This window comes from Zobellella endophytica, from assembly GCF_003012775.1.
Classification (GTDB): domain Bacteria; phylum Pseudomonadota; class Gammaproteobacteria; order Enterobacterales; family Aeromonadaceae; genus Oceanimonas; species Oceanimonas endophytica.
The window spans coordinates 1-115,343 of record NZ_PXYG01000005.1; the positions used below are offsets into that span (position 1 = coordinate 1).

Consider the following 115,343-nt stretch of genomic DNA (forward strand, 5'->3'; position numbering starts at 1 on the left):
TTATTGCCTGGCGGCGATAGCGTTGTGGACCCACCTGACCCCATGCCGAACTCAGAAGTGAAACGCGACCGCGCCGATGATAGTGTGGCAGCTGCCATGTGAAAGTAGGTCACTGCCAGGCACCCAATTTAGTATCTGACTATACGGCTTTTGCGGAGCGGTAGTTCAGTTGGTTAGAATACCGGCCTGTCACGCCGGGGGTCGCGGGTTCGAGTCCCGTCCGCTCCGCCATCAAACAGAAAAAAGCCACCTTCGGGTGGCTTTTTTGTTTTCGGCTGCCTGAGACATCCGATGCAATGGGTGCAGCCTCTATTTCTCTTACAATCATTTTCATCAGAGTATCTCCTCATACTTTTCTATGTCTTAGTTGGCAGATAACTTCTGGTATTCGAGCAAGCTGCAGATACAAATATAGTGCTGTTACTACAGCTATCCCATGGTCTGCCAGTAGAAGAACCCCGCCTTTTTTTTCAGTATGGTGGCTGAAATATGGGCCTCGCAGGGTTTCTCCGCCAATCCGTAGCACACATGTAGCGGCAGCAGATGCTCTTCCCGCGGATGACAAAACCGGGCATGGGGGGCGAGTTCCCATTGTGCAAGGCGCCGGGCTCGTTCCGGTTCACTCAGTTTTGTACTCGAGCAGGTTTCTTCCAGCCAGTCTTCGAAGGCCTGATTGCTGGCCTGGATTTCGGGCGTGTTGGGGGCAAAGAAGGCCCGCATGTTATGGAACGAAAAGCCGGAGCCGATCACCAGCAGATTGTCGTGGCTCAGTGCCTGCAAGGCCCGGCCGATGGCGATGTGGGTATCAGCATCCATGTTGTTCACCAATGACAGCTGCACACAGGGAATGTCCGCCTGCGGGTACATCAGTTTGAGGGGAACGAAGAGACCATGATCGAATCCCCGCTGGGAATCGAGCCGTGCCGGGAACCCGGCCCGCTCCAATACCTGCTGGATGTGCCGTGCCAGCGTCGGCTCGCCGGGGCAGGGGTAGACTATCTCGTAGGACTCCGGCGGAAAGCCGTAGTAATCGTAGATCAGTGACGGATTGGCCCCAGAGGTGATGGTGGGAACGGATTCCTCCCAGTGGGCACTGATGACCAGGATGGCGGAGGGTTTGCGCAGTGTGCCGGCGAGCTCGGTGAGGCTGTCCACCAGCTCGCTATGGTCGGGATCCCCCAGCAAGGGCATGGGTCCGCCGCCGTGGGAAATGTACAAAACATCGATGTGCGAGTTCATGGTCGTTCTTTCTCCAATCCGGGTTGACCGCCTGGGTGGCAGTGAGTGAGCTCAGAACTTGCCGGGGCCTGCCGGCACAATACCGCCAGGGTTGAGCGCCTTAATCGAATAATAGCCCGCCTTGATATGATCAAGATGCACTGTATCGGCAATACCCTCGAGAGCCAGTATCCTCCGCATGTAGGCGGACAATGCGGGCATGGCACCCAGTGTATTGCGATTGCACTTGAACAGGCCATGGTAAGCCGCATCAAAGCGTACCAGGGTCACGAACAGGCGCACATCGGTTTCCGTCAGTCGGTCGCCGAACAGGAAGGCACGTCCATCGGATAGGCGGGACTCCAGTTCATCCAGGCAGGTAAAGACCCTGGCATAAGCTTCCTCGTAGGCCTGTTGGCTGGACGCAAAGCCTGCCTGATAGACGCCGTTGTTCAGTTCCCTGTAAATGGTGTTGTTCAGGGTATCGATCTCGGCGGCCATGGCCGGCGGATAGAGATCCGGTCCCTGGCTGGCGAGGTGCGAGAAGGCGCTGTTCAGCATCCGCACTATATCCGCCGACTCATTGTTGACGATGGTCCCGGTCTGCTTGTCCCAGAGTACCGGCACGGTGGCGCGTCCGGTGAAGTGCGGGTCGGCGCGGGTATACAGTTCATGAAGATAACGGGCGCCGTTGGGATCGCGCTCGTCGGCGCCGGGAAAGCCGCCAAACTGCCATCCTTGATCGGTCAGCCGGGGATTGACCACGATGACATCGATGACCTCGTGCAGCCCTTTCAGGGCCCGAACCATCAGCGCTCGCGAGGCCCAGGGGCAGATGTAGGCAACATAGAGCCGATAGCGGCCTTTCTCCGCCCTGAAGCCGCCGGTCCCGGTGGGTCCGGGTTGACCATCCGGCGTGATCCAGTTCCGGAATGACGATGTCTGGCGAATGAATCGTCCCTGGTCATCTTTCGCTTGTACTGGTTGCCAGTTCTCTTTCCAGGTGCCATTGACCAGCATGATGCAGTTTCTCCTCTTGGAACGGCACGCCCGGGTGGGGGCGTGCCGGTTCGATAATGATGGTGATAGGGTAGTAGGCGCAGTGATTTATCGGCCTAAAGTAGGTTTTCCGCTCTTGCTGCCAACGGCACGTTCCAGTATCACATTATCCACAGCGAGTTTGCCGGCCCCCTGAATTGTCAGGGACAGGGTCACGGCAAACAGGCTCAACGCATATTCGTAGCCATTGTTTGACATGAAGAGTCCGTTGCTGACGTGGACGCTGAAGATGGCCACCAGCATGGTGAAGGCGCTGACCAGTGCCGCCGGCCGCGTTAGCAGTCCCGCCACCAAAGCCAGGCCGCCGAAGAACTCGGCACTACCGGCCAGCAGCGCCATCAGGTAGCCCGGCGCCAGGCCGATACTCGCCATCCATTGCCCGGTACCTTCCAGGCCGTAGCCGCCGAACCAGCCGAAGAGTTTCTGAGCACCGTGGGCTGCCAGAATCAGCCCGACCGGAACCCGCAGTACCAAAGCGGCATAGCCACCCTTGGAATCAAACAGCGCTTTTAATGATTGAGTGTTCATGATAGTCACCTCTAAATATGGTTTTGCTAGTTGTCCCTGAAGCCCCTCCCCAGGTGATGTGTCCACTATACTGTCGCCAAATAAAAAGACTAAGATGGTAATTGTTGATTGATTGGAAATGTTTTGTTGATAATATCAGTCCCATCGCTATACCGGAGCAGTTTATGGATCGTATTGATGCGATGCGTGCCTTTGTCACCGTCGTGACCGAAGGCTCCTTTACCCGTGCCGCGGACCGACTGGCGCTGTCACCACAGCTCGTCAGCAAATATGTTGCCCAGCTTGAACAGCACCTGGGGCTGCGTCTGCTCAACCGCACTACCCGCAAGATACATCTGACCGAAGCGGGAATACGCTATCATGAGCGCGCGCAACAGGTGCTCAACGACATCGACGACATGGAAAGTCAGCTCGGCGATCTGCACACCCAGGCACAGGGCTTGCTGCGTATCAGTGCTCCGGTTTCCTTCGCCATCCGGCACATGGCTCCCCTGCTCAGTGACTTCCAAAACGCCCATCCCTCCGTCGGCATCGACTTGCAGTTGAACGATCGCAAGGTGGACATTGTGGAGGAGGGGTTCGATATCGCGCTGCGGATTGGCCGCTTGAAGAGCTCTTCACTGATCGCTAAAAAAATTGCGCCCATACGCCTGGTGATGTGCGCCTCTCCCGGCTATCTGGCGCAGCACGGTACGCCTCGGCGACCGGAAGACCTCAGCAATCACCGTTACTTGCGCTACAGCTATATGGAGCAGGGCGGAGGCGAGGTGTTAAACCGGTGGCTGCACCGCGGTGGTCAGCACCGTCATAGCGACATGACCAGCAACAATGGTGACGTGCTGGTTGCTGCGGCCATTACCGGTGCCGGCATTGTCCTGCAACCGACCTTCATTTCGGGTCAGGCCATCCAGGAAGGAAAGCTGCAAATCATCCTGCCGGAGTATGAACCCGAGCCGATGGCTCTTTATGCGGTGTTTGCTCACCGCCAGTTGATGGCGAGCAAGGTGCGGTATTTTGTTGATTTCATAGGAGGATACTTTGGGGATCCTCCGTACTGGGATCGGTTCAACTGCTGATTCGGAAAATGCTTTACCCAATCTATGTTTATGTTTTTATTTTCAATAAAAACAATGGCTTAATTTCCATTCTCGTTGAGCCTGCGAAGAGTCTGATATCCGAAGACACATCTTGATACCGGTGGTTTTCTCAGCTAATGACAGGGTCATCAAGATGACGGATGTTATGTCACTGCCCCATCGCGGTAGTGCTGTCTCTCAGGCATTGCAGCAGATCCAGGGTGAGGGGATCAGGATGTGCTTCGTCGCGCCAGCACATGCCCACATAGCCTTCGCCGCTGTCGAGACGGATGTCGAGCGGCACCACCAGGCCGCGGCCGGTGAAGTGGCGGGCCACCCGCTCCGAGCTGACCGACAGCATGTCGCTGTGCTGCAGCAGCCAGAGGTTGCCCACCTGGGAGGACGACTCCACCCGGTAGGGCGGCGGCTTGCGCCCGGCCAGGGTCAGGGCCATGTCCAGCTTGCTGCGGATGGGGGTGCCCTGGGGCCAGACTATCCAGTCGTACTGGTAAAGGTCGTCCCAGTCCAGCCCCGCCCGCCCGGCCAGGGGATGGTCGGGGCGGGCCACGATGCGCAGCGGCTCCTCGTAGAGCATTTCGCTCTTCAGGCTGGCGCGGGGCTGGTAGTTGTCGAGCCGGCCCACCACCACGTCCAGCTTGCCCAGCTCCAGCTTGTCCAGCAGCGAGTTCATGGTGCTTTCCTGTATTTCCACCCGCGCCCTGGGATGTAGTGCAATGAAGGCCATGATGGCCGCCGGCACGAAGCTGGGCGCCGAAGCCGGCGAGGTGCCCACCGCCACGGTGCGGGAGCTGCCTTCCTGCAGGGCTTCCAGGTTGTGTTGGGCCCGGGCCATTTCGGTCACCATGCGCCGGGCGTGGCTCACCAGCAACTGGCCCATGGCGGTGGGCCTGAGGCCGCGGGCATGGCGCTCGAACAGCGGCGCGCCGATGTCTTCTTCCAGCTCCTTCAGCCACTTCGACAGCCCCGGCTGGGTGCTATGCATGAGGCGGGCGGTGTCGCTCAGGCTGCCGGTGTCGGCCAGGTTGATCAGCAGGTGCAGGTGCCTGAGGCGCAGGCGGCGGGTCCAGTCCATTGAGCTATACCATAAAAGGCATGATGGTATCTCAAAATATCATTATTCGGTATGGGGTTCACGGACAATACTGTTGCGCAGAAGTTACGCGGTCCGTGTGCGAGACATTTATCAGAGTGATATTGCCGGACAGTACCCAGGGCGCCAACGGAGGGCCGCTCACATCGTCAGGATAGTGTGACGTGATATGACCGGCACGTCCAAAGGTGTGGGCGCGGTGAAGCCGGACGAGCTGCTGGTGTGTGGCGTCGGCGTTCTGGGTGAACTGCACGTGCGCGTTGTGTAAAGGAGAACCAAGCATGCAGCTTTACAGTTTTTTCAATAGCTCCACTTCTTACCGGGTGCGTATCGCCCTGGCCCTGAAGGGCCTGGATTACGACTACCGGGGCGTGAACATCCGGGTGGGCGAGCAGAAAGCCGACGACTACCAGTCCATGAACCCGTCCAAGGGGGTGCCGCTGCTGCTGGACGACGAGGGCAACCGCCTGAGCCAGTCGATGGCGATCATCGACTATCTGGATGAGACCCACCCCGAGCCCAGACTGTTGCCCGCCGAGCCGCTGGCCCGGGCCCGGGTGCTGGAGCTGGCCAATGCCATCGCCTGCGATATGCACCCGGTGAACAACCTGCGCATCCTCGGCTACCTGAAAAACAAGCTCGGGGTGAGCGAGGAGCAGAAGAACGACTGGTACCGCCACTGGACAGCCGAAGGCTTCACTGCGGTGGAAGCCCTGCTCGAACGCCATGGCCATGGTTCCTACTGTTTCGGCGAGGCGCCTACCCTGGCCGACTGCTGCCTGGTGCCCCAGGTGGCCAACGCCGAGCGCATGGGCTGCGATCTGAGCGCCTATCCCCGGGTGATGGCGGTGTACCAACATTGCCAGCGGCAGCCGGCCTTCCAGCAGGCGGCCCCTTCTCGCCAGCCGGACTTTATCGCCTGACTCGGTAGATTGGCTGCAGTTCTGTGACCAATTGCCTGAAAGACGACCACCGCTAATCGTATCGCGCGCCGGCCCGACCGGCGCCGCAAGGAGACAGAGAAGATGCATCAACTCGGAACCCTGGAAGACCTGCCCGAAAGCTACCGCAACGAGCTGACCGAACAGAACCTGGTGCCGCTGTGGCCCAACATGCGCGCCGTGCTGCCGCCCAAGGTGCCCAGCCGCAAGACCCGCACCCTGCGCTGGGGCTACGAGGTGGTGCGCCCGCTGCTGCTGCAGGCCGGCGAGCTGACCCCGATGGAAAAGGCCGAGCGCCGGGTGCTGGTGCTGGCCAACCCGGGCCACGGCCTCAACAACATGCAGGCCACCCCCAGCATCTACATGGGGCTGCAGCTGATCCTGCCCGGTGAAACCGCGCCCAACCACCGCCACACCCCCAACGCGGTGCGCATCATCGTCGAGGGCGAGGGCGCCTATACCACCGTCGACGGCGAGCCCTGCCGCATGGAGCGGGGCGATCTGATCCTCACTCCCTCCGGCAAGTGGCACGAGCACCAGCACGAAGGCGACGGCCCCATCGTCTGGCTGGATATCCTCGATCTGCCGCTGATCTACCAGCTCGAAGGCTCCTGGGCGATGGAAGGCCGGCCCCAGCAGACCACCCTGAGCCGGGACAAGTCGTTCGCCGACTACAGCGCCGCCGGCGTGGTGCCCAACCTCAACTTCCAGCGCGGCACCGCCGACGCGCCCATGCTGCGCTACCCCTGGAGCAAGACCCGTTCCTGCCTGGTGGAGATGGCCGAGCATTATCAAAACGGCCTGCTGCAGGTGAGCTACGTCAACCCGGAAACCGGCGCCAGCCTGTTCCCCAGCATCGGCTTCGGCGCCCTGATGCTGCGCCCGGGCGAGACCGTCACCCTGCCCAAGCGCACCACCGCCTGCGTGTTCCACGCGGTGGAAGGCGCGGGCCAGTTGAACGTGGACGGCGGCGAACCCCTGGCCTGGAACGACAAGGACACCCTGTCCGCCCCCGGCTACAGCGACATTACCCTGAGCAACGGCTCGGCCGACCAGCCGGCCTTTATGATCACCGCCGACGAAGCCCCGCTGCATCGTTACCTCGGCATTTACTGATAAGGTTGAACAAGATGACTGCAAAACTGTTATTCCCCCCGAAAGCACCGACCCTGGCCGCCGTGGCCGGCACCGACGAACTGTTCCCGGTGCACCGCATCTTCTGCGTGGGCCGCAACTACCACGCCCATGCCGCCGAGATGGGGGTAAGCGTGGACAAGAACACCCAGGAGCCCTTTTATTTCACCAAGCACCCGAGCACGCTGATCCCCTCGGGCAGCGAAATCGCCTATCCGCCGCAAACCGCCAATTACCATTATGAAATGGAGTTCGTGGTGGCCATCGGCAAGGAAGGTTTCGAGGTGAGCGAGGCCGAGGCCAACGAGCTGGTGTTCGGTTATGCCGCCGGCCTCGACATGACCCGCCGGGATCTGCAACTGAAGGCGCGGGAAACCGGCCGGCCCTGGGATCTGGGCAAGGACTTCGAGGAGTCCGCGGTGCTCGGCCTCATCGTGCCCAAGGCGCAGACCGGCATCGTCGACAGCGGCGAGATCAGCCTGAGCGTGAACGGCGAGGTCAGGCAGAACTCGGATCTGACCAAGCTTATCTGGAACGTGCCGGAGATCATCGCCCACCTGTCGCGCTTCTACCACCTGCAGCCGGGGGATCTGATCTACACCGGTACTCCCGACGGCGTGGGCCCGGTGGTGGCCGGCGACCAGATCACCGGCGTGGTGGCCGGGGTGGGCAGCATAGCGCTGCGCATCGCTAAATAACAACGGGGCCAGGTCATGGACCCGGCCGGATTCTGATTTTTCAAAAGCACTGATGCATTGGGCTTTGATGTTCATTGCCCTATCACCGTTTTTCCCTGTGGCGACCAAGCCTGATGTAATTAAAAAATCGTTGGTTCTATCGCCTCATCCTGCCACTTCCTCCGTGAAGTGGCTTTTTTTTAGTTTTGGCACGGCTCGATTTATTGGCCGTGGCGACCAATAGTGGGTAACTACAGCAAGGACTCTGCGGCAAGTTGATAGGAATGGCAACGTGCCACCGGATCATGGATGCGGGCATCGATGATCAACTCATCCGCCTGGGTCTGGGCGATAAACCGTTGCAGCCAGTCACCGACCTGCCGCTGGTCACCCACGACGGAGCAGGCCATGGCCTGATCCAGGACTTGCCGCTCGCCGTAGGACAATCCTTGGAAGTAGCCCTCCTGTGGTCTGGGTAGTGGGCCAGGCCTGCCCTGATAGAGCGAATTGACCCAATGGAAATGGGAGCTGGCATGGAAATTCGCTTCTGCCGGGCTGTCGGCCGCGATGACATTGACGCCGGCGATAACGTAAGGCCTCTTCAGGTTGGCAGACGGCTGGAAATGGTGACGGTAGTGGGCAACCGCGCTCATCAGAAAGCGGGGCGCGAAGTGTGAAGCGAACGCATAAGGCAAGCCCAACCGGGCAGCCAGATCGGCACTTTGCATGCTCGACCCAAGAATCCAGAGGGGAACGTCATGGACGCCAGGTATGCCTCGCACAGGCTGCTGGCCGTTGTCCTGCAGATAGTCCACCAGCATGCCAATATCTTGCTCGAAATCCCGTTCGGAAGCGTCTCCGCGCAAGGCTTGGATGCTTGGCCCTGCCGCGCCCGCCGCGCGCCCAACTCCCAGGTCAATCCGCCCTGGATGCAGGGTGTCGAGGGTGGCGAACTGTTCGGCCACGATCAGGGGCGAGTGGTTGGGGAGCATGATACCGCCGGCCCCGACGCGCAAGCGGGTGGTCGCCGCGGCCAGGTGTTCAATAAGCAGTGTGGTGGCGGAGGAAGCGATGCCTGGCAGGTCGTGGTGTTCGGCGATCCAGTAACGTCGGTAGCCATGTTGCTCCACGTGGCGGGCCAGCATGCGGGCATCGGCCAGGGTATCGGCAAAGCCTTTGCCTTCGCCAATCATCATCAGATCAAGGACGGATAGTTTGGTCAAGAGCGACTCCTTAATTACTTTTGCAATTTTCGCCACAGTCGGGTTGGCGGCGAAGGGCCTGTGAATGGAAGAGCGAATTACTGCCTGGGCAGCATCTCGGCCCAGGAGGGATGTCTCTGCAAGCGCTGATCCATCGCACGAATGGTATTCAGGCTCCGCTGTAGCTTGAGGTAGATATCCCCGCCATAGTCCCAGCCGAGGAGGCCGATGCTGCCGGTATAGCCCAGACGCTGCAGGGCGGCCATGATGGCAAAGTTATCGAGCTCGCCCCGGTCTGGCGGCTCCATGGTTGCCACGCCGCCCCAACCCAGCGGAGACATGGCACTGCCAGAGAGGACGACCTGCATCAGCCAGGGTTTAATGGCTGTCAGGCGCTCCGCCAGGTGGCCTTCTTCACTGGCAAACCAATGGTAGCCATTGAAGGACGCGCCCAGGCGGGGGTGGCTGAAGTGCTCGCACAGGCGCACGACCTGAGATGTGGTCTGCGTCACATGCCGCAGGTGCGGATAGAGGGCGATACGCAAGCCGCGCCGCTCGGCAATCGGCAGCAACGATTCGATGGTTCGCAAGATGGCCCCGGTGCCGTTGAGCGTGGTCTGCACCGCAAGCTCAATCAGCTCAACGCCTTCGACGGATTCCACAAGGTGGCGCAGCCGGCTGTCATTGCGTCCTTCGTGCAGGACGAGGTAAAGGGCGGTAACGTCCAGGCCGTGCCGGGCCTTGACCTTGGGCAGCAAGGACAGGTCGGTGAGCGGTGTGCCGCCCCATGCGGAAACCGTGATGCCGTTATAGCCGAGCTCGGCGAGCATCTCGCATTGCGACTGGAACCCATAGACGCCCATCGAGTTATAGAAGAAGGAATCCAGCGCATGCACAGGATAAGTCATGACATCTCCCGGTTTGTCGAACTAATAGGGTAGCGGCGTCATCAGGGCCCAGTCGGGGTGGGCCGCCAGCCGCTGCTCCATGGAGCGGAACGCATCGTGTGAGCGTTGCAGATTGTTATAGACGTCTCCGCCCATGCTCTCCCAACCCAGAACACCATAGCGCCCGTTATAGCCTCGTCGCTCCAGGGCCCCCAGCAGGACGAAGTTGTCCAGCTCGCCTTCATCGAGGGGCTCGATGGTTGCGGCGCCGCCCCAGCCCAGCGGGGACAGCCGGCAGCCGGCGATATTGACTTGCCGCAACCAGGACCAAACCGCATCGAGCCGTTGCTCAAGTTGCTGCTCCTGGGTCGCAAACCAGTGATAACCATTGAAGACGATGCCCAGATGTGAGTGATCGAATTCCTGACACAGCGAAACCGCCTCTGACGTTGTCTGCATGCCGTACCGCACATGGGGGTAGAGCGCAATGTCAATGCCGCGGCGTTCGCAAATGGGCAGGATGCGCTCGAGCATTCTCCGGTCCGCATCCCGGACCTCGTCTCCCGAATGCAGGGCCAGCTCGATGCGGGTACAGCCTTCAACGGATTCAAAGATGTTGGTCACAAAGGACTCGAGCCCCTCGCGGTAGATCAGGTAGATGGCTCCTACATCGAGTCCCCATTGCGGCTTGACCAAAGGCAACGACTTCAGCTCTTTGCTCCACGCCGATACGGTCAGCCCCTGGTAACCCAGTTCGGCCAGCATTTCGCATTGCGCGGCCAGCGGGTAGCTTCCCAACTTGGTCTGAAAGATGAAGTCCATATGATGTAGCGGCCGCGTCATAATGGGGCTCCCGTGGCAAGGCTGGGAAACAGGGGCAACAGGTATTCCCCGAGTTCGTCTATGACCTCCGAGGCGGGGCGTCGCTGGGGTTTGAAGTGCAGCGCGACATGGGAGACTCCCTGTTCCTGCTGCCGAAGCCAATATTCACGCAGTGCATTGCGCCCCGCGCGCAGGACGCGGCCGGGCTGTACCGGCAAGTTCGGATCAGGGTCCAGATCGAACAGGGTGCCATAGCCATATGGCTTGAAGGTATCCGGGCCGCAGGCCGCGTGCCATTGCTCGATGATGGCGGGAATGCGCCGGGGGTCGGCAATATAGGAAAGAATGCCGTCGGTATGTTGCGCCGTCCAATCGAGCGTCTGGCCCGCATGGCCAATGACGATACTGGGCAACCGCGTTGCCGCGGGTTTGGGCAACAGTTCCAGGTTGCCGCCGAGGCGTCCGTAGAAGCGGGAGTCATGCACGGGCCAGGTCTGCTCGGTGGCGGCGCGCATGATGGCCAAGGCGTCACGGAAGCGCTCGGCCCGGTTCTCGAAGTCGGCGCCAAAGGCCGGGTATTCAACCGGCCGATCGCCGGTCGCAAGACCGAGCAGGAAGCGCCCGCCCAGCAACTGGTCCACGGTCGCCGCCTGCTTGGCCACGATCAGCGGATCCCGCAGTGGCAATACGATCCCCGCGGTGCCAATGGCAATGCGCCGGGTGACCGCGGCCAGGTATCCGGCATAGGCCAGGGGGTCGAGCACCTGGCCCACATCACCAAAGTTGGGATCAAAGAAGGGGACGTCACGCAACCAGATGGCTGAAAAACCGGCCTCGTCGACCTTGATGGCCATCTCGGCATGGTTTTCCAGTGTCGGCCCCGGGCTGTCGGGGTAGCTTTCCAGTGGCGCGATAAAGCCGAAAGTCAGATGGCCCGGCCGAAAGACTCTGGCGTAGCCGGGGTGCTGGGCAAGCTCCGGCGGGAGCTTGCCCGTTGATGGGATGAACGACATGGTTGTCTCCTGAAAGTAAGAGGGGCCGGCTCTGCCAGAGAGCAGGACTGGCTTGCGCCGGCGCGGGTAGGGCAACGATAAGTCGTTTTTCATTAGAGAAAAATAAGCTAATATTCTAAACATAAAGGAATAAAATGATTATGTAAGGGGCGTAACCATGGATTACTTCGGGGCCTTGGCGGCGTTTGTGCACTCGGCCGAGACACGCAGCTTTACCGAAGCCGGGCGTCGGCTTGGTATTTCGTCCTCCGCCGTTGGCAAGGCGGTGGTCCGCCTGGAGGAGGAACTGGGCGTTCGACTGTTTCACCGCTCGACACGCGCTATTACGCTGACCGCCGAAGGCCATTTGTTCCTGGACCGCTGCCAGCGTATTCTCGCCGAGTTCGATGTGGCCAGGGCCGAACTGACCCAGGCCAAGGCGGCGCCACAGGGAAAGTTGCGCGTCGGTCTGCCACAGCTAGGCATGCATTTGATGTCGTATTTTGTCGCGTTCCAGGAACAGTTCCCTGAGATTGAGTTGGAGCTGGACTTCAGTGATCGCCTGGTCAACGTCATCGATGAAGGATTTGATGCGGTCATGCGCATCGGCGAGGTGGAGGACTCCAGACTGACGATGCGCACACTCGATGGCTATCGGCACCTGCTTGTTGCGGCGCCTTCGTATTTATCCAAACACGGGGTGCCTGCTCGTCCCTCCGATCTTGCAAGTCACGCTTGCCTGCGTTACCGCTATCCAACTAGCGGCAAGCTGGCTCCCTGGCCACTCTTCGTGCAGGGGAAATCGGTAAATGTCGAGCTTCCGCAGTCTGCCGTCACCAATGCGATCGACTCCTTGTTTATGATGGCTCAATCGGGCTTGGGAATAGCATTACTACCTGACTTCGTCGTCGCGAACGCCGTCAAGGATGGACGTATTGTCGTACTGCTGGACAAGTACGTACATGACCATCGGCGATTCAGTATATTGTGGCCGTCGAGCCGGCAGCCTCTCCCCAAGATCAAGGCCTTTGTGGACTTTATGGTGGCTCGATTGGGAGGGGGAAAACAGTGAGTTGCCTACGTCTCAAGTGAGCGGGATATTTAAGAGTTTCTGGAACAATTGAACGTCCTGAATCGTCTATTCTTTGCCTGATATCGATGCGATACCCTGATTTCACCGCTTCGAGCCATGAAGTGTCCGTGTGGGGTAAAGGTTGTGTAGCTCTCGCTCAGGCGCTGTCGTATTCATACGCGACCGAGTTTTCCCCTTGCTTTGAATCTTCAGTCTGAAATCGAGAGGGTCCTAACATGCTTCTTAAAGGAAAGAAAGCGCTCGTCACCGGGGCGGGGCGTGGCATCGGCCAGGCGATTGCCCTGGGTTTGGCCCGCGCCGGGGCAGACGTGGCGGTAGCGGATATCTCGCTTGATGCCGTTGCCGAGACCGCGTCAGGGATACGCGCGCTTGGTCGCAAGGCGGTCGAGCTTGCCGTGAACGTCGTGGACTATGACCAGGTACAGGCCATGGTGCAGCAGGCCGCAGCCGAACTTGGCACCCTTGATATTGCCGTCAATAATGCGGGCGTGCTCGGTCTCTACAAGGTCGCCGATATGGAGCCGGCCGAATGGGACCGGGTGATGAATATCAACGCGCGTGGCGTATTCTTCTGCTGCAAGGCAGAGCTTGAAATCATGCAGCCGCGTAAATTTGGCCGAATTATCAACACCGCATCCATCGCCGGAAAGGTCGGGCTCCCCGACATGGCCCATTACATTGACGTACTCTCCATTGAGTAAGCTTTGCGGGTTAGCATGGTTTCCTCCCTTAAATTGCTGGCTTTAAATGTTCGTGGTATGTTTGTTTGAATAGTGTGGAATACTTTTTTATTCGGTCTATAAAAACTATAGCCCGTATTCTTACAAAGAAAAACTGGCTTATGTTCATTACATATCGGAATATTATGATGAAGTAATAACAAGGTAAATAACGGATCTTTACAGTGCTACCTCGACCGACCCTTGGCACGAAGGGTCTTTTTAGTCGCTGCCGGTAGTGTTCCATTATTAAGAGCAGCTGTTTAGGGGGGTGATGTAATGTTATCACTAAGAGGTGAAATACTATTACCTATCAATTTCGATATGATTGTGTTGTATTCTTGTTTCGCCAATGTTCATGGCTTGTTCTGAATCGACTTTTGTGCGGATATAGTGGCGTCGGATACCAATGAATCCGGTGGTGACCGGTCGGCGTATACCCCCGGTTTTACCCGGGGGATATGACTTAATGCTGAAGTGGCAATGCTATACGAAACAAAGGGGAGCCAATGTCAGCCTTTCCATCAAAACCTGATATTTGGCTAATCCACTCTTCTTTAGATAAAGTGGGGGGAGCCAGGTGAGAAAGAACAAGGTGCTTCACGTTGGCTTCTTGTGCTATGCCCCCTACTTCCGTGACCGGGGTGTGAGATTTTATCAGGTGATCCAGTTTGGCTTCTTCTGCCGCTGAACGTGGCTCTGGAAACAGGTTGTTGGCCCATTCCACACTAATAACTTCATGGACCAGGATGTCAGCATCCTTAGCCAGTTCGATCAGGTTCTCATTGCGGTTGGTATCTCCTGAAAACACGATAGAGCCGCTTTCCGTATCGACCCTGAAGGCAAAGCTTGGGTACATTGGCGGGTGACTGACAAGGGTTGCTGTTACACGAATGTTTTCATCCTCATATACTTCAAACGGTGACATCCTGGGAGACGGGTTGGTCTGACTGGCGTTTACATCTGACGGAACAACTATTTCATTGACCGAGATGTATTTATTGGGGTTGGGCATGCCGCTGTCATGAATGTTGTCATTCAAATCGGTGGCGAACGCATTATAGAGGTATTGGGTCATCTCAATGGTGCCAGGCGTCGGGTTTTCCGGATTAACCGTGTCCGCTTCTTCTTCTATTTTGCTTGAGGTAGGGGGAAGCCCACCTCTGTTTCCTGGTCCGAAAATCTGAATGGGATCTTTTCTTTTTCGTAAGCCCTCTGTTGATCCGAACAGAAGAAGTCTTGGGTAATCAACAACATGGTCTGCATGTAAGTGAGTTATAAACGCAGCTTTTATATTTTCTAGGCCTCCAAAGCCTGTTGATGACTTCTCTGTTCCTAGCCCAGCTTCATAATATCGCTCATGCCAACCTCTGCCAAAGTCTATGATATATCTGTCATCTCCAACAACGATGGCCGAAGAAGTACCACTGAAAGGGTGCGCACCCCATGATGTGCGACCAGCCGAAGATCCCAAGATGACGAGTTCTGTTTTTTCATTTTTTATATTTTCTTTATTTTGATCTTCTTCAATAGCATGAATGTTTGGTGAAGTGAGTCCAATAATGCATATTGCGACCAGGTTGATTTTTTTTACAAAGAAAGACATAGCATTTACCTCCATGGTGTTTTCTCCATATCCCAAACTTACTGTAAACTAATTGCTCCTGTATTAACATGTTTTTTACATTGATGGGGTGAATACTGTTTATTTGACAAACTAATATCAAAACTTTTTTATGTTTCTTGGTTTTATTGCGATCGAACGTTTGGGAAGAAAACAAGAAGGTGCGTTCATGTCTATTTTTTAAGGTTTTGTAGGGGGGCTTGGATGTGGCAGTGTTAGGTGATTTTTTTTGATTTTGTGGGCTGTGATGTCGATGCCCATACATAAAATAATTTTCTGCTATCTAAGACAGCCGGAGGTACAGTGAACCTGTATCTCCGGCATGTTTTATTTAGACCTTATCTTTCATTATAAAATGAATATTGTTCCTGTCGTTTATTTGGTTACCAGGGCGCATTTCGACCTGTAGTAGCCGAGTCCCAACACCACCAGCATGATCAGCAGGCCAGCCGCCTTGGCGGGCAGGGCCAGGGACAGGCCACCCATGTCCGGCAATATCAGCAGTACACCGGAGCCGATGAACAGCGCGCGCATGGCGATGCCCTGCCTGTGGTTCAGGTAGCCGACGAAGCCCACCGAGATGCACCAGACCCCGAGCAGGGCGCTGACTACCGCCAGGGCGATTTCCCCGGGCCCGCCGATCATCAGCAGCGGCGGCGTGAGCACGAACAGGAAGGGCACTATGTAGGCGGTCCAGCCCAGGCGCATGGCGGTAAAGGCGGTCTTTATCGGGTCCGCCTGGGCGATGCTGGCGGCGAAGAAGGCGCCGATGGCGATGGGCGGGGTGATCATCGACATCATGCCCATGTAGAAGATGAACAGGTGCGCGGCAATCGGCTCTATGCCCACCTGGATCAGCGAGGGCGCCACCAGCACCGCCAGCAGCAGGTAGACCCCCACCGTCGGCATGCCCATGCCCAGCACGATGCAGACCACGGCGGAGATGGCCAGCAGCAGGAACAGGTTGCCCTCGCCCAGTTGCACCAGGAAGTAGGTGAGGCCGAAGCCCAGCCCGGTGATGTTGAGGATGCCGATGATAAAGCCGGCGGCGGCGGAGATCATCACGATGTCCACGATCGACTGGCCGGTCTCGCAGAGCGAGTCCCAGACATCGCGCAGCGACATCTTCTTGCCCTTGTAGCCGCGCACCACCCCGACGATAAGCGCGCCCAGGGCGCCGAGCAGGGCAGCGGTTTCCGGCCGCATGTTGTAGAAGAACAGGGCGCCGATGATGGCGGCGAAGGGAATGATGAACACCCAGCCGTTGCCGAAGACTTCCCTGCCGGGCGGGATCAGCTCGGGACTGACCTTGGCGATCTGCTCCTTGGCCGCTTCCAGATCCACCTGGATGAATAGCGCCACATAGTAGAGGATGGCCGGGATCAGCGCCGCCAGCACCACCTCGGCGTAGCTGATCTGCAGGAACTCCGCCATCAGGAAGGCCACGGCCCCCATCACCGGCGGCATGATCTGGCCGCCGGTGGAGGCCACGGTTTCGATGGCCGCGGCGGTATGGGGGCGGAAGCCGCCCTGCTTCATCATGCGGATGGTGATCACGCCGGTGGCGACGATATTGGACACCACCACTCCGGAGATGGATCCGAACAAAGCGGAGCCGACGGTGGCGATCTTGCCCGAGCCGCCGCGGGAGCGGCCCATCAGCGACATCGCCAGGTCGTTGAAGAAGTCGGCGCCGCCGGATTTCAACAGCAGCTGGCCGAACAGCACGAAGCCGATGACAATGGTGGCGGCCACCCCCAGGGTCAGCCCCAGCATACCGTTGGTATCGATGCCCAGGTAGACCACCAGCCGGTCCAGCCCCACCGCGCGGGTCTGCAGCGGGCCGGACAGTTGGTGGCCGATCAGCGCGTAGCCGAGGAAGGCCAGCACCACCAGCACCAGGGTCAGACCCACCACCCGGCGCAGTCCTTCCAGCACCAGCACGAAGAACATCGCCGACAGCACCAGCGCCTGGGCCGGCATGTCGAGCTGGCGCTCCACCAGATAGGGGTACTGCACCGCAAGGTAGAGGCCGCCCCCCAGGCCAATGGCCGCCACCAGCAGGTTAATACGCCGCTTCAGCGGGTGCTCCTCCCGCTTGAGGAACACCAGCGCCAGGCTGGCGCCCAGCACCACCGCCAGATATTGTTCGGTATAGATGGCGATGCCGAGCCGGCTGAACAGATCGGCGGCGTAGACGATGGCCGCCGCCGCGATCAGAAAGCCCAGCAGGGCGCGTAACACCGGCAGCACGCCGGCTTCATGACCTTGTTGTTCCATGGTACTCATCATTCCCTCCCCAAGCCGGTTCAGCCGGGCTTATTCATGCCAAAGACCTTTTTCCTTGAAATAGCGCACCGCCCCGGGATGGTATTCCAGCCCCGGATAGGCCTTGCTCGGCTCGTCCAGCGACATGGTGCGAAAGCCGGGGAAGATGGCGCTCAGCTCGTCCTTGTTTTCCAGGATGGCGGAAACGGTCTTGTACACCTGCTCGTCGGGCACATGCTTGCCGACCACCAGGACGTTGTCCCAGGTCACCATGGCGATGGGCTCGTCGATGCCGGCGATATGGGGCGCGGGATAGACCTCGGTGATGTAGAAGGCGGGGCGCACCTTGAGCATGGCCTCCTGGGCCGCTTCGTCGGTGGGCACCGGCAGGAACTTGACGCCGCCGACGGAGGCGTCCACTTCCGCCACCTTGGGGCCGCCCACCGCGAAGAAGGTGGCGTCCAGCCGGCCCGAGGCCAGGGTGTCGGCGGCACGGATCAGATCCGGTACCGGTACCTGCTGCACGTCGTCCCAGCTGACGCCGCCGGTGGCCATCATCGCCTCCATGTGCGAGCGGCCCAGGGGGAAGGCGTTCCAGCCGCTGGCGACTCGCTTGCCGGCGAGATCGGCAATGGTGTCGATGCCCGCGTCCCGGCGCACGAAGATGCCGATGGGCTGGGGATTGATCACCATGGCCACCCGCAGGTTGCTGCGCGGCCGGTCGTCGTAGTCATCGCTGCCCCGGGCGGCGATGATCACGTCGTTGACGTCGTTGATGGCAAACTCGGCCAGCCCCTGGTCGACCGCGTCCATCATGGCCCTGTTGCCGCTGTAGGGCTGTACCAGGGCGTTGACGTTTTCCTTGGCGCGGATCACGTTGGCCACCGCCGTGCTCATGGTGTTCCAGACCGAGCCCTGGGGCGGGGTGGCCAGCGACAGCATCTGCGCCGAGGCGCCGTGGCTGAGTAGGGCCAGGGACAGGGCGGTGGCCAGTGTGGTCAGTGTCTTTTTCATCATTATCTCCAGAATGATTGGTGTCTTCCTTGGCATCGACAGCCGAAATGCAGTATGGCCAGGGCGGTTGTCTGGCACGCCCTGGCCATGGCTCGCTTTAGCCGATCAATATCAGTATCTCGTTGCCTTCCACCTTGGTGGGGTAGGTTCTGATGTCTTCGGTGAGCGGCTCGCACATGGCCTTGCCGCTCTTGATGCAGAACTTGCCCTGGTGCAGCGGGCATTCGATCTCACCGTCTTCCACGAAGCCGTCGCTCAACCGGGCGTGGCCGTGGGTACAGATGTTGTCGGTGGCGAAGATCTCCCCATCCAGGTTGTACAGCGCCAGCTCGCGATCCTGGGCCATCACCCCGATAACGTCGTCTTCCGGCACCTCGGCCAGGCTGGCCACCTTGATCCATTCATTGTTCATGGCATCACCTCAAATCGGATAAATCAGGGAGTTCAGGATCATTTCGCTGTCGAACACGCAGATGCGCGACTCCAGCTTCAATCCGTCCGGGGTCTGGCGCAGCCGGTCGATATAGCGGCCCACGTTGAACACCTGGGATACGCCGTCGCTCTTGGTGCGGAACACCGCGTAGCTGGCTTCGGACTCGACCAGATCGTTGTCCACGGTGAGAATGCGTGGCGCCGAGACCAGATGGCGCTGGTAGTAAGGGTCGTGGAAGATGGTTTCGGTAATGCCGTAGATGCGATCCTTGAGCATGCCCTTGCTGTCGAGGGACAGCGCCGCCAGCGGCAGCCCCTGATCATAGTTTTCGCGCGACTGCACCCGGTACAGGCAGTCGTCAATAAACATCTCGTACCAGTTTTCCCACTGCTCGGCATCCACCGCCGCCGCATAGTCCTGGTAGAACTGATTCACTTGCAGGTAAAGTTGCATGTCCATCTCGCTTACACCTCCATCACTTTGCGCCAGTAGTCGTACATGCCCCGGATCAGGGTTTCCGAGACCATGTGATCGGTGTCGCCGATCTCGTGCCCGCCCAGTTCGGCCAGGGTGCGGTGGAAGGGCTTTTGCTCGAAGCCTTCCTGGGAGAATTCAATCACCTCGCCGTCGTCTGCCGACACAAAGCCGGCCGGCCCGAACAGGTTGGCCTGGCGCAGCCGCCGTTGGGTCATCTCCGTGCTGTCGTCCTCGAAGCCGAAGTGGGTCCAGACAAAGTCGAAGGAGCCGTGGCCGTTGGGCTGGATATGGCGGGTGGACACGCTGTTGACCTGCTGCTGGATAATGACGCTGGGGAACAGGGTCATCATCACCGCGGTCGGTCCCTGCCACCAGGGCTCCACCTCCACATCGAGGAAGCGGGCGTCGTTGAGCTGCATCGATTCCTTGAAGCTGGACACGCTGGTGGTCTCTTCGTTCTTGCCGCCCTGGCCGCGGGTGGAGATCATCGCCGCGTGACGGTAATGCTTGTCCATCTTCAGCTCGGATCGGTTGTCGGCGCGCCACAGGCCGAAGGTGACGAACCAGGTGTGAAGCAGGCCCGGATGGTAGGGATCCTTGATGTTTTCCATCATCAGCTTCCAGTTGCCGGGAATGCGCTGCTTGTTGTAGCCGAGCACCTTCAGCTGGCGGCCGTTGAACAGACGATCGAAGTAGTGCAGCATCTCCGGCCCGACATAATCCTCGAACGATTCGATGTCGTGGTCGAAGCTGGCGAACACCACGCCGCCGCGCCGGGCCACCTTAAGCTGGGTCAGGCCGTGGTCGGCGGGCTTGAAGTCCTTGGGCATGCCGCCCTTGACCTGGCCGTCCTGCTTGACGCCGCGACGGAAGGGGACGCCCTGCAGGTTGCCTTTGAGGTCGTAGTTCCACTGGTGGTAGGGACAGACGAATTCCTTGCGGTTGCCGTGCTTCTCGCGGCAAAACTTCATGCCGCGGTGGGCGCAGACGTTTTCCACCACGTTGATGCCACCGTCCTGATCCCGCACCATGATCACCGAGCGTTCGCCGATCACGGTGCGCTTGAAATCGCCCGGCTTGGGAATTTCCGCTTCCAGGCCGACATAGCACCAGTGATTGCGGTAGAACAGTCGTTCCAGTTCCCGCTGGTGCACCTCGTCGCTGGTATAGGCCCAGAAAGGGATGCGATGAGTGCCGTCTTCCTGCCAGACGTGCTTCAACAGATTGGTTTCTTCCTTGCTCATGTTGTGACTCCGGATTGAATGAATGTTAACGATGAGGGGGCGACTCAGACCCCGCTCGGGTAAAAGGCGTCCGCATAGACATGCTCGAAAGGAACGCCGCGCCGGGTAGCCATCAGGGTAGCGGCCTCGACCATGGGAGGGGGGCCGGCCAGGTATACCCGCCATCCCTCCAACCGCTCGAAGCGTTCAAACACCGCATCGGTGACCAGGCCTCGCTGATAAGGGCTGCTTTCTTCCGTACTGCTCAGTACGATGTGGTAATGGAACTGGGGGAAATCCTTGGCCAGGGCTTCCAGGTAGTGCAGGCCATACACATCCCGCTCGGCCCGGGCACCGAAAAACAGATGGATGTCGTTGGCCATGCCGCTTTCCAGGGCACCACGCACCACCGACAGCATGGGCGCCAGGCCGGTACCGCCGGCGATGCACAGCATGGGACCTTCATGCTTGCGGCGCAGGTAGGAGGCGCCGAGGGGGCCGTTGAGCTTGACGCTGCCGCCCACCTGCAGTTTTTCGTCCAGCAGCGGAGTGACCCGGCCGTCGGGCACGATGCGGATATGGAATTCCAGTTCGTCGTCCACCGGCACTCCGGCCATGGAGTAGGAGCGCACCGCCTCCGGCCACAGCTGTAGCTGGACGTATTGCCCGGGTGAGAACTCCAGCGGCTTGTTGGTCTTGACTCGCAGCCGGCGGACGTCATGACACAGGATGTCGAAGGCGGTGATGGTACCCTTGAGGGTCTTGGCCGGGTGAGTGACAACTTCGTCCGGTTCCGGTACCTCGATCACGCAGTCGCTCTCGACCGTACTCTGGCAGGCCAGCACATAGGTATCGTTTTGTGCCAGCCGTCCTTCCGCCGCGGCCGGGCCCGGCACCTGGCCATCGATGACCTTGCAGCGGCAGGTGCCGCAACGACCGGACAGGCAGCTGTAAGACACCGGCACCTGATGTTCGCGCAGCACGTCGAGCAGGTTGCTGCCGGCCGGCGCGGTAATGACTTTGTTAAGGGGGTTGACCAGGATTTCCATCATTGCTCCTCGTGATGCCAACTTGTTAATTCATTGTTGAGCAAAAGGTAACCTCAATGATGATATTTAGAAAGGCAATGCTGTGAATTATGTGTATTCATGAAACTTATATCTTTAGGGTGAGAGATCACTGATCTCATCCTGGTTCATTACAAGTCGTCGGAGCAGGGGCATGTTCCAGAGTGCGCGTGGAGCGATCGTGAGAGCGAGGCTGCACGACGATGGAGGCCCCTCAAGCGTTACGGCCACGGGGCCTACGGTTTCGGTGAATCACGACTGTATTCACCGGGGATGTACATTGCCATCAGGTAGCTCCGCTCCGCCGGCTCGCCCTTAAATAGAGAGGGTATGAGTGCTATTTATAAAGGATAAATAGCTGTTCAAAATAGTTTCTCGGCCGAGATAACAAGAGGGTATCGCCAGGCTGCCCTCGGCGCCGAGGATAATACGACGGCGCCTTTGGAGAGCGGCGGGTCAGCGTGCGATACCCGATCGACATAACAGTATCAGGAATGGTTTTTACTTAGAAGGTGATAACTGTTTTCATTACTGTGACCCATGCATCCTGGGTCTCCTTCAGACCACCGGGGCGATGCCAATATTGCAGGCCAGGCTGCAGTTCGAGCCAGGATACAGGACGGAAACGATAATGGATCTCGGCATTGACTGAATCACCAGGAACAGGGCTGTAGTCAGGATTATTATAATCAATTATACCCTGGATCTGGTTTTTATAGTCTTGATTTCGTGCGTAATGATTACTGGTGTCAATATATGACACACCTAAACCGATCCAGTCATTCGGTCTTGCATCAAATAGCCCTCTATACCTGAGTTGTGCCGCAGCAATAATATGCATGTAATTACTGCGCTGATCCGAGACGCTAGCGCTGAATGCGGCACTCATACCTCGGTTGGGATCATCGCTATGTTGTGTGATTTGCTGATTGAAACCGCCATAGAAGAACCAGGTATTGTCATACTCTTTGTACCCTTCTGGATCTGTGGCGCCCGGCCCCCCCGACTTGCCCTTGTATAGATCCTTCTGTTTGGCGTTGGTGTAGAGTACGCCAAAATTGTATATACCAGGAAGATCGTTGACAAAGGTCCGTGACTCCAGCTCTAGTGGTACAAGGACGCCTTTACTGCCTTTTGTTGACCAGCTCCATGCCTGACTGCGACTGCTGGCTCGAGGATTCTGTTCAAGTACACCCGTTTTCAGGGTTAACTCTGGTGTCAACTTGTACTCAAAAGATGTCCCCCAAGTGTGCACATTCCAGTTATTCCAAGTTAATGAAAATGCTGATTTTCCTCCACAGTGTGTCAAAAGCTGGAAGTCACAGGGCAGTATGCCATCAAATGTTTGCACTTTATTCATCATACCTATACGCCAGCTAAGGCGCCGGTCATCAAAGCTGCGAGCAAACGTAAGCCAACCCAGACGGGTGCTTGATTGGCCACCCCAACTTTCCTGAGAAAGATCATTGAAGTTAACACGAGTGTCCTGCAAACGCTCTGTCGTTAAAAGATCGTTGTGGTTACGGTTGACGATATTCCCCTCAATCTTGGCATCAGGGATTCCGGTCCAACGTTCCAAATCTTGTGTGAATGTCAGGGCAGTCTGATCAATATAGGCAACATGACCATCGGTGTTGTAGCCTCCGTCAAGGTTGTGGGCAAGCTGGTTTAGGTAAGCAAGATTATAGTTGAAACCATTTTCGGTAAGGATTGGACGAATACCAAGCATTTCTCCAAGTAAGCCTTCACCTAGTGCTTCAAATCCAAGAACAGTGCCATTCCATGAATTTTGCTGAGCTTGAGTCAATAAGGGGAAGGTCAGTGCCGAAAACAAAATTGTCGATATTAATGTTTTTTCCATGGCTATCACCAAGTAACTGTTGATAAAAATTAACCACTCATGAAAGAGTGATGCTTGTATTAATGTAGTGGGCAGTTTAGTTAAACTGTGACTACATTAATGACTCTTTATATTCAATCCAAACGTTGGATAACTAGACAGAGTGTTGCATCCAGACGAGCTGTAAACTACTACCATAATGTTTCAGATGAGGCATCCCTGAAAACAGTTGTTTGCTAGGTTGTGCCAGGTATCCGAACTCCCTGGCACAACATTCTGCTTTTTATATCCGTCTTATATCCGTCGAATGGAATGAATTGTTTGTTTTTTAAAATAGATAGTTATAGAGTGAGATCATTAAAATGACCCTTCTTGATAATTATTCCATTTTTAGGCTGTCACCATTGGTACGGATTACTTCTTGATACCAATAAAAGCTCCTTTTTCGCCGACGCTCCAGTGTGCCATTCCCTTCGTCATCCCGATCTACATGGATATAGCCATAGCGTTTGCTCATCTGGGCGGTGGAAGCACTGATCAGATCAATAGGCCCCCAGCTGGTGTATCCCAGGACTTCAACCCCATCCTTAATCGCTTCGGCAACCTGGACCAGATGGGCATTCAGGTAGCTGATTCGGTAATCGTCCCGTATCGAGCCGTCCGCTTCGACGACATCTTTGGCACCCAGGCCATTTTCAACGATAAACAGAGGTTTCTGATAGCGATCCCACAGCTCGTTAAGCAGGATCCGCAGGCCGACGGCATCGATCTGCCAGCCCCACTCCGAAGCCTTTAAGTGCGGGTTGGGTACCATGCTAAGAATATTTCCACGCTTTTTTTCCTGCGCTGTTGCCGAGGCACAACCGGTGAAATAGTAGCTGAACGAGATAAAATCGACGGTGTTTTGCAGAGCCTCAAGATCGCCAGGTTCTATGTCCAGTTCTATCTGATGGTCGCGAAAGTAGCGATGCATATAATTGGGGTAGGCGCCACGGGCCTGTACATCGGCAAAAAACATCCAGCCGCGGTTCATTTGCATGGCTTCGAGCACGTCCTCCGGCTTGCTGGTGAGCGGATATTGCAATCCCCCCAGCAGCATATTGCCAATGTGTCCACCCGGTACCAGCTCATGGCAAGCTTTGACGGCCAGGGCACTGGCCACCAACTGATGATGGATTGCCTGGTAGATGGCGGCCTTGCTGCTATTTTGTGCCAGCCCTACTCCGGTAAAGGGGGCATGCAGGGACATGTTGATTTCGTTGAAGGTCAGCCACTGTTTGACCTTACTGCCAAAACGTTCAAACACGATGCGGGCGTAATGCTCAAAGAAACCGATCACCCGACGAGCCCCCCAGCCACCATAGTGCTCAACCAAATAGAGCGGCATTTCGTAGTGGGATAGTGTCACCAGCGGCTTGATACCATATTTGAGCATTTCGTCAAACAGACGGTCATAAAAGGCCAGCCCGGCTTCATTCGCCTCTGTTTCATCCCCATTCGGGAAAATGCGCGTCCAGGCGATGGAGGTTCGCAGGCATTTGAACCCCATCTCCGCAAACAGAGCGATGTCTTCCGGGTAGTGATGGTAGAAGTCGATCGCCAGATCCTTGATATTGTGATCGCCCGGCTCGCGGCTCACGATATCACCAAACACGCCTTGTGGCTGAACGTCGGAGGTGGAGAGCCCCTTGCCATAGAGCCGATAAGCTCCTTCAACCTGGTTGGCGGCAATGGCTCCACCCCACTGAAAATCTTGTGGAAACAGGATATTGCTCATTTTCACTCCTTGTCTTCAAAGGTGACGGTCAACAGTGGTGAACCTTCCTCGATCTGCTCATGGTAGACAGAGAGGGAGATCGGCACGCCGCTGGCTTGAGTCACCACCATGGGAGTGGTGATGTCGTAGCCGGCAGCCAGAATGGCTTCACGGTCAAACTCCAGCAACAGGTCTCCAGCAGCAACCCTGTCGCCCAGCCGAACATGGGGAACGAAATGCCGGCCATCCAGCTTGACGGTATCGATACCCACGTGGATTAACACGTCCAGCCCGTTGTCGGCACTGATCCCGATGGCATGATTGGTACGAAACAGTGAAGCTATCTCACCATGAATGGGGGCCACGACCCGACCCGATTCCGGTATGATTGCCACTCCGGCCCCCAGCAGGCCGCTGGCAAAGGTAGGATCGCTGACCTCCGCCAGAGGTACGACACGGCCGCTTTGCGGGGCTAGCAGGGCAGCACTCCCCTGGGGAGCTGGCGTCATTTCCTTTACTGCATTGCCGGCGTTATGGTTTTCAGTCTTGGGTTTGGCGGGGGCTTTCAGGCCAAACAGCCAGGTGAAAGAGAATGCAAATGCAAGGGACAGCAAGGATCCAAATACCAGACTCCAGACGCTGGCATCAATGCCGGTAGATGGGATCACCTGAGTAAAAGTGAAGATGCTCGCCAAGCCAAATGTATAAGCCGTAGTATTGCCAACTCCAATCAGGGCACCACCCAGGGCACCGCCAATACAGCCGAAAATAAAAGGACGACGCGTCGGCAGGTTAACGCCGTATACTGCAGGTTCGGTGACGCCGAAAACCCCGGCGGTTACCGCCGAGCCGGCCATTACTTTGGTTTTTGCATCACGGGTACGCAGCATTACACCCAGTGCGGCACCTACCTGGCCCATGACAGCAGCGACCAGCATGGGCAGCATGGTGTCTTGTCCCAACATGCTAAAGTTATTAATTATCAGTGGGATAAATCCCCAATGCAGGCCGAAAATCACAAAGATTTGCCAGAAGGCGCCGATCACCGCACCGGCCAGCATGGGAGTGAACTCGTACACCGCCAGGTAGCCATTCGCCAGCCAGCGTCCCACCCCCGTCGCGGCCGGACCAATCAGCAGGAAGGTCAGCGGCACCACCAGTACGATGCAAAATAAGGGGCTGAAAAAATTGCGCACGGCTGAAGGCAGCCATTGGTTGAATCTGCGTTCAAGATGGCTGCAGGCCCAAGCGGCAAAAATAACCGGCAGCACGGAACCGCCATAGTTGATGAGAGTAACCGGAACGCCCAGAAACAGGCTGGGTTCAGCGCCCATTTGTTGACTGGCATGGAAAAGCGAGGTGATAGAGGGATGGATAAGGGCACCACCAACGGCCATGGAGATAAACGGATTGCCACCAAATTTTTTGCCGGCGGTATAACCCAGAATAACAGGAAAGAAATAGAACAGGGCATCACCGGCGGCATTGAGTAGCTGATAGGTACCACTGCTCGTCGTGGTCCATTGCAGGGCGAGCGCGAGGGCCAGAAACCCCTTGAGTATACCGGAAGCGGCCAGCATCCCGAGCAGAGGGGTAAAGATGCCGGAGACCGTATCGATAAATCGGTTGAATAGGCTGCTTTTGGAGCCATCGGCCTTATGCTCATCCACTTGGGGAGTCTGCTCATCAATACTGGCTGCCTTGTTGACGGCTTGATAAACGGCATTGACTTCGTTGCCGATCACCACTTGAAATTGACCGCCGCTCTCCACCACCATGATGATGCCTGGCTCCTGTTTGAGCCCTTCTCCATCAGCTTTGGTATTATCATGCAGTTTGAAGCGCAATCGGGTCGCGCAATGTACCAGGCTGGCGATATTGTCGCGGCCTCCGACTCCGGCCACTATTTTTTGTGCCAGTGATTGATGGCTCATAGATTTTCCTCTGCGTATTCATCCAATATTAAGATATAAAAAAACCTGACGCAGCGCCCGGGTCATTGCTGCCGAGAACCGCATCAGGTTTTGCCTGCCGAAGCAGTAACAATCCTAGTTTATTGACCAGTTTTATTCTTTCGGGGGATTCCCGTTTAACTATCGATAGCTCGAATTTATTATCCTTGGCATTCCTTTCTCACTTGTTCAATATGAATGGCAAGAAACATTAATTCTTCCTGACTAAGCGAACGCTGATACTCCATGGATAAAAATTGATTGATTTTCTCTGCACATCGCCAAGAAGCAGTGTAATTTTTTTGTATGGTTCTGTACATGCCTGGGTCGCTGCTGGTTAGCACACTGCAGGACAGCATACGTTGAGCAAAAAATTTCAGATGAGTTATAAATCGACTGTAACTCAGGGCTTGTTCATTATATTCAATCCGCATCTGATATTTGACGATGTTCAGTATCTCCTGCATTACGCGCGTAATATGAATAACCTCAGGCATTTCACTATTTAGTTGGGCGTTGACCAAGTGCAGGGCAATAAAACCTGCTTCATCTTCTGGTAAAATTACACCTAACCGTTCGGCAATCATCGCCAGGGCTTCTTGACCCACTTCAAATTCTCTCGGGTACAGATTACGGGTTTCCCAGAGCAGAGCATTGCGAATACTAACACCGATCTTCATCCTCTCAATGGCGAAGTGGCAGTGGTCGGTCAAGCTGATATAGAGACTGTCTTGCAGGGGACCGAGTCGCTGAATCGCAAGCGCAATAATCCTGTCGCACACCCCCATTACCTCAAGCGGGATACGGTCGAGTAGCTCACTTAGCTGGGAAACCAGTCCCTGATCCTTAAGGGAGAACACCTTCTCTACTTTGTCCTGATCAAGGGGATCACCAATCCGTTTTTGAAAGCCAAGGCCACGTCCCATCACCACCTGCTCTTGGTGGCGATCATCCTGTACGACAACGACGTTGTTGTTGAGAATTTTGGCTATCTTCACGTTAACCCCTAGAAAACAAAAAAACCTGGCCGCCCATGGGTGTTATGGACAGCCAGGTTTTGCCTGCCTTAGCAGTAACAATCCTGTTGCGGAAATAGTCGGTCTATACATTATTTAACACAAGAGAATATGGTAGAAACTGTGAAATTGAACGCATTTTCTTATGGTTTTACAGGCCGGTTATGTGTTTCGGATCACAGGTTTCAATGTCGTAACGTCGAACAGGTGGTGTAAAAAATACCTACGAGGGCATGTTGCTTACCGCTCCCACCTGCCATGAACATCTACTGATGTACCAGTGGCAAGCGGAAGTGGAAAGTAAGGCTGTGATTAGGATAGCGGGAGCTTCGGAACCGTTATGGCAGAGCTCCTGTCAGTTGCTTCCCACTTGAAGTCCATTCTTCATAGCCGCTATTTTCTGAAGTGCCGAGCGCGATGTGCTTAACCTGATTTTTTCAGCGTTTCAGAAAAAAGCTCACCGGAAATGGCCCAGTTTTCAGTCTTTACATCATTGAAAATGACATAGATATAGTTAGGATCCACACCGGCGTGCTTGGCAATAGCGTCGGTCACCTCTTGGGCAATTGCAGATTTTGCACTGTCTCGGCCTTCAAACATCTGAATATTAACGACTGGCATAACGATTCCTCTTTTTCTGTATGTTTCAGGATGGTACCTAAGCGAATAGGATGATAAATCCCAGCTGGATATTGATAAAGGGAGAATAATGACTCTCAGTGTTGCATAAATTTCAACAATGGTTGGTATAAATAACGGATCCTAAAGCTGCTACACCAACCGCATGCTTACACGCGGTGAACCCCGGGCTCTGCCGAACCATCGTTGACGGCGAAGGGGCTGTTAGGGAGTCAGGTCGCTGCCGAGAGTGATCTACCATTCGGAACAGCTATTTAGTTAGCTAACCTTATTCGTTAGGAAAAAGTGCCTTCATCGGATAACCGGACAAACTCGTCAATGATAAAGCGCACGCTAGGCATCAGATGCCGATTACCGGGCCAGATCATATGCAATCCGCTCGGTTCCGGTGCCAGTTGTGGCAGTATCGGTACCAACTGTCCGGCGGCTATCAGGGGCCGCAGCAGCAACGCCGGAAATTGCACGATACCGGCCCCGGCCACACAGGCGTCGACCATGGCGTCACCATCGCTGATCTGGTGAAAGGCCTCAGGATTAAAGCGGGTATCCTTGCCGGAAGCAGACTTCAGCAACCAGGACAGTGGTCGTCCCCCTCGCCAGGCCATGATGCAGTGATGCTGTTGCAACTCTTCCAGAGTATTCGGCGTACCATGGCGTGCCAGATACTCCGGGGCCGCACACAGGAGCTGTTGCTGGTCGTTAAGCTTTCGGGCAACGAGTTCACCACTGTCCTGCAGCGGACCGAACCTGAACGCCAGATCAAAACCGGCATCCAGCGGGTCGATAACCTTGTCGTTAAAAGTGATGGTCAGCTTCAGGTCCGGATATTGTGCGGCCATCTCCAACAGTATCGGCATCACTACTCGCCGGCCAAACGCGGCCGGCAAATCGATCCTGACCTTGCCACTGGGGTGCGTCTGTTTTGACAGTAGTGCTGATTCGGCTTCCTGCAAGGTCTTCAGTGCCGACTGACAACTGACCAGGTAGGCTTCTCCTTCCGTGGTCAGGCTGACCTTACGGGTAGTCCGGTGCAGCAACTTGGTCGCCAGACGCTGCTCCAGCTTGGCAATACTCTTGCCGAGGGCTGACTTGGACACCCCCAGTTCATCCGCCGCTGCGGTGAAACTGCCTACCCTGGCTACAGTGACGAAATAGACAATAGTGCGGAGAGAGTCGGGTAATAGTGGATTGAACATGGGCATATCATCCTTTTTGTGCTCAGCCACACCATAACATCAATATCGGCCCATGGAGTAACAGGCTCCGGTGTGAGTTGTCGCCGTCATCTCGACCGGCTGCGGCCATCTTTCCAGAACGGTGAAGGGAGGTAAAATTTGAATGAAAATAAGGAAGTGCCGGAAGAAATCAAGGCCCTGGTGCTTAAAACACCGTCGGATATGGCTGGGATATATACCCTGGCCACCCTGTAAGGGTGGCCAGGGTTTCATCGGTGGATTATGAGGTCTCTTTTCTAGGTTACTTGAAGCAACCGTCGTACAGGCAGGTGTTGAAGGCGTAGCGGATCTTGAACTCGCCACTCAGTACGTTATTGCGTTTGACGTAGGCTTCCCATTCCTTCAGCAACTCCGCCAGTTTTTCCGGCTCCTGTCTGGACAGGTCCTGCTTTTCGGCTGGGTCCTTGGCCAGATTGTACAGTTGCCACTCTCCTGCACCATAGGGCTTGGTCATCCATACCAGCTTCCAGTCACCGCTGCGCAGGGCGCGGCGTCCGAACAGCTCCCAGCCAATGGCGCGTTTGGGCAAGGCTTCGTCACGCAACGCCGGCAGGAACGACAGGCCTTCCATAGGATGAATCTTTTTGCCCTTGTAGGTGTTTCCTGGGTGCTCGGCTCCGGCCAGCTCCAGCAGGGTAGGCATGACATCCATCACATGAGCCACCTCGCTGCTGATCTTGCCCGGTTGTGTTACTGCGCCGGGATAGCGAACAATGGCTGGAACCGCGATACCACCCTGGGAGGTCATCCCCTTGAAGTACGGGAAGGGGGTAGAGCCAACCTGGGCCCACTGGGCACCATAATCGATATAGGAACCCTTTTTGCCCAGGTTGTCCCAGCTATTGTCGAAGTTGGCCGCTATCCATTCCCTGTTTCCAGGAAGATCCAGGGGGGTATTGCCATCGGCGCCGTTATCCGAGATGAACAGAATGAAGGTATTATCCAGTTCTCCTCTCTGGTCAAGATAGTCAATCAGCCGTCCAATATGATGATCCATGTTGTCCACCATGGCGGCATAGATTTCCATCGCCCTGGCTTCCATCTTCCGCTGATCCTCGGTCAGCTCATCCCAGGCCGGCAGCCCACCAGCCATGGGCGTATTGGCCTCAATCTCGGCGGGCAGCAGTCCCAGTTCCTGCATGCGTTTGAGACGCTCCGCACGGATTGCCTCATAACCCTCGTCATAGCGTCCGACATAACGATCCAGCCACTCGTCGGGGGCGTGCAAGGGCCAATGCGGGGCGGTATAAGACAGGATACCGAGGAAGGGACGCCCGGTCTCTCTGTCGGTCTCCATGTATTCGAGCATCTTGTCGGTGAAGAACTCGGAAGAGAAGAACCCCTCGGGCAGCTTTACTTCCTTCCCGTTTTCCCGGTAGATCGCCTTGGCTTCAAAGCTGTTGGCCCCGAACTGGTCATCGAAATGGCTGGCACTGCCCTGCTCCAGGATATAGGAGCGTTCGAACCCGCGGGCTGCCGGGCTACGTTCTTCACCCCGTCCGAGATGCCACTTGCCGGTGGTGTAGGTATGGTAGCCATTATCTTTCAGTACCTCGGCTATTGAGGCGACGTTGTCATTCAGGTAGCCCTCGTAGCCCGGTTCACCACGCTGGAAATCCTGCATCAGTTCCGCCATGTTCCCGAGGCCGGCCAGGTGGTTGTCTACGCCGGACATGAGCATGGATCTTGTCGGGGAGCAGGTTGGTGCCGTATGGAAGTTGCTAAAACGCAGGCCTTCCTCCGCCAGGGTGTCCAGATTGGGGGTGGCAATTTCCGCACCATAGCTCCCGATGTCGCTGTACCCAAGGTCATCGGCGATGAGGATCAGAAAGTTGGGCTTCTTTTCCTCTGCCATACTGCCAAAACTCATGGCGCCCAGAGCCAGTGCGGCCAAGCTTGCTTTTTTCCAGTTCATGATAAAACCATCTCCTTTGGTCATGGTGTCCCTTGCAGTATCACTCCATGATCAGGAGGGACGATATCAAGTGTGCGTGGCCAATATGATATATGCGCATATTTTTTCCAGCACAGGCCAGGACCGCTATCGTATAAGATCGATAAGTGGCTAAATGCATGGTAGAACCGGCTCGACCCAGGAGTGACTCCCATGCTCATAATTTTCCGCCTTCTGGCCTGTCTGCCTTTCTTGTGGGGCATGGCTGCCATGGGAAATGAGGCCCTTGACAGCCAGGGCAAGGCCGAATTGCGCTATGTGGGCAGCCAGCTTTGTGCCAGTTGTCATCAGGCCGAATTTTCCGCGTGGCGGTCGTCTCACCATGCTCTGGCCATGCAGCATGCCGATGAAGACAGTGTGCTGGGGGATTTTAATGATGCCACGTTTACCTACGCCGGTGTCACAAGCCGTTTCAGTCGCAGAGACGGACGATATTTCGTCGAGACTGATGGACCTAATGGCAAGCTCCAGGAATTCGAAATTGAATACACCTTTGGCTATGAACCGCTCCAGCAGTATTTGGTGTCAATAGGAGGAGGGCGCTTGCAGGCGTTGTCCATTGCCTGGGACTCCAGACCCGGGAGCGAAGGAGGCCAGCACTGGTTCCATCTCCACCCGGAAGACGCCGTTACCCACGAAGATGATCTGCACTGGACGAGGCCTGCTCAAAACTGGAATCACATGTGTGCGGACTGCCACTCGACAAATCTGCGCAAGGGCTATGACAGTGACAATGACAGCTTCAACACCACCTGGTCGGAAATGAGTGTGGGATGCGAGGCCTGTCATGGTCCAGGCTCCGGGCATGTCGATTGGGCGAAAAAGCCGGGCACCGACAAAAATCTGGGACTGTCCATTCGCTTGAGGCAGCATGGTCTGGGGCAGGAGGAGGAGGTATTGACTAGTGCCAATGGTGAGGTGGCCACCTGTGCTCGCTGTCACTCCTTCCGCAGCCAACTGGCCGAAGGTTATTATCCTGGCCAGGACTGGCTGGATTATTATCGGCCCGAGCCCCTGATTGAGCCCTTCTATCATATTGATGGTCAGCAACGGGAAGAGGTGTTTACCTGGGGATCCTTTGCCCAGAGCCGGATGCATGCCGAAGGTGTTAGCTGCAGCAGTTGTCATGACCCCCATACTCAGCAGCTCAAGGCTCAGGGCAACGATCTCTGTGTCCGTTGTCATACGGCTACCGAATATGACACCCCCGAGCACCATTTCCATCCGGTCAATACGGCGGGGGCTCAATGTGTCAATTGCCATATGCCGGCCACGACCTACATGGTGAACGACCCGCGCCGGGACCATAGCTTACGTATTCCAAGGCCGGACCGCACCCTGAATCATGGGACTCCCAACGCCTGTAACAACTGCCATGATGATCGCTCTGCCGAATGGGCTCAGCAGCATATCGAGCAACGATTTCCGGCGCGGACTCCCGGGTACCAGGAATTTGCCCAGGCTTTTTCCATGGTTGGAAGTCGTCACCTGGAGGCCGGCAAGGAACTCGCAAAACTGCTGACGGGGCAGGACCAGCCGGAGATTGTACGTGCCAGCGCCGCGGCCTATATGAATGAGCTTGAGGTGCCGTTCGAACACACTCCTCTGCAAGCCGGATTGGCAGACGCCAGCCCGCTGGTGCGACATGCCGCTCTGGTGACGCTGGCAGACAAACCGGGTGCCCTTGGGGAAGCGCAGCTGCTGGCCTTGCTCACCGACAAGAGTCGCCTGGTCCGCAGTGAAGCGGCCCGCCTGCTGGTCGGAAACGAAATCCCGGAGGCAGTGCGAAGCGTTTTCGAGGATGCGCTGAAAGAATACGAACAGGAGCTGCAGCTGCATGCGGACAGGGCCGATGGGCGAAACCGTTTGGCTTTGCTGCGTTGGCAACAGGGATTACGGGAAGAAGCTCTGGCGCAATTACGAAAGGCGGTACAGCTCGATGATCGGCATGTCGCCAGCTATGTGAACCTGTCGGACATGCTGAGAGCTGTTGGGCGTGAGACTGAGGCCTTGAGATGGTTGCAACAAGGGCTGGCCATTCGCCCGGATGCAGCAGCACTGCATTATGCAATGGGGCTGGCCAAGGTACGCCAGAAACAGCAGGAGCAAGCCAGGGAGCACCTCGAAAAAGCCCATTTGTTGGCACCCGGCGAGCCCCGGTTTGCCTATGCTTATGCGGTATCTCTGGCTCCCACAGCACCGGGTGAGGCACTGGCCGTTCTTTCCAAGGCGCTCGAGCTGTCACCTCGCCATCAAGAACTGCTCTGGGCCATGGCCACATACAGCCTGCAATATCAGGGGCCGGAGCAGGCCATGCCTTATGCCCGTCGTTTGCAGGAGATAGATCCCGAGGCGGCGCGGGTACAACGCCTGTTGAAAGTGATCGAGCATGCGGGTCGCTCTTCTGACGCTCCTGCTCCCTGATGGAAGTGGGTTAATCCGAGCGACCCAGCGTGACCGAGGGCAGTTCACCAAAGGTCTGCTTGTAGAGTGCGGTGAAATGACTGGGTTGAGAGAAGCCCCAACGATAGGCAAGATCGGCCAGCTGAATGTCTCCTGGTCGGTGGTGCTGAAGTAGTGTCCGCAATGCTTCCAGTCGGCGAAGCCGGTGATATCGAGCCGGGCTGGTTTGCAGGATGCGCTGGAAGCTCTGCTCCAGACTTCGTCGGCTGGTGGCGCAGGCCGTCAATAGCGCTGCCATGTCCAGTGGCGCCTCAAGATGGGCGTGGATATATTCCAGTGCCCGTTTGACGACGCCCGGTAGCGGTCCTGCCATGGGCTGTTCCTTCAATATCGGCATCAGTTGCAGCAAATTTTCACAGCACAGGTTGCGTAGCTGCTGGGCGCCGGTGTTACTGAACAGCAAGCCGTCATTATTGTTTACTTCGAAAGAAAGCAGGGAATGGAGTTGGGCCATGCTGCCGACGCCTGCGCACTCAGCGCCACAATGCCACCCTCTCGGACCGATGAGTGGCATATCGACGTTATGATATTGTTTCACATAATCTGCAAGGATATCCGGAGGCAGGGTAAAGACCACGGCCTGGGTGCTTTGGTGCCATGTCAGATCCACTTCATGGCCCGGAGCCAGCAGCAGGAGCTCTCCCACCGTCGCTTGCGATCCCTGGAAATGACATTCTACCGCGCCCCTGAGTGGCCGTATGGCATGCCAACTGGTCAGGGGAGTGGAGCGCACCCGTATTTCCTGTCCCACATCGGCACCAAAAAATTTCAGCCGTGACATCTGGAATCCGGTTAGTCTTACCCGACTCTTGATCACCCTGGTCGGGGTCACCGTCCGTTTTTCATTGAGCTCCCGATTCAGGATACTTTCGTATTCGTCATAAGCGGTGGTGGTCAGTAAAGGGCGAGACTCAAAGGGCAGGCCGGCCGGCATCATGGCTTGATTCTTCCAATGAAAAGCAGCTCACACGCGGAGCAGGATGTAATGAAGACATTCGCTGCCAAATAAAAGCCTGCCGCTATCAACAGGCTTTGGTTCTGCTGGCAGAGGGGCTTGAAACGTCAGGGTTCAAGCCTTTATCCGCTTACCAAACCACTACCGGCTTGATGGTTTTTCCTGATTCGGAGTCGGCAAAGGCTTCGTTGATTTGCTCCAGCGAATAGGTCTCGATAAGGCGATCAAACGGGAAGCGGCCTTGTTTCCACAGGGATACCAGGCGGGGAATGAACTCCTGGGGAACGGCGCTGCCCTGAACGATGGTCTTGAAGGTCCAGCCTTTGACCAGGGAGCCCCCGATTTCAAACGGGGCTTCTGTACCCGGTGCGGCGGCACCTACCAGCGCCAGAGTACCCCTGATGGACAGTCCCTGAGCGGCAGCCACCAGCAGCTTGGGAATGCCGGTGGTGTCCAGCACTGAATTGACGCCCGCACCATTGGTGATGCGCAGCAACTCTTCGGTGAGATCCACTTCCGAGGTGTTGATGGTGTGAGTGGCGCCCAGTTCCCTTGCCAGCTTCAGGCGGGACTCATGCCTGTCTACGGCGATAATGGTGGTGCAGCCGATGACGCGGGCGGCCATGACGGCGGCCATCCCGACAGCGCCGGTTCCGGTTACCGCAAAGGAGGACCCTGCGGTTGGGCGCAGTTCATTCAGCACGGCACCGGCACCGGTCTGGATGCCACATCCGAGTGGTGCCATCTTTTCCAGCGGTACGCTGGGATCTATCTTGATAATGCTGGACTCGCTGACATTGGCACGAGTGGCGAAGGACGACTGTCCGAAAAAATGGGACGATATGGACTCGTCGCCCTTCGATAGCGCGGTAGTGCCGTCCTCCCGGCAACCGCCAAAGTCCTGGGCAAAAAGATTCTCACAATATGCCATATGGCCGGTCTGGCACTGGCTGCACTTACGGCAATAAGCCGCGGACAGTACCACATGATCACCGGGAACCACAGATGTCACATCGGCGCCGACCTCTTCAACGATACCGGCGCCCTCATGACCCAGCACTGCCGGAAGCGGCGTCGGGTAGACGCCGTCACGGACAATGGCGTCGGTATGGCAGATGCCGGTGGCAACCATGCGAACGCGTACTTCGTCGCGACGCAGGTCATCAAGTTCCAGTTGTTCAATACTCAGCGGTGCCTTGTGCTGGCGGGCTACGGCGGCGGTAATGGTGGTCATGGAAACCTCTTGTCGTGTTCATGATGGATTAACAGGTACGGGCACCTTGGTGGGTGCCCGTACCACATTTATTTGAGATGCCGGATAGCATGCTCTTCGACATACTCCGCCATACCGGCGGCACCAAATTCGCGGCCTATGCCGCTCTGCTTGACTCCGCCAAACGGCATCCGCAGATCCAGGGATTCGAAAGAATGTGAGTTGATAAAGGTACTGCCGGCTTCTATGCGACGAGCCAGTGCCAGGCCTCTCTCGGCGTCCTGGGTCCAGATGGAAGAGCCCAGGCCATAGTCGCTGTCGTTGGCCCAGCCGAGCACCTGCTCCTCGGAATCATAGGCGACAACGGGAATGACGGGGCCAAACTGTTCGCAGGAGGTAATGGGAGCATCATGACCTGCGTCCCGCACCACGTGGGGAAGCACATAATAGCCGTTATGCCACTGAGCCGGATCCAGCTTGTGGCCGAGCTCGAACACCTTGGCGGGGCTGTCTTGTACTGCGGCAATGAGCTGCCGCACCCGATCGTACTGCGCCTTGTTGTTCAGCGGGCCAAAGGAGGCCTCCGGGTTCAGACCGTGCCCGACGCGGTACTGGGAAACGCGGTCGCACAGGGCATCGACGAAGGTGTTATAGGCGCTGCGCGGCACATAGATACGCTTGACTGCGAAACAGATCTGGCCACTGCGGGTGAAAATGCCCGGGAGCATTCTGTCCAGGGTTTTATCCAGGTCTGCATCGTCCAGTACGATGGCGGGGTCATTGCCACCCAGTTCAAGGGTCATGTTCTTCAACGTGCCTGAGGCACTGGTCATGATGTGGCGTGCCGTTGCCGTGCCGCCGGTGAACCCTATCTTGCGAACCAGAGGATGGCTGGTGAGCGCCTCACCGACTTCGGTGTCGCCCAAGACGACATTGAGCACGCCTTCCGGCAGTGCATCACTCAGGCGTTGCAGCAGCAGGGTCAATGCTGCCGACGCGAAAGGAGACGGCTTGAGAACCAGGGTGTTACCGGTGGCCAGGGCGGGAGCCAACTTCATCATGGTGAGTACCACGGGCATATTCCACGGCACTATGGCTCCGACCACGCCACGAGGCGCTTTTTCGATGCAGATGAAGCTTTGCTCGTCGTCGTAGGTGGTGGGCTCGAGAAAGGATTCCGCAAGGCTGGCGGTGTGCTGCAGCACACCGCTGCCGAGCATGAAGTCAGTCTGGGCCTCCCACAGAACACCACCGTGCTCCCGGACCAGGAGGGGGGCCAGGTCTGCACCACTCGACTGTACAATTTCTGCGGCCTTCATCAGGGCGGCTACTCGCTCAGCAACCGGTACGGACCGCCAGTGCTGGAAAGCCTGATGAGCTTTTTGCACGGCGCGATCAACATCCGCAGCCGTGCCCACGGCAAGGCGTGAAGCCACGGTGTCGAGGCGGCCTGGATCCTGATGATCACGGAAGTCGCTTGATGCTGCCCCCTGGTAAAGATGTTCGACGGTGGGTGGGGTGAACGAGTCGAAGTTGGTCATGGTTCCCTCGGATCTGGTTGTGGCGTGGGGTCATGGCTGCACACATGTGTAAATGCTGATATAGCTCATTCATGTGAAAGCCGACGCATTTTTGTTAATTATTTGTTGTTTTGAAAATCTAAAGGTGTTCAAGGTATTGATCCAGTCAATCTCATGAATATAGTTTATTCATAATATTTATAAGGAGGTGTAATGACACAGTTACAGGATATCGATCTGAATTTGCTGCTGGTGTTTCAACTCATGTATCGGGAGCGCAAGACAGGGGTCGTCGCCGAGCAACTTGGCTTGTCCCAGCCGGCGGTGAGCAATGCATTGGCCCGGTTGCGCAAGGCGCTGAACGACGAACTGTTCGAGCGCACCTCCAGGGGCATGAAGCCTACCCCCTATGCAGACCTGATCGCCGAGCCGATTGCCTATGCCTTGGCGACCTTGCAGGACACCATCAACTACCACGAGCGTTTCGATCCGCTCAGCAGTGAGCGTGCTTTTCGTATCGCCATGACCGATCTGGGGGAAATGTATCTACTGCCCAAACTGATGGCGCATCTGGCCAGGGTGGCGCCGGGGATCAGCATCACTACTGTGCGCAATAGCGGCGATTCGTTGAAAGAGGAGATGGAGGCCGGGAGCGTGGATCTGGCCATCGGGCTGCTGCCCCAGCTTGAAGCGGGCTTTTACCAACGGCGGCTGTTCGAGCAGCAGTACGTGTGCCTGATGCGCAAGGAGCACCCCCTGGCTGGCGGCCCCTTGGATCTGGAAGCTTTTTCCCAAGCCCGTCATATCGTCATCGAAGCCCAGGGCACCGGCCATGGCCGGGTGGAGAAGCTGCTGGCGCAAAGTGGGGTCAGCCGTATCGTCAAGCTTCGGCTGCCTCACTTCATGTCGGCACCTTACATAGTACGGGAGACGGATCTCATCGCCACCGTTACCGAAAAGCTGGCGCTGCAGACCATGGATACCTTGGGCCTGGTGGCGCACCACCATCCGGTAGCATTGCCCTCGGTGCAAATCAACCTGTTCTGGCATCGCCGGTATCATCAGGATACCGGCAGCATTTGGCTGCGAAGCCAGATTTTCAACCTCTTCGCCGAGTAGGTGAAGAACCCCTGCTTCGGCTCCTCCCGGACCAGTTTTATCGTCGATATACGAAAAATGATATGGTGGTATCTCAAAATATCATTATTCGACATGTATCGACCTGATGAAAAATGTTTGCTGATTGTGAACGGGTTGTTGATCGGTAAGGTGGTAATGCGTCCCAGCGTTGGTTGGAGTATTGCCACACCGAATATCAATAGTCTGTTCAGAAAACAAGGGAACTTGATTTTATCAATAGCAACCATGGAGTGAGTTGAACATGAAAAAAAGCAAAGTGGCACTGTCCGTGATATTGGCTACAGGAATGCTGAATGCAGGCGTGGTTGCTGCCATGCCGGTAGTGGAGGCTGGTCAACCCATTGTGACCGGCGAGCCGAGCCGGGTAGGTCCCCCCTGGAATCACCGCTCCACCATCAATATTCCCGGCACCAAGACCGATATTGCATTTGGTGGCTATGTCAAACTGGATATGCTGTACGATGCCGATTACGATCTGGGTGATGCCACCAGCCCTTTCGCGTTACTCAACCCGGCAGCTACCGATGGTCGGACCGACTTTACCGCCTATGAAAGCCGACTGAATTTCCGCAGCCATACTCAGACCGACTATGGCAATCTGAACACCTTTTTCGAGGTGCATTTCCTGCCCGACGGCAAGCTCAATTTGCGCCATGCCTATGGTGAGTATGCGGGGTTTCTGGCCGGTCACACCTGGACCAACTTTATGAGCTTTGTGGGGAGTACCCGCACTCTGGCACTCGGTGATCCCATCGGTTACGCCAACGAGCGACAAGGCCAGATCCGTTATACCCATCGGCTGGAGGATGGTGCTTTGTCGGTGGCTCTGGAGGATCCTGACACAGTAATTGCCCGCAATGATGCAGGTATTGCCAGCGAGGAAAGTCGTCTGCCGGACCTGACCCTGCGCTACGAATACCAGCGTATGTTGGCGCTGTCCGGTGTGGTGCGTGAACTGTCGACCAACGATAATATTCCCACAAATACAGTGGATGATAAAGTTACCGGATATGGGGTGCAGGCCCAGTTCAGCCTGCCGTTGCTAGCCAGTACCAAGTTGAACGGCAGCTATGCCATCGGTTCGGGTATCGGCAACTATATGGGCAATCCGGGTAATATCAACCATAAGCATGCGCCCGATGTTTATGTGCGTAATGGCAGCCTGGAAACGGTGGATATTCAGGGTGGTGGCGTATCACTCAACCATAACTGGACCCCCCAGTGGTTCAGCTCCATCGGCTATTCAAGAATTGAGCAGGATTTACCCCAAAACAGTGGTTATGACGGTTTGTTTGAAAAAATGGACTATGCATTTGCCAATGTCATCTGGGATGTTACCGAACGGCTGATGGTCGGCGCCGAGTATCAGTATGCCGATCTGAATACCATCGGTGGTGAAGAGCGTGACGCCAGTCGTCTGCAATTGAGCGCCCAGTATCAGTTCTGAAGTCATGTCAATGCCTACTGACATTTGTGACATTGCCCGCCGGTGGTTTCCGTCGGGCTTTGTTATTGAGTAGAATGTAAATAACTGATCCTAATGGTGCTACATCGGCCGGGCACCGCACACAGACACGCCGTAAACCCATCCCTGGGGGCTCCGCCGCGCTATCCCTGGCGCAGAGGGTCTGCTTAGTAGTACCTGCCCGCTGTCTTTATTGATCTACTATTCGGAACAGCTATTTATAGTGGTATTTAAGACAAAATGAATAAAGACATTGCCATTTACTTAAGGTTAGCGGCATTTTTCTTTCCGAGTGGAAGTGTGTTCTGGAGGGGCTTCAGCACCATCGGCTTCCCTCTCCGTTTTCAACCGCAGTGTGTTTTCCGCTCCGCCATCAAGCACAAAAAAGCCACCCGAAGATGGCTTTTTTGTTTTCGGCTGCGTCGTCATGGCGTCGTCCCCGTTTATGGCGGGAGCGACGGGTCTTATTTGGCGACACAATCCACGAAGTAGCGTGTTTCTCCCTGTTCTTCTTCCGCCACTAAACCGTGGATGTAGGTCTCGAAGCCGGGGAAGCATTGGTTGAATTCGCGGGCGAACTTGAGGTAGTTGACGATGATGTTGTTAAACGCCTCTCCCGGGATCAACAGCGGAATGCCCGGCGGATAGGGTGCGACCATCACTGCGGTGGTGCGGCCGGTCAGCTCGTCGAGCGGTACCCGCTCGATTTCCTTGTGGGCCATCTTGGCGAAGGCGTCCGCCGGTTTCATGGCCGGCACCAGATCGGACAGATACATCTCGGTGGTCAGCTTGGCCACGTTGTTTTCCTTGTAGATCTGATGGATATGATCACAGAGATCGCGCAGGCCCACCCGCTCATAGTGGGGGTGTTTCTGTACGAATTCCGGCAGTATCTTCCACAGCGGCACGTTGTTGTCGTAATCGTCCTTGAACTGCTGCAACTCGGTGACCATGGTATTCCAGCGACCCTTGGTGATGCCGATGGTGAACATGATAAAGAAGGAATAGAGTCCGGTTTTTTCGATGACGATGCCGTGCTCGGCCAGGTACTTGGTGACCACCACCGCCGGAATGCCGCTGTCGGCAAAATCGCCCTTCATGTTCAGGCCCGGCGTCAGGATGGTCGCCTTGATGGGATCGAGCAGGTTGAAGCCGGGTTCGATGTCGCCAAAGCCGTGCCAGCTGGCGTCGGCCTGCAGCATCCAGGCATCCCGTTCGTCCAGGCCGTCGTCGGTGAGATCATCCGGCCCCCAGACCTTGAACCACCAGTCGGCGCCGTATTCATCATCCACCTTGCGCATGGCGCGGCGGAATTCCAGGGCTTCCGCCAACGATTCTTCCACCAGGGCGGTACCGCCCGGCTCTTCCATCATGGCGGCAGCCACATCGCAGGACGCGATGATGGCATACTGCGGGCTGGTGGACGTGTGCATCAGATAGGCTTCATTGAACACATGGCGGTCGAGTCGCTTCTGTTCGCCGTCCTGCACCAGGATCTGCGAGGCCTGGGACAGGCCCGCCAGCAGCTTGTGGGTGGACTGGGTGGCGAACACCATGGAGTCATTGCAGCGTGGCCGGCCGGCGCCGATGGCGTGATAGTCGCCGTAAAAATCGTGGAAGGCGGCGTGGGGCAGCCAGGCTTCGTCGAAATGCAGGGTTTCAATCTCCCCGTCCAGCAGGCTCTTGATCTCCTCCACGTTATAGAGGATGCCGTCGTAGGTGGACTGGGTAATGGTCAGCACCCGGGGCTTGACGTCCGGGTTCTTGGCCAGGATCTCGCGGCAGAAGGGGTTGGCCTGCATCTTTTCGCGGATACGCTCCGGCTCGAATTCACTGCGGGGGATGGGGCCGATAATGCCGTAGTGGTTGCGGGTCGGCATCAGGAACACCGGCACCGCGCCGGTCATCATGATGGCGTGCAGTATGGATTTGTGACAGTTGCGATCCACCACGACGATGTCGCCGGGGGCCACGGTGGAGTTCCACACGATTTTATTGGAGGTGGAGGTACCGTTGGTCACGAAGAACAGGTGATCGGCGTTGAAGATGCGGGCGGCGTTACGCTCTGAGGCGGCCACCGGGCCGGTGTGGTCGAGTAGCTGGCCCAGCTCGTCCACCGAGTTGCAGACGTCGGCACGCAGCATGTTTTCGCCGAAAAACTGGTGGAACATGCGTCCCACCGGTGATTTCAGGAAGGCGACGCCGCCGGAATGGCCGGGACAGTGCCAGGAGTAGGAACCGTCCTGGGCATAGTGGGTCAGGGCGCGGAAAAAGGGCGGTGCCAGGGAATCCAGGTAGCTTTTGGCCTCGCGGATGATATGCCGGGCGACGAAGTCGGGGGTGTCTTCGTGCATGTGGATGAAACCGTGCAGCTCGCGCAGTATGGCGTTGGGTATATGCCGGGCGGTGCGGGTTTCGCCGTAAAGATAAATGGGGATATCCGGGTTGCGATGGCGGATCTGCTCCACAAAGCCGCGCAGCTGCTCCAGTACCGAATGGGCTTCCTCCCGGCTGCCGCCGAGCTCTTCGTCATCAATGGACAGCACGAAACCGGCGGCACGACTCTGTTGCTGGGCAAAGGAAGTCAGATCACCATAACTGGTGTAGCCCACCACATCCATTCCGGCCTTTTCGATGGCGGACGCCAGCTCACGGATGCCCGAGCCGCTGGTGTTCTCGGAACGGAAGTCTTCATCGATAATGACGATGGGAAAATAAAAGCGCATCAGGTTTCCTTTGGTTGCCGTAAACATGCTCTGTGGATGAGCTTAGCCAGACATCATTCTAATGCCTACCCGCAGGTGTGACAAAAAATAGTTATGCACATGGCGTGATTAAAAATTGCTTTTGAACGCATTGCCGGGTGCCGTCTGGAAAAGAGGACCAGTTACGGGCACTATTCGAGACCATGACGGGCGTTATCGGTGGCGAGAAGACATGAGGACAATGGACAAGGTGGTGGGGCTGGGGCTGACCATGGTGCTGCTGGCGGGCTGTGCGACCGCGCCGCCGCGCAATCCGGAAAACATCTGTGCCATCTTCGAACAGCACGGCGGCTGGCACCAGTCTGCCAACAAGGCGCGGGAAAAGTGGGGAGCACCGGTGCACGTCACCATGGCGATGATGTACCAGGAAAGCAGCTTCAGGCACGATGCCCGGCCGCCGATGCGTTATTTCCTGTTCATTCCCTACGGCCGGGCCTCCGATGCCTACGGCTATGCCCAGGCCAAGAAAGCCACCTGGGCCGATTACCGGCGGGAGAGCGGCAACGGCTGGGCCGATCGGGACGACTTTGACGATGCCATCGACTTTATGGGCTGGTACATGAATAAAACCAGCAAAATCAACGGTATTTCCAAGTGGGATGGCTACGGCCAGTACCTCAATTATCACGAGGGCTGGGGCGGCTACCGCCGCGGCAGCCACCTGCGCAAGGGCTGGCTGCTCACCATCTCACGCAAGGTCGAAGCCCGGGCCCAGCGCTATGCGGAGCAGTACTGGCAATGTAAGGACCGGCTAAACCGTGGCTGGTTTGGCTGAATCGGCCAGCGCCAGGTATTTCTCCATTTCTTCGGCCGGCACCATGCCGCCACCGGTGGCCCATACCAGGTGATGGGCCCTGGCCAGGCGCGCCGGGGTCAGCCCCAGCCGCTGGCGATAGCCTTCGGTTTCGCTCAGCACCCTCAGCGCGCCCGGCATGCCGGCCAGGGCGGAGGGCTCGAGCCGGATGCCCTCTTCCCTCTCCAGCAACCCCAGCAGGAACAGCATTTCTTCGTCCGCCAGGCTGTAGAAACCATCCAGCATGGGGGCCATGGCCCGCCCCACAAAACCGGAGGCGCGGCCTACCGCCAGGCCGTCGGCGGCGGTGCGGTTGTCGATGCCCAGATCCTGTACCGAAATGGCGTCATGCAGTCCGGTGTACACGCCGAGCAACATGCAGGGGGAATGAGTCGGCTCGGCAAAAATGCAATGCACCGCGTCGCCGAAGGCCAGCTTGAGGCCGAAGGCCACGCCACCGGGGCCGCCGCCGACCCCGCAGGGCAGGTAGACGAACAGCGGATGCTCCCGGTCCACGATGATCCGCTGTTGCGCCAGCTGGGCCTTGAGCCGTTCGCCGGCCACTGCATAGCCGAGGAACAGCTGCACCGAATTTTCGTCATCCACGAAGTGACAGCAGGGATCCTGCTCCGCCTCGTGTCGCCCTTGCGCCACCGCCACCGAATAGTCGCTGTCGTATTCCACCACCGTCACCCCCTGGCTGCGCAGCAGCTGTTTTTTCCAGTCCCGGGCGTCTGCCGACATATGCACGCTGACCCTAAACCCGAGCCGGGCGCTGATGATGCCGATGGACAGCCCCAGGTTGCCGGTCGAGCCGACGGCAATGGAGTGGCGGCCGAAAAACGTGCGGAATTCATCGCTGTGCAGCTTGGCATAGTCATCGTCCAGGTGCAGCAGTCCGGCCTTGAGCGCCAGCTTTTCCGCATGCTGCAGCACTTCATAGATGCCGCCGCGGGCCTTGATCGAGCCGGAGATCGGCAACTGGTTGTCCATTTTCAGCAGCAGGGTGCCGTTGAGCTCCTGGCCGTAGCTGGCACTCAGGGCCTGTTGCATGGCGGGAATCGCCTGCAGGGGCGACTCGATGATGCCGCCGTGCCGGCGGCTCTCCGGGAACGCGGCACAAAAGTAGGAGGCAAACCGAGCCAGCCTCTGGCCGGCATCGGCCACGTCACCGGCGGTCAGCCCCACCGTGGGCAGGGCGAGTTCGGCCGGGGCCCGCTCCGGGTTGAACCAACTGAGCGGCCGCAAGGCCATCAGGCTGTCGAGTAGCGGATAATCCTTGCGCAGGGCATTAATGGCGTCTGCGGAATACGACGGGTGCGAGTGCATCTGGTCTGGCCCCTAGTGAACATCTGGCGGCAGTATATCAGCAGCGGCCGGTATTGCTGTAGCGGGAGTCATAGCGGCCGCCAGGAGCACGATTATCCCTTGGCGAAGTATTCCCGGGTCAGGCGGAATACCACCGGGCTGAGTAGGGCCAGGGCAATCAGGTTGGGGATGGCCATCATGGCGTTGAGGGTGTCGGCCAGCAGCCAGATGAATTCCAGCGACTGGGTGGCGCCGACCGGCAAGGCCAGGATCCAGGCGATGCGAAAGGGTACTATGGCCTTGATGCCGAACAGGTACTGCACGCATTTCTCGCCGTAAAAACTCCAACCCAGAATGGTGGTAAAGGCAAACACGGCCAAGGCGACAGCGACGATGTACTGACCGCCGGGGATGGCGCTGGAAAAGGCGAGGGTGGTCAGCGAAGCCCCGGCCTCGCCGCTGGTCCAGCTGCCGGTGACGATAATCGCCAGGCCGGTGATGGAGCAGACGATGATGGTATCGATAAAGGTGCCCAGCATGGCGATAAGCCCCTGCCGCACCGGGCTGTCGGTCTTGGCGGCGGCGTGGGCGATGGGGGCGCTGCCCAGGCCGGCCTCGTTGGAGAACACCCCCCGGGCGACCCCGAAGCGGATGGCGGCCCACACCGCGGCCCCGGCAAAACCGCCCTGGGCGGCGATGGGGGTGAAGGCGTGTTCGATGATCAGGGTAAAGGCGCTCGGGATGGCACTGATATTCAGTGCCAGCACCACCAGGCCGGCGCTGAAGTAGGACACCGTCATCAGCGGAACCAGCTTGCCGGCTACTTCCGAGATCCAGCGGATACCGCCGATCAGCACGGCACCCACCAGCACCATCAACACCACGCCGGTGGTCAGGCTGGAAATACCGAACGAGGCCTGCAGCGCATCGGCCACCGAGTTGGCCTGCACCGTGTTGCCGATGCCGAAACCGGCGATGCCGCCGAAGATGGCGAAGGCGACCCCCAGCCAGGCCCATTTGGCACCTAGACCGTTCTTGATGTAGTACATGGGGCCGCCGACGTGGTTGCCGAGCTTGTCGGTTTCGCGGAAATTGACCGCGCACACCGCCTCGGAATACTTGGTGGCCATGCCCACCAGCGCGGTCATCCACATCCAGAACAGCGCCCCGGGCCCGCCGAAGAAGATGGCGGTCGCCACCCCGGCGATATTCCCCGTCCCTATGGTGGCGGAAAGCGCGGTCATCAGGGCGTTGAATGGCGAGATTTCGCCGCTGCCCTGTTCCACTTTGGTAAACAACAGCCGAAAACCGGTCGCCAGCTTGCGGATGGGCATAAAGCCGAGGCCGAATTGCAGGTAGAGGCCAATACCGAGAATGCCCACCAGCATGGGCACCCCCCAGACCACACTGTTGATGGACGACAGTAATTCGGTGAGCAGTTCCATGGGCAGCCTCCCTGCGTAATATGGTTGATTCGACTCGATTTTATTTTTATAGGGTAGTCTTGTTTTGCATTTAATAACAACTGTCCGAACACATCAGGGCGGCGGGAAAAAGCATTGCAGCAACCGGCGGAGCCGTTGGACCAGATCCTTGCCACCGGCGAGACCGAAGTCGGCGACCAGCTGCGCTGCCGAATTAGCCGGGTTCAGCAGGGCATCGGCCAGCGCTTTTTGACGTTCATCCAGCCCCTCCGGTAAAGACCGGGAACGGATAAAGCGGGCCAGGGCCGGCCGGTCGGCCGGCAGATCCCGGTGGGCCCAGGCGAAGTCACGGACGATGGCGGCATCGAGAGCCGGCTGGGGGCGGGCGGGGGGGCGTTTCAGGCTGTGCAGCAGCGGCGGGGGGAGCGTGCGCAAGGCCCCGAGCAGGAAGAAGTCGAGATTGGCGCTGAACTGCCCCTGCCAGACCGGCATCACGGCCTCGGCATCCGGACTCAGTGGCTGCAGCATCATGGCCGCATGCAGGCCGCTGACGCCATCGGCGCTCAGGCCGAGGCGGACGGCGGCGAAGCCGTTTCGCTGCCAGAAGCGGACCAGTTCGGCGCTGGCACCAAAGCTGGTGCCCAGAAAGTCCGCGGTCGAGTGCTGCCGCAGCCAGCCCAGCAGGCGGGAGCCGACCCCCTGCTGCTGGCCATGCGGATGCACCACGATGCGCATGATACGGTCGTAGCCGAAGACGCAGGCACCATCGAGGCCGCCATGAAAGGCCAGGGATTGGGGCAGCAGGTGGCCGCGGGGACGACGCTGGCCGCGCCAGATGGCCTGACCCAGTTCCGGACTCAGCCGGCCTTCCCGTACCACCAGGGCCACCGCCATCGGGATCCGGGCCCGACAGGCGACGACCAGCTCGAGGCCCGGGGCATCCAGCAGGTAGCGCAGATCGCTCGGGCTGGTCTGGTAATGCGCCAGGGTGAGCAGGCCGAATACCTGATGCAGCAGGACTTCATCTTCCGCCAGCTGCCGCTGGCTGAGCCGGTGTAGTTGCCAGGGGCCGCTCGGGGGGGGAGGGGGCGGATCCGCGCCCAAGACCAGCAGGCGAAACAGCAGTGGCTCGAGCGGATCTTGAGGGCTCCACCGGGCCGGTGTCGTCAGCCGATACTTCCGCCAGCCCGGCGCCAACCGATCCAGGCTGGGCTGGAATTTGAGCTGAAAGCCCAGGCCGGTGCCCTCGTAGCCGTGTTCGGTGGTGGCAAAGACACAGCAATAATGCCGGGCCAGCGCCTGCAGTATGGGCACGGGAATGGCGGCGGCCTCATCCACCAGCAGCAGATCGGCGGCCGGCCGTTGCTGCAGCAAGGCGTCGGGGGCGATAAAGTGGAGCCGCCCCCCGCCCTGTGCCAGCGCGTTGTGTGCGGCGTGCGGGCTGGGGGCGGTGAGCAGTACCCGTCGGCCGGCATCGAGCAAGCGCGCGCCGGCAAGCCCGAGCAGGCTCGACTTTCCCCGGCCCCGGTCGGCGGTCAGCACCAGCGGACACCGGCGGCGGCAGGACTGCAAAATCATGGCCAGGGCCTGCCGTTGCTGCGGATTCAGGCACCCTCGCCGGTCGCGTTGCCGGTGCCAGGCATGATGGCCGGGCGGCGGCAGCGCGGGGCGACAGGCGCCTTGCTGCCAGATCAGGGTATGGGCATCCTGCTGCAGCAGGCGGACCAGGCGCTGGATAAAGCGGCTGTGACGCTCCCGGGCCTGCTCGGGCAGGGCCACGTAGCGTTGCAGATCCGGATCGGCGTAGTCGGGCCAGTCGGCCAGCGGCGGGCACAGCAGCAGCACGACGCCGCCGGCGGCCACGCAGCCCAGCACGGCGCCGAAGGCATCCGGGTGCAGGCCGCTGTGCGCATTGAACACCAGGGCCGGAAACGACCGTCCCAGATAGCGGCTTATTTTGGCTGCGGGTTGTGGCTGATACTCGTCCGGCCCCTGTCCCAGCCACAGGGCGTCTCGTTGCCACAGCTCCCGGGCCAGCTCTTGCCCCCAGGATTCACTGCCGGCCAGGACCAGCAGCCGGCGTTCGCCGTTGTGCGCCAGGCGCCGCCGCCAGGCGTGCCAGTCCGGCCACATCAGTCGAACAGCCGCTCGCCGTTCTCGTCGATCACCCGCTTCGCCTTGCCGATCATCAGTTCGGCAGCCTGTTCGGCCGAGGGCAGCAGATCGGAGCGGATCAGCAGATACTCCCGCTGCTCGCCGTCCTTGTGCTGCACTATCCGACCCTGCAGCCGGAACTGGCCGCCTTCCTGCCGGGGCTCGGGATAAATATCGAATCCCCGGTAGGATACCGGCTCGCTCCCCGGTGTTGCCGTCGAGACGCCACCGCCGGCCAGCTTTTTTAACCATTTGAGCATCGTCTTTTTCCTTCTGTCAGCGACAAAAAAGGCGCCGGAAGGCGCCTTGTCGGGGTGAGGCCGGCTTATTTCTTGACGCGTAGTACCACGTCTTGGGCCAGGGTCACGGCACCGCTCTGCTTGCTGAGCTCCTTGACCTCGTCCATGTTGGAGATCACCACCGGGGTCAGGGTGGACTTGGCCTTGGCTTCGAGCAGGGCCAGGTCGAATTCGATGATGGTGTCGCCTTTCTTGACCTGCTGGCCTTCCTGGGCAATACGGGTAAAACCTTCGCCTTTCAACTCGACGGTATCGATACCGAAGTGCACGAACAGCTCCAGGCCAGAGTCGGATTCGATTGAAAAAGCATGGTTGGTTTCAAAGATTTTACCAATAGTGCCGTCGCAAGGGGCGACCATCTTGTTGCCACTGGGCTTGATGGCGATACCGTCGCCGACAATTTTCTCGGCAAAGACCACGTCCGGCACCTCTTCGATGGCCACGATTTCCCCGGACAGGGGGGCAAAGATTTCGATACCGCTGGTGTCGTTAGTGTCGTCGGAGACCAGCTTTTTCAGTTTATCGAACAGACCCATAGTATTAGCTCCTGAAGTTATTTAACGCATGATAATAACAGACGGCCTTTCCCGAGATAAAGAGGCAAACTCGGCGCCGGCACTTCACCCGGGCGGGCAAAGGCATCAATGAGGCACATGATAGCGTTTTTGTGGTCACAACACATGTTCGGGGTCAATATTGCGGGGCGTTGTGGTGGTAATTTAACGAGAGGGACAATGTAAAAAGGCGCCAAATGGCGCCTTTCAATGGTTATGGCTGCAGTTCCTGCTCGGTAAAGATGCCCTGGAACAGGGCGCTGCTGAGGTAGCGTTCACCGGAGCTTGGCAGAATAACGACAATATTCTTGTCCGCGAACTCGGGCAGCTCGGCCAGGCGATTGGCGGCGACCACGGCGGCGCCGGAGCTGATGCCGGCCAGGATGCCTTCGTCTTTCATCAGGCGGCGGGCCATCTCGATGGCGTCTTCGCTGGTCACCCGCTCGACCCGGTCGATCAGGGACAGGTCCAGGTTGCCCGGAATAAAGCCGGCGCCGATGCCCTGGATTTTGTGCGGACCCGGCCTGATTTCCTCGCCGGCCATGGCTTGGGTGATCACTGGAGATTCAACTGGCTCTACAGCTACCGAGGTAATGGCCTTGCCCTTGGTCTGCTTGATGTAGCGGGATACCCCGGTAATGGTACCGCCGGTGCCCACGCCGGCGACGAAGACATCGATGTCGCCGTCGGTATCTTCCCAGATCTCCGGACCCGTGGTTTTCTCGTGGATTTCCGGGTTGGCCGGGTTGTTGAACTGCTGCAACAGCACGTATTTTTCCGGGGCCGCCTCTTTCAGCTCCATGGCTTTTTCGATGGCGCCTTTCATGCCCTTGGCACCTTCGGTCAGCACCAGGTTGGCGCCCAGCGCCTTCAGCAGTTGGCGTCGTTCCAGGCTCATGGTGTTAGGCATGGTCAGGGTAATCGGATAGCCACGGGAAGCGGCCACAAACGCCAGGGCGATACCGGTGTTGCCGCTGGTCGGCTCGATCAGCTCTTTGCCGGGCACCAGCTCACCGCGTTTCTCGGCATCCCAGATCATGTTGGCGCCGATACGGCACTTGACGCTGAAGCTGGGGTTGCGGCTTTCGACCTTGGCAAAAACCCGGCCTTTGCTGACCCGGTTCAGTTTTACCAGAGGAGTACGACCAATGGTCAGTGAGTTGTCTTCAAAAATCTTGCTCATTGTGGCTATCCCTAAGGTTCACTGTCACAGAAGAATTTATTTACCCTGTCAGCTTAATCGTTCTTTGCAGAATGAGAAGTGACGATTTGTTATAACAATATGTTATTAAATGATAAAATAATATTCCTTTCTTTCCCGCCATGGCCGCGTCCGGCTATGGTGCTTTTTGCCCAAGTCTGATATCAAGGCAAATAAGCCGATGCAATACCCGGGGACGGTTGCGGCCGCCTCGGACGGCCGTTATGGGGCATGGGACAGGTGGGCGGGATACAAGCATTCAGGGCGGGGAAGGAAAACATGAAGGTGTGCCGAACTATCAGCGGGCTTTGGCTGTTGCTGCTGTGTCTTGGTTTCGGGGCCTCCGCCTCGTCATGGCAGGAGGAGCCGGAGGCAAGGATGCAACTGCATCAGTTGGGGCTGGAGCTGGCGCTGGCCGATGTGCATCCGCAGCTGACCCTGTGGTGGCAGCAGGCGGTGTCCGCAGAGTGGGCATCCGATGAAGCCGATGATCGGCTGTTGCTGGGGCTGGGCGCCTTCTGGCGCCACTGGGGAAGCCTGTCTTTTGTCGAGCGGCAGCACCTGCAAACCCGGCGGGCCGAGCTGGACATCCGGGAGGTGGATCGGCTGCGGCTGCAGCAGGCGGCACAAAACGGTGGCCGGCTGGCGCTGGTACAGGGGTTGATCCCCGGCTATCAGGATTACCCCCAACTGCAGCGTCAGTTGCACCGCTTGTTGCAACTGACGCAGCAACCCTGGCCCGGGCTGAGCACGGCCACCCTGCGCCCGGGCGAGTCGGCCGCCGTGGTGCCGGTGCTGCGCGAGCGACTGCGGCTGCTGGGTGATCTGGCCAGCTCCGCCCCACCGGCGGAGCCGGACCATTACGATGCCGAACTGGAGCAGGCGGTGCGCCAGTTCCAACAACGCCACGGGCTGATGGTGGACGGAGTGGTCGGGCGCCACACCTACTCCTGGCTCGACGTCACCCCCCTGACCCGGGCGCAGCTGCTGATGCGCAGCATGTTGCGCACCCTGATCGGCGATGCCCTGCCGTCTTCCTATCTGCTGGTCAATATCCCGGAATACCGGCTGCGGCTCTACCAGGAGCAGGCCATGGTGCTGGAAAGCGACGTCATCGTCGGCCGGGGCAGCCGCAAAACCCCGATCATGGCCAGTGAGATCACCAATGTGGTGGTGAACCCGCCTTGGAACGTGCCGCGCTCCATCATCAACAAGGACATACTGCCGCGGCTGTACCAGGATCCCGACTATATCTATCGGGAGGGATTCGAGGTGCTGGACCGCGACGGCCGCATCGTGCCCGGCGAGGAATGGTTTGCCCGGCTGCCGGAGGGCTTCCCCTACCATCTGCGCCAGCGGCCCGGCAGCCGCAATGCGCTCGGGGCCTACAAGTTCCACCTGCCCAACAACGACGCCATCTACCTGCACGACACCCCTTCCCGCGGCCTGTTCAGCCGCGACAGCCGGGCGCTGAGTTCCGGCTGTGTGCGGGTGGAAGAGGCCGAGCAACTGGCCCAGTGGCTGTTGGGGGAACAATGGAGCCCGTCGCGGCTGGCCGATCTGAAAGCCTCGCAGCGCACCCGCTGGCTCAAGGTCAGCCGGCCGCTGCCGGTGCTGATGGTGTACTGGTCCGGCTGGTCGGGAGCCGACGGTCGCCTGCATTTCCGGGATGATATCTACGGCTTCGACCGCTCGCTGACCAGTCCCTTTCCCGACGGCCAGCCTCATACGCAGCTGCTGTCCCGGAATCGCGGCGTCTTATAACAAAAGGTTGTTGATAGCCCGGGCCGATTTGGTTACGTTCTGGCCGGTTGTATGTGGTGTGATACCGGTGACCGAGAGGCGATGCCGACAGGGGAAGGCGTGCCTTTGGTTTCCTTTCCGTCCGGCTTCGGGCTGTTCGCCCGAGGCCAGTCCTGTTCGCCGCTTCCGGTTCCCGCTTGTGCGCGCCTTGCTGTTATCGAAGGAGGAACCATGCTGGAACGCGGTCTTGAACGCCGACATTTTTTACTGGGCCTGGGCGGGCTGGGGGTGGCGGCACTGTTGCCGATGCCGGCCCTGGCCAGCCTGTCGGCGCCGGTACGCAAGCTGAACCTGCACAACCTGCGTACCGGTGAACAGGTGACCGCCAGCTTCTGGGAGGAAGGGCATTACCTGGACGAGGGGCTGAACTCTTTTAACCGGATCATGCGGGATGTGCGCCGCAATGAAGTCTTTCCCATCGATCGCGCCCTGTACGATCAGTTGTTTCTGCTGCAGCACCGGCTGGGCCGGAAAGGCGAGATCCAGATCATCTCCGGCTACCGTGCGCCGGAGACCAACCGGATGCTGCAACAGCGCAGCAAGGGCGTGGCGAAAAAAAGCTACCACATGCTGGGACAGGCGGTCGATCTGCGTATGCCCGGGGTGGTGCTGGCCGATCTGCAACGGGCCGCCAAACAGCTCCGGGTGGGCGGCGTCGGCTATTACCCCAGGTCCGATTTCGTTCATCTGGATACCGGACCGGTGCGCAGCTGGTGATAGTGCTCCACCCACAGGGCGGTGGCGCCGCACACGGCGACCGGCATGATCAGCAGGTTGATCAGCGGCAGGCCTGAACACAGGGCCACGCCGGCGCCAAAGCCCCAGGTGAGCCGGCGTTTCCCGGCCAGGGCCCGGCGCATCACGGTGAAGTCGATCTTGTGGTTGTCGAAGGGATAGTCGCAGTACTGGATGGCCATCATCCAGGCACTGAAAGCGAACCAGATGAGCGGCGCCAGGGTCTGGCCGACGACCGGCACTAGGAACAGCAGCAGGCAGCCCAGCGCCCGGGGCAGATAGTAGGCCAGTTTGCGCCATTCCCGGCCCAGCATGCGCGGCGTGTCCTTGAGCAATCCCAGCCAGCCGCTGTCGGGCAGTGGCGCCCCGGTCAGCTTCAGCTCGACCCGTTCCGCCAGCAGGCCGTTGAACGGGGCGGCGAGCATATTGGCGAAGCTGGTAAAGATCAGCGAAAACACCACCACTATGGTCAGCACCGCCAGGGGCCACAAGAGATAGCTCAGCCATTCCAGGTAAGCGGGAATGCGCTGTTCAAACCAGCCAAACACCAGTTCGAGCTGCAGGAAGAGGTAATAGAAGGCGCCGCCGAACAGCAGCAGATTCACCAGCAGCGGGATCAGGACGAAGAGCCGCAGGTCGCGCTCGCCGATAAGCGACAGCCCCTTCAATAAATAACCGGGGCCACTGACGGTGTGATAAGAGCCGGACATGAATACTCCATGATGAAAGGTCGGCGCCATTCTAATCAGCCCCCGGATGGATGCCAAGCCCGTTCCCCGGTGCCGGCCTGCACCGCGTAACCGCTTGTCGCAGCGGCTGAAGCCCATTTTATGGCCGTTTGCTCCCGGTGCCGCACACCGGGCGGGCGATCGTGGCGCCGGAGCGTGCAAGCGGCCGCGGAAAACCGATAATTTAGCCGGCGACGACGGAGATGACTCTTGTCAAATCGGCATGGTAAACATACCCTTGACGGTGACTTGGGGTAATCCACCGGTTCGGGTAAAATGACGCCATTCTTGTGTCGGCCCAATGGCTGAACAACGCAAAAATTAGAGAAACGATAATGCAGGATTTGCGAATTATCTTGATCATCATAGGGGCCGTTGCCATTGCCGCCCTGCTGATCCACGGGCTGTGGACCAGCCAGAAAGGGCGCCAGAAGCCGCTACGCGAAAAACCGATGGGCAGAATGGCGAGCGAGCCGGCGGACGACAGCTTCGATAACGATGGCATCGGCAAGGTCCGGGTGGTCGGCTCGCACAAACCCGCGGCGCGCGCCCGGGATGAAGAGGATGACTGGCAGGCCACGCCGCATTTTTCCGCCAGTGACGATGAGGATGACGACGAGCCCGCCCTGGGGCCGGCGCCGGCCGTCCCGGCCCAGGCCGCCACCGTCAGCGACGCCCGGCAACGGGAGCAGCAGTACCGGCAGGGGGAGATCGATCCCCTGTTCGACGAGCCGGCGGCGCCGGTGGCCAGTGCCCCGGCCGAACCCGAAATGCCGGAAGAGACGGCGGTTGAACCGGTTCGGGAGCCCGAGCCGGCCCCGGTGCTGCGCCAGGTACCCAAGACCTGGCAGGATGTGTATGTCATCAACCTGATGGCCCGCCCCAACCAGAAACTGGAAGGCAGCAGCCTGATGCGGGCCCTGACCGGTACTGGTTTCCGTTTCGGCGACATGGATATCTTCCATCGCCACCAGACTCCGGCCGGGCAGGGCGAGATCCTGTTCAGCCTGATCAACATGGTCAAGCCCGGCACTTTCGATCCGGATGCCATGGTCGGTTTCAGCACCCCGGGGGTGTCGATTTTCATGCAGCTGCCCAAGCCCGGCATGGCCAAGAACCATTTCAACCTGATGGTGCAGACGGCGGAAAACCTGGCCGAGGATCTGGATGCCCTGTTGTTCGACGACGAGCGCTCGCCGCTCAGTCCCGACTACCTGGCCCATTGTCGTGAGCAACTGAGAGACTACGACAGCCAGGCCCGGTAACTGTTTATTTGATGTACAAGTGCGGCCGAGGGCCGCACTTTTTGTTTGAGCGAAATCATCCATGAGTAACCCCCAAGCCCGTATCCTTGCCCTGCGCGAACAACTCGACAGCTACAACTATCAATACTATGTGGCCGACGCGCCCACGGTGCCCGATGCCGAGTACGACCGGCTGATGCGGGAACTGCTGGCGCTGGAGCAGGCCCACCCCGAGCTGATGGATCCCGACTCGCCTACCCGGAAAGTGGGCGGGACGCCGGTGTCCGCCTTCCCCGAAGTGCGCCACGCCCTGCCCATGCTGTCCCTCGACAACGTGTTCAGTGACGACGAACTGACCGCCTTCGAAAAGCGGCTGATGGACCGGCTGGGGCGCACCGAACCGCTGGACTTTTGCTGCGAGCCCAAGCTCGACGGCCTGGCGGTCAGCCTGGTCTACGAGCAGGGGCGGCTGGTACAGGCCGCCACCCGGGGCGACGGCAGCACCGGCGAGGGCATTACCGAGAACGTGCGCACCATCAAGGCGGTGCCGCTCAGGCTCAAGGGCCAGGGCTGGCCGGCCCGGCTGGAAGTGCGCGGCGAGGTCTACATGCCGCGGGCCGGCTTCGACGAGATGAATGAAAGGGCCCGGGCCGAGGGGGGCAAGATCTTCGCCAACCCGCGCAATGCCGCCGCCGGCAGCCTGCGCCAGCTGGACTCGCGCATCACCGCCAGGCGGCCGCTGGCGTTCTATTGCTACGGCGTGGGCCTGGTGGAAGGCGGGCCGCCAGGGGATTGCCACTTCGACATCCTGCAGCAACTCAAGGGCTGGGGCCTGCCGGTGTGTCCCGAAATCCGGCGGATGCAGGGCCGCAGCGGCTGCCAGGCGTATCATGACGATATCCTGGCCCGGCGGGAGCAACTGCCCTATGAAATTGACGGCGTGGTCTACAAGGTCGACGAACTGGCGCTGCAGCAGCAGCTGGGTTTCGTGGCCCGGGCCCCGCGCTGGGCCACCGCCCACAAGTTTCCGGCCCAGGAGCAACTGACCCGGCTGCTGCACGTGGAGTTCCAGGTCGGTCGCACCGGCGCCATCACCCCGGTAGCCAAGCTGGAGCCGGTGCCGGTGGCGGGGGTGGTGGTGTCCAATGCCACCCTGCACAACGCCGACGAGATCGCCCGGCTGGGGGTCATGGTGGGCGATACGGTGATCGTACGCCGGGCCGGGGACGTGATCCCGCAGGTGGTGGGAGTGGTGCTGGAGCGGCGTCCGGCGGAGGCGCAACGCATCACCTTTCCCGACCATTGCCCGGTCTGTGACGCCGAGATAGAACGCATCGAGGGCGAGGCGGTGGCCCGCTGTACCGGCGGCTTGTTCTGCGCCGCCCAGCGCAAGGAGGCGATCCGGCACTTCGCTTCCCGCAAGGCCCTGGACATCGAAGGGCTGGGGACCAAGCTGGTGGAACAGCTGGTGGAGCAGGAAAAGGTCAAGACCCCGGCGGAGCTGTTCCACCTGGACCAGGCCACCCTGGCCGGCCTGGATCGCATGGGCGAGAAATCGGCGAGCAACCTGTTGGCGGCGCTGGACAAGGCCCGCCATACCACCCTGCCGCGCTTTTTGTACGCCCTGGGCATCCGGGAGGTGGGGGAGGCCACCGCCAATAACCTGGCGCAGCATTTCCTGACTCTGGAGGCGGTGATGCAGGCGGAGGTGGACACCCTGCTGGCGGTGCCGGACGTGGGGGAGATAGTGGCCAAGCACATCTACTACTTCTTCCGCCAGCCGCATAATCAGCAGGTGGTGCAGGCGCTGGTGGCCCCGCGCGAGCAGGGCGGTTGCGGCCTGGACTGGCCGGCCATCGAGGCGGTGGCCAAGGAGGCCCAGCCGCTGGCGGGGCAGACCTTCGTGCTCACCGGCACCCTGAGCCAGCTGTCGCGCAACGACGCCAAGGCGGCATTGCAGGCCCTGGGGGCTAAGGTGGCGGGCTCGGTATCCGCCAAAACCGACTGGGTGGTGGCGGGGGAGGCGGCCGGCTCCAAGCTGGTCAAGGCCCAGGAGCTCGGGGTGGCGGTGATGGACGAAGACGGATTGCTGGCGCTGTTGGCGGAGCATGGTTGGCGGCGATGAGCCGGCGGGCATGAACAGGGGGCGGCTGCCCGCCCCTCGTTTCAGCCTCAGGGCGTGGTCACCGCGGTGAACTCCTGCCCCAGGCGGCGAAAGCCGTTCAGCACCAGGCCGTTGTCCCGGATCTCCAGGTAATGCAGCCGGCCGTCGGCGGCCAGGACCAGGGTCAGGTCCTGGCCGGCGCGCAGGTTGCTGAGCGGCTTGTAGGAAGGTTCGGCCTGCACCAGGGCGATCAGATCCTGCCCCGGTAGTTGCCACTGGCGGAACAGCGCCGCCAGGGTTTCGCCCTGGGCCAGGGTGTGATCGATGCGCCTGCCCCCGTCCGGCACTTCTATGGTCCTGACTTGGGCACTGCCGAGCGGCACCGCCAGGCTGCCGGTAACCGGCACCGCCGGCGTCGACGGCGCCGGTTGCCAGGCCAGCAGGAGCAGCCAGAGCGGAACCAGCACCAGCAAGGCCAGCCGATGTGTCCTGGGAAAACGGGGAAGCTGCTGCAGGCCGCGCCCCAGCGCCTGGCGAAGCGGCAGTGTTGATTGGTTGAACCGGGTACCGAAAGACGCCGGCTTGCTACGTTGTGTGACTGCTTTTCGTCTGGTCATGGATAAGGCCCTCGCAGGCGATAGTGTAGCGACTGCGGGGTACTCTCGACAAGCGGCGTATGGCCCCCTTTCACGCGGGCCGACGGCTTTTGTCCGGGGCGGGAGCGGGGTGTGCCGGACCGCCGGCGACAAAGCGTTTAACCCGATGATGGCGGGTGCTAAAATAGCCGCTACTTTTGTTTCCGACGAGCTCGTTCGAGCTTATCTCACCAGCTAAGGCAGAAAGAATGACAGTTAAAACGCGGTTTGCCCCCAGTCCCACCGGCTTTCTTCACGTCGGCGGTGCGCGCACGGCTTTGTATTCCTGGCTTTATGCCCGGCACCACCGGGGCGAATTCGTCCTGCGTATCGAAGATACCGATCTGGAACGCTCCACTCAGGCCGCCATCGACGCCATCCTGGAAGGGATGAACTGGCTGGGCCTGGACTGGGACGAAGGCCCCTATTACCAGACCCGGCGTTTTGACCGTTACAACCAGTTGATCGACCAGTTGCTGGCCGAGGGCAAGGCCTACCGGTGTTACTGCTCCAAGGAACGGCTGGAAGCCCTGCGTGAACAGCAGATGGCCAAGGGGGAAAAACCCCGCTATGACGGCACCTGCCGCCATGGCGGGCATGACCACCCCGCCGACGCGCCCTGCGTGATCCGTTTTAAAAATCCCGGCGAAGGCTCGATCGTCTTCGACGATCATGTCCGCGGCCATATCGAGATCGCCAATCGGGAAATGGATGACCTGATCATTCGCCGTACCGACGGTGCCCCCACCTACAACTTCTGCGTGGTGGTGGACGACTGGGACATGGAGATCACCCACGTGGTGCGCGGCGAGGACCATATCAATAACACGCCGCGCCAGATCAACATCTACCATGCCCTGGGCGCGCCGGTACCGGAGTTTGCCCATGTGTCCATGATCCTGGGCGACGACGGTGCCAAGCTGTCCAAGCGTCACGGCGCCGTCAGCGTGATGCAGTACCGGGACGACGGCTACCTGCCCCAGGCGCTGCTCAACTACCTGGTGCGGCTGGGCTGGTCGAACGGCGATCAGGAAATTTTCTCGCGGGAGGAAATGATTGCCCTGTTCTCCCTCGACGCCATCAGCAAGTCGGCCTCCGCCTTCAATACCGACAAGCTGTTGTGGCTCAACCAGCACTACATCAAGACCCTGCCGGCCGGGGAGGTGGCGGGGCACCTGGAATGGCACATGCGGGATCAGGGCATCGATTTCGACAAGGGGCCGGCCCTGGCCGAGGTAGTCGGCCTCTATGCCGAGCGCTGCCAGACCCTGAAAGAGCTGGCGGCCCAGAGCCGTTACCTGTTCGAGGACGTCGAGACCTTCGAGGAAGGGGCGGCCAAAAAGCACCTGCGCCCGGTCGCGGCCGAGCCGCTGACCCTGGCCCGCACCAAGCTGGCGGCGCTGACCGACTGGCAGACCGGCGCCATCCACGAGGTGATCAACGCCACCGCGGCCGAACTCGAGCTGGGCATGGGCAAGGTGGGCATGCCGCTGCGGGTGGCGGTGACCGGGCAGGGCCAGTCGCCGGCCATCGACGGCGTGATGGCGTTGCTCGGCAAGGAAAAGGTGCTGGCACGCATCGACATGGCCCTGGCCTTTGTCGCCGAACGGGCCCAGGGGTAACCACCGTCTTAAACGCAGGAAGAGACAGACCGGCGCCGCTAGATGCGGCGCCGTTTTTTATTATTATTATGCTTCCAGCTTCCCATCGTTCAAAAAATGACTGGTTGAGCGGCTTTTTATATTTTGTAGTTGACACCAAATAGCCCCCTGCCTATTATGCGCCTCGCTCGCAGGGACAAGTTCCCCGAGCGACTTAAGCGGGGCTATAGCTCAGCTGGGAGAGCGCTTGCATGGCATGCAAGAGGTCGGCGGTTCGATCCCGCCTAGCTCCACCAAGTTTTCTTGGTAGGTAGAAAGTGGAAAAGAGAGGTCGGCAACAAAGGTTGCCCCGTTCGATTCCGCCTGGCTCCACCACTTAAGTCAATCCTGCCAAATGGGGCTATAGCTCAGCTGGGAGAGCGCTTGCATGGCATGCAAGAGGTCGGCGGTTCGATCCCGCCTAGCTCCACCAAATTTGGTCGGTGGTTATAGTGGAATGAATGAGGTCGGCGACAAAGGTTGTCCCGTTCGATTCCGCCTAGCTCCACCAGGCGGCAGGAAAAACACCAGTAAAACAGCATTGTTTTGGGGCTATAGCTCAGCTGGGAGAGCGCTTGCATGGCATGCAAGAGGTCGGCGGTTCGATCCCGCCTAGCTCCACCAAAACAATCTTACCCGAATTCGGGGCTATAGCTCAGCTGGGAGAGCGCTTGCATGGCATGCAAGAGGTCGGCGGTTCGATCCCGCCTAGCTCCACCAAACAAAAAAGCCGCTGCAGAAATGCAGCGGCTTTTTCGTGTATCCGCCCGATGTTGATTGCGCTGGTTTTTCCCCCGAGCTCACCGCACAATGAATAAAACTCAAACGAGACTTATAGCATGGAGCACTTCGAGCAAATCTATCGGCGCGCCTGTGAACGCAAGGGGGGGGAGGCGGCGCTCAGGCAGCTCATTGCCACCCCCCGGCTTGGCCCGGCCGAGCTGGCGGCCATCCCCGATGATCGCTGGCTGTCTTCCTTCACCATGAGCCTGTTCCAGTCCGGTTTCGTGTGGCAGGTGATCCGCGACAAGTGGCCGGCGTTCGAGCGGGCCTTCTTCGGCTTCGATCCGTACAAGATGCTGTTGCTCGATGAACAGCACCTGGCCCGCCTCAACAACGATGCCGGTATCGTGCGCCATGCGAAGAAAATCGCCGCCGTGCCGGTCAATGCCCGTATGGTATTGGAGTTGGGTGAGCCCCACGGAGGCTTCGGCGCTTTCGTGGCCCGCTGGCCGGAGGACGACAGGATCGGCCTCTGGCTGGAGATCAAGCGGCACGGCCAGTTGCTGGGCGGCAATATCACCGCCTACGCCCTGCGCCGGCTGGGGGCGGACACCTTTATTTTCAGCCCGGACGTCGGCGGTTACCTGCTCAACCAGCGGGTGGTCGACGCCGGACTCGGCAGCAAAAGGGGCATGCAGCAGGCCCAGGCGGCCTTCAGCGAGTGGCGGCGGCAAAGCGGTCTCAGCTTCGGCGAGATCAGCAAAACCATCGCCTTTTCAATCGGCTAGTCTTCCAGGTAGGGGGTCAGGAACTCATGCACCTGGCGGGCGATCAGCGGCTGGGCCCGTACGCTGGGGTGGATGCCGTCGTCCATCATCATGCCGTTTTCGCCGATCAGCGGGGTCACGAAGAAGGGCAGCAGGGGGAGTTCATGTTGCCTGGCCAGGCTGCTGAACACGCCCTCGAACTGCTCCAGGTAGCGGCGGCCATAATTGGGCGGCAGCCTGATCTCGGTCAGCACCACCCGGGCTCCGGCCTGGTCCGCCAGCTTGATAAGGGCCTTGAGGTTGCGCTTGATCAGCGGCGGCGGCAGCCCGCGCAAACCGTCGTTGCCACCCAGCTCCAGCACCACCAGGCTGGGCTGATGGCGCTCCAGCAACGGCGGCAGCCGCTGCAGGCCGCCCTGGGTGGTGTCGCCGCTGACGCTGGCATTGACCACCTCGACCCGGCGGCCTTCCTGGCGCCATTGTTCGGCGAGCAGGCGTGGCCAGGCCTGCTCGGCGTTCATCCGGTAGCCGGCACTCAGGCTGTCACCGAGAATAAGGACGGTGTTAGCATGGCTAGCGGATGACACCAGCAGCAGTATCACCAGAAGGGTACGTAGCATGACAACTTCTCCGATCATCAGGGTGTCCGGGCTGGATCACAGGGTCAGCCTCGGTGCCGAACAATTGACCATCCTTCAGGGGATCACATTGGAAGTCAAGCCCGGCGAGAGCGTGGCCCTGGTGGGCGCCTCCGGCTCCGGCAAGTCCACCCTGCTCGGCCTGCTCGCCGGGCTCGATATCGCCAGCGACGGCGAGATCGAAATCGGCGGCCGCCCGCTGGGGGCGCTGGACGAAGAGCAGCGGGCCCGGCTGCGTGCCGAATACATCGGCTTCGTGTTTCAGTCCTTCCTGCTGCTGCCCACCCTGACCGCCCTGGAAAACGTCATGCTGCCCGCCGACCTGCAGGGGCGCCGCGGCAACCGGGAGCGGGCCCTGCAGCTGCTGGAGCAGGTCGGCCTCAAGGATCGGGTCCGCCACTTCCCGACCCAGCTGTCCGGCGGCGAGCAGCAGCGGGTCGCCATCGCCCGGGCCTTCATGACCGAGCCGAGCCTGCTGCTGGCCGACGAGCCGACCGGCAACCTGGATCATCACACCGGTGGCCAGATCATCGAGCTGCTGTTCCGCCTCAACCGCGAACACGGTACCACCCTGCTGATCGTCACCCACGACGAGGCGCTGGCCGGCCGCTGTGAACGGCGTCTGCTGATGACCGCCGGTCGTCTGGAGGAACAGCATGGGCAGTCTTAGCTGGGGGCTTGTCTGGCGGGAGGCCAGCCGGGGGCCGTTGCGGCTGTTCATGCTGGCGCTGGCGCTGTGCGTGGCCAGCATTCTCAGCGTGACCCTGGTGGCCGACCGGCTCAACAACGCGCTCAAGGTGTCCGGGCGGGATTATATCGCCGCCGACCGCATCCTCACCGGCAGCCGCCCGGCCCAGGAGGCCTGGCTGGCCGAGGCGGCGCGGCGCGGGCTGGCGGTCTCCCGCACCCAGTCGTTCAGCAGCGTGCTGTTTGCCAATGACGAGCTGCAGCTGGCCAGCGTGCGGGCGGTGGATGCGGCCTTTCCCTTTTACGGCGAGCTGCAGCTGAGCCCGGCCGGCCGGGTCGCGCCGGGCAGCATCTGGCTGTCGGCCCGGCTGCTGGCGCTGCTGCGACTGCAGCCGGGGGACCGGCTCGAGCTCGGCAACCTCGAACTCCGGGTGGCGGGGGAACTGGTCAAGGAGCCCGACGAGGGCTTTTCGCCCTTCCTGCTGGCGCCGCGCGCGCTGATCCACCTGGATGACGTGGCCGCCACCGGCATCTTCATGGAGGGCAGCCGGGCCCGTTACCGCTATCTGTTCCGGGGCGAAGAGGCGAGCCTGCAAGGCTACGCCGACTGGCTGCTGCCGCAACTGCAGCAGGGCCAGCGCTGGCGCGGCCCGGACGATGCGGACACTCCGGTGGCCCGCTCCATCACCCGGGCCGAGCAGTTCTTCCGGCTGGCCTCACTCACCGGGGTGTTGCTCGGCATCCTGGCCATGGCCATCGCCCTCGGCTATTTCTCCCGCCGGGAGCAGGACAGGATCGCCCTGCTGAAGACCCTCGGTGCCGGCCGCCGCCAGCTGTTCGGCTGGCTCAGCCGGCTGTTGCTGGGGCTGCTGGTACTGGGCTCCACCCTGGGGGGGCTGGCGGGTTATGGCCTGCACAAGCTGATCCTGCTGAGCCTGGGCGACGCCCTGGACATTCCCCTGCCGCCGCCCTCGCTCCTGCCCTTCGCGGTGGCGGCGGGGCTGGCGCTGCTCACCACCCTGATGCTGTCGGTGGTGCCGATGTATCGCCTGCTGCGGGTGCCGCCGCTGCGGGTACTGCGCAACGAAAGCGAGGCCCGCGTCTCGCCCTGGTGGAGTGCGGCCATCCTGCTGGCGGGGACCTTCGGCCTGAGCTGGCTGTTCGCCGGCCGGCTGGGGCTGGCGCTGGGCCTGCTGCTGGGGCTGGTGGCGCTGGGCGCCTTGCTCGGTGGCCTGTGCTGGCTGCTGCTGAGCCTGGCGCGGCGGGTGGGCGGCGGCATCGCCTTCCGGCTGGCGGTCAACCGCCTGCAGCGGGTCCGGCTGGCCACCCTGGTGCAGTTCGGCGGGGTGGCGCTGGCGCTGTTCCTGGGCACCCTGCTTTGGGTGGTGCGGGGTGAACTGGTGGAGGGTTTCCTGGCCCGGCTGCCGCCGGATACGCCCAACCGTTTCCTGATCAATATCGCCGCTCACGAGCTGGCGCCGGTGCAGCAGCGGCTGCAGCAGGCCGGATTCGACAGCTCGCAGTTCTATCCCATCGTCCGTGGCCGGCTGGCCGAAGTCAACGGCATCCCGGTGCAGGAGATCAACAGCGAGCGCGGCGGCGGCCTGGGGCGGGAGCTGAACCTGACCTACAGCGCCACCCTGCCCGAGGGCAACCGGCTCCTGGCCGGCCGCTGGTCGGCCGCGGCGGGGGGGGTGTCGGTGGAAGCGGAGCTGGCCGAGCGGCTGGCGCTGTCGCTGGGCGACCGGCTGACCCTGGATCTGGCCGGACAGCCGGTGTCGGCCGAGGTGCGCACCATCCGGCAGGTGGACTGGGACAGCATGAAGCCCAACTTCTACCTGATCTTCAGTCCCGACGTGCTGGCGGAGTACCCGGCGGCCTGGCTGGCCAGTTTTTACCTGCCGCCGGCGCAGCGGGCCTTCGAGGTGGAGCTGATCCGCGCCTTTCCCACCATCACGGTGTTCGATGTGGAGGCGTTGCTCGATCAGTTGCGCCAGGTGCTGGCCCGGGTGAGCCAGGCGCTGCTGGTGATCATGGCGCTGGTGACCGGAGCCAGCCTGCTGGTGCTGCTGGCCCAGGTGGAGGCGACCCTGGAAGGGCGCCGCCGCGAGCTGGTGCTGTTGCGCACCCTGGGGGCCGGGGAGCGGCTGATTGCCGCCTCCCTGCGCTGGGAGTGGCTGGCGGCGGGGCTGGCCTCGGGGCTGGCGGCGGCGCTGGCGGTCGAGCTGTGCGTGGCGGTATTGCTGCCCTGGTGGCTGGACCTGCCCTGGCAGCCCCATCCGGGTGTCTGGTTCAGCCTGCCGCTGCTGGGCGCCGCGCTGCTGCTACTCACCGGCCGCGCCGGCGGCATCGTCCGCGGGCCGCTGGCGCTGCGCCTGCGACAACTGTCCCAGGGGCTGGGTTAGTCTTCACACACCACGGCGGCCTGCAGCAGCAAGGTCGCCTGCTCGGCCGCCATGGGCCGGCCCAGGTGATAGCCCTGGGCCTGCTCACAGCCCATGTGGTGCAACATCTGCGCCTGTTCCGGACTTTCCACCCCTTCGGCGATGGTGCCGAGTCCCAGGTTGCGCGCCAGGCTGATGATGGCGCCGACGATGGCCCTGTCCTCGTCATCGAGCAGCAGATCGCGGACAAAGCTCTGATCGATCTTCAGCCGGGCCAGCCGGAAGCGCTTCAGGTAGCTGAGCGAGGAATAGCCGGTGCCGAAGTCGTCCAGCGCCAGTTTCACGCCCAGTTCGTGCAACTGGTCCATGATCGCCAGCGCCCGCTGCGGATGGTCCAGCATCACGCTTTCGGTCAGCTCCAGCTCGAGCGCTTCGGCGGGTACCCCGGTTTCCTGCAGCAGCAGGCGTACCCGGTCGCACAGCGGATGCTGGCGAAGCTGGGCCGCCGAGATGTTGATGCCCAGGGTCACCGGCGGCAGCGCCTGTGCCCGCCAGTCGGCCAACTGGCGCAGCGCCGTGTCCAGCACCCAGTCGCCGAGGCTGACGATAAAGCCGTTCTTTTCCGCGATGGGGATAAATTCCGCCGGCGACACCGGGCCCAACTCGGGATGTCGCCAGCGCAGCAGCGCCTCGAACCCGAGCAGCCGGTGCTCGCCCAGGCTGTACTGGGGTTGATACACCAGGCTCAGTTGCTGCCTGTCTATCGCTTGGCGCAGGCCGTTTTCCAGCGCCAGCATGCGGGTGTAGCCGTTGTGCATTTCGGCGGTGAAGAAGCGGTAGCCATTGCGGCCGGCCTCCTTGGCCTGATACATGGCGATATCGGCGTGGTGGTAGAGCTCATGGAAGTGGCGGCCGTCGTGGGGGTGGAGGGCGATCCCCAGGGACACCGACAGCCGGATATCGTGTTGCTGAATGGCATAGGGCTCGGCCATGGCCGGCAGCAGCCGCTGGGCGAAGTGGGCCGCGCCTGCGGCGTCGGTCAGCGGCAGCACCAGGATAAATTCGTCGCCGCCGAAGCGGGAGATGGTGTCCTCGGCCCGGCAGATCCGGCGCAGCCGCTCCGCCACCTGGTTCAACAACTGGTCGCCTATCTTGTGGCCCAGGGAGTCGTTGATGGTCTTGAATCTGTCCAGATCCAGAAACAGCAGCGCCAGGGGCTTCTGCTCCCGCCGGGACAGGTGGATGGCCTGCTCGGTCCGGTCGATCAGCAGGCTGCGGTTGGGCAGGCCGGTGAGGGCGTCGAAATGGGCGAGAAAATGGATCCGCTCCTTGTCCCGCACCTGCTGGGTGATGTCGATATGGGTGCCCAAGGTCAGCGAGGTCGGCTGGCCATCCCCGTCCTGCAGAGTGCGTCCCCGCGACAGTATCCAGACCCAACTGCCGTCGACGTGGCGCATGCGGAACTGGTTTTCGTACAGGCCACCCCGCTGCTGGGCCAGGTAGTGGCTGAAGGCGTGCTGCGCCCGCTCCCGATCTTCCGGATGCAGCAGTTGCTGCCAGGCCCGGGAGAGCCGGCGGCCATGGCGGCGTTCAAAATCGTCCTTGTCGAGCCCCAGCATGGAGAAATACTCCTGGCTGCAGTTCAGCTCACCGCTCTGCTGATCGTATTCCCAGGCGCCGGTATTGGAGGCGGTGATCAGCGAACGGTAACGTTCCAGCAGGGACTGTGCCTCCAGCTCGGCCCGCCGGCGCTCGCTGATGTCGCGGGACAGCAGTACGAAGTGCTCCGTCGCCCCGGCGGCGGTCTTGCGACGGGAGACCGACAGCTCGAACCAGGCATCGCCGCCGGGGAGCCGGCGACGGAACTGGTGGCCGCGGGAGCAGCCATGCCGTGCAGCTTCCTCCAGGGCGGTCAGCACCACCCCGGCGGAAGTCGGCTCCAGCACCTCCCGGACATTGCGGCCGACCAGCCCGGCATCGGCGGCGCTGATGCCATCGCCCCGGGCATACAGCTGCAGACAGTCGCCGTTGCCGTCGAGCTCGAGCAGTTGATCCGGCAGGGCGGCGAGGGTGGCTTCGAGCTGATGCCGGGCCTCGGTGATGTCCCGGGTCTGCTGTTGTACTTCCAGCGCGAGCTGGCGCGCCTGCCGCCGGGTCCGGGCCAGCAACTGCACCAGCATGGCGAGCATGGCGCTGAACAGCAGCGCGGCCAGGCCCAGCAGCGACAGGCGCGCCAGGTCGTGCCAGCCGCCGGGCAACGACAGGCTGAGTTGCCAGCTGCCGTTGGGCAGGATCAGGGTTTCGGTGATGGCGTCGCCGGACAGCGCGAGGGAAGAGCCGGCGATGCGCTGGCGGGACGGGCCCGTATGCCCGGCGGTAGGCCGGTCGCGCCACAGTTCGAAGGCATAACCCCGCTCTTCCAGGCGCCGCAGCTCGGCCCGCGCCAGCAGATCGGACAGGGGCAGCACCACGCTGACGAAGCCCCAGAACGAATCCGCCTGCTCGGTCATGAATACCGGCAGTCGGCCGATCAGGCCCACACCGCCCTGGGCCAGCGCCACCGGCCCGGTAATGGTCAGCTGCCGGGCATCCCGGGCCAGGATGGCCTCGTCTCGCTGGAGGGGATGGGTGAGCTGGTTCAGGCCGAGGGCGCCGTCGTTGCCGGCCAGGGGATAGGTCCGGGTGATGATGCCCCCGGGGGACAGCGCCAGCGCCTGTACCTGGGGATAAAAGGGCAGCAACTGGCCGGCCACTTCATCGAAATTGGCGATGTCGCCCCGGCCTTGCTTGATCAACGCCGCCAGCGCGTAGGCCGAAGACAGGTTTCGCTCAAGCTGGACCTGTAGGCTGTTGATATGAAAGCGGGCCATGTCGACGGCCGCGAGCTTGCGTTGCTCGACCTGCTGGCCGGCGTGCAGCCACAGCAGCCCGAGGCTGGCCAGCAGGCTGAGTAGAAATACCAGTATGGCGGTGATCCTGGCGAGGTGGCGCTGTCGATTCAGGCGCTCGGGCATCTTCGGTCCTTCGATGATGGGTTGGGTCAGGTTTTCAGCATGGCACTGAGGGTTTCCTTCAACGCCTTGTCGAGGCTGGGATAACGGAAGTGGAATCCGGCCTGCTGCAGTCGCACCGGCATCACCCGCTGGCCGTTCAGCAGCAACTGGGCCATTTCACCGAACAGCAGCTTCATCGACCAGGCGGGAATGCGGGCAAAGTGCGGCTTTCCCAGCACCTGGGCCAGGCAGCGGCTGAACTGCTCGTTGGTGACCGGTTCCGGGGCGGTGGCGTTGAAGGCGCCATGGCATTCTTCATGCTCCAGCAGAAACAGGATCAGGTTAACCACATCCTCGATATGGATCCAGGACATATATTGCTTGCCCGAGCCGATGGGGCCGCCCAGGCCGAATCGGTAGCCGGGCACCATTTTTTTCAGGGCACCGCCCTCGGCGCCGAGCACCATCCCGAGGCGGATCAGGCAGACTCGGGTCTGCTCGCTCTGGGCCGCCAGTGCCTGCTGTTCCCAGCGGGCACAGACCTCGTGGCTGAACTCGGGATGGGGGCGGGAGTCTTCATCCACCAGGGTATCGCCCTGGCGACCATAGAAGCCGACCGCCGAGCCGCTGATCATCACCTTCGGCGGCGCGCTTCCGGCCTTGAGCTTGTCGACCAGCTGTGCGGTCAGCTGCCAGCGGCTCTGGCAGATGCGTTCCTTCTGAGCCGGACTCCAGCGCTTGTCGGCAATGGGCTCGCCGGCGAGATTGATGACGGCATCGAACTGATCGAGGTTGTCGAGTTCATCCAGGGACAGCAGGGCCTCGATATCGTGCCCCAGACGCTGATATACCTTGGTGGGAGAGCGGCTCAGCACGCTGACCTGATGATGAGTGCGCAGGTGGCTCATTAAACGGCGACCGATAAAGCCGGTTCCCCCGGTAAGCAGTATCTTCATGAGCCCCTCCTCTCCGGACTGAAATGTGTTCGCCAACAGATACTTGTTCAGAATAACAGACTGCGGCGGATCTGCGGTATCCGGTAGGTGCCTGGGCTGGGCAGAACACAGGGAGGAGGGCAGGGTTATCCACATTAACTGTGAGTAAGTCTGTAGATTACCCTGCAGTATTACGCTAGTTTCTTGATATTAAAACAAAAAACAGATCGAGTAGGGATCCGGCAGGATCAGGACAGCGCCGCGATGGCCGCGTCGTAGTCCGGCTCGTTGGTCAGCTCGGCCACCCGCTCGCCATACACCACCTGGCCCTGTTCATCGATGCACACCACGGCACGGGCCGACAGACCGCGCAGCGCGCCGTCGCTCAGGGCCACGCCGTAGGCGCCCAGAAACTCCGGATGACGGAAGGCGGAGGCCACCTGCACGTTTTCGATGCCTTCGGCGGCGCAGAAGCGGCTGGCGGCGAAGGGCAGGTCCATGGACACGCACAGCACCTTGGTGTTGGCCAGGGCGGCGACTTTTTCATTGAACTTGCGCACGCTGGTGGCGCACACGCCGGTATCGATGCTGGGGAAGATGTTGAGCAGCAGTTTCTGGCCCTGGAAGTCGGCCAGGCGGATATCGGTCAGATCGGCGCCGGTCAGGGTAAATTCGGCGGCGGCCTGGCCGGGTTGGGGAAACTGGCCGGATACGGCCACGGGGTTGCCCTGGAAAGTCACTGCGGACATGGTTCTTCTCCTTGTGTGAAAAGGGTTAAGGTAGCAGTTTTCACGATAAGGAAAAGGTTTTTATTTTTGTGCCGGGGCCGCTCCCTCTGGCCGACGCTTGCGAAGATAACAGACGGTGTTGCCGACCCGCGCCCGCCGCCCTGGCGGGCGGCGGGCGCGGGGCCGGGTCAGCCCTTGGCGGTCTGCTGGCTGGCCTGGATGGCGGTGAGGGCGATGGTGTAGACGATATCGTCCACCAGCGCGCCCCGGGACAGGTCGTTCACCGGCTTGCGCATGCCCTGCAGCATGGGGCCGATGGACACCAGCTCGGCGGAGCGCTGCACTGCCTTGTAGGTGGTGTTGCCGGTGTTCAGATCCGGGAAGATGAACACCGTGGCCTTGCCCGCCACCGGCGAGTTGGGGGCCTTGGACTTGGCCACGTTTTCCATGATGGCGGCGTCGTATTGCAGCGGGCCGTCGATCACCAGATCCGGGCGTTTCTCCTTGGCGATTTTGGTGGCCTCGCGCACCTTGTCCACGTCGGCGCCGGTGCCGGAGGTGCCGGTAGAATAGGAGATCATCGCCACCCGCGGATCGATGCCGAAGGCCTGGGCCGAGGCGGCGGACTGGATGGCGATCTCGGCCAGTTGCTCGGCGGTGGGATCCGGGTTGATGGCGCAGTCGCCGTACACCAACACCTGATCCGGCAGCAGCATGAAGAACACCGAGGACACCAGTGAGCTGCCCGGGGCGGTCTTGATGATCTGCAGCGGCGGCCGTATGGTGTTGGCGGTGGTGTGGATGGCGCCGGACACCAGGCCGTCCACCTCGTCCCGCTCCAGCATCATGGTGCCCAGCACCACGTTGTCCTCGAGCTGCTCCTGGGCCACCACCTCGGTGATGCCCTTGGACTTGCGCAGCTCCACCAGGCGCTCCACGTAGTTGTTGCGTACCTGCACCGGATCCACGATCTCGACCTTTTCGTCCAGCACCACCCCCTGTTGGGCGGCGACCCGCATGATTTCATCTGGATTGCCGAGCAGCACCGGCCGGGCGATGCCCCGCTCGGCGCAGATGGCGGCGGCCTTGATGGTGCGTGGCTCCTCGCCTTCCGGCAGCACGATGCGCTTGGCGGCGCGGCGGGCCAGCTCGGTGAGCTGGTAGCGGAATGCCGGCGGGCTCAGGCGGCGGCTGCGGGCTGACCTGGCGCTGAGCGACTCGATCCAGTGTTTGTCGATATGGCCGGCCATGTAGTCCTGCACCAGCTCGATCCGGCCCAGATCGTCCACCGGGATCTCCAGGTTGAAGTGTTGCAGGCTGACCGCGGTCTGCCAGGTGTTGGTGTTGACCATCAGGATCGGCAGCCCGGTCTCGATGGCGCGCTGGCACAGGGCCATGATCTGCGGCTCGGGATGGTAGCTGCCGGTGAGCAGCAGCGCGCCTATCTTGACCCCGTTCATCGCCGCCAGGCAGACGGAGACGATAACGTCGGAGCGGTCGCCGGAAGCCACCAGCAGGCTGCCCGGGCGGAAGTGCTCCACCATGTTGTGAATGGCCCGGGCACAGAAGGTCACGCTCTGCAGCCGGCGGCTGTTGAGTTCTCCCTCATGGATGACGTTGGCGCTCAGGTGGCGGGCCAGATCCACCGCCCGCGGCGCCACCAGCTGGGTATTCCAGGGGATGCAGCCGAGGATGCGCAGCGGCGTCTTGCCGAATACCTGCAGCACCTCCAGGTTGGGGGAAAGGTGCTCGCCCTTGTTGTGGGGATTGAACATCTCGGTGAGGTCGGGCCGGGTATTGCCCTGCTCGTCGACCGGTGCGCCCACCTTGTTGATGATGCAGCCGACGATACGTTTGTTGGCGACCCCGCCGAAGTTGGCGCAGGCCAGTTCCAGCCGCTCTTTCAACTGCTGGCTGGAATCGCTGCCGGGTTGGGTGATAAACACCATGTCGGCGTCCAGCGCCTTGGCCACGTCGTAGTTGATGCGGTTGGCGAAGGGCTGCTTGTCGGTGGGGATCAGCCCCTCCACCACCACCACCTCGGCGCCGCTGTCCTTCACGTGCTTTTCATAGCGGGCGACGATCTCTTCCAGCAGCACGTCCAGGTTGCCGCCGGAGATCATGCTCTCGGCGTAGCTCAGGGCGAAGGGCTCCGGCGGCGTGATGTTGGAGCCGTTGGCGATCACCGCGCTGGAGTGATCCTGGCCCTTACGCCGGGTACGCGGCTGGGATACCGGCTTGAAGAAGCTGATGTTGACCCCGTTGCGCTCCATGGCGCGCACCATGCCGAGGCTCACCGAGGTGGCGCCGACACCGCTGCTGACGGGTATGAGCATGATGGTTCTGGCCATATCTTCCCCCTTACTGTTGACGGCTGAGTGCCAGGGCATCCTGGGCGATGACCCATTCTTCGTTGGTAGGCAGCACCCAGACCGGCAGACTGCCGTCGGCAGTGATGCGTCCGGCCTTGCCGAAGCGGGCGGCCAGGTTGGCGTCCGGGTCCAGCGCGATGCCGAACAGGGCCAGGCGGGATAGGGTCAGCTCCCGCACCAGGGCGGAGTTTTCGCCGATGCCGCCGGTAAAGACGATGGCGTCCAGGCGGCCGTCGAGGGCGCAGCCGTAGCCGGCGATGTACTTGGCCAGGCGGTAGCAGAAGATGTCCAGTGCTCGCCTGGCTTCCGGCAAGCTATGGTAGTTGTCTTCCGCGAAGCGGCAGTCGCTGCTTTGCTCGGTCAGCCCCAGCAGGCCGGATTCCTTGGTCAGCAGGGTATTGATGCGGTCGGTGCTGTAGCCCAGCACGTCGTGCAGGTGGAAGATGATGGCCGGATCGAGGTCGCCGCTGCGGGTACCCATCACCAGGCCCTCGAGCGGGGTCAGGCCCATGGAGGTGTCCACCGACTCGCCGTTTTTGATGGCGCAGACCGAGGCGCCGTTGCCCAGGTGGCAACTGATGATGTTCAGCTCGGCCACCGGCTTGTTCAGCACCCTGGCGGCTTCCTGGGCGATAAAGTAGTGGCTGGTGCCGTGCATGCCGTAGCGGCGGATGCCGTGTTCCCGGTACAGCCGGTAGGGAATGGCGTACAGGTAGGCCTGCTCGGGCATGGTCTGGTGGAAGGCGGTGTCAAACACCGCCACCTGGGGCAGGGCGGGGAAGGACTTGCGGGCCGAAGCGATGCCCACCAGGTGGGCCGGGTTGTGCAGCGGCGCCAGGCTGGCGCAGTCTTCGATGCCCTTGATCACCGCCTCGTCGATCAGCGCCGAACGGGTGAACTGTTCGCCGCCGTGCACCACCCGGTGGCCGATGGCGGTCAGGTTGGCCATCAGTTCCGGGTTCGGGCTCAGCAGGTTTTGTACGATAAAATCGAGTGCTTGCTGGTGGGCGGCACCGGCGCCGAGCTCGGCATTGCCTTTTTCACTGTCGAGCTTCCACTTGATGCGGGCTTCGGGCAGATAAAAGCATTCGGCCAGGCCGGACAGCTTTTCACTGCCGCTTTCGGCGTCGAGGATGGCGAACTTGAGCGACGAACTGCCGCAGTTGAGGACGAGTACCAGCTTGCTAGTCATGAGAGAACCTTTTCGTCAGGGGTTACGAAAATCTGTTGCCGGCAATGCGATTGCGGGCAATTAATATCACTTTAACTCTATCCTTAAAGTAGGGCTCTTTTCCGTACGGAGGCCGAGCCGGAGCCATCCCTGACATTACCGGGTCTGACCGGGTAAATTTAGGGCGGGATCATACCTTTTTTTTGTCATAAAATAACAGAAAATTAGCATGCTTTTTTGACTTGGGTTGATGATTTGTAATTTACCAACAGAAATGCGCGACACCGACCGGGAGGACTTATGAGCCTGTTTAACCGTACTTTGCACCGGGGCAAGGAATATCTGGCCATCTGGCCGCGGGAGCGGCAACTGGCGACCCTGTTTCCGGAACACAGGATCATGGCGGCCACCCGCTTCGGCGTGAAGACGATGCCGGTGCTGGTGACGCTCAGCCTGTTGCTGCAGTTTCAGTTTGGCGATCCGCGTTACTGGCCGAGCGTGGTGGCCTCGGCGCTGTTCCTCGCCAGCCTGCCGCTGCAGGGGTACTACTGGCTCGGCAAGCGGGCCGATACCCGGCTGCCGCCGTCACTGAGCAACTGGTACCGGCAACTGCACGAGAAGATCGCCGCCGCCGGGGTCAAGGTGAAGGAGCCGGTGTCCCGGCCCTGCTATTACGAGCTGGGCGAGACCCTGAACCTGGCCTTCAAGCAGCTCGACAAGTCCTTTATCAACGATTAAAGCCCCGTGACGGCATGGTGGCCGGCCCCGCGACGCCAGGCCACCACGTCGTTTAAGGCCGGCCGTGGCTCCCGCCGGGCGGTGTCCGCGGTAACGGCTTGAGCTTTGCCGGGGAAAGGGAAATAATCGACCTTCCTGTTTCACCTCCGCCGCCGGCCGGGCAGGATGACTGGCCGACGGCGGCTCAGTCACGCCGCACACAGGAGGTGGCCGGCCCGGGATGCCCGATGCGCGCTATTTGTCTGACCCTGTTGTTTGCCGCCCTCGGCGGCGGTGCCGCCCACCTGCTGGCGTTTCCTTCCGACTGGCTGATCGGCGCCATGGCGCTGGTGACCCTGTCCTCGGTGTCCGGTGTCCGGACCCGGGTTCCTCCTCACAGCCTCGAAGCGGTCCAACTGGTGCTGGGTGTGAGCGTGGGCCTGCGCTTCAGCACCGAGCTGCCTTCGGGGATGTCGCTGCTGGTGAGCCTGTCCGGCCTGATGTTGTGCCTGGCCACCCAGTTGCCGCTGGTACAGGGATTGTTGCGCCGGCTCGGCTGGTCGCGCCAGGAGGCGATGCTGGCGGCGTCGCCCGGCGCGCTGTCGGTGATGGCGGCCCTGGCGTCGGAGCTCGACAACCCGCTGCGGGTGGTGCTGTCGCAGACGGTACGGGTGATGCTGCTGATAAGCGGCGTCACCCTGGTGTTGTGGCTGGGCTGGATCGAGCAGTTGCCTATGCCGACCGCGCAGGTGCTGGGCCATGGTCTCAGCCTGCTGCTGCTGGGCCTGTCCTGGGGGCTGGGACGCGGGCTGCGGCGGTTACGCCTGCCGGTCAGCCCGCTGCTGGGCGGGGTGATCGGCGGCGCCCTTTTTGCCGCCGTGCAGCCGCAGGACGCGGTGCTGGCGGGCTGGCTGCTGCCGGCGTCCATGGTCTTGCTGGGGGCCCTGCTGGGCTGCCGTATTCGGCCGGTGCCGCTGCGGGCCTTGCTGGGTCTGTTGGTAATCGGCGCGGTGATCTGCATCAGCAGCGCCCTGATCTCCCTGTTGTGGGCTGCGCTGGTGGGTTGGTATCTGGAGATGTCGGTGTTCCAGGTCTGGCTGGCTTATGCCCCGGGCGGGCTGGAGGCGATGATCTACCTGGCGTTGGTCACCGGGGAAGAGCCGTCCTGGGTCATCTTTCACCATATCGTCCGCATCGTGCTGCTGAGCATGGGCGGCGCCTGGCTAATGCAGTATTACCAGGCCAGGGAGTCGGCCGCCGCCGGACGTGAGCCCTGAGCCCCCGGCTTTTGCTTGCAAACCAAGGCGCGATTGGCGACGCTGGGCCATCTTCCCATATGGCGTGTCAGGCAGTGTGACCATGAATTTTCTCTCTCAGGCGATCGTTTCCAATCCCGAGCCGGACTGGAGCCGGCTGCAGGCCCTGCCCATCTGCGAAACGGATGACCCGCTGGTTCCCCTGGGGCTGGTGCCCTCGCCGTTGCGGGTTTACCCGGCCTATTTTCATCTGGGAGTGCCCGGCGCCCTGGCGGAATGCTACGTGCGCCGCCCGGTGCTGACCCGGTTGCAGCAGGCGTCCCGGTTGTTGCCCGCGGGGGTGGAGCTGGTGGTACTGGACGGCTGGCGCCCGCTGGCGGTGCAGCAGTACCTGTTCGATACCCTCACCGGCGCCCTGCGCGAGCATTATCCCGCGGCCGACCAGGCCGAGCTGCTGGCGCGGGCCCGCCGGTTCGTGGCACCGCCCAGCGCGGATCCGGCCGCGCCCAGCCCGCACCTGACCGGTGGCTCCGTCGATGTGGCCTTGTGCGACAGCGAGGGCCGGCTGCTGGACATGGGCACCGAGTTCGACGACATCAGTCCCTGGTCCTACAGCGCCGCCTTCGAGGCGGTGGTCAAACCCGGCGCGCGGGAAGCGGATATCATCGAAAATCGTCGCCTGCTGCACAGCGTGATGGGCCGGGCCGGCTTTACCAATCTGCCCAGCGAGTGGTGGCACTTCGACTACGGCAACCAGTCCTGGGCCTGGTTCAGCCAGGCTCCACAGGCCCGGTTCGGCCCTGTATTTCTGTCCGGCCTGGGGTCGCGCTGGGCGCATCAGGTCGGGCTGTTCAATCTGTAAACCGCTTGCCGCCGGGGCGCGGCTGTTCGCGCTTTCCGTTTAGAGCCTTTTAACTATTTTTGTTAATTTGTGTGCCCCGGACCGGTTTCGCCGGCGGGAACGGCGAGCAAGACTGGCTTGGCCATATTTTATACTGATTATGCCCGTATATTCGCCATGAAAAGCAGGGGCTTTCGCTCGGGTATTGTTAATTACTCTTGTCGTTGTTCACTTTTTAGTAAATGAAAATGTGATGCAGACGGCATAATTGAAAATTGTACCGGTGTCGAAACCGGGACAGTTTTGACTTTGTGTAAATTGATGTGGTGTCGATTGAAGCGGGGCTGTAAATGGGTTGTTTTTGTTTTATGTTTTTAAAAACAATCAGTTGCGCTTCTATTTCGGACCGGGGTATAAGCAGGGAACTCCCCTTGCGGGGGGGTGTTGCCCAGTTGTTAACATTAGGAAGGACTGGTGATAAGAAATTCTAATCGATAGTCCCACTTGTGCTGGGCCGGATAGCAGAGTAATTTTCCCTGCACTTACCGATCGAACCTGGTTTGATCGTTAATAAAAAGCCCCTTTACAGGACGATGTGCTGCGACGGCAGTGTCATCCGAAATCAGAACAAAGGACGTTACTATGAGTGATTTGGTTAACGCGATTAACGGTTATATCTGGAGCCTGCCCCTGATCTATTTGTGTCTGGGCGTGGGTCTTTACTTCTCCCTGCGCACCCGCTTCCTGCAAATTCGGCACGTCAAGGAAATGGTGCGCCTGATGTTCAAGGGCGAGTCTTCCCCCGCCGGTATTTCTTCCTTCCAGGCGCTGGCGCTGTCGCTGTCCGGCCGGGTCGGTACCGGTAACATCGCCGGTGTGGCCACCGCCATCACCTTCGGTGGCCCCGGCGCCGTATTCTGGATGTGGGTCGTGGCCTTCCTGGGGGCGGGTACCGCCTTCGTGGAATCCACCCTGGCGCAGATCTACAAGGAAAAAGACGACAACGGACTGTATCGTGGCGGCCCCGCCTACTACATCGAGAAAGGCCTGGGCATGAAGTGGTATGCATGGATCTTCGCCTTCGCCACCATCATTGGCTGCGGCCTGCTGTTGCCCGGCGTTCAGGCCAACAGTATCGCCTCCGGTATTGAAAACGCCTTCGGCATTCCCACCTCCGTGTCCGCCGCCGCCGTGGTGGTGCTGCTGGGCCTGATCATCTTCGGTGGGGTCAAGCGTATCGCGCACTTCACCCAGATAGTGGTGCCCTTCATGGCGCTGGGCTACATCCTGGTGGCGTTCGTGATCATCATCATGAACATCGGCATGCTGCCGGATGTGATCAGCCTGATCGTCGGCAGTGCCTTCGGCCTGAAAGCCGGTTTCGGCGCCATCCTGGGTCTGGCCATCGAATGGGGCGTGAAGCGCGGCATCTACTCCAACGAAGCCGGCCAGGGCACCGGCCCCCACGCAGCCGCTGCCGCCGAGGTGTCCCACCCGGCCAAGCAGGGTCTGGTGCAGGGCTTCTCCGTGTATATCGATACCCTGTTCGTCTGTACCGCCACCGCCTTCATGGTGATCATCACCGGTGCCTACAACGTCATGGGCAAGGCGGGTGAAACCCTCGTCGAGCAACTGCCGGGCGTATCCGCCGGTCCGGGTTATACCCAGGCGGCGGTCGAATCCGTGATGCCCGGCTTCGGCAGCATCTTCGTGGCGGTGGCGCTGTTCTTCTTCGCCTTCACCACCATCCTGGCCTACTACTATATCGCCGAAACCAACGTGGCCTACATCAACCGCAAAGTGCACCGTCCTTGGCTGACCTTTGTGCTCAAGGTCGCGCTGATGGCCTCCGTGGTATACGGTTCCGTCAAGACCGCCGAACTGGCCTGGGGTCTGGGCGATATCGGGGTGGGCCTGATGGCCTGGCTGAACATCGTCGCCATCCTGCTGCTGCAGAAGCCGGCGCTGGTGGCCCTGAAAGACTATGAGGCGCAGAAGGCCCAGGGTTTGGACCCGACCTTCGACCCCACCAGGCTGGGCATCAAGAACGCCGACCACTGGGTCAAGGACAAGAAGGCCAAGTCCGGGTTGGTTGGCGATGAAGTGGTTGCCGACGTCCAGGTGGAACGCAGCTGACGCCTTACTCTCCATCCCTTGATTGCAAAGGCCGGACCCGTTCCGGCCTTTTTGTATTCTGGCTCCGACCGGAGCGGGGTTCTGGCTCCAGAGTCCCGCTCCGCTTGCACCTATACTCGGTAATCGATAACGTGAATGTCGACGCGCAGGGGTACCTGCAGCAACCAGATTGAGGAGAGGCGAGATGGACAGTTCGAACCCACTGTGGCAGACCGGCTGGTATTGCGACGGCCACTGGCGCCGCACCGATGCCGATTACGACGTCCGCAATCCGGCCAGCGGCGAGGTCATCGCCCGGGTGGCCCGTTGCGGCGCGGCCCAGACCGACGAGGCCATTGCCGCCGCCGGGCGCGCCCTGGTGGACTGGCGCAAGACCACCGCCAAGGCGCGGGGCGTCATATTGCGGCGCTGGTTCGAGTTGATGATGGCCCATCAGGACGAACTGGCCGAGCTGATGGTGCTGGAGCAGGGCAAGCCCCTGGCCGAGGCCAGGGGAGAGGTGGTCTACGCCGCCAGTTTCCTGGAGTGGTTCGGGGAAGAGGCCAAGCGGGCCTACGGCGACACCATCCCCAGTCCCAAGCGGGAGAACCGGCTGTGGGTGACCAAGGAGCCGGTGGGGGTGATCGCCGCCATTACCCCCTGGAACTTTCCCTTCGCCATGATCACCCGCAAGGTGGGGCCGGCCCTGGCCGCCGGCTGTACCGCCGTGGTCAAGAGCTCGGAAGAAACGCCGTTGTGCGCCAATGCCCTGGCGGTGCTGGCGGAGCAGGCCGGGGTGCCGCCCGGGGTGCTCAACCTGGTGTCCGGCGACGCCCCGGCTATCGGCGATGCGATGATGGCGAGCCCCGTGGTGCGCAAGCTGTCCTTTACCGGCTCCACCCGGGTGGGCAAGCTGCTGATGGGCAAGGCGGCGGACACGGTGAAGAAGCTGTCGCTGGAGCTGGGCGGCAACGCGCCCTTTATCGTGTTCGATGACGCTGATCTGGACGCCGCCATCGCCGGCGCCATGGCGTCCAAGTTCCGCAATACCGGCCAGACCTGTGTCTGCGTCAACCGTTTCCTGGTGCAGGACGGCATCTACGATGCCTTCGTGACCCGGCTGGCCGAGGCGGCCCAGGCGATGAAGGTGGCGTCCGGGCTGACCCCCGGTGCCCAGCAGGGGCCGCTGATCAATCCGGCGGCGCTGGACAAGGTTGAACGCCATGTGGCGGACGCGCTGGACAAGGGCGGCCGGCTGGTGTGCGGCGGTGCCCGCCATGAGCTTGGCGGCACCTTTTATCAGCCGACGGTGATCGCCGAGGCCAATGAGCAGATGATGCTGGCCCAGGAGGAAACCTTCGGCCCGGTGGCCGCCTGCTTCCGCTTCCGCGACGAGGAGGAGGCGGTGCGCCGCGCCAACGCCACCCCCTTCGGCCTGGCGGCCTACTTTTACACCGGCAATATCCAGCGGGTATTCCGGGTATCGGAAGCGCTGGAGTCGGGCATGGTGGGGGTGAACGAAGGCATCATCTCCAACGAGATGTCGCCCTTCGGTGGGGTCAAGGAGTCGGGCCTGGGTCGGGAGGGCGGCCAACTGGGGCTGGAGGAGTTCCTGGAAACCAAGTACGTCAACCTGGGCAACCTCGGTTGAGCCGGGTCGCCTAACCCGGCCGCCCTCGTCGAGGGGCGGCCGCCGACGGTGATTTTTTAGCTGCCCGACTCCCCGTCCCCGTGCGGTCATGATTTTGCGTTAAACTGGATTCGATAAGATCCAGTTCTCCGCTATCCGAAGCCGCAAAACGGGAGGCACTGCACCATGACCTCGGAAAAATCGCCCCTTTCATCCACCGTGCTGATACCGGTATTCATTCCGGCGGTGATCGTCATCGCTCTGATGGTGATCGGGACCATCAGCAATCCGGAGTTGGCCGGGGATATCTTCTCCACCACCCTGGCCTATATCACCCGAAGCTTCGGCTGGTTCTACATGCTGTCGGTGGCCATTTTCCTGGTGTTCATTGTCTCCATTGCTTTCAGCCGCTGGGGTAACATCAAGCTGGGGCCGGATCATGCCGAACCGGAGTACAGCTTTCCGGCCTGGTTTGCCATGCTGTTTTCCGCCGGTTACGGCATCGCATTGCTGTTCTTCGGGGTGGCCGAGCCGGTGCTGCACTATGCCGCACCGCCGGAAGGGCCGGCGCTGACGGTGGATGCGGCCAGGCAGGCGATGCAGATCGCCTTCTTCCACTGGGGCTTCCACATCTGGGCCATCTACGGCCTGGTGGGGCTGGCGCTGGCCTATTTCGCTTTCCGCCACGGCCTGCCGCTGTCGATGCGCTCCACCCTCTATCCGCTCATCGGCGAGAAGATCCACGGCTCCATGGGCCACGTGGTGGACATCTTTGCCATCCTCGGCACCCTGTTCGGCATCGCCACCACCCTGGGACTGTCGGTGGCCCAGATCAACGCCGGCCTCAACTACCTGTGGCCGGACATTCCGGTTAACACCACGGTGCAGATCATCGCCATCGTCGCCATTACCGCCCTGGCCATACTGTCGGTGGTGGCGGGCATGGACAAGGGGGTGAAGCGGCTGTCCATCCTCAACATGGTGTTGGCCATTGCGCTGGTGCTGTTCGTGTTCGCGGTGGGGCCGACCATCTTCATCCTCAACACCTTCATGCAGAACACCGGCAGCTACCTGAGCAACATCGTGGAGCGGACCTTCAACCTGCAGGCCTACACCGCCAGCGACTGGATCGGCAACTGGACCCTGTTCATCTTCGGCTGGACCATCGCCTGGGCGCCCTTCGTCGGCCTGTTCATCGCCAAGATCAGCCGGGGCCGCACCATCCGCCAGTTCGTGGTGGGGGTCATGGTGGTGCCGACCATCTTCACCTTCCTGTGGTTTTCGGTGTTCGGTGACACCGCCCTGCACCTGATCATGGTGCAAGGCTACACTGCCCTGATCGACGAAGTACAGGCGGATCACGCCATCGCCCTGTTCAAACTGTTCGAGCGGCTGCCGCTGACCTCTATCGTGTCCTTCGTTACAGTCGTGCTGATCATCACCTTCTTCGTGACTTCGTCCGACTCCGGCTCTCTGGTGATCGACTCCCTGGCCTCCGGCGGTGCCCAGCATACGCCGGTCTGGCAGCGGGTGTTCTGGGCCTCGACCGAGGGCATAGTGGCCGCCGCCCTGTTGCTGGCCGGCGGCCTGGGCGCCCTGCAGACCGCTTCCATCGTCAGTGCGCTGCCATTTGCGGTGATCATGCTGATCGCCGCCATCGGCATGTGGCGGGCGCTGATCATCGAGGGCCACCATGAGGTCAGCCTGCAGCAGCATATGCAGCAGCGCCAGGGCGCCAAGGCCGGACCCGGCTTCTGGAAGAAGCGACTGGCCAACCTGGTGGACTTTCCGCCGCGGGAGACGGTGGAGACCTTCATCCGCACCACCGCCTATCAGGCGATGCAGCGGGTGGATCAGGAGCTGGAGCAGCAGGGCTGGGTGGCGGAAGTGGTTTTTGACGAGCACAACTGCCGGGCCCGGTTCGAGGTGTTCCAGGAAGGCAAGCTGGAGTTTGTCTACGAAATCCGGCTGCGTGGCTACGCCATGCCCGACTTCGCCTTCCCGGAAACCGAGCGGGATCTGGACGGCGACGATCACTACTATCGGGCCGAGGTGTTCCTGCGCCGGGGAGGTCAGTCCTATGACGTCTACGGCTACGATCAGCAGGACATCATCAGTGACATCCTCGACCAGTTCGAAAAGTACCTGCACTTCCTGCACATCTCTCCGGGTATACTGCCGTGGAAGATGGAAGAACACGACGACAGCCTGAAGTCCGGCGACACCGACGCCGGGGAAGCGCCGGCGGTGTCCGACAGGCCGGCATAGCAACAAAAGAGGGCGAGCAGGTGCCGCACCCCGGGGATGGGGTGCGGATTATTGATTCAGCAGTGCTTCCATCGCCGCTTCGGCCTGCTCCCGGCTCAGTTCTCCGGCGCCGGCTTCCGGCTCGGGCCGGGCGACCGCTTCCGGCGCGGGTTGTTGCGCCGCCTCCAGGACTTGCAGCTTGGCTTCCGCCTCCTGCAAGCGGGCCTGGGCGGCTGCCAGCTCGCTCTGCAACTGGCCGGTGTCCGTCTCCTGCGCTACGGCGGCGGGCTGGGGCGCACCGGCGGCGGCCTGCCCCGGCACCACGGCGGTTGCGCCGCCCAGCAAGGCCGTGCCGGCGGCCTGGGCCGGCGAGCTCTTCCCGGTCAGCCAGCCCTGCATGGCCTGGGGCCACACCGCCGCCCGGCCGGTGTGGGATTCGCTGAACACCCTGGTCTGCTCGTCGGTGCTCAGCAGGGCCGCCATCTGGTTGGTTTCCGAGTTCCATACCAAGCCGGCCTTGTCGGTGTTTTCCAGCGGGCTGTAACGGGACATCAGGTAGAACATGGGGCCTTCCTGCTGCAGTTCGGTGGCGGTGCGCAGCAGATTGACCGTGGTGTCGTAGTTGGGGCCGAGCAGGCTGGTCATCCGAGTCTTGATCACCGGTTGCTCGAACAGGTTGGTGCTATTGGGATCCAGCCCTACCATGGGCTTGAGCAGGGCCCACATCAATTGTCCGGGACCCATGGCCAGCATGGGGGCGACACAGGCCGTCAGGGTAAGGCTGAGCAGTGCTGCTTTGAGCAGGGTTAACAGACGCATCTGAAAATCCAAATAAGGTATTGATAGTAAAGGGTTTACCTGTTCGAGTCCCTGGGTGACCGGGGGCAGCGACGGGCTGGCGCACGTTAGCATAAATCGGATAAAAAAAAGCCTGGCGGGACAAAAAATTGTGCCGTTATTCATGACCCGGCCACGGTTTTTTGGCATGCTGCCCGACGCCATACCTGAGGACGAGAACGATGAAAAAATGGGGACTGCTGCTACTGGTTACACTGCTCGGCGCCTGCAAACCGACGCCTCAGCAGCATATCCGCCTGCTCGGCGGCGACTGGGATCTTGCCCGGGCTACCACCGCCGTGGCCAAGGTGGAACTCGAACGGGCCGGTTATGCGGTAACAGTAGAGCTGGTCAGCCCGGGTCAGATCTGGTCGCAGTTGGCCCGGAACGAAGCCGATGCCAGTCTGGTGACCTGGTTGCCCGAGGGCAGCCGGGGCCATGCCGAACGCTTTTTCGACAAACTACACGATCTGGGGCCAAACGGCCCCGTGCTGACGCTGGGGCTGGTGGTACCCGCCAATGCCGGCATCGACCGCATTGCCGAGCTGGCCGGCTCCGGCTACGGCCACAACCGGGTGGTGGGCATGATGCCCGGCCACGGCATCATGGCCATGACCGAGCAGGCCCTGGCCCGTTACCGACTGGATGAATACGAGCTGCTATCCGGCTCCGGCGAGGCTTACCGTCACCTGGTGCAAACCGTCATCGACGAGCAATTGCCGGTGGTGATCGCCGCCTGGGCGCCGGAAAGCCGGATGATGAGCGAGCGGCTGAAATGGCTGGCCGATCCCGAGGGCCATTTTCCCGCGACGGAGCGGCCCCATACCCTGATCCGCCGGGGGCTGGAGCGGGACGCGCCCAAGGCGGTGGAGATATTGGCCGGCCTGCACTGGTCGGCGCAGGACATCGCCTTCCTGCTGGCCGAAGCCGGGCCCGAGCACGACTTTGCCCTGGCCGCCAACAAATGGCTGCGCCGCGACACCGGTGGCGCCGAGTAACGGCCACGCCGGCGGGGCGTTACCGCATCGAATACGGCTGAGTCCGGTAAACTGCAATAAACCAGGAAAAAATAACCCCAAAATGGGGCTGTTCCGGACTATCTGCTACACTTTTCCTGCCAAATGGAGAGGGCCACGCGATGAAGCATAGGAAACCCGGCAACCAGACCGCACTGGAGCCGATGGAGATAATTCCCAGCCCCCAACGGGGCGACATCCCGTCCAGACAATCCCGTCAGTGCCAGCCGAGGTGGCTACCATGAGACACAATCACAATCTGGTGCTTGCCCGGGACTGGGGCCGGGCCACCGACGAGCAGGAACTGACCCATCGCCTGGTGCTGACGGGTCCGGATACCGGCCTGGCCGGCACGGTGAAGGTGATGGGGCGGGAGCTGGTGGCCTACGGGCTTACCCTGGCTCAAGCCGAGGCCGCTGCCACAGCCTATGTGGCTGAACGCATCATTGCGCCGGGTGGCTGAGAGAATACCCCGCCACTGTGCCGAGATGACGCCGGTACCGTATCTCGTCCACCAGTTGGCCGGGCTTCAGAGGTATCACACAAAGCAGAAAAGGCGCTCACCGGTTAGGTGAAGCGCCTTTGCTATCAATAACTTATAGTCAAGCTATCAGTTCATGCCGTATTTCTTCAGCTTCTTGCGCAGGGTGCCGCGGTTGATACCCATCATGTTGGCGGCGCGGGTCTGGTTACCGCGGGTGTATTGCATGATCACGTCCAGCATGGGCGCTTCGACTTCGGCGAGGACCAACTCATACAGCTCGGTTACTTCCTGGCCGTTGAGCTGGGCCAGGTAATTGCGCAGGGCCTGATCCACCGAGTTGCGCAGCGGGCGCTGGGTCGGCTGCTCGGAAGTCGGAGATTTAGTCGTAGTAACCAGTGCATCGGAAGTCGGAGTTTGTTCGAACATATTCAGTCTGCTCTTCTTTTGTTCGTTAAGCTATATTCGCGAAATACTGCTCCAGGGCGTCGAGCTGTGGCCCGGCCGCCTCAAGAGCGTTGAAATCACTGCGAAAGTCACGGCCCGCGTCACTCTCTTGCAAGTACCAACCCACATGTTTCCGGGCGATCCGTACGCCCATTACCTCACCGTAAAACTCGTGCAGTGCGGCAACATGTTCCCGGATCATGGCCCGCTCCTGGTCCTTGGGAAGCGGTGCGGGAGTGGTGCCCTGCGCAAGATAGTGGCGGATTTCTCTGAAAATCCACGGCCGTCCCTGGGCAGCCCGGCCAATCATGATGGCATCGGCGCCGGTGTAATCCAGTACAAAACGCGCCTTTTCCGGGCTGTCGATATCCCCGTTAGCGATAACGGGGATAGAGACGGCTTGTTTTACTGCCCTGATGGTGTCGTATTCCGCTTCACCCCTGTACATGCAGGCGCGGGTACGGCCATGCACGGCCAGGGCCCGGATACCGCAGTCTTCGGCGATGCGGGCAATCTGCACGCCGTTGCGGTGTTCCGGATCCCAGCCGGTACGAATCTTCAGGGTGACCGGCACCGACACTGCCTTTACCACGGCGCTGACGATGGACTCCACCAGCTCCGGGAACTGCAGCAGGGCGGAACCTACCATCTTCTTGTTTACCTTCTTTGCCGGGCAGCCCATGTTGATGTCGATGATCTGCGCGCCCTGGTCCACGTTGTACCGGGCGGCATCGGCCATCAATTCCGGATCGGCCCCGGCAATCTGGACGGACCGGATACCCGTTTCCCCTTCATGATCCATACGCCGACGGGACTTGTCGGATCGCCACACCCTGGGGTTGGACGACATCATTTCCGACACCGCCATTCCGGCGCCCATGCGCAGGCACAGGGCGCGGAAGGGTCTGTCGGTCACGCCGGCCATCGGCGCCACCAGCAGCGGCGCGGACAAGTTGTAAGGACCAATTTCCATGAGAATACGGCTGTCTCGGCTCAGGGTCGCGTATCTTACGCATTTTTTAGGGGGCTGAAAAGGTCACAAATTAACCGGCGTGCAATTTTTTATAAGTCAAGCCGCCCGCGTCGCCTTTTGTGCAAAAAGCCGTCTCTGCGGGGCTTTCTGGCCCGACCTCTTATCAGTTGGACACAATTGGGCTAGTATTGCTTTTCTCTCTTCTAGCTGACTGTTCTTGTTATGTTTTTTATCCGATTCGGCCTGTTGCTTTGGTTCTGGATGCTGGCGTCGGCCTCATACGCCACCCCTTTGTCCTTCGAGGCCGCCTGGCGTCAGTTGCAGGCCCGGCATCAGGGGTTGGCCGCCGAACGGGCTAACGTGGACCAGGCCGAGGCCCGGCGGCAGGCGGCGCGGGCGTTGTTTCTGCCACAGCTGGATCTGGGGGCCAGCTATGTTCATCTCGAGCGTGAAATCGAGCTGAAAGGCTCGGATCTCAACCTCGGCCGGGTGACGACCGGGGAGCACGGCCTCGATGCCATTATCCAGCAGGTCGCCCAAGGCATTTCGGGACTGACCCTGCCGCTGGTGGAGCAGAACCTGGTGCGGGCTTCGGTCACTGCCCTGTGGCCGCTGTTTACCGGCGGCCGCATCACCGCCGCCCAGGATATCCGCGCCGCTCAGCTGGACGAGGCGCAAGCGCAGCTGCGGCTGAGAGAGCAGGCCTTGTTCGAAACCCTGGCCGAGCGCTACTTCACCGTGGTGCTGGCGCGGGAGCTGCTGGCCACCCGGGAGCAGAGCCGTGACAGCCTGGCTCGCCATCATGAACATGCGTTCAAGCTGGAGCAACGGGGGCAGGTGGCCCGTATCGAGCGGCTGTCGGCGCAGGCCGCCTACCAGAATGCCCGGGTCAAGGCCGACAACGCCCGTCGCAACCTGGAGCTGGCCGAACTGGCGTTGCGTGATCTGGTCGGCGATCCGGGCGCCTCCCCGGCCAACCCGCTGTTCGTGGGCTCGGGACTGGCCGCGCTTGATGAGTTCATGCTGAAAATGGAAGCCAGCCATCCGGCGATCAGGGTGCTGGCGGCCAAGCTGGAGCAGGCGGACGGCGCCATCCGGGCCGAGCAGGGGCGTTACTACCCGGAGGTGTTCGCCTTCGGCAACTATTCGTTGCACGAGCGGGACTCCATTAGCGCCCAGATAAGCCCTGACTGGGTGGTGGGCCTGGGGGTCAAGGTGTCGCTGATGGACAGGAACGGCCGTGGCAGCCTGGTGCAGGCGGCCCGCAGCGCCGAGCTGCAGGTGCGCCACCTCGTCGCCCAGACCCGACAGGATCTGGGCCTGCTGGTGGAGCAGATCTGGCGCCAGGCCCGGCAGGCGCAAGAGCAGTACCGGGCGCTGGCCACCACCCTGGTTCTGGCCGAAGAAAACCTGCGCCTGCGCCAGCACGCTTTCACTCAGGGGCTGTCCACCAGCCTGGAAGTGACCGATGCCGAGGTACGGCTGGCCGGAGCCCGCACCCAGCAGCAGGCCTCCGCCTATCAGTACGTGGTGTCCCTGGCCCGGCTGCTGGCGGTTTCCGGGCAGCCCGATACGTTTACTCAATATCAACAGCAAGCCGCCGTGCAAGGTAATCGATGAATAAAGCAAAGATCGCTCTTTTGGTCATGGTAGCCGGCCTGGTTCTCTGGCTGGCGTGGCATTTCTATCTGGCCTACCAGCCGGCACCGCTGCGTATCCAGGGCCAGCTGGAAGCCCAGCAGTATCAGGTGTCGAGCAAGATCGGCGGCCGTATCGACAGCATACTGGTGCGCAAGGGCGATCGCCTGGAGCGGGGCGAGCCGGTCTTTACCCTGGCCAGCCCCGAGCTGGAGGCCCGGCTGATGCAGGCCGAGGCGGGGCGGGACGCGGCCCGGGCCCAGGCCGACGAGGCCGAGCGCGGCGCCCGCCGCCAGCAGGTACAGGCGGCCCGGGATCAGTGGCAGCAGGCGCGGGCGGCGGAGCAGCTCCACCACAAGACCTACCTGCGTATCCAGAGCCTGTACGACGAGGGGGTGGTGCCGCTGCAGCAGCGGGACGAGGCCCATACCCGCTGGCAGTCGGCCCGGCTGGCCGCCAGCGCCGCCTACCAGCAGTTCGAGATGACGGAGGAGGGCGCGCGGGAGGAGCAGATCCGTACCGCCCGAAGCCAGTTGGCATGGGCCGAGGGCGCCGTTGCCGAAGTGAGCGCCTACACCGGGGAAACCCGGGTGCCGAGCCCGCACCGGGGCGAGGTCACCAAGGTGCTGCTGCAGGCGGGCGAGCTGGCACCCCAGGGCTTTCCGGTGGTGATGCTGACCGACATGGATGACGCCTGGGCCCTGTTCCATGTGCGGGAAGACCTGCTGTCCCGGCTGCCCATGGGCGAGGAGATCGAAGTTTACATTCCTGCGCTGGATGAGCGCTTTCCCTTCGTGGTCAGCCATATCGGGGTGATGGGCGACTTCGCCACCTGGCGCGCCACCGATGCGGGCCAGGGCTTCGATCTGCGCAGCTTCGAGCTGGAAGCCAGGCCCAGGGCGCCCATCGCGGGGCTGCGTGCCGGCATGAGCCTGGTGGTCGAACTCTGATGCTGCGGGAATGGCAGGCGTTATGGCGGGATCCCTGGCAGCGGGCCCTGTTGCTGTTCGGCCCCCTCGTCCTCTTCCTGCTGCTGGGCGCCCTGTTCGGCCAGGGCCAGGCCCGGGGCCTGCCGGTGGCGCTGGTGGACAAGGACGGCTCCAGCCTGTCCCGCACCCTGGGCCGCTATCTGGCGGCGAGCCCGACCCTGTCACCGATCCCTTATCCCGATGAGCAAAAAGCCTACCGCGCCCTGCGCGCCGGCAGCATCTATGGGGTGGTGCTGGTGCCGCCCGGCTTCGAGGTGGAGGTGTGGCGGCAGCGCCAGCCCAAACTGGAGGCGGTATACAACGGCCAGTTCATGCTGGTGGGCAAGCAGGTGAACAGCGCTCTGACCCAACTGAGCGGCCAGCTCAACGCCGAGCTCGGCACCCTGCAGGCGCTGGCGGTGCGCCCGGTGGCCGCTTCGGCCCTGGGCCAGGCCCAGCCGATCCGGCCCCAGCTCACGGCGCTCTATAACAGCAACAGCGATTACCGCCGCTTCCTGTTGAGCGCGGCCCTGCCCGCCCTGTTGCAGATCCTGGTGGTGGCCGCCGCCCTGCTGGGCCTGGACCGTCGATACCGGCAAGCCGGAAACGGCCCTGGGGTGGACGGCCCCGGGCTGGGATGGCTGTGGTTGAGCTATACCGGCTATGGTCTGCTCTACGGCACCCTGATGCTGGCGCTGATGTTCGGGCTCTGGGGCTGGCCGTTGCAGGGCGGCCTGCTGCCGCTACTGCTGGGGCTGGCCGCCATGAGCGGCGCCGGTAGCCTGCTCGGTTTCGCCCTCTATGTGCTGAGCTTCGACCCCACCCGGGGGCTGAGTCTGGCGGCGGCGCTGACCGCGCCTTCCTTCGCCTTTCTCGGGGTCAGCTTTCCCGCCACCGACATGAGCGGCTTCGCCCAGTTCTGGCGTCTGCTGCTGCCCGCCAGCCACTATGTGGAATTGCAGACCGGCCAGCTTTATTACGGCGAAGGCTGGGGTGCGGTTTTGGGGCGGCTCTGGCCCTTGCTGTGCTACCTGGCGCTGCTGGGGCTGATCCGGTTTAAACTCGCCCGGAGGCCGGCATGACTTTGTGGCTGGCGATAAGGGCGGAGCTGGCCCGGCTGGGGGCCGACAAGACGGTGCTGCTGACGGTGTTCGGCGGCGTGCTCTTCTATTCCTTTCTTTATCCCACCCCCTATCTGCGCCAGCAGGTGAGCCAGGTGCCGCTGGTGCTGGTGGATGAAGACGTCACCCAGGCTTCGCGCCGGCTGGCCTTTATGGCCGATGCCAGCCCCAGGGTCAGGCTGGCAGGCCAGGCGGCGACCCTGGCCGAGGCCCGGACCTGGCTGGTTGGCGAGAGGGCCTTCGGTATCTTGCTGATCCCCGACGGCTTTCATCGGGATCTGTTGTTGGGCCGGCCGGTGACGGTGGGCATCGCCGCCAACAACGGCTACTTCCTGATCTACGGCGCCCTGGTCGAGGGCCTGGTGGGGGCGAGCGCCACCCTGGGCGCCGAGATAAAAGTCTCTCGTCTCTCCGCCAACGGCCTGCCGCTGACGGCCGCGGCCGAGCGGCATAGTCCCTTCCTGCTGCAGGCCAGACCCTTGTTCAATCCGGGCCAGGGCTATCTGGGCTATGTTATACCGGCGGTGTTCCTGCTGATCCTGCATCAGACCCTGCTGATCGGTGCCGGCCTGCTCAGCGTGCCCGGGGGGCGGAAAGGAGACCTGGCGGCTCGGGTGGGGCTGCTGACCGTTATTTATCTGTTGTTCAGCCTCTATTATTTCGGCTGGCCTTTCGAACACTACCAGGTGCCGCGTCAGGGCCGGCCGCTGGAACTACTGCTGTTTCTGCTGCCCTTCTTTATCGCCACCGCCCTGCTCGGCTGTTTGCTCGGCCGGCTGGCCCGGCGGCGGGAGCGGGTCACCCTGCTGGTGCTGCTGAGCTCCTTGCCGCTGGTGTTCGTGGCCGGTTTTATCTGGCCGGTGGAGGCGCTGCCGCCCTGGCTCGATGCGCTGGCCCAACTGGTGCCCAGCACCCAGGGCATCAAGGGCATGCTCAGGTTGAACCAGATGGGGGCGGACTTCGCCCAGGTGCTGCCCTACTGGAGCGCCCTCTGGGCCCAGGCGGCGGTGCTGGGGGGATGGCACTGGACCTTGGGGTGGCGGGAGCGGCGGCTGGTGGATAGCTGATTGGCCATGGCCAGCATCCGCCAAGGCGGGCATCCGCAAGAGACCGAACGGTGTCAAACTGCTTTGGGTTTCATTCGACACGCTTTAGACTCCCGCCTTCGCGGGGGGACCATTATTAAACAAGGATGCCGGCGGGGAATGGGCGTTGACTCAGCGCTTGCTGCCGCCGAGCCGGGCCCACTCTTCCCGGAATACCGGTGTCTCCATGGCGAACCACTGCTGGTACACCTGGTTCAGGCCTTCGGCCTGGGTTTCCAATATGCCGGAGAGGGCCAGCTGGCCGCCGGGCCGGACCAGCGAGCTGATCAGCGGCGACAGCTCCTTGAGCGGCCCCGCCAGGATATTGGCCACCACCACGTCGGCCTGCAGCCCTTCGGGTTGATCCTGGGGCAGGTAGACGCGCAGCCGCTCGGCCACGCCGTTGCGCTCGGCGTTGTCCCGGCTGGCCTGCAGCGCCTGGGGATCGATGTCGATGCCGATCACCTCTTTGGCGCCGAGCTTGAGCGCCGCCAGCGCCAGTATGCCGGAGCCGCAGCCGAAGTCGATCACCGTCTTGCCCTTGAGATCCTGGCCGTCCAGCCACTCCAGGCACAGGGCGGTGGTGGGGTGGGTGCCGGTGCCGAAGGCCAGGCCCGGATCCAGCATGACGTTGACTGCGGAGGAGTCCGGCACCTCGCGCCAGCTCGGGCAGATCCACAGCCGCCGGCCGAACAGCATGGGGTGGAAGCTGTCCATCCACTCGCGTACCCAGTCCTTGTCTTCCAGCTGCTCGACCTTGTACACCAGATCCTTGCGATAGAACTTGCGCATAAAGTCGATCACCGGGGCCGGGTCGGTCTCGGCATCGAACAGGCCGATCACCACGGTATCGTCCCACAGCAGGGTTTCACCGGGCAGGGGCTCGAACACCGGCTTGTCTTCGGCGTCCATGTAGGTGACGGCCTGGGCGCCGCGTCCCATCAGCATGTTGCTGACCTTGTCGGCGGTCTTTTCGGTGGCGTTAATGCGAATTTGTATCCAGGGCATGGCGTGGCTTCATGATGCTGTAAAGGGGCGATTCTACCATCGGTGTGGCCTGCTGTCCTGTCGGCAGGCAGACCTTACCTTGAGAATCGGGTTGGATTCTGCCCCGGCCGCTGATGCGGTCGGGGTGTTTTTTTCAGGCGTTTCCGAACAGCTCGCGCACCCCGGACGGCGGCGGCGGGCTCAGCAATGAACCCAGTACATAGGCCAGGCCGGAAAGGGTCAGGCTCGGCACTATGGCGTGCAGCCCCAGGGGCTTGATGCCGAAATGCAGCAGCAGGCCATAGCTCAGGGCACCGGTGACCATCGAGGCCAGTGCCCCGATGGCGTTGCCGCGCCACCAGTACAGCCCCAGCACCAGCGGCCAGAAGAAGATGGCCTGCAGCGCCCCGAACGCCATCAGGTTGAGCCAGATGATCATCTCCGGCGGCCTCAGGGCAGCCCACAGTACGGCCAGGCCCAGCGCCAGGGTCACCAGCCGGCTGGCGCGCTTGATGGCGATGGGCCTGGGCGGGGTACGGCACAGATAGTTGAGGTAGAGATCCTTTACCAGGGTGGCCGACGCCTGGATCAGCTGGGAGTCGATGGTCGACATGATGGCGGCCATGGGACCGGCGAGGAAGAGCCCGGCCACCAGCGGCGGCAGCACCGCCAGCATCAGGGTGGGCATGACCTTGTCGGGCACGGTCAGCTCGGGCACCAGCACCCGGCCCAGGGCTCCGGCGAAATGCATACCGAACATCAGTACGGCGCCCACCAGGGTGCCGATGATGATGCCCTTGTGCATGGCCGCACTGTCCTTGTAGGCCAGGCAACGCACCGCCGAATGGGGCAGGCCGATCACCCCGAAACACACCAGTACCCAGAACGACAGCATCAAGCTCATGGTCAGAAACCCGTCCGGTCCCTGGGGTCGGACCAGGCCCGGATCGATGGCCGCCAGCTCTGTGAACATGGCCGCCGCGCCGCCCCCGGCGTGCAGCACCCCGGCCAGCAGCACCAGGGTGCCGAGCAGCATCAGCACCCCCTGGACCGCATCGGTGATCACCACGGCGCGAAAACCGCCGAACAGGGTGTAGAGCAGCACCGAGCTGGCGAACAGCATCAGGCCGCCCTCGTAGGGCAGCCCGGTCACGGTTTCCAGCAGCCGGGCGCCGCCGATAAACTGCACCACCATGGTGGCGACGAAGGCGGCGAGCAGGCCCAACCCCGCCAGCACCACCACCAGCGGGCTCCGGTAGCGGGCGAACAGCATATCGTTGATGGTCAGGGCATCGACCCGGCGGGCAATATGGGCGAACTGCTTGCCCAATACCCCCAGGGTGAGCCAGACCGTCGGCACCTGGATCATCGCCAGCAGTACCCAGCCCAGGCCCAGCCGGTAGGCGGCGCCCGGCCCGCCGATAAAGGAGGAGGCGGAGGCATAGGTCGCCACCATGGTCATGGCCAGTACGAAGCCGCCCATGGATCTGTTGCCCAGGAAGTAGTCCTGCACGAAGCTGCCTTCCAGCGGACGACGGCCGAGCCAGAATCCCAGGCCCAGCATGGCGGCGAGATAAATGACCAGCGGGATCAGCAACTCAGGGTTCATGGTGTTCTCCCAGCTCGACGGGCTGGAACCCGCGACGTACCATCAGGATGCACAGCAGCACGAACAGCAGCGGATTGAACAGGCAGCTCAGCACAAACCACAGCGGCCAGCCGGCCAGGGTGAGTCCGGGCGGCACCAGGTAGGCGGTGGCGGCCCAGCCGGCCAGGTACAGCAAGGCCAGCGCCACGCTGAGCACCGCTTCCCGGCGGGCGATATGGACGAGTTTGGTCATTTGGGGTCCCCTTTGCAGGGGGCGAAGGATAGCAGCCCGGTGTTTGCGGGATCAACAAGAGGGGGCGGCCGCACTTTGTTCGCGGCCGCTGCTGTCATCTGGCCGGAGTCTCAGTCGAGAAAGCCTTCTCCCGCCGCGGCGACGAAGGCGATTTCTACCAGGTAGCCGGGGTTGGCCAGTTCCGCCTTGACACAGGCGCGGCTGGGGGCGGTGCCTTCGGCGAACCAGGCGTCCCACACTTCGTTGAAGGCGGCCAGGTTGGCGAAGTCGGTGAGGTAGATGGTCACCGACAGCAAGCGGGACTTGTCGCTGTTGATTTTGGCCAGGGCCAGTTCCGCCTGGGCCAGTACCTGGGCGGTCTGCCCCCGGATATCGGCGCCGAGGTCGCCTTCCGGCACCTCGACGAAATGGGCGATGCCGTTGAACACGGTAATGTCGGACCAGCGTCGGGTCGGATTGATGCGATGAATCTTCATGATATGACTCTTTCGGGTGGGCTTCGGCTGGATATTCTAGCGGGAAAGGAAGAGCCAGGAAAAGGCAGCCGGGCGCAGGGAGTCTGTAAGGTCCAATTTATTGGACCGAAGATGGCTGCGGGCTGGGCCATGCCTGACGCGGTCAAATAAATTCGACCTACGGAAAACAACAACGGCGCCTTGCGGCGCCGTCGGCGAGAGCCTTAAGGCTTCTTGGCTTACAGACCCAGCTTCTTTTCGAGATAGTGGATGTTGGTTCCGCCGTTGCGGAAGTTTTCATCGCTCATGATCTCTTTGTGCAGCGGGATATTGGTCTTGATACCTTCGATCACCAGCTCGTTGAGGGCATGCTTCATGCGGGCGATGGCGATATCGCGATTTTCGCCGTAGCAGATCAGCTTGCCGATCATGGAGTCGTAATAGGGCGGTACCTTGTAGCCGGCATAGATGTGTGAATCCCAGCGTACGCCCAGGCCACCCGGTGAGTGGAAGCGCGTGATTTCACCCGGGCTCGGGATAAAACTTTTCGGGTCTTCGGCATTGATCCGGCACTCGATAGCATGGCCGCGGATCACCACCTGCTCCTGGGTGATCGACAGGGGCTGGCCGGCGGCGATGCGCAACTGCTCCTTGATCAGATCCACGCTGGTGATCATCTCGGTCACCGGGTGCTCTACCTGGATACGGGTGTTCATCTCGATGAAATAGAACTCGCCGTTCTCGTACAGGAACTCGAAGGTACCGGCACCGCGGTAGCCGATGTCCACGCAGGCCCGGCAGCAGCGCTCGCCGATGAACTTGCGCATCTCGGCGGTAATGCCCGGGGCCGGGGCCTCTTCCACCACCTTCTGGTGACGGCGCTGCATGGAGCAGTCGCGCTCGCCCAGGTGGATGGCGCTGCCCTGGCCGTCGGCCAGCACCTGGATCTCGATATGGCGCGGGTTCTCCAGGTACTTTTCCATGTACACCATGTCGTTGCCGAAGGCGGCACCGGCCTCGGCCTTGGTCATGGCGATGGCTTTTTCCAGCTCGCTTTCGGCGCGCACCACCCGCATGCCGCGACCGCCGCCGCCGCCGGCGGCCTTGATGATCACCGGATAGCCGATGCGCTTGGCGATGGTGGCGTTCTTCTTGGCATCACCGCCGATGGGGCCGTCGGAGCCGGGTACACAGGGCACGCCCGCCTTCTTCATGGCTTCGATGGCGGATACCTTGTCACCCATCAGGCGGATAGTCGCGGCGCGCGGGCCGATAAAGATAAAGCCGGACTTTTCCACCTGGTCGGCGAAGTCGGCGTTTTCCGCCAGAAAGCCGTAACCCGGGTGAATGGCCACGGCGTCGGTCACTTCGGCGGCGGCGATGATGGAGGGAACATTCAGGTATGACTGGCTGGCCTGATTGCCACCGATACAGATGGACTCGTCGGCCAGCAGCACATGCTTGAGTTCACGGTCCGCGGTGGAATGCACCGCCACCGTCTTGATCCCCAGCTCCTTGCAGGCGCGCAGGATCCTAAGTGCGATTTCACCGCGGTTGGCGATGACTACTTTATCCAGCATGGGAATTCCTTATTCGATGATGAACAGGGGCTCGTCAAATTCGACCGGCTGGCCGTTGTCGACCAGAATGGCCTTGATCACGCCGGACTTGTCGGCTTCGATCTGGTTCATCATCTTCATGGCTTCAACGATGCACAGGGTGTCGCCGGCCTTGACGCTCTGGCCCTCTTCGGCGAAGTTCTTGGCTCCCGGGCTGGAGGCGCGGTAGAAGGTACCGACCATCGGGGAGCGCATCACGTGGCCGCTCATTTCCGGGGCGGCGACCTCGGCCGGGGCGGCGCTGCCGGGATTACCGGGATTACCGGCAGGAGCGGCGACCGGGGCCGGGGCGGCCTGCATATGATACTGGGGTACGGCCATGGCCGGTGCCGGGGCACCGTAACGGCTGATGCGAACGGACTCTTCCCCTTCGGAAATTTCCAGCTCGGCGATGCCGGACTCTTCAACCAGTTCGATCAGTTTCTTGATTTTACGAATATCCATGAGCGTTCTCTTTTTATGTTGGTGCTGTGCTGGATTAACGACGGGCCAGGTAACGGGCCGCCGCTTCAAGGGCAAATTCATAGCCATCGGCGCCCAGGCCGCAGATCACCCCCACCGCCTTGTCGGACAGGTAGGAATGGTGCCGGAAGGGCTCGCGGGCGTGCACATTCGACAGATGCACCTCGATGAAGGGGATCTTCACCCCCAGGAGGGCGTCGCGAATGGCCACACTGGTGTGGGTAAAGGCGGCGGGATTGATAATAATGAAATCCTGCCGGCCACCGGCCTGGTGGATGGCATCGATCAACAGATGTTCCGCGTTGGATTGCAGATGGCTGAGCGCGATATCGCGGGCGGCAGCCTGGGTGGTCAGCCGGCAGACGATATCGTTCAGACTGTCCTGGCCGTAGATGCCCGGTTCACGCTGGCCCAGCAGGTTGAGGTTGGGTCCGTTGAGCAGCAGAATTCGGTGTTTCTCGGCCATTATGCAGCAATCCTCGTCAATCTTGCGGTGTACACATCGGGCAACATGGAGCCTAGCCGGTTTTGGCCCTGTTGGGCAAACAAAATCGCGCCATTTGGCTCAGTGCGCCCAATTATAGTGATTTCGTGAAAATTGGCAGCAATTTACTGGTCTAATCACCTGATAAAGTGCAGGAGAGCGGGGGAAGGCAGGCGTTTTTGGTCAGCTTTTGTCCGTTGGTCAACACAGAAACAACAACGCCGCCCGAAGGCGGCGTGGATTGGGAAGTCTCGGCTCAGGCGACTCGGCTGCGTTCTTCGATCAGCCGGTCGACCACCGCCGGATCCGCCAGGGTGGAGGTATCGCCCAGGGAGTCGGTTTCGCCGGTGGCGATCTTGCGCAGGATGCGGCGCATGATCTTGCCGGAGCGGGTCTTGGGCAGGCCTTCGGCCCAGTGGATCACGTCCGGGGTGGCGATGGGGCCGATTTCCTTGCGCACCCAGTCCTTCACCTCCTTGTGCAGCTCGGCGGAGGGCACTTCGCCGGCGTTGAGGGTGACGTAGGCGTAGATGCCCTGGCCCTTGATCTCGTGGGGCACGCCGACCACGGCGGCCTCGGCGATCTTGGGGTGAGCCACCAGCGCCGATTCTATTTCGGCGGTACCCATGCGGTGGCCGGACACGTTGAGCACGTCGTCCACCCGGCCGGTGATCCAGTAGTAGCCGTCCTCGTCGCGACGGGCGCCGTCACCGGTGAAGTAGGTACCGGGGAAGGTGGAGAAGTAGGTCTGTTCGAAACGGTCGTGATCGCCGAACACGGTGCGCATCTGCCCCGGCCAGGAATCCAGGATCACCAGGTTGCCGTCGGTGGCCCCTTCCAGCACCTTGCCTTCGCCATCCACCAGCGCCGGCTGTACCCCGAAGAAGGGACGGGTGGCGGAGCCGGGCTTGAGATCGGTGGCGCCGGGCAGCGGGGTGATCAGGATGCCGCCGGTCTCGGTCTGCCACCAGGTGTCGACGATGGGGCAACGTTCGTCGCCGATCACCCGGTAGTACCACTCCCAGGCCTCCGGGTTGATGGGCTCGCCCACCGATCCCATGATGCGCAGGCTGGAACGGCTGGTGCCTTCCACCGCTTCATCGCCCTTGGCCATGAAGGCGCGGATGGCGGTGGGGGCGGTGTAGAGGATGTTGACCTGGTGCTTGTCGACGATTTGCGCCATGCGGTTGGTCTTGGGGTAGTTGGGTACGCCCTCGAACAGCAGGGTGGTGGCGCCGTTGGCCAGGGGACCGTAGAGCAGGTAGCTGTGGCCGGTGATCCAGCCCACGTCGGCGGTGCACCAGTAGATGTCGCCGTCGTGGTAATCAAACACGTACTTGAAGGTCATGGCCGCGTACACCAGGTAGCCGCCGGTGGTGTGCAGCACACCCTTGGGGGTGCCGGTGGAGCCGGAGGTATAGAGGATGAACAACGGATCTTCGGCGTTCATCTCCGCCGGCGGGCAGTCGGCACTGGCGCTGGCGGCGGCTTCATGCCACCAGAGATCCCGCTGCTCGTGCCAGGCGATATCGCCGCCAGTGCGGCGATAGACGATCACCTTCTCGACGCTGTCCACCCTGGGGTTGGCGAGGGCCGCATCGACATTGGCCTTGAGCGCCACCCGGCGACCGCCACGCAGACCTTCGTCGGCGGTGATCACTACCTTGGTCCTGGAGTCGATGATGCGGCTGGCCAGGGCGTCGGGGGAGAAACCGCCGAACACCACCGAGTGCACGGCGCCGATGCGGGCGCAGGCCAGCATGGCCACGGCGGCTTCCACCACCATCGGCATGTAAATGCCGACCACGTCACCCTTGGCCACGCCCTGGGCTTTCAGTACGTTGGCGAAGCGGCACACCTGTTCGTGCAGCTCGCGGTAGCTGACCTTCTTGTCCTCGTCGGGGCTGTCGCCTTCCCAGATGATGGCCGTTTCGTCGGCCCGGGTGGCCAGGTGGCGGTCGATGCAGTTGGCGGACAGGTTGAGGGTGCCGTCTTCGAACCACTTGATGCTGATATGGCCGGGGTCGTAGGAAGTGTTCTTGACCTTGGTGTAGGGCTTGATCCAGTCTATTTGCTTGCCTTGTTCGCCCCAGAATGCATCGGGATTGTCGATGGACTGGCGATACATGGCCTGGTAACCGGTGTCGTCCAGCAGGGCGTTCTGGGCGATATGGGCCTTAACCGGATGAACCTTTACTTCACTCATTATTCCGCTCCTTGGTGCAATAACCATTGGTTAACAAGGTGACGCAGATGGTCGCCTGGCTCAATTAGACTTTCGGCTAGCAGTGCAACACCTTCATCACAAGCTGGCAGTGATTTGTTGATGCTTTGTTTACCCCAGTATACGGCCTTGTTGTCGACAATCCAGCCCGGAGTCCCTCGGGATCAGGCCGCGCCCCTCTGGCGCAGCGTCAGGAACATCAGCGCCGTGGTCAGGGCATCGCCGAAGGCGCTGTGGCGGGCCAGCAGCGGTACGCCGAGCTCTTGGGCCATGTGTTCGAAGCCCAGGTCGGGCTCGAGTTCCGGGTGCTGCATCAGTTGGCGCCGGCGGTAGAGGTGGGCCAGCTCGACATGGCGATTGGGCAGCTCGAAGCCGAGGTGCTCCCTGGTCAGGCGACTCAGGATGGCGATATCGAACAGCACATGGTAGCCGAGCAGGGGCCGGTTCTGGATAAAGCCCAGCAGTTGTGGCAGGGCCTTGTCCGGCGACAGGCCCTGCTGCAGATCCTGGTGGCGCAGGCCGTGGATGCGGATGCTGTCGCCGGTGAGCTTGGGGCTGGCGGCCAGGGTCAGCTCCAGCCGCTGGCTGGTGAGCACGCGGTTGCCCCTGATGGGCACGGCGGCGATGCTGAGCACGTCCGCCTGGCGGGGATCCAGGCCGGTGGTTTCGGTGTCGATGGCGATCAGCTCGTCCCCCCGGTAGGGCTCGAACAGGTGCCGCCAGGGACTGTCGGCGAACTTGCGGGCCAGCCACAGGCGCTTGAAGGGCAGCATCAGAGGATCCTGATCTGGAAATGGATTTCCAGCCGTTGCTTGAACTTCTTCACCACGTGCAGGGCATGGCGCAGCAGATCCCGGTGATGGCGGGGCAGGGCCGCCGGATCGATGCGCTGGTTCAGGCCGTCGCCGCCCCGGGCCAGCTGCCGCTCCAGCCGCAACTGCCAGAACAGGATGAGGGCGGCGCTCAGGTTGTCGGCAAAGTCCGGCTCGAAGATGTGCCGCTCGGTCAGCAGGCGGACTCGCTCCAGGGTGCCGGTGTCGGTGAGTCCCTGCTCCAGGGCCAGGGCGCGCACCCCCTGCACGATGGGAAAGATGCCGCCGCGCTTGATGTCCAGCCCCTGCTCCGAGTGCTTGATGTCGCCGAAAAACGTCAGCGGTGTGTGGAAGCGCAATGCCTGGGCGGCGAATTCGCTCAGCAGCAGCTCCCGGCCCTGCACCGCCTCCAGCAGCTGCCGCTGCAACTGGCGCACCAGGGACTCGCGGCCGGCGATAAAGTGCGGCTCGCTGAGAATGGCCAGCTGCATATGGCTGTGCGGACTGTTCTGGTGCACCCACTGTTCGATCTGCCGCTGCCAGGCGCCGATGTCGCGGGCCCACTCCGGGTTGTTGACCATCACCTTGCCCGGGCAGGGCGGATAGCCGAGCCGCTCCAGATGGCGGCTGAACTGGGCGGCGTAGGGGCGGATCTCGGTTTCCGTCAGCCCCTCTTCCAGCACCAGGGCGTTGTCCTGGTCGGTCTTCAGGATCTGCTCGCCCCGGCCCTCGCTGCCCAGCACCATCAGCGCCAGCCGCTGGTGGTAGCGGGCCGGAAAGGCGAATTCGAAGGCCTTGCGCATCAGTTGTTCGTTGAGGCTGGCCAGCAGTTTCATGATGAAGGGCAGGCGCACCCCGTTGTTGTGCAGGTTTTCCACCAGCATGGTCAGGGTAGCGGCGGCCTCGGCCAGCTCGTCGATGGTCTCGGCCCGCAGGATGCGCAGCCCCAGCACGTGGGAATGGGTGGAGAACTGGCTGAGCAGTTGGGTCATCTCCAGGATGCCCACCAGTTGCTCCTGCTCCTTGACCGCCACCCGCTCTATCCGGTGGCGGATCATCAGCATCAGGGCGTTGAACAGGAAGTCGCCCTTCTGCACCGAAATCAGGTTGAAACTGGCGAGCCGGTGCACCGGCTCGGTGCCGGGCCTTTCCTCCAGCACGGCGCCGTAGAGCAAATCGGTGCCGGTGAGCATACCGAAGCTGCCATCGTGGGTGACGATGAGCGATTCCAGGTGGTGGCTCTTGAGCAGCAGGGTGGCCTGGTAGAGAGAGGTCTGGCCGTCGATCACCATGGCCGGCTGGATGTTGCCGTTGTCGATGCGGGTGAGGATGAACTCCGACAGGTTCTTCTGCGGCCCGGCGACCTGCTGGCGGCCCTGCAGATCCTGCTGGAACCAGGCGGCGAAGTCGGGGTTGTCGGTCATCAGGGTGAGGAAGGCCTGGGTCGGCAGCACGAAGCACAGGGTTTCCTCCAGCGCCACGTAGCCGTGCCGGCATTCGCCGTCGAACTGGCCGCGGATGTCGAACAGATCGTCGGTGGTGTACTGGGCGTAGATTTCGTTGCGCTCGGCGTGGCGCTCTTCCACCACCCCCTTGAGGATGATGTAGAGTGCATCGACCAGCTGACCGGGCCTGAGGATGGTCTCGCCCCGCCTGAAATAGGCGATATCGGTCTGATCGAGCACATCCTGGCGCTGCTCGGGGCTCAGGGTGTTGAACGGCGGGTGGTCGAAATTGAACTGATCCTGCATCGGCGGCCTCCTTGCCCAAGTATGACCGAGTATCGCCGCCGCCAGCGGCGTTGCCAGCCGACTTTGGTCGTATTACAGCAGCAACTGCTCGGCGAAGTAGATCACGATCAGGTAGCGGCAGGCCTTGCCGGTGAACACCAGGACCACGAACAGCGCCAGCCGCACCTTCATGATGCCGGCGATAAAGGTCAGCGCATCGCCGCCCACCGGCGCCCAGGCCAGCAGCAGCGACCAGACCCCGAACCGCTGGAACCAGCGCTGGGCCCGATCCAGCTGGTTGTCGTTCACCGGAAACCAGCGCTTGTGCCGGTAGTGCAGCAGGTACTTGCCAAGCCACCAGTTGACCACCGAGCCCAGGGTATTGCCGACGCTGGCCAGGGCCCACAACAGCACGGCGGCGTCGGGCTGGCGGGTGAGCACCGCCGCCAGCACCACCTCGGAATAGAAGGGGGCGATGGTGGCGGCGAGCAGGCTGCTGGCGAAGACGATCAGGTAATCAAGCATAGAGTCGCTCCGGCCTGGCCTGGCGGGCCAGCCGCACCAGGGTTCGAAAGATCTCGCGTTGGTGGTGGAGGTAGGGCAGGTATTCCGGGTGCCACTGCACCCCCAGCACATAGTGGTCGCCGGTGGCCTCGATGGCCTGCACGAAGTTGTCCAGATCCCGGGCCGCGACCGTCAGGCCCGTCCCCAGCTTGTCCACCGCCTGGTGGTGCAGGCTGTTGATGCGCCAGCGCGACTGGCGAATGATGGTGTCCAGCCGGCCCTGGCCGCAACCGACGGCGGTCTTGCGTGGCAGGGGGGTGCGGCGGTTGGAGGTATGCCGGCGCAACGGGCGGATATCCGGGTGCAGGGAGCCGCCCAGCACCACGTTGATCAACTGGGCGCCGCGACAGATGCCGAGCAGCGGCAGCCGGGTGTCGAGGGCATGCTCGATCAACTCGATTTCGAAGGCATCCCGGGCCGGATCCGCCGGCGCCCTGCCGGTGTCCATGCCGTACAGGCCGGTGTCGATATCGTCGCCGCCACCGATGATCAGTCCCTGCAGCTGATCCCGCTTGTGGTATTTGAAGGTGGCGGGGGTCAGCCGGACCGCCCGGCCGCCGGCCAGGTGGATGGCGAAGCGGCTGGCCCACCAGGCCAGGGGCAGGCGGCTGTCGGGGCCGGTGACGCCGATCAGCGGAGCCATGGCAAGACCTTGAGTTTCCAGGGATCGATAAAGTCCGGGGTGAGCTGATCCAGATGCTCGGCATAGGCCCGGCACAGCTGCGCCAGCCGGGCTTCGTCGTTGGCCAGGGACTCCACCTGCAGCCAGCCGTCCCAGGCATGGTGCAGCGACCAGGCCGGATTGTCGATGTCGGAGTTGGGCAGCCGGTAATGCAGGGTGGGCCGCTTGTTGACCTTGCCGTCATGCACCTGGCGCTGCACCCTGGCCTCATCGTGCCAGGCCAGCATCGGCAGCAAATCCATGGCCCTGTTGCGGCTGGGGTTGGCGGCCAGGTAGTCGTCGGTGAAGCCGGCGAGATCGGGCCGGTATTCCGGGCTTATCACCCGGCGGCAATAGTCCTGGCTGACGCTGCGGATATAGGGCGAGAGCTTGCGGGCCGCCACGATGTCTTCCCGCTGCGCCAGCCAGTCGTGCAGGCACAGGTAGGCCCTGAAGTAGCGCAGCAGGGTGGGGGCGCCGGTGTCCGGCAGTTCGGGATTGAGGTGCAAGCCGAAGGCGTAATGCAGGGCGTGGCGGGTGCCTTTGGCGCCGCAGGCCTGCAGTCGGCGGAACAATTGGTCGAGCTCGCCCAGCTCGCTCAGCGGCAGCGGCGGGCTGACCAGTTCCAGCGGCGCCAGTTGCAGGGCCAGGCTGCCGAGCAACTCGGTGGCGGCCTGTTCCAGCTCGCCCGGTGGCTGGTCGGCCTGGGCCCGGGCCAGGCGCTTGAGGTAGTCGAAATCCAGCTCGGCCCGGAAGGTGCCGAGCCGGGTCGCGATCTCTATCTCGTATTCCGAACGCGGGTGCAGGCTGCCGCCGAACAGCTCGGCCACCAGCTCGGCCAGGCGCGGCAGGGGCAGGCCGGTCAGCTCCAGTTCCACCCCGATGCGCCGCTCCCGGCCCTCGGTGGTATGGCGGTGTTCGGGTAAGCCGATAGTCATCCCTCGCTCCTGTCTCGTTATGGCCGGTGCAGCCACCAGTAGAGGACAAAGCCGGCCCAACTCAGGCCCAGCAGCCACCAGGGCAGGCGGGACCCGGCCGGTGACGACTCGGGCGAGCCGGTGTCGGCGTCTTTCCCGGGCCCCTGCTCGTGCTGGCGCGGCGGCTGTTTTCTGGCCTTGTCGGCGGCGCGGGCGCGGGCCTTCTGCTGCTTCTTGTATTCCTCGATGCCTTTCTGAATGCCCTGGGCGATCAGCCGGGTTTGCTCCTTGGTCTGCCCGGGGCGCTGGGTGGCACGGGCGATGCGCTCGGCCTCGTCCCGGGTTTGCGGCGAGGCCTCGGCCTTCTTGTTTTTATCGTAACGCATTATTCCGCCACATTATTGAGGTAATGCAGATCCATGCTGAACATGGCCTGCAACAGCCCGGCGGCGGCGGCATAGAAGCCGAACTCGTCCTGCTGGCGGCAGGCGTCCGCGAAGGCGGGCAACCAGCTGATCAGCAGGTTGTTGGCCAGTTCGCGCTGGTTGTCCAGCAGCGCCTGGCGGACGGACTCGTCGCCGGCTTCGGCGGCGGCCAGGGCCAGGGTGGCCATCATGTCCAGCTGGTTGCAGGCATTGAGCGGATCGTCGTCTTCCAGCCGGGTGCCGTGGCGTTGCAGCAGCACCGACATCAGTACCAGCGCCTCGTCTTCCGGCTGGGCCAGGGCCGAGGTATCCAGCAACGAGGGCTGGCCGAACAGCCGGCCGTACTGGGCCAGCAGCTCCGCGTGGGGATGTTTCAGCCGCTGTACCCGTCCCGCTTGGTGCCGGAAGGCTTCGGCCGTGTCTTTCAGGGGATCCAGGGTCGCCAGGCTGTCCAGGAAGGCATGCATGTCGTCGCTGTCGAATTCCTTGATCTCGCTCTGGCTCAGGGGAGCGGCGAAGAGGGCGGTGAACCAGTGGTAGAGTTCGGCCCGGCGGTGGGAGGTCACTTTGAAGTCTTGCATAATCCCCTCAACATTTGTTTGGGTACCGGATCCGGTCCCGGCGGCATGGCCGGACGCGGGTGAACGGCTAAAATGCCCATTCTATCTGGTTTAATGGCTATATCTACCCCGTATCGGCTGGTAAGGAGCCCATCAGCAACTTGTTATGCAACATTCAACTTTTTGTGAACTTTTCAACATAAAGATAAAAAAGTGTTGATAACCGGCGCCGCGGGGCTAGGCCGGGCCCTCCCTTGCGGGTAAACTCTAGCCTTACAGTGAAAACCGCATGAGTCAGGAGAAACGGATGTTAAAGCGTGACATGAATATCGCCGATTATGATCCCCAGCTGTGGCAGGCCATCAGTGATGAAACCGTGCGCCAGGAAGAGCATATCGAACTGATTGCTTCCGAGAACTACACCAGCCCGCGGGTGATGCAGGCGCAGGGCTCCCAGCTCACCAACAAGTACGCCGAAGGCTATCCGGGCAAGCGCTTCTATGGCGGCTGTGAGTATGTCGACATCGCCGAAGAGCTGGCCATCGAGCGCGCCAAGGCCCTGTTCGGCGCGACTTATGCCAACGTTCAGCCGCACTCCGGCTCCCAGGCCAACGCCGCCGTCTTCATGGCCCTGGTCAAGCCCGGCGATACCGTCATGGGCATGAACCTGGCCCACGGCGGCCACCTGACTCACGGTTCTCCCGCCAACTTCTCCGGCAAGATGTACAACATCGTCCCCTACGGCATCAACGACGCCGGCGTGCTCGATTACGAGGAGATGGAGCGCCTGGCGGTCGAGCACAAGCCGAAGATGATCATCGGTGGTTTCTCCGCCTTCTCCGGCCTGGTCGACTGGGCGCGCATGCGCGAGATCGCGGACAAGGTCGGTGCCTGGTTCATGGTCGACATGGCCCACGTGGCGGGCCTGATCGCCGCGGGTCAATACCCCAACCCGCTGCCCCACGCCCACGTGGTGACCACCACCACCCACAAGACCCTGGCCGGTCCCCGTGGTGGCCTGATCCTGTCCGCTTTCGGCGACGAAGATCTGGAGAAAAAGCTGAACTCCGCGGTCTTCCCCGGTGGTCAGGGCGGCCCGCTGATGCATATCATCGCCGCCAAGGCGGTGGCCTTCAAGGAAGCGATGGAGCCCGAGTTCAAGGAATACCAGGGCCAGGTGGTGAAGAACGCCCAGGCCATGGCCGATGAGTTCCAGAAGCGCGGCTACAAGGTAGTCTCCGGCGGTACCCACAACCACCTGTTCCTGCTCGACCTGATCGACAAGGACATCACCGGTAAGGAAGCCGATGCCGCCCTGGGCCGCGCCTTCATCACCGTGAACAAGAACGCCGTGCCCAACGATCCGCGTTCTCCCTTCGTCACCTCCGGCATCCGTATCGGTACCCCGGCGGTGACCCGCCGCGGCTTCAAGGAAGCCGAAGTGCGGCAGTTGGCCGGCTGGATCTGCGATGTGCTCGACAACATCAACGACGACGCTACCAGTGCCCGGGTGAAGGAGCAGGTGCTGGACATCTGCCGCCGCTTCCCGGTCTATGCCTGATCGCCGTTGACGGCAATATCAAACGGGGTCTGCGGACCCCGTTTTGTTAGGGCCGGGATGAGGGACTGGGGATTGGAGGCGGTCCCGAGTCCCCAATCCCGGATCCCCGCTCCTCTGGCAATCTCCAGTTCGCTTCTTTACACTAGGGCCATCGCCGGCCCCGCGGAGGCACCATGCACTGCCCCTTCTGTAACGCAACCGAAACCAAGGTCATCGACTCCCGCCTGGTGGGGGACGGCCTGCAGGTGCGCCGGCGGCGGGAATGCAATCTCTGCCGGGAGCGGTTTACCACCTTCGAGACCGCCGAGCTGGTGATGCCGCGGGTGATCAAAACCACCGGCATCCGCGAGCCCTTCAACGAAGACAAGCTGGAAGCCGGCATGCAGCGCGCACTGGAAAAGCGTCCGGTCAGCACCGAGGCCATCGAGCAGGCCATCAGCCGCATCAAGTCCCAGCTGCGCGCCACCGGCGAGCGGGAAGTCAAGTCCGAGCTTATCGGCAACCTGGTGATGGAAGAGCTCAAGCAGCTCGACAAGGTCGCCTATATCCGCTTCGCCTCCGTTTACCGCTGTTTCGAGGATCTGCGCCAATTCGGCGAGGAAATAGCCCGTCTGGAGCAATAAGTGTTCACCAAAGAAGATGCGTCCTGGATGGCCAGGGCGCTTGAGCTGGCCCGGCGCGGGCATTTTACCACCTCCCCCAACCCGGCCGTGGGCTGCGTGCTCGTCAGGCAAAACGAAGTGGTCGGCGAGGGGTATCATCAGAAGGCCGGCGAACCCCACGCGGAAGTGTTCGCCCTGCGCCAGGCCGGCCTCCGCGCCCGGGGCGCCACCGCCTACGTCACCCTGGAGCCTTGCTCCCATCACGGTCGCACCCCGCCCTGCGCCCAGGGACTGATCGACGGCGGTGTGGCCCGGGTGGTGGCGGCCATGGTGGATCCCAATCCCCGGGTCGCCGGGCGAGGACTGGCCATGCTGCAGGAGGCGGGCATCCAGGCCGAAGCCGGCCTGATGAACGAGGCGGCGGAGGCGGTCAACGTCGGTTTTCTGCACCGCATGCGCACCGGCCGTCCCTTCGTGACCGTCAAGCTGGCCGCCAGCCTGGACGGGCGCACCGCGCTCGCCAACGGCGAGAGCAAGTGGATCACCGGCCCCGAGGCCAGGCAGGACGTGCAGCGCCAGCGGGCCTTGAGCTGTGCCCTGCTGTCCGGGTCCGACACCGTGCTGGCCGACGACGCCACCCTCAACGTGCGCTGGCCGGAGCTGCCCGCCTCGGTGCGGGAGCACTATCCCGAGGCCGCGCTGCGCCAGCCGCTGCGCATCGTGGTCGATACCCGTAACCGGCTGCACCCGGGGTTGAGGCTTTTTTCCGTGCCCGGCCCGGTGCTGCTGCTGCGCGGCCAGATGACCGGCGGTTTCGGCCCCTGGGTGGAAGAGTGTGTGCTGCCGCGCGCCGGGAACGGCAAGCTCGATCTGCCGCTGCTGCTGGATGAACTGGGCCGGCGCCAGCTGAACCGGCTGTGGGTGGAGGCGGGAGCGCGGCTGAGCGGCGCCCTGCTCGGCCAGGGACTGGTGGACGAACTGGTGCTCTACCAGGCCCCCAGGTTGATGGGCAACATCGCCCGCGGCCTGTTCGAACTGCCGGAACTGACCGCCATGACCCAAGTGCCCATCCTGGAATGGCGGGACTGCCGCCGGGTGGGCGCCGATATCAAACTCGTTGTAAAGGTAAAAGACTGATGTTTACCGGTATTGTGGAAGCCACCGGCAGGCTTGCGGCGATCAGCCGCAAGGGCAAGGAGTCGGTGATCAGGATCCATTGCCCCGGGCTGGATCTGTCCGATGTCAAATTGGGCGACTCCATCGCCACCAACGGCGTCTGCCTGACGGTGACCGAACTGGGCAAGGACTACTACTGCGCCGACGTGTCCGGCGAAACCATCGCCCGCACCGGCTTCGCCGATTACCAGGCGGGCCAGCGAGTCAACCTGGAGAAGGCGCTGCTGCCCACCAGCCGGCTGGGTGGCCACATCGTTTCCGGCCATGTGGACGGGGTGGGCAAGGTGGTGCGCCGCACCCTGCTCGGCAACAGCCTGGAGCTGTGGGTCGAGGCGCCGGCCGGGCTGGCCCGCTATATCGCGGAGAAGGGCTCGATCACGGTGGACGGCATCAGCCTGACGGTGAACGCGGTGGACGGGGCGGGCTTTAAATTGACCCTGGTACCCCATACATTACAGGAAACCACACTCGATGACTGGCAGGTGGGCCGCAGCGTCAACCTGGAGGTCGACATTATCGCCCGCTATCTGGAACGACTGCTGACCGGCTCGCCGGCATCACCGCCCAGCGGACTGACCCTGGCGACCCTGGCCGCCAGCGGATTCGTGAAATAACAAGGGAGAATACCATGGCCTTAAGCAGTACCCAGGAAATTATCGACGATATCCGGCAGGGCAAGATGGTCATCCTGATGGATGACGAAGACCGGGAGAACGAAGGCGATCTGATCATGGCCGCCGAGCTGGTGCGCCCGGAAGACATCAACTTCATGGCCAAGTACGGTCGTGGCCTGATCTGCCTGACCCTGACCGAAAACCGCTGCCGCCAGCTCGACCTGCCGCTGATGGTCAGCCGCAACACCGAGCAGTTCTCCACCGCCTTCACCGTCTCCATCGAGGCGGCGGAAGGGGTGACCACCGGCATCTCCGCCGCCGACCGGGCCCGCACCGTGCAGGCGGCGGTAGCCAGGGACGCCAAGGCGGCGGACCTGGTGCAGCCGGGGCATATCTTCCCGCTCAAGGCGCAGAACGGCGGCGTGCTGACCCGCGCCGGCCATACCGAGGCCGGCTGCGACCTGGCCCGGCTGGCGGGACTGGAGCCGTCCTCGGTGATCGTCGAGATCCTGAACGAGGACGGCACCATGGCCCGGCGCCCGGACCTGGAAAAATTCGCCGAGCAGCATGGCGTCAAGCTCGGCACCATCGCCGATCTGATCGAATACCGCAATCAGAACGAAACCACCATCGAACAGGTGGCCCGTTGCAAGCTGCCGACCGAATACGGTGAATTCGAGCTGGTGACCTTTCGCGACACCATCGACAACCAGGTGCACTTCGCCCTGAAAAAAGGCGAGATCAGCGCCGAGCAGCCGACCCTGGTGCGGGTGCATATCCACGATGTGCTGACCGACGTGCTGATGACCGACCGCCATGCGGCGCGTACCTGGCCGCTGACCAAGTCCATGGCCCGCATCGCCGAAGAGGGCGGTGTGCTGGTGATCCTCGGCAAGGAGGAAACCCCGGATCACCTGCTGTCCCTGGTGCGCACCTTCGAGGCGGTGGACCGGGGCGAGCGCTCCGAGGGCGCCAAGTGGCAGGGTACCTCCCGCCGGGTGGGGGTGGGCTCCCAGATACTGCGTGCCATGGGCGTGGGCAAGATGAAGCTGCTGAGCTCGCCCAAGCGCTACCACGCCCTCTCCGGCTTCGGCCTGGAAGTGGTGGAGTACATCACCGACTGACGGCCAGGCCGCGATGACGAGGCCCGCTCCCGAGCGGGCTTTTTATCGAGTGCCGATTGAGTTTTGCTCCGTATGGGTCAACAATAGCGGCCACCACTAAAGGAATAGCGAATCAAGGTAACAGGAGAGCCTATGGCCGTCTGGGGTAGGGGACTCAGGGCAAAGTCCGTGCTCGCGTTGTTGCTGGCCTGCCTGCTGGCCTTTATCCCGGCCGGCGGCGTCGGCTGGCGGATGCTGGCCTCGGTGCAGGAACACTTCGGCCTGGCCTATGCCCGCAATTTCACCCAGCTGAACCGGCAGAACATACTGGTGCCGCTGTCGCGGGATCTGGCCCTGGCCCGGCGTTTCGCCGACTCGGTGCTGACCCGCCAGTGGCTGCGGGAAGAGGCGGACGCCGACAAGAAGGCCCTGCTGCTCCGGGAGGCCGACGGTTTCGCCGGTGATTTCAGCAGCCACTCCTATTTCCTGATCAGCGCCGGCAGCCGCGACTACTACTACCGGGAGGCGGGTGCGCCCTTCACCGGCGAGCCCCGGTACCGGCTCGACCCCGACAGCCCCGACGATCGGTGGTTCTTCAATATCCTGGCCAGCGGCGACAAGCTCAATATCAACGTCAACCGCGATACCCGGCTCGGCACCACCCGGGTGTGGCTGAACGTGCTGGTGGAAGAGGAGGGCATCCCCCTCGGCCTGGCCGGCACCGGCATCGATCTGACCCGCTTCATCCAGGATTTCATCGCCACCGATGAGCTGGGGGTGACGCCGATGATCATCGACGGGCAGGGCGCCTTCCAGGCCCATCCGGACCCTGATCTCATCGCCCTGGGCTCGGCTGCCGGCATCCGTGGCGACCAGCGCCACCTGCCCGATCTGCTCGGCTCACCGGAAGAGGGGGATCGCCTGGCTCAACTGCTGCGGGAGGCCGCCTCGGCTCCCGAGTCGGTCGGTACCGGCTGGTTCACCCTGGACGGACGGCGCCAGCTGCTGGCGGTGAGCTTCATTCCTGAACTCGGCTGGTATGTGGTGACGGCGGTGGACATGAACGCGGCCCAGGTGTTGGAGGCCGGTTTCGTCAACAACGCCCTGGCGGCCTTCGCCATCATGATGGCGGTGTTGCTGCTGGCGCTGGTCTACGCGGTGGACAGGATCATGCTCAGGCCGCTGCGCCGGCTGCAGGGTTCGGCCACCGCCATCGCCCAGGGGCGTTACGATGTTTCGCTGCCGGCGCCGTCGGGGGACGAGATCGGCGATCTGAGCGAAGCCTTCGGGGTGATGGCGGACAAGGTGCGCAGCCACACCGAAGAGCTGGAACACAAGGTGCGCACCCGCACCCGCGAGCTGGAAGAGGCCAACCGCAAGATGCGCCAGGCCCACCAGCAGATCAACGATTCCATCGACTACGCCAGCCTGATCCAGCGCGCCATCCTGCCCGACCAGCAACTGACCAAGGTACTGGGCGAGCATCATTTCGTGCTCTGGCACCCGCGCGACGTGGTGGGCGGCGATTTCTACCTCTTCCACCCCGGCGAGCGGGAGCGGTTCCTGGTCGGGGTGGTGGACTGCGCCGGCCATGGGGTGCCCGGGGCCCTGATGACCATGCTGGCCCGGGCGGCGCTGGATCATGCCATCCGCGAGCGAGGCATCGCCTCGCCCGCCGCCATCCTGCAACTGACCGACACCACCCTGCGCGGCATGCTGCAGGACTGCGATCTGCCCCGGGGCCTGGCCACCAACATGGACGTGGGCCTGGCCTATGTGGCGCCGGCGGAGCGGCAACTGGTGTTCGCCGGCGCCAAGATGTCGCTGTACCACAGCGATGGCGGGCAGGTTGCCGAGGTCAAGGGCAGCCGGCGTACCCTGCTGGACCGGCGGGAGGTCCGTTTCGAGGATGTGCCGCTGGCGCTGAGGCCCGGGCATATCTATTATCTGGCCACCGATGGCTACCTGGATCAGGCAGGTGGCAGCAAGGGATTCGGCCTGGGCAGCAGCCAGTTCCGGGAGCTGTTGCGTACCCACGCCCAGCTGCCGCTGGCCGAGCAGGCCGAGGCGCTGAAGCGGGCGCTCGACCACTATCGGGGCGGCCATCCGCAGCGGGACGATATGACCCTGCTGGCCTTCAGGACAGACTCGTGTTGAATAAGGATTTTCTGATGCAACCCATTGATCTGCTCTCGATAAGGGAGCAATTTAACCGCAACCAGATATTGCTTTGTTTTAACGGCCCTATCTCCCGCAGCCTGATCGAAGAGATTGGCAACGCCCTCAAGAATTACCTGCAGGCGGAGAAGGCCCAGCCGTCGGCGGCGATGGACGTGTTCGGGGTCTATATCGAGCTGACCCAGAACATCCGCCATTACGCCTCCCGCCTGGGCTACGGCGACAGCGAGGGCTCGGCGACGGTGGTGGTGGCCCGCGACCCGGAGGGACACTACCTGGTGCTGGCGGGCAACCAGGTCGAACTGGCCGACGGCCAGGCGCTGTGCCGGCGCATCGACCAGCTGGCGACCATGGACAAGGCCGGGCTCAAGGCGGCCTACAAGACCCAGCTGCGTCGGCCGCGCGGCGACGACGTTGCCTCGGGCGCCGGCCTGGGGTTGCTGGACGTGGCCAGAAAATCGTCCCGTCCGATGGTCGCCAAGCTGGTGGAAACCGGGACCGGCCGGGGTTTTTTCAGTTTGTTGGCGGTGATATGAGCGACATGTCGGAGCTAGCTATGAATTCATTGAACGTGGCAGCCACCCAGTCCACCCCGGAGATCCGCTGCGATGCCGGCAGTGGGGTGGTGTGCATGCGGGGAGACTCCTACCCGGAGAACTCCTTCGAGTTTTTTACTGACGTCATCGAGTGGGTCGAACAGTTCCTGCAGCAGTCGGACACACCGCTGCGGCTGGAACTGCACCTCATCTACATGAACACCAGCAGCGTCAAGGCGATGATGGATATCTTCGACCTGCTGGAGGCGGCCTTTGCCAGGGGGGGCGAGGTCATGGTGCAGTGGTATTACGATCCGGACAACGAGCGGGTGGTGGAACTGGCCGAAGAGTTCCGGGAGGACTGCACCTTCCCCTTTGCGATAGTACCCCATGACTGAACCGGGCCGCCCGTCCGCCGGGGAGGATCCCGTCGCCTGGCTGGAATCGCTGCTGTGCGCCCCGGAGCACCGGGACAATCCCCTGCTGCCGGCGCTGGAGGTACTGCTGGCGCGGGATCGGGAGCAGCGTGCGCGGCTGGAACGGTTGCTGCGCATCTCCGACTGCAGTCACGACGTGGCGCGCTCCCATACCCAGGAGCTGCTGCAGCAGTACGACAAGCAGTTGCGCCGGCTGGAAAAGATCACCCGGATCTCGGACCGTTACCAGCAAAACCTGCTCGAGCTCAACGAACGGCTCCGCCAAGCGGCGCTGCGGGATCCGCTGACCGGGCTGGCCAACCGCCGGCTGCTGATGGCGCGCCTGCAGGAAGAGCAGGAACGCCAGCGGCGCACCGGCGAGGTGTTCAGCCTGGCCATGCTGGACGTGGATCATTTCAAGCGCATCAACGACGCCTTCGGCCACGACGCGGGGGATCAGGTGCTGTGTCGCATGGCCGGGGCGATAGAACGCCAGCTGCGCCGCTATGATCTCTGTGCCCGCTGGGGTGGCGAAGAGTTCCTGATCCTGCTGCCGGCCACACCCCTGGCCCAGGCCAGGCAGATGGCCGAACGGGTGATGACGGCGGTGCGCGAGATCAGCCTGGCGGACATCGACGAGGCCATTGCCCTGACCGCCAGCATCGGGTTGGTGCAGTGGCGGCCGGATGAAGGGATCGACGGCACCATCCAGCGAGCCGACAGCGCCCTGATCCAGGCCAAGCGCAACGGGCGCGACCGGCTGCAGATGGCGCCGTCATGAACGGGAGGAGACGCTGATGGCGACGATATTGGGGCCGGATGATTTTATCGACATGCCCTGGAAGAATGGCGGCGGGATGACCCGCGAGCTGTATCGCCTGAATGGCGGGCCGGGCGAGGACTTCGCACTGCGCCTGTCCATGGCCAGGGTCGGGCAGAGCGGGCCCTTTTCGTTTTTTCCCGGCATCGACCGGGTGCTGATGCTGGTGGAGGGCGAGGGCTTCGAACTTGGGCTGGACGATGGCAGCCGGCGGCGGCTGGCCGAGCCCTTCGTGCCGTTCCGGTTTGCGGGCGAGCAGGCGGTGGACTGCCGCCTGCTCGGCGGCGAATGCCTGGACTTCAACCTGATGACGGCCCGTACCTGGGGTCGGGCCGAGCCGATCGTCCATGCCCTGGCCGCCGGCCGGGGTTACCACGGCGAGCCCGGGCCGGGGCGGCTGTTGTACCTGCATGGCCCCGCGCCCCGGCTATGGGTGCTGGCGCCCGGCGAAACCCTGGAGCTCGAGCCCGGCGACCAGCCCCGGATACTGGTCGAGATCCTGCTCTATCCCCTGGCCGAACACGGAGCCTGACATGAACAGTTTGCCTTTTATCACCCGAGACACCGGCCCCCGGCCGGACGCCAGCATCATCTGGCTGCACGGCCTGGGCGCCGACGGCCATGACTTCGTTCCCATCGTGCCCGAGCTGCGGCTGCCGCCGGCGCTGCAGATCCGTTTCATCTTTCCCCATGCGCCCGCCATCCCGGTCACGGTGAACGGCGGCCTGGTGATGCCGGCCTGGTACGACATCCTGTCGATGCAGATCGAGCGCAAGGTGGACGAGGTGCAGCTCGGGGCCGCCGCCGCCGCCGTGCAGGAGCTGATCGGCCAGGAGCTGGCGCGGGGCGTCGACAGCCGTCGCATCCTGCTGGCGGGCTTTTCCCAGGGCGGCGCCGTGGCCTACCAGGCGGCGCTGAGCTTCGACCGGCCCCTGGCGGGCCTTATCGCCATGTCCACCTATTTTGCCACCGCCGACTCCATCGATCTCCACGAGTCCAACCGGCAACTGCCGGTGCAGGTGCTGCACGGCAGCCGGGATCCGGTGGTGCCCGAACAGCTCGGCCTGCAGGCCTGCCACCGGCTGGAGCAGTTCGGCCTGTTGCCGGAATACCACAGTTACCCCATGGAGCACGGCCTGTGTCCGGCGGAAATCGCGGATATCTCCCGCTTCATCCGCCGTTGTCTGGCCGGCGACCCCTCATCCTGATAGCGAGAACGCACATGAACCTGGAACAATTGCAGACACAACTGGCACAGCAACCCGAGCACATCGAGTTCGGCGAGGTGATCGCCCTGATCGACAGCCTGTACGACTTTACGCCCGCCGCCTTCACCAACGGCGAGCAGGACAATCCGGCGGGGCAGAACAACGGCTCCTGCAAGCTGTTTGCCTTTGCCCGGCTGCAGGGCTTTACCGAGGAGGAAACCCTGGCCTGCTTCGGCGCCTTTTACCGGGAGGATGTGCTCGGGCACCCGGAGGGCGGGGATCATCAGAACATCCGCAATTTCATCAAAACCGGCTGGTTGGGCATCGAATTCGCCGACCAGCCGCTCAGCCCCAAAGCCTGATCCGAGGACAGCCCCATGGCCGGAGCCAGTTTGCTCACCCTGCTCGACGATATCGCCAGCGTACTGGATGACGTGTCCCTGATGACCAAGGTGGCGGCCAAGAAGACCGCCGGCGTACTGGGCGACGATCTGGCGCTGAACGCCCAGCAGGTTTCC

Annotated in this window: 101 protein-coding genes, 5 tRNA genes and 1 rRNA gene (1 of these 107 running past the window's edge); 49 read left to right on the top strand and 58 right to left on the bottom strand. The window is 61.6% G+C overall.

Features of this window, described 5'->3' with window-relative positions; translation table 11 throughout:
• Positions 1–6: 6 nt before the first annotated feature.
• Positions 7–121: ribosomal RNA gene (gene rrf, locus C7H85_RS11935) — 5S ribosomal RNA — on the top strand.
• A 33-nt stretch (positions 122–154) separates the two neighbouring features.
• Positions 155–231, top strand: a tRNA-Asp gene (locus C7H85_RS11940).
• 198 nt (positions 232–429) lie between these two features.
• Here C7H85_RS11940 and C7H85_RS11945 read toward each other — a convergent pair.
• From C7H85_RS11945 to C7H85_RS11955, 3 genes are all read right to left on the bottom strand, one after another.
• On the bottom strand, positions 430–1,239 hold the full coding sequence (locus C7H85_RS11945; protein WP_106729941.1) for a DODA-type extradiol aromatic ring-opening family dioxygenase: 810 nt from the start codon (positions 1,237–1,239) through the stop codon (positions 430–432).
• Positions 1,240–1,290: 51 nt separating this feature from the next.
• A complete protein-coding gene (locus C7H85_RS11950; protein ID WP_106729942.1) occupies positions 1,291–2,238 on the bottom strand; it encodes a glutathione S-transferase family protein in 948 nt (315 codons plus the stop codon).
• 87 nt (positions 2,239–2,325) lie between these two features.
• Positions 2,326–2,805: a DoxX family protein gene (locus C7H85_RS11955; protein WP_106729943.1), complete on the bottom strand. Its 480-nt coding sequence runs from the start codon at positions 2,803–2,805 to the stop codon at positions 2,326–2,328.
• Between the two features lie 164 nt (positions 2,806–2,969).
• Here C7H85_RS11955 and C7H85_RS11960 point away from each other — a divergent pair, with 164 nt between their 5' ends.
• Positions 2,970–3,881, top strand: a complete 912-nt coding sequence (locus C7H85_RS11960) for a LysR family transcriptional regulator (protein WP_106729944.1) — start codon at positions 2,970–2,972, stop codon at positions 3,879–3,881.
• A 169-nt stretch (positions 3,882–4,050) separates the two neighbouring features.
• On the opposite strand, the gene C7H85_RS11965 is transcribed toward C7H85_RS11960, so the two are convergent.
• Entirely contained in the window at positions 4,051–4,974 is a 924-nt protein-coding gene (locus C7H85_RS11965; RefSeq protein WP_106729945.1) for a LysR substrate-binding domain-containing protein, read from the bottom strand.
• Between the two features lie 299 nt (positions 4,975–5,273).
• Here C7H85_RS11965 and maiA point away from each other — a divergent pair, with 299 nt between their 5' ends.
• The 3 genes from maiA (at position 5,274) to C7H85_RS11985 (ending at position 7,765) form a co-directional block, all read left to right on the top strand.
• Positions 5,274–5,915 (top strand): maleylacetoacetate isomerase, encoded by a 642-nt coding sequence (gene maiA / locus C7H85_RS11975; RefSeq protein ID WP_106729946.1) that lies wholly within the window; start codon positions 5,274–5,276, stop codon positions 5,913–5,915.
• Positions 5,916–6,017: 102 nt separating this feature from the next.
• Complete coding sequence (locus C7H85_RS11980; protein ID WP_106729947.1) at positions 6,018–7,049, top strand: cupin domain-containing protein; 1,032 nt, start codon at positions 6,018–6,020, stop codon at positions 7,047–7,049.
• A gap of 14 nt (positions 7,050–7,063) precedes the next feature.
• Complete coding sequence (locus C7H85_RS11985) at positions 7,064–7,765, top strand: fumarylacetoacetate hydrolase family protein (RefSeq protein ID WP_106729948.1); 702 nt, start codon at positions 7,064–7,066, stop codon at positions 7,763–7,765.
• A 230-nt stretch (positions 7,766–7,995) separates the two neighbouring features.
• On the opposite strand, the gene C7H85_RS11990 is transcribed toward C7H85_RS11985, so the two are convergent.
• From C7H85_RS11990 to C7H85_RS12005, 4 genes are all read right to left on the bottom strand, one after another.
• Complete coding sequence (locus C7H85_RS11990; protein ID WP_106729949.1) at positions 7,996–8,967, bottom strand: LLM class flavin-dependent oxidoreductase; 972 nt, start codon at positions 8,965–8,967, stop codon at positions 7,996–7,998.
• Between the two features lie 77 nt (positions 8,968–9,044).
• Positions 9,045–9,854, bottom strand: coding sequence for a TIM barrel protein (locus C7H85_RS11995; protein ID WP_106729950.1), 810 nt, complete (start codon positions 9,852–9,854; stop codon positions 9,045–9,047).
• Positions 9,855–9,875: 21 nt separating this feature from the next.
• Complete coding sequence (locus tag C7H85_RS12000; protein ID WP_106729951.1) at positions 9,876–10,676, bottom strand: TIM barrel protein; 801 nt, start codon at positions 10,674–10,676, stop codon at positions 9,876–9,878.
• A complete protein-coding gene (locus C7H85_RS12005; RefSeq protein ID WP_106729952.1) occupies positions 10,673–11,668 on the bottom strand; it encodes a TIGR03571 family LLM class oxidoreductase in 996 nt (331 codons plus the stop codon). Before C7H85_RS12005 ends, C7H85_RS12000 begins: the two co-directional genes overlap by 4 nt.
• 157 nt (positions 11,669–11,825) lie before the next feature.
• Between C7H85_RS12005 and C7H85_RS12010 the strand changes: the two genes are divergently transcribed.
• Both C7H85_RS12010 and C7H85_RS12015 read left to right on the top strand, forming a co-directional pair.
• Entirely contained in the window at positions 11,826–12,719 is an 894-nt protein-coding gene (locus C7H85_RS12010) for a LysR family transcriptional regulator (RefSeq protein ID WP_106729953.1), read from the top strand.
• Between the two features lie 236 nt (positions 12,720–12,955).
• Positions 12,956–13,441 carry an SDR family NAD(P)-dependent oxidoreductase gene (locus tag C7H85_RS12015; protein ID WP_106729954.1) on the top strand — a complete coding sequence of 162 codons (486 nt, stop codon included), beginning with the start codon at positions 12,956–12,958 and terminating at the stop codon, positions 13,439–13,441.
• 484 nt (positions 13,442–13,925) lie between these two features.
• Here C7H85_RS12015 and C7H85_RS19585 read toward each other — a convergent pair whose 3' ends face one another.
• The 14 genes from C7H85_RS19585 to C7H85_RS12085 form a co-directional block, all read right to left on the bottom strand.
• A complete protein-coding gene (locus C7H85_RS19585; RefSeq protein WP_146140454.1) occupies positions 13,926–15,080 on the bottom strand; it encodes an MBL fold metallo-hydrolase in 1,155 nt (384 codons plus the stop codon).
• A gap of 378 nt (positions 15,081–15,458) precedes the next feature.
• Positions 15,459–17,363 (bottom strand): TRAP transporter permease, encoded by a 1,905-nt coding sequence (locus C7H85_RS12025; protein ID WP_106729956.1) that lies wholly within the window; start codon positions 17,361–17,363, stop codon positions 15,459–15,461.
• 39 nt (positions 17,364–17,402) lie between these two features.
• Positions 17,403–18,365 carry a TAXI family TRAP transporter solute-binding subunit gene (locus C7H85_RS12030; protein ID WP_106730190.1) on the bottom strand — a complete coding sequence of 321 codons (963 nt, stop codon included), beginning with the start codon at positions 18,363–18,365 and terminating at the stop codon, positions 17,403–17,405.
• 97 nt (positions 18,366–18,462) lie between these two features.
• The gene (locus C7H85_RS12035; RefSeq protein ID WP_106729957.1) at positions 18,463–18,777 is read right to left on the bottom strand and encodes a non-heme iron oxygenase ferredoxin subunit; all 315 of its coding nucleotides are present in this window, start codon (positions 18,775–18,777) and stop codon (positions 18,463–18,465) included.
• Between the two features lie 9 nt (positions 18,778–18,786).
• Positions 18,787–19,257: an aromatic-ring-hydroxylating dioxygenase subunit beta gene (locus C7H85_RS12040; protein WP_106729958.1), complete on the bottom strand. Its 471-nt coding sequence runs from the start codon at positions 19,255–19,257 to the stop codon at positions 18,787–18,789.
• 5 nt (positions 19,258–19,262) lie between these two features.
• Positions 19,263–20,519 carry an aromatic ring-hydroxylating dioxygenase subunit alpha gene (locus tag C7H85_RS12045; RefSeq protein ID WP_106729959.1) on the bottom strand — a complete coding sequence of 419 codons (1,257 nt, stop codon included), beginning with the start codon at positions 20,517–20,519 and terminating at the stop codon, positions 19,263–19,265.
• Between the two features lie 44 nt (positions 20,520–20,563).
• Entirely contained in the window at positions 20,564–21,547 is a 984-nt protein-coding gene (locus tag C7H85_RS12050) for a 2Fe-2S iron-sulfur cluster-binding protein (RefSeq protein ID WP_106729960.1), read from the bottom strand.
• Between the two features lie 523 nt (positions 21,548–22,070).
• Positions 22,071–23,426 carry a carbohydrate porin gene (locus C7H85_RS12055; RefSeq protein ID WP_106730191.1) on the bottom strand — a complete coding sequence of 452 codons (1,356 nt, stop codon included), beginning with the start codon at positions 23,424–23,426 and terminating at the stop codon, positions 22,071–22,073.
• 358 nt (positions 23,427–23,784) lie between these two features.
• Positions 23,785–25,182, bottom strand: coding sequence for a glycoside hydrolase family 1 protein (locus C7H85_RS12060; protein ID WP_106729961.1), 1,398 nt, complete (start codon positions 25,180–25,182; stop codon positions 23,785–23,787).
• 2 nt (positions 25,183–25,184) lie between these two features.
• Entirely contained in the window at positions 25,185–27,095 is a 1,911-nt protein-coding gene (bglF, locus tag C7H85_RS12065; protein WP_106729962.1) for a PTS beta-glucoside transporter subunit IIABC, read from the bottom strand.
• 179 nt (positions 27,096–27,274) lie between these two features.
• Entirely contained in the window at positions 27,275–28,111 is an 837-nt protein-coding gene (gene licT / locus C7H85_RS12070) for a BglG family transcription antiterminator LicT (protein ID WP_106729963.1), read from the bottom strand.
• A 441-nt stretch (positions 28,112–28,552) separates the two neighbouring features.
• Entirely contained in the window at positions 28,553–28,879 is a 327-nt protein-coding gene (locus C7H85_RS20370) for a tautomerase family protein (RefSeq protein WP_483887915.1), read from the bottom strand.
• Between the two features lie 164 nt (positions 28,880–29,043).
• Complete coding sequence (locus tag C7H85_RS12080) at positions 29,044–29,964, bottom strand: LysR family transcriptional regulator (RefSeq protein WP_106729965.1); 921 nt, start codon at positions 29,962–29,964, stop codon at positions 29,044–29,046.
• 280 nt (positions 29,965–30,244) lie between these two features.
• Complete coding sequence (locus C7H85_RS12085; protein WP_106730192.1) at positions 30,245–31,918, bottom strand: arylsulfatase; 1,674 nt, start codon at positions 31,916–31,918, stop codon at positions 30,245–30,247.
• Between the two features lie 192 nt (positions 31,919–32,110).
• Here C7H85_RS12085 and C7H85_RS12090 point away from each other — a divergent pair, with 192 nt between their 5' ends.
• The gene (locus C7H85_RS12090; protein WP_106729966.1) at positions 32,111–34,381 is read left to right on the top strand and encodes a multiheme c-type cytochrome; all 2,271 of its coding nucleotides are present in this window, start codon (positions 32,111–32,113) and stop codon (positions 34,379–34,381) included.
• 10 nt (positions 34,382–34,391) lie between these two features.
• On the opposite strand, the gene C7H85_RS12095 is transcribed toward C7H85_RS12090, so the two are convergent.
• The 3 genes from C7H85_RS12095 to C7H85_RS12105 all read right to left on the bottom strand — a co-directional run bounded on the left by C7H85_RS12095 (position 34,392) and on the right by C7H85_RS12105 (position 38,129).
• On the bottom strand, positions 34,392–35,357 hold the full coding sequence (locus tag C7H85_RS12095; protein ID WP_106729967.1) for a helix-turn-helix domain-containing protein: 966 nt from the start codon (positions 35,355–35,357) through the stop codon (positions 34,392–34,394).
• Positions 35,358–35,505: 148 nt separating this feature from the next.
• Positions 35,506–36,609, bottom strand: coding sequence for an NAD(P)-dependent alcohol dehydrogenase (locus tag C7H85_RS12100; protein WP_106729968.1), 1,104 nt, complete (start codon positions 36,607–36,609; stop codon positions 35,506–35,508).
• Positions 36,610–36,677: 68 nt separating this feature from the next.
• A complete protein-coding gene (locus tag C7H85_RS12105; RefSeq protein WP_106729969.1) occupies positions 36,678–38,129 on the bottom strand; it encodes an aldehyde dehydrogenase family protein in 1,452 nt (483 codons plus the stop codon).
• Positions 38,130–38,321: 192 nt separating this feature from the next.
• On the opposite strand from C7H85_RS12105, the gene C7H85_RS12110 reads away from it, so the two are divergent.
• Together C7H85_RS12110 and C7H85_RS12115 are read left to right on the top strand one after the other, a co-directional pair.
• Positions 38,322–39,227: a LysR family transcriptional regulator gene (locus tag C7H85_RS12110; protein WP_106729970.1), complete on the top strand. Its 906-nt coding sequence runs from the start codon at positions 38,322–38,324 to the stop codon at positions 39,225–39,227.
• A 262-nt stretch (positions 39,228–39,489) separates the two neighbouring features.
• A complete protein-coding gene (locus C7H85_RS12115) occupies positions 39,490–40,695 on the top strand; it encodes a DcaP family trimeric outer membrane transporter (protein WP_106729971.1) in 1,206 nt (401 codons plus the stop codon).
• A 482-nt stretch (positions 40,696–41,177) separates the two neighbouring features.
• On the opposite strand, the gene C7H85_RS12120 is transcribed toward C7H85_RS12115, so the two are convergent.
• On the bottom strand, positions 41,178–43,439 hold the full coding sequence (locus C7H85_RS12120) for an arginine/lysine/ornithine decarboxylase (RefSeq protein ID WP_106729972.1): 2,262 nt from the start codon (positions 43,437–43,439) through the stop codon (positions 41,178–41,180).
• Between the two features lie 220 nt (positions 43,440–43,659).
• Between C7H85_RS12120 and C7H85_RS12125 the strand changes: the two genes are divergently transcribed.
• Complete coding sequence (locus C7H85_RS12125) at positions 43,660–44,253, top strand: transglycosylase SLT domain-containing protein (protein WP_168388262.1); 594 nt, start codon at positions 43,660–43,662, stop codon at positions 44,251–44,253.
• Here C7H85_RS12125 and dsdA read toward each other — a convergent pair.
• The 6 genes from dsdA to cysK form a co-directional block, all read right to left on the bottom strand.
• Entirely contained in the window at positions 44,230–45,600 is a 1,371-nt protein-coding gene (gene dsdA / locus C7H85_RS12130; protein ID WP_106729974.1) for a D-serine ammonia-lyase, read from the bottom strand. The genes C7H85_RS12125 and dsdA overlap by 24 nt on opposite strands.
• A 92-nt stretch (positions 45,601–45,692) precedes the next feature.
• Positions 45,693–47,024, bottom strand: coding sequence for an alanine/glycine:cation symporter family protein (locus tag C7H85_RS12135; protein WP_106729975.1), 1,332 nt, complete (start codon positions 47,022–47,024; stop codon positions 45,693–45,695).
• Between the two features lie 93 nt (positions 47,025–47,117).
• On the bottom strand, positions 47,118–49,136 hold the full coding sequence (locus C7H85_RS12140) for a tRNA(Met) cytidine acetyltransferase TmcA (protein ID WP_106729976.1): 2,019 nt from the start codon (positions 49,134–49,136) through the stop codon (positions 47,118–47,120).
• Positions 49,136–49,417, bottom strand: coding sequence for an HlyU family transcriptional regulator (locus tag C7H85_RS12145; RefSeq protein ID WP_106729977.1), 282 nt, complete (start codon positions 49,415–49,417; stop codon positions 49,136–49,138). Before C7H85_RS12145 ends, C7H85_RS12140 begins: the two co-directional genes overlap by 1 nt.
• Positions 49,418–49,482: 65 nt before the next feature.
• Complete coding sequence (crr, locus tag C7H85_RS12150) at positions 49,483–49,992, bottom strand: PTS glucose transporter subunit IIA (protein ID WP_106729978.1); 510 nt, start codon at positions 49,990–49,992, stop codon at positions 49,483–49,485.
• Between the two features lie 232 nt (positions 49,993–50,224).
• Positions 50,225–51,193, bottom strand: coding sequence for a cysteine synthase A (gene cysK / locus C7H85_RS12155; protein WP_106729979.1), 969 nt, complete (start codon positions 51,191–51,193; stop codon positions 50,225–50,227).
• Positions 51,194–51,589: 396 nt separating this feature from the next.
• On the opposite strand from cysK, the gene C7H85_RS12160 reads away from it, so the two are divergent.
• Complete coding sequence (locus C7H85_RS12160) at positions 51,590–52,975, top strand: L,D-transpeptidase family protein (RefSeq protein ID WP_245879659.1); 1,386 nt, start codon at positions 51,590–51,592, stop codon at positions 52,973–52,975.
• Positions 52,976–53,185: 210 nt separating this feature from the next.
• On the top strand, positions 53,186–53,731 hold the full coding sequence (mepK, locus tag C7H85_RS12165) for a peptidoglycan L,D-endopeptidase MepK (protein ID WP_106729980.1): 546 nt from the start codon (positions 53,186–53,188) through the stop codon (positions 53,729–53,731).
• On the opposite strand, the gene cysZ is transcribed toward mepK, so the two are convergent.
• Positions 53,698–54,459, bottom strand: a complete 762-nt coding sequence (cysZ, locus tag C7H85_RS12170; protein WP_106729981.1) for a sulfate transporter CysZ — start codon at positions 54,457–54,459, stop codon at positions 53,698–53,700. The genes mepK and cysZ overlap by 34 nt on opposite strands.
• A 353-nt stretch (positions 54,460–54,812) precedes the next feature.
• Here cysZ and zipA point away from each other — a divergent pair, with 353 nt between their 5' ends.
• Both zipA and ligA read left to right on the top strand, forming a co-directional pair.
• Entirely contained in the window at positions 54,813–55,742 is a 930-nt protein-coding gene (gene zipA, locus C7H85_RS12175) for a cell division protein ZipA (protein ID WP_106729982.1), read from the top strand.
• Between the two features lie 61 nt (positions 55,743–55,803).
• Entirely contained in the window at positions 55,804–57,846 is a 2,043-nt protein-coding gene (ligA, locus tag C7H85_RS12180) for an NAD-dependent DNA ligase LigA (protein ID WP_106729983.1), read from the top strand.
• A gap of 47 nt (positions 57,847–57,893) precedes the next feature.
• Here the strand turns inward: ligA and C7H85_RS12185 are convergent, their stop codons facing one another.
• Complete coding sequence (locus C7H85_RS12185) at positions 57,894–58,442, bottom strand: LysM-like peptidoglycan-binding domain-containing protein (RefSeq protein WP_106729984.1); 549 nt, start codon at positions 58,440–58,442, stop codon at positions 57,894–57,896.
• Positions 58,443–58,669: 227 nt separating this feature from the next.
• On the opposite strand from C7H85_RS12185, the gene gltX reads away from it, so the two are divergent.
• The 6 genes from gltX to C7H85_RS12215 all read left to right on the top strand — a co-directional run bounded on the left by gltX (position 58,670) and on the right by C7H85_RS12215 (position 61,611).
• Positions 58,670–60,082, top strand: a complete 1,413-nt coding sequence (gltX, locus tag C7H85_RS12190) for a glutamate--tRNA ligase (RefSeq protein ID WP_106729985.1) — start codon at positions 58,670–58,672, stop codon at positions 60,080–60,082.
• A 199-nt stretch (positions 60,083–60,281) separates the two neighbouring features.
• Positions 60,282–60,357: transfer RNA gene (locus tag C7H85_RS12195), tRNA-Ala, on the top strand.
• Positions 60,358–60,457: 100 nt separating this feature from the next.
• Positions 60,458–60,533 (top strand) — tRNA-Ala (locus C7H85_RS12200).
• 115 nt (positions 60,534–60,648) lie between these two features.
• Positions 60,649–60,724 (top strand) — tRNA-Ala (locus C7H85_RS12205).
• A gap of 20 nt (positions 60,725–60,744) precedes the next feature.
• Positions 60,745–60,820 (top strand) — tRNA-Ala (locus tag C7H85_RS12210).
• 119 nt (positions 60,821–60,939) lie between these two features.
• Positions 60,940–61,611, top strand: a complete 672-nt coding sequence (locus C7H85_RS12215) for a DNA-3-methyladenine glycosylase I (RefSeq protein ID WP_106729986.1) — start codon at positions 60,940–60,942, stop codon at positions 61,609–61,611.
• On the opposite strand, the gene C7H85_RS12220 is transcribed toward C7H85_RS12215, so the two are convergent.
• Positions 61,608–62,210 (bottom strand): arylesterase, encoded by a 603-nt coding sequence (locus C7H85_RS12220; protein WP_106729987.1) that lies wholly within the window; start codon positions 62,208–62,210, stop codon positions 61,608–61,610. The genes C7H85_RS12215 and C7H85_RS12220 overlap by 4 nt on opposite strands.
• On the opposite strand from C7H85_RS12220, the gene C7H85_RS12225 reads away from it, so the two are divergent.
• Entirely contained in the window at positions 62,209–62,898 is a 690-nt protein-coding gene (locus C7H85_RS12225; RefSeq protein ID WP_106729988.1) for an ABC transporter ATP-binding protein, read from the top strand. The two genes, C7H85_RS12220 and C7H85_RS12225, sit on opposite strands and share 2 nt — an antisense overlap.
• Entirely contained in the window at positions 62,885–65,320 is a 2,436-nt protein-coding gene (locus C7H85_RS12230; RefSeq protein ID WP_106729989.1) for an ABC transporter permease, read from the top strand. Before C7H85_RS12225 ends, C7H85_RS12230 begins: the two co-directional genes overlap by 14 nt.
• Here the strand turns inward: C7H85_RS12230 and C7H85_RS12235 are convergent.
• From C7H85_RS12235 to C7H85_RS12255, 5 genes are all read right to left on the bottom strand, one after another.
• Positions 65,317–68,313, bottom strand: coding sequence for a bifunctional diguanylate cyclase/phosphodiesterase (locus C7H85_RS12235; RefSeq protein ID WP_106729990.1), 2,997 nt, complete (start codon positions 68,311–68,313; stop codon positions 65,317–65,319). The genes C7H85_RS12230 and C7H85_RS12235 overlap by 4 nt on opposite strands.
• Positions 68,314–68,339: 26 nt before the next feature.
• A complete protein-coding gene (locus C7H85_RS12240; protein ID WP_106729991.1) occupies positions 68,340–69,248 on the bottom strand; it encodes a TIGR01777 family oxidoreductase in 909 nt (302 codons plus the stop codon).
• A gap of 227 nt (positions 69,249–69,475) precedes the next feature.
• Positions 69,476–69,976 carry a thiol peroxidase gene (gene tpx / locus C7H85_RS12245; RefSeq protein ID WP_106729992.1) on the bottom strand — a complete coding sequence of 167 codons (501 nt, stop codon included), beginning with the start codon at positions 69,974–69,976 and terminating at the stop codon, positions 69,476–69,478.
• Between the two features lie 167 nt (positions 69,977–70,143).
• The gene (gene pta / locus C7H85_RS12250; protein ID WP_106729993.1) at positions 70,144–72,306 is read right to left on the bottom strand and encodes a phosphate acetyltransferase; all 2,163 of its coding nucleotides are present in this window, start codon (positions 72,304–72,306) and stop codon (positions 70,144–70,146) included.
• A 10-nt stretch (positions 72,307–72,316) separates the two neighbouring features.
• Positions 72,317–73,519, bottom strand: coding sequence for an acetate kinase (locus tag C7H85_RS12255; RefSeq protein WP_106729994.1), 1,203 nt, complete (start codon positions 73,517–73,519; stop codon positions 72,317–72,319).
• A gap of 279 nt (positions 73,520–73,798) precedes the next feature.
• Here C7H85_RS12255 and yfbV point away from each other — a divergent pair, with 279 nt between their 5' ends.
• The 6 genes from yfbV (at position 73,799) to C7H85_RS12285 (ending at position 82,325) form a co-directional block, all read left to right on the top strand.
• Entirely contained in the window at positions 73,799–74,236 is a 438-nt protein-coding gene (gene yfbV / locus C7H85_RS12260) for a terminus macrodomain insulation protein YfbV (RefSeq protein WP_106729995.1), read from the top strand.
• 206 nt (positions 74,237–74,442) lie between these two features.
• Entirely contained in the window at positions 74,443–75,492 is a 1,050-nt protein-coding gene (locus C7H85_RS12265) for an AbrB family transcriptional regulator (protein ID WP_281257623.1), read from the top strand.
• Between the two features lie 82 nt (positions 75,493–75,574).
• Entirely contained in the window at positions 75,575–76,333 is a 759-nt protein-coding gene (locus tag C7H85_RS12270) for a M15 family metallopeptidase (RefSeq protein WP_106729997.1), read from the top strand.
• Positions 76,334–76,954: 621 nt separating this feature from the next.
• Positions 76,955–78,448: an alanine/glycine:cation symporter family protein gene (locus C7H85_RS12275; protein ID WP_106729998.1), complete on the top strand. Its 1,494-nt coding sequence runs from the start codon at positions 76,955–76,957 to the stop codon at positions 78,446–78,448.
• 184 nt (positions 78,449–78,632) lie between these two features.
• Positions 78,633–80,078 (top strand): NAD-dependent succinate-semialdehyde dehydrogenase, encoded by a 1,446-nt coding sequence (locus tag C7H85_RS12280; RefSeq protein WP_106729999.1) that lies wholly within the window; start codon positions 78,633–78,635, stop codon positions 80,076–80,078.
• A gap of 165 nt (positions 80,079–80,243) precedes the next feature.
• Positions 80,244–82,325, top strand: coding sequence for a BCCT family transporter (locus C7H85_RS12285; RefSeq protein WP_106730000.1), 2,082 nt, complete (start codon positions 80,244–80,246; stop codon positions 82,323–82,325).
• A 48-nt stretch (positions 82,326–82,373) separates the two neighbouring features.
• Here the strand turns inward: C7H85_RS12285 and C7H85_RS20340 are convergent, their stop codons facing one another.
• The gene (locus C7H85_RS20340; RefSeq protein ID WP_146140455.1) at positions 82,374–83,123 is read right to left on the bottom strand and encodes a hypothetical protein; all 750 of its coding nucleotides are present in this window, start codon (positions 83,121–83,123) and stop codon (positions 82,374–82,376) included.
• A 200-nt stretch (positions 83,124–83,323) separates the two neighbouring features.
• Here C7H85_RS20340 and C7H85_RS12295 point away from each other — a divergent pair, with 200 nt between their 5' ends.
• Positions 83,324–84,139 (top strand): glycine betaine ABC transporter substrate-binding protein, encoded by an 816-nt coding sequence (locus tag C7H85_RS12295; protein WP_106730002.1) that lies wholly within the window; start codon positions 83,324–83,326, stop codon positions 84,137–84,139.
• A 259-nt stretch (positions 84,140–84,398) separates the two neighbouring features.
• Complete coding sequence (locus tag C7H85_RS12300) at positions 84,399–84,620, top strand: hypothetical protein (RefSeq protein ID WP_106730003.1); 222 nt, start codon at positions 84,399–84,401, stop codon at positions 84,618–84,620.
• 147 nt (positions 84,621–84,767) lie between these two features.
• Here C7H85_RS12300 and fis read toward each other — a convergent pair whose 3' ends face one another.
• Positions 84,768–85,067, bottom strand: a complete 300-nt coding sequence (gene fis, locus C7H85_RS12305) for a DNA-binding transcriptional regulator Fis (RefSeq protein ID WP_106730004.1) — start codon at positions 85,065–85,067, stop codon at positions 84,768–84,770.
• Positions 85,068–85,092: 25 nt separating this feature from the next.
• Positions 85,093–86,058 carry a tRNA dihydrouridine synthase DusB gene (gene dusB, locus C7H85_RS12310; protein ID WP_106730005.1) on the bottom strand — a complete coding sequence of 322 codons (966 nt, stop codon included), beginning with the start codon at positions 86,056–86,058 and terminating at the stop codon, positions 85,093–85,095.
• Between the two features lie 261 nt (positions 86,059–86,319).
• Between dusB and C7H85_RS12315 the strand changes: the two genes are divergently transcribed.
• The 4 genes from C7H85_RS12315 to C7H85_RS12330 are packed head-to-tail and all read left to right on the top strand — an operon-like array spanning position 86,320 to position 90,852.
• Positions 86,320–87,678 carry a TolC family protein gene (locus tag C7H85_RS12315; protein WP_106730194.1) on the top strand — a complete coding sequence of 453 codons (1,359 nt, stop codon included), beginning with the start codon at positions 86,320–86,322 and terminating at the stop codon, positions 87,676–87,678.
• Complete coding sequence (locus tag C7H85_RS12320) at positions 87,675–88,646, top strand: HlyD family secretion protein (RefSeq protein WP_106730006.1); 972 nt, start codon at positions 87,675–87,677, stop codon at positions 88,644–88,646. The genes C7H85_RS12315 and C7H85_RS12320 overlap by 4 nt, the downstream gene beginning before the upstream one ends.
• Entirely contained in the window at positions 88,646–89,746 is a 1,101-nt protein-coding gene (locus C7H85_RS12325) for an ABC transporter permease (RefSeq protein WP_106730007.1), read from the top strand. Before C7H85_RS12320 ends, C7H85_RS12325 begins: the two co-directional genes overlap by 1 nt.
• The gene (locus C7H85_RS12330) at positions 89,743–90,852 is read left to right on the top strand and encodes an ABC transporter permease (protein WP_106730008.1); all 1,110 of its coding nucleotides are present in this window, start codon (positions 89,743–89,745) and stop codon (positions 90,850–90,852) included. The genes C7H85_RS12325 and C7H85_RS12330 overlap by 4 nt, the downstream gene beginning before the upstream one ends.
• 150 nt (positions 90,853–91,002) lie before the next feature.
• On the opposite strand, the gene prmA is transcribed toward C7H85_RS12330, so the two are convergent.
• The 15 genes from prmA to C7H85_RS12405 all read right to left on the bottom strand — a co-directional run bounded on the left by prmA (position 91,003) and on the right by C7H85_RS12405 (position 104,632).
• The gene (prmA, locus tag C7H85_RS12335) at positions 91,003–91,878 is read right to left on the bottom strand and encodes a 50S ribosomal protein L11 methyltransferase (protein ID WP_106730009.1); all 876 of its coding nucleotides are present in this window, start codon (positions 91,876–91,878) and stop codon (positions 91,003–91,005) included.
• Positions 91,879–92,011: 133 nt separating this feature from the next.
• A complete protein-coding gene (gene panF, locus C7H85_RS12340) occupies positions 92,012–93,466 on the bottom strand; it encodes a sodium/pantothenate symporter (protein WP_106730010.1) in 1,455 nt (484 codons plus the stop codon).
• Positions 93,456–93,698 carry a YhdT family protein gene (locus C7H85_RS12345; RefSeq protein ID WP_106730011.1) on the bottom strand — a complete coding sequence of 81 codons (243 nt, stop codon included), beginning with the start codon at positions 93,696–93,698 and terminating at the stop codon, positions 93,456–93,458. The genes panF and C7H85_RS12345 overlap by 11 nt, the downstream gene beginning before the upstream one ends.
• A gap of 110 nt (positions 93,699–93,808) precedes the next feature.
• Complete coding sequence (locus tag C7H85_RS12350; RefSeq protein ID WP_106730012.1) at positions 93,809–94,174, bottom strand: RidA family protein; 366 nt, start codon at positions 94,172–94,174, stop codon at positions 93,809–93,811.
• Between the two features lie 218 nt (positions 94,175–94,392).
• A complete protein-coding gene (accC, locus tag C7H85_RS12355) occupies positions 94,393–95,733 on the bottom strand; it encodes an acetyl-CoA carboxylase biotin carboxylase subunit (RefSeq protein ID WP_106730013.1) in 1,341 nt (446 codons plus the stop codon).
• A gap of 9 nt (positions 95,734–95,742) precedes the next feature.
• Entirely contained in the window at positions 95,743–96,216 is a 474-nt protein-coding gene (gene accB, locus C7H85_RS12360) for an acetyl-CoA carboxylase biotin carboxyl carrier protein (RefSeq protein WP_106730014.1), read from the bottom strand.
• Between the two features lie 34 nt (positions 96,217–96,250).
• A complete protein-coding gene (gene aroQ / locus C7H85_RS12365; protein ID WP_106730015.1) occupies positions 96,251–96,700 on the bottom strand; it encodes a type II 3-dehydroquinate dehydratase in 450 nt (149 codons plus the stop codon).
• A gap of 274 nt (positions 96,701–96,974) precedes the next feature.
• Entirely contained in the window at positions 96,975–98,924 is a 1,950-nt protein-coding gene (gene acs / locus C7H85_RS12370) for an acetate--CoA ligase (protein ID WP_106730016.1), read from the bottom strand.
• A 182-nt stretch (positions 98,925–99,106) separates the two neighbouring features.
• Positions 99,107–99,715, bottom strand: a complete 609-nt coding sequence (locus tag C7H85_RS12375; protein ID WP_106730017.1) for a 3'-5' exonuclease — start codon at positions 99,713–99,715, stop codon at positions 99,107–99,109.
• A complete protein-coding gene (locus C7H85_RS12380; protein WP_106730018.1) occupies positions 99,715–101,505 on the bottom strand; it encodes a DUF294 nucleotidyltransferase-like domain-containing protein in 1,791 nt (596 codons plus the stop codon). Before C7H85_RS12380 ends, C7H85_RS12375 begins: the two co-directional genes overlap by 1 nt.
• Positions 101,506–101,577: 72 nt before the next feature.
• Positions 101,578–102,009 carry a YqaA family protein gene (locus tag C7H85_RS12385; RefSeq protein WP_106730019.1) on the bottom strand — a complete coding sequence of 144 codons (432 nt, stop codon included), beginning with the start codon at positions 102,007–102,009 and terminating at the stop codon, positions 101,578–101,580.
• Positions 102,002–102,691, bottom strand: coding sequence for a gamma-glutamyl-gamma-aminobutyrate hydrolase family protein (locus tag C7H85_RS12390; RefSeq protein ID WP_106730020.1), 690 nt, complete (start codon positions 102,689–102,691; stop codon positions 102,002–102,004). The genes C7H85_RS12385 and C7H85_RS12390 overlap by 8 nt, the downstream gene beginning before the upstream one ends.
• Entirely contained in the window at positions 102,679–103,647 is a 969-nt protein-coding gene (locus C7H85_RS12395) for an amidoligase family protein (RefSeq protein ID WP_106730021.1), read from the bottom strand. Before C7H85_RS12395 ends, C7H85_RS12390 begins: the two co-directional genes overlap by 13 nt.
• A gap of 17 nt (positions 103,648–103,664) precedes the next feature.
• Positions 103,665–104,015 (bottom strand): DUF2956 domain-containing protein, encoded by a 351-nt coding sequence (locus C7H85_RS12400; RefSeq protein WP_425445072.1) that lies wholly within the window; start codon positions 104,013–104,015, stop codon positions 103,665–103,667.
• A complete protein-coding gene (locus tag C7H85_RS12405) occupies positions 104,012–104,632 on the bottom strand; it encodes a molecular chaperone TorD family protein (RefSeq protein WP_106730023.1) in 621 nt (206 codons plus the stop codon). The genes C7H85_RS12400 and C7H85_RS12405 overlap by 4 nt, the downstream gene beginning before the upstream one ends.
• 286 nt (positions 104,633–104,918) lie before the next feature.
• Here C7H85_RS12405 and glyA point away from each other — a divergent pair, with 286 nt between their 5' ends.
• The 13 genes from glyA to C7H85_RS12470 form a co-directional block, all read left to right on the top strand.
• The gene (glyA, locus tag C7H85_RS12410; protein ID WP_106730024.1) at positions 104,919–106,172 is read left to right on the top strand and encodes a serine hydroxymethyltransferase; all 1,254 of its coding nucleotides are present in this window, start codon (positions 104,919–104,921) and stop codon (positions 106,170–106,172) included.
• Positions 106,173–106,345: 173 nt separating this feature from the next.
• Positions 106,346–106,795: a transcriptional regulator NrdR gene (gene nrdR, locus C7H85_RS12415; RefSeq protein WP_106730025.1), complete on the top strand. Its 450-nt coding sequence runs from the start codon at positions 106,346–106,348 to the stop codon at positions 106,793–106,795.
• Positions 106,796–107,911, top strand: a complete 1,116-nt coding sequence (gene ribD / locus C7H85_RS12420; protein WP_106730026.1) for a bifunctional diaminohydroxyphosphoribosylaminopyrimidine deaminase/5-amino-6-(5-phosphoribosylamino)uracil reductase RibD — start codon at positions 106,796–106,798, stop codon at positions 107,909–107,911.
• Positions 107,911–108,564 (top strand): riboflavin synthase, encoded by a 654-nt coding sequence (locus C7H85_RS12425; protein ID WP_106730027.1) that lies wholly within the window; start codon positions 107,911–107,913, stop codon positions 108,562–108,564. The genes ribD and C7H85_RS12425 overlap by 1 nt, the downstream gene beginning before the upstream one ends.
• A gap of 14 nt (positions 108,565–108,578) precedes the next feature.
• Positions 108,579–109,688, top strand: a complete 1,110-nt coding sequence (ribBA, locus tag C7H85_RS12430) for a bifunctional 3,4-dihydroxy-2-butanone-4-phosphate synthase/GTP cyclohydrolase II (RefSeq protein WP_106730028.1) — start codon at positions 108,579–108,581, stop codon at positions 109,686–109,688.
• Between the two features lie 132 nt (positions 109,689–109,820).
• Positions 109,821–111,824, top strand: coding sequence for a biofilm regulation protein phosphatase SiaA (gene siaA, locus C7H85_RS12435; RefSeq protein ID WP_106730029.1), 2,004 nt, complete (start codon positions 109,821–109,823; stop codon positions 111,822–111,824).
• Between the two features lie 14 nt (positions 111,825–111,838).
• The gene (siaB, locus tag C7H85_RS12440; RefSeq protein ID WP_106730030.1) at positions 111,839–112,381 is read left to right on the top strand and encodes a biofilm regulation protein kinase SiaB; all 543 of its coding nucleotides are present in this window, start codon (positions 111,839–111,841) and stop codon (positions 112,379–112,381) included.
• 20 nt (positions 112,382–112,401) lie between these two features.
• Positions 112,402–112,779, top strand: a complete 378-nt coding sequence (siaC, locus tag C7H85_RS12445; protein WP_106730031.1) for a biofilm regulation phosphoprotein SiaC — start codon at positions 112,402–112,404, stop codon at positions 112,777–112,779.
• Entirely contained in the window at positions 112,772–113,578 is an 807-nt protein-coding gene (gene siaD, locus C7H85_RS12450; RefSeq protein ID WP_106730032.1) for a biofilm regulation diguanylate cyclase SiaD, read from the top strand. Before siaC ends, siaD begins: the two co-directional genes overlap by 8 nt.
• A gap of 16 nt (positions 113,579–113,594) precedes the next feature.
• Positions 113,595–114,149: a HutD/Ves family protein gene (locus C7H85_RS12455; RefSeq protein ID WP_106730033.1), complete on the top strand. Its 555-nt coding sequence runs from the start codon at positions 113,595–113,597 to the stop codon at positions 114,147–114,149.
• A 1-nt stretch (position 114,150) separates the two neighbouring features.
• Positions 114,151–114,825, top strand: a complete 675-nt coding sequence (locus C7H85_RS12460) for an alpha/beta hydrolase (RefSeq protein WP_106730034.1) — start codon at positions 114,151–114,153, stop codon at positions 114,823–114,825.
• Between the two features lie 14 nt (positions 114,826–114,839).
• Entirely contained in the window at positions 114,840–115,187 is a 348-nt protein-coding gene (locus C7H85_RS12465; RefSeq protein ID WP_106730035.1) for a HopJ type III effector protein, read from the top strand.
• 15 nt (positions 115,188–115,202) lie between these two features.
• A protein-coding gene (locus C7H85_RS12470) for a DUF808 domain-containing protein (RefSeq protein WP_106730036.1) crosses the window boundary here: on the top strand, positions 115,203–115,343 show its beginning. It continues 765 nt past the right edge of the window; 141 of the gene's 906 nt are visible here — the first part of the coding sequence; it begins with the start codon at positions 115,203–115,205; its stop codon lies beyond the right edge, outside the window.

Bases quoted from the DNA above. Each gene is read 5' to 3' on its own strand.
- C7H85_RS11945 (WP_106729941.1), bottom strand. From the start codon at position 1,239: ATGAACTCGCACATCGATGTTTTGTACATTTCCCACGGCGGCGGACCC.
- C7H85_RS11950 (WP_106729942.1), bottom strand. From the start codon at position 2,238: ATGCTGGTCAATGGCACCTGGAAAGAGAACTGGCAACCAGTACAAGCG.
- C7H85_RS11955 (WP_106729943.1), bottom strand. From the start codon at position 2,805: ATGAACACTCAATCATTAAAAGCGCTGTTTGATTCCAAGGGTGGCTAT.
- C7H85_RS11960 (WP_106729944.1), top strand. From the start codon at position 2,970: ATGGATCGTATTGATGCGATGCGTGCCTTTGTCACCGTCGTGACCGAA.
- C7H85_RS11965 (WP_106729945.1), bottom strand. From the start codon at position 4,974: ATGGACTGGACCCGCCGCCTGCGCCTCAGGCACCTGCACCTGCTGATC.
- maiA (WP_106729946.1), top strand. From the start codon at position 5,274: ATGCAGCTTTACAGTTTTTTCAATAGCTCCACTTCTTACCGGGTGCGT.
- C7H85_RS11980 (WP_106729947.1), top strand. From the start codon at position 6,018: ATGCATCAACTCGGAACCCTGGAAGACCTGCCCGAAAGCTACCGCAAC.
- C7H85_RS11985 (WP_106729948.1), top strand. From the start codon at position 7,064: ATGACTGCAAAACTGTTATTCCCCCCGAAAGCACCGACCCTGGCCGCC.
- C7H85_RS11995 (WP_106729950.1), bottom strand. From the start codon at position 9,854: ATGACTTATCCTGTGCATGCGCTGGATTCCTTCTTCTATAACTCGATG.
- C7H85_RS12000 (WP_106729951.1), bottom strand. From the start codon at position 10,676: ATGACGCGGCCGCTACATCATATGGACTTCATCTTTCAGACCAAGTTG.
- C7H85_RS12005 (WP_106729952.1), bottom strand. From the start codon at position 11,668: ATGTCGTTCATCCCATCAACGGGCAAGCTCCCGCCGGAGCTTGCCCAG.
- C7H85_RS12010 (WP_106729953.1), top strand. From the start codon at position 11,826: ATGGATTACTTCGGGGCCTTGGCGGCGTTTGTGCACTCGGCCGAGACA.
- C7H85_RS12015 (WP_106729954.1), top strand. From the start codon at position 12,956: ATGCTTCTTAAAGGAAAGAAAGCGCTCGTCACCGGGGCGGGGCGTGGC.
- C7H85_RS19585 (WP_146140454.1), bottom strand. From the start codon at position 15,080: ATGGAGGTAAATGCTATGTCTTTCTTTGTAAAAAAAATCAACCTGGTC.
- C7H85_RS12025 (WP_106729956.1), bottom strand. From the start codon at position 17,363: ATGGAACAACAAGGTCATGAAGCCGGCGTGCTGCCGGTGTTACGCGCC.
- C7H85_RS12030 (WP_106730190.1), bottom strand. From the start codon at position 18,365: ATGAAAAAGACACTGACCACACTGGCCACCGCCCTGTCCCTGGCCCTA.
- C7H85_RS12035 (WP_106729957.1), bottom strand. From the start codon at position 18,777: ATGAACAATGAATGGATCAAGGTGGCCAGCCTGGCCGAGGTGCCGGAA.
- C7H85_RS12040 (WP_106729958.1), bottom strand. From the start codon at position 19,257: ATGGACATGCAACTTTACCTGCAAGTGAATCAGTTCTACCAGGACTAT.
- C7H85_RS12045 (WP_106729959.1), bottom strand. From the start codon at position 20,519: ATGAGCAAGGAAGAAACCAATCTGTTGAAGCACGTCTGGCAGGAAGAC.
- C7H85_RS12050 (WP_106729960.1), bottom strand. From the start codon at position 21,547: ATGGAAATCCTGGTCAACCCCCTTAACAAAGTCATTACCGCGCCGGCC.
- C7H85_RS12055 (WP_106730191.1), bottom strand. From the start codon at position 23,426: ATGGAAAAAACATTAATATCGACAATTTTGTTTTCGGCACTGACCTTC.
- C7H85_RS12060 (WP_106729961.1), bottom strand. From the start codon at position 25,182: ATGAGCAATATCCTGTTTCCACAAGATTTTCAGTGGGGTGGAGCCATT.
- bglF (WP_106729962.1), bottom strand. From the start codon at position 27,095: ATGAGCCATCAATCACTGGCACAAAAAATAGTGGCCGGAGTCGGAGGC.
- C7H85_RS12080 (WP_106729965.1), bottom strand. From the start codon at position 29,964: ATGTTCAATCCACTATTACCCGACTCTCTCCGCACTATTGTCTATTTC.
- C7H85_RS12085 (WP_106730192.1), bottom strand. From the start codon at position 31,918: ATGAACTGGAAAAAAGCAAGCTTGGCCGCACTGGCTCTGGGCGCCATG.
- C7H85_RS12090 (WP_106729966.1), top strand. From the start codon at position 32,111: ATGCTCATAATTTTCCGCCTTCTGGCCTGTCTGCCTTTCTTGTGGGGC.
- C7H85_RS12095 (WP_106729967.1), bottom strand. From the start codon at position 35,357: ATGATGCCGGCCGGCCTGCCCTTTGAGTCTCGCCCTTTACTGACCACC.
- C7H85_RS12100 (WP_106729968.1), bottom strand. From the start codon at position 36,609: ATGACCACCATTACCGCCGCCGTAGCCCGCCAGCACAAGGCACCGCTG.
- C7H85_RS12105 (WP_106729969.1), bottom strand. From the start codon at position 38,129: ATGACCAACTTCGACTCGTTCACCCCACCCACCGTCGAACATCTTTAC.
- C7H85_RS12110 (WP_106729970.1), top strand. From the start codon at position 38,322: ATGACACAGTTACAGGATATCGATCTGAATTTGCTGCTGGTGTTTCAA.
- C7H85_RS12115 (WP_106729971.1), top strand. From the start codon at position 39,490: ATGAAAAAAAGCAAAGTGGCACTGTCCGTGATATTGGCTACAGGAATG.
- C7H85_RS12120 (WP_106729972.1), bottom strand. From the start codon at position 43,439: ATGCGCTTTTATTTTCCCATCGTCATTATCGATGAAGACTTCCGTTCC.
- C7H85_RS12125 (WP_168388262.1), top strand. From the start codon at position 43,660: ATGGACAAGGTGGTGGGGCTGGGGCTGACCATGGTGCTGCTGGCGGGC.
- dsdA (WP_106729974.1), bottom strand. From the start codon at position 45,600: ATGCACTCGCACCCGTCGTATTCCGCAGACGCCATTAATGCCCTGCGC.
- C7H85_RS12135 (WP_106729975.1), bottom strand. From the start codon at position 47,024: ATGGAACTGCTCACCGAATTACTGTCGTCCATCAACAGTGTGGTCTGG.
- C7H85_RS12140 (WP_106729976.1), bottom strand. From the start codon at position 49,136: ATGTGGCCGGACTGGCACGCCTGGCGGCGGCGCCTGGCGCACAACGGC.
- C7H85_RS12145 (WP_106729977.1), bottom strand. From the start codon at position 49,417: ATGCTCAAATGGTTAAAAAAGCTGGCCGGCGGTGGCGTCTCGACGGCA.
- crr (WP_106729978.1), bottom strand. From the start codon at position 49,992: ATGGGTCTGTTCGATAAACTGAAAAAGCTGGTCTCCGACGACACTAAC.
- cysK (WP_106729979.1), bottom strand. From the start codon at position 51,193: ATGAGCAAGATTTTTGAAGACAACTCACTGACCATTGGTCGTACTCCT.
- C7H85_RS12160 (WP_245879659.1), top strand. From the start codon at position 51,590: ATGCAACTGCATCAGTTGGGGCTGGAGCTGGCGCTGGCCGATGTGCAT.
- mepK (WP_106729980.1), top strand. From the start codon at position 53,186: ATGCTGGAACGCGGTCTTGAACGCCGACATTTTTTACTGGGCCTGGGC.
- cysZ (WP_106729981.1), bottom strand. From the start codon at position 54,459: ATGTCCGGCTCTTATCACACCGTCAGTGGCCCCGGTTATTTATTGAAG.
- zipA (WP_106729982.1), top strand. From the start codon at position 54,813: ATGCAGGATTTGCGAATTATCTTGATCATCATAGGGGCCGTTGCCATT.
- ligA (WP_106729983.1), top strand. From the start codon at position 55,804: ATGAGTAACCCCCAAGCCCGTATCCTTGCCCTGCGCGAACAACTCGAC.
- C7H85_RS12185 (WP_106729984.1), bottom strand. From the start codon at position 58,442: ATGACCAGACGAAAAGCAGTCACACAACGTAGCAAGCCGGCGTCTTTC.
- gltX (WP_106729985.1), top strand. From the start codon at position 58,670: ATGACAGTTAAAACGCGGTTTGCCCCCAGTCCCACCGGCTTTCTTCAC.
- C7H85_RS12215 (WP_106729986.1), top strand. From the start codon at position 60,940: ATGGAGCACTTCGAGCAAATCTATCGGCGCGCCTGTGAACGCAAGGGG.
- C7H85_RS12225 (WP_106729988.1), top strand. From the start codon at position 62,209: ATGACAACTTCTCCGATCATCAGGGTGTCCGGGCTGGATCACAGGGTC.
- C7H85_RS12220 (WP_106729987.1), bottom strand. From the start codon at position 62,210: ATGCTACGTACCCTTCTGGTGATACTGCTGCTGGTGTCATCCGCTAGC.
- C7H85_RS12230 (WP_106729989.1), top strand. From the start codon at position 62,885: ATGGGCAGTCTTAGCTGGGGGCTTGTCTGGCGGGAGGCCAGCCGGGGG.
- C7H85_RS12235 (WP_106729990.1), bottom strand. From the start codon at position 68,313: ATGCCCGAGCGCCTGAATCGACAGCGCCACCTCGCCAGGATCACCGCC.
- C7H85_RS12240 (WP_106729991.1), bottom strand. From the start codon at position 69,248: ATGAAGATACTGCTTACCGGGGGAACCGGCTTTATCGGTCGCCGTTTA.
- tpx (WP_106729992.1), bottom strand. From the start codon at position 69,976: ATGTCCGCAGTGACTTTCCAGGGCAACCCCGTGGCCGTATCCGGCCAG.
- pta (WP_106729993.1), bottom strand. From the start codon at position 72,306: ATGGCCAGAACCATCATGCTCATACCCGTCAGCAGCGGTGTCGGCGCC.
- C7H85_RS12255 (WP_106729994.1), bottom strand. From the start codon at position 73,519: ATGACTAGCAAGCTGGTACTCGTCCTCAACTGCGGCAGTTCGTCGCTC.
- yfbV (WP_106729995.1), top strand. From the start codon at position 73,799: ATGAGCCTGTTTAACCGTACTTTGCACCGGGGCAAGGAATATCTGGCC.
- C7H85_RS12270 (WP_106729997.1), top strand. From the start codon at position 75,575: ATGAATTTTCTCTCTCAGGCGATCGTTTCCAATCCCGAGCCGGACTGG.
- C7H85_RS12275 (WP_106729998.1), top strand. From the start codon at position 76,955: ATGAGTGATTTGGTTAACGCGATTAACGGTTATATCTGGAGCCTGCCC.
- C7H85_RS12280 (WP_106729999.1), top strand. From the start codon at position 78,633: ATGGACAGTTCGAACCCACTGTGGCAGACCGGCTGGTATTGCGACGGC.
- C7H85_RS12285 (WP_106730000.1), top strand. From the start codon at position 80,244: ATGACCTCGGAAAAATCGCCCCTTTCATCCACCGTGCTGATACCGGTA.
- C7H85_RS20340 (WP_146140455.1), bottom strand. From the start codon at position 83,123: ATGCGTCTGTTAACCCTGCTCAAAGCAGCACTGCTCAGCCTTACCCTG.
- C7H85_RS12295 (WP_106730002.1), top strand. From the start codon at position 83,324: ATGAAAAAATGGGGACTGCTGCTACTGGTTACACTGCTCGGCGCCTGC.
- C7H85_RS12300 (WP_106730003.1), top strand. From the start codon at position 84,399: ATGAGACACAATCACAATCTGGTGCTTGCCCGGGACTGGGGCCGGGCC.
- fis (WP_106730004.1), bottom strand. From the start codon at position 85,067: ATGTTCGAACAAACTCCGACTTCCGATGCACTGGTTACTACGACTAAA.
- dusB (WP_106730005.1), bottom strand. From the start codon at position 86,058: ATGGAAATTGGTCCTTACAACTTGTCCGCGCCGCTGCTGGTGGCGCCG.
- C7H85_RS12315 (WP_106730194.1), top strand. From the start codon at position 86,320: ATGCTGGCGTCGGCCTCATACGCCACCCCTTTGTCCTTCGAGGCCGCC.
- C7H85_RS12320 (WP_106730006.1), top strand. From the start codon at position 87,675: ATGAATAAAGCAAAGATCGCTCTTTTGGTCATGGTAGCCGGCCTGGTT.
- C7H85_RS12325 (WP_106730007.1), top strand. From the start codon at position 88,646: ATGCTGCGGGAATGGCAGGCGTTATGGCGGGATCCCTGGCAGCGGGCC.
- C7H85_RS12330 (WP_106730008.1), top strand. From the start codon at position 89,743: ATGACTTTGTGGCTGGCGATAAGGGCGGAGCTGGCCCGGCTGGGGGCC.
- prmA (WP_106730009.1), bottom strand. From the start codon at position 91,878: ATGCCCTGGATACAAATTCGCATTAACGCCACCGAAAAGACCGCCGAC.
- panF (WP_106730010.1), bottom strand. From the start codon at position 93,466: ATGAACCCTGAGTTGCTGATCCCGCTGGTCATTTATCTCGCCGCCATG.
- C7H85_RS12345 (WP_106730011.1), bottom strand. From the start codon at position 93,698: ATGACCAAACTCGTCCATATCGCCCGCCGGGAAGCGGTGCTCAGCGTG.
- C7H85_RS12350 (WP_106730012.1), bottom strand. From the start codon at position 94,174: ATGAAGATTCATCGCATCAATCCGACCCGACGCTGGTCCGACATTACC.
- accC (WP_106730013.1), bottom strand. From the start codon at position 95,733: ATGCTGGATAAAGTAGTCATCGCCAACCGCGGTGAAATCGCACTTAGG.
- accB (WP_106730014.1), bottom strand. From the start codon at position 96,216: ATGGATATTCGTAAAATCAAGAAACTGATCGAACTGGTTGAAGAGTCC.
- aroQ (WP_106730015.1), bottom strand. From the start codon at position 96,700: ATGGCCGAGAAACACCGAATTCTGCTGCTCAACGGACCCAACCTCAAC.
- acs (WP_106730016.1), bottom strand. From the start codon at position 98,924: ATGAGTGAAGTAAAGGTTCATCCGGTTAAGGCCCATATCGCCCAGAAC.
- C7H85_RS12375 (WP_106730017.1), bottom strand. From the start codon at position 99,715: ATGCTGCCCTTCAAGCGCCTGTGGCTGGCCCGCAAGTTCGCCGACAGT.
- C7H85_RS12380 (WP_106730018.1), bottom strand. From the start codon at position 101,505: ATGCAGGATCAGTTCAATTTCGACCACCCGCCGTTCAACACCCTGAGC.
- C7H85_RS12385 (WP_106730019.1), bottom strand. From the start codon at position 102,009: ATGCTTGATTACCTGATCGTCTTCGCCAGCAGCCTGCTCGCCGCCACC.
- C7H85_RS12390 (WP_106730020.1), bottom strand. From the start codon at position 102,691: ATGGCTCCGCTGATCGGCGTCACCGGCCCCGACAGCCGCCTGCCCCTG.
- C7H85_RS12395 (WP_106730021.1), bottom strand. From the start codon at position 103,647: ATGACTATCGGCTTACCCGAACACCGCCATACCACCGAGGGCCGGGAG.
- C7H85_RS12405 (WP_106730023.1), bottom strand. From the start codon at position 104,632: ATGCAAGACTTCAAAGTGACCTCCCACCGCCGGGCCGAACTCTACCAC.
- glyA (WP_106730024.1), top strand. From the start codon at position 104,919: ATGTTAAAGCGTGACATGAATATCGCCGATTATGATCCCCAGCTGTGG.
- nrdR (WP_106730025.1), top strand. From the start codon at position 106,346: ATGCACTGCCCCTTCTGTAACGCAACCGAAACCAAGGTCATCGACTCC.
- C7H85_RS12425 (WP_106730027.1), top strand. From the start codon at position 107,911: ATGTTTACCGGTATTGTGGAAGCCACCGGCAGGCTTGCGGCGATCAGC.
- ribBA (WP_106730028.1), top strand. From the start codon at position 108,579: ATGGCCTTAAGCAGTACCCAGGAAATTATCGACGATATCCGGCAGGGC.
- siaA (WP_106730029.1), top strand. From the start codon at position 109,821: ATGGCCGTCTGGGGTAGGGGACTCAGGGCAAAGTCCGTGCTCGCGTTG.
- siaB (WP_106730030.1), top strand. From the start codon at position 111,839: ATGCAACCCATTGATCTGCTCTCGATAAGGGAGCAATTTAACCGCAAC.
- siaC (WP_106730031.1), top strand. From the start codon at position 112,402: ATGAATTCATTGAACGTGGCAGCCACCCAGTCCACCCCGGAGATCCGC.
- siaD (WP_106730032.1), top strand. From the start codon at position 112,772: ATGACTGAACCGGGCCGCCCGTCCGCCGGGGAGGATCCCGTCGCCTGG.
- C7H85_RS12455 (WP_106730033.1), top strand. From the start codon at position 113,595: ATGGCGACGATATTGGGGCCGGATGATTTTATCGACATGCCCTGGAAG.
- C7H85_RS12460 (WP_106730034.1), top strand. From the start codon at position 114,151: ATGAACAGTTTGCCTTTTATCACCCGAGACACCGGCCCCCGGCCGGAC.
- C7H85_RS12465 (WP_106730035.1), top strand. From the start codon at position 114,840: ATGAACCTGGAACAATTGCAGACACAACTGGCACAGCAACCCGAGCAC.